The sequence below is a fragment of the Cellvibrio sp. genome (assembly GCF_046347455.1).
Lineage (GTDB): Bacteria > Pseudomonadota > Gammaproteobacteria > Pseudomonadales > Cellvibrionaceae > Cellvibrio.
On the sequence record NZ_JAXMGC010000002.1, the window covers coordinates 230687 to 346029 of the forward strand.

Below are 115343 nucleotides of genomic sequence, written 5' to 3' on the forward strand. Positions count from 1 at the left end.
GCGGAAGCAAGGCGAAAGCCGCGCCACTGCCAGCGCCTAAGCCAGCAATTTTTCCGTGATATTTCACGTCCTTTCCATAAATGTCAGAGTAAACCTCTACCGGCTGGCCGACACGCATGTGTTCCAATTGCACCTCTTTGAAGTTTGCATCAACCCAAGCGTTTTCCAGCGGAACCACAGCCAGCAAGGGCGTGCCCGCCGCAATGCGGCTGCCAATTTCCACGTTGCGACGTGCGACTGCGCCACTTACAGGAGCTACCACGTGGGTACGCTTCAACGCCAAAGAGGCTTGGCGCAAATTCGCGATAGCGGCCAATACTTGTGGGTGATTGGCGATGGTGGTGTTTTCCACTTGGGCATTATTGGTTTCCAGCTCTTCTGTGCTGGTTGCCAAAGCGGCTTCCAATTGCGCGACCTGATCTTTGGAATGTTGCAACTCTTCCGCAGAGACACCACCTTCGTTAGCCACTTTCAAACGGCGTTGCAAATCTTCACGGGCACTTTGCAAGGCGATTTGACGTGCATTAATCACTGCTTTTAAACCGCTGGATTTCGAAAAAAGCCCGCGTACGGTACGTACCGTGCGTGCAAGTTCAGCCTCGGCAGCGGCCACGGCGATCTGTGCATCGGCAGGGTCTAGCTCAAGCAAAACTTGGCCGCGCTCTACGTGCTGGGTGTTATCCACGTTTACCGACAATACGGTGCCGGAAACTTCGCTGGTGATTTGCACCATGTCAGAGGCAACGTAGGCGTCGTCGGTTTCTTCGAAGTAACGTGAATGCAAAAAGTAGTAAGCCGAATAGGCAACTGCACTCAGGGCGACAACCGCGCCGAGGATTAACAAGCGTTGGTTGCGTTTGCCGGTTGCGGCAGCGTTGGATGAATCAGTAGCGGGATTATTCATGTTGGCCTCCCTGTGCGAGAACAAAGTGGGTATCGGGATCAAAGCTGCCACCAAAGGTGAGGAGGAGCGTGACCCGGGTAATCAGTAATTGGGTATTGATGGTGATTAGCTCGCGGCGTGCGTTAATCACTTGGGTTTCGGCGTTCAGCAAGCTGAGTTGCGAACTTAAACCCGCCTTGTAGCGATCTTGCGCCAACTTGTAAGCAGCCTCGGTTGCGGTTGCGAATTGGTTGGTTTGCGCTAATTGGCGTTTGAGCGAGTCGTAGCGGGTCAGCTGGTCTGCCACGTCGCGAATCGCTTTAAGCAGGGTTTCGTTGTAGCTCGCCACTGCGCCGTCCAACTCAGCGGTTGCACCTATGTAGCCAGCTTTCAAGCGTTGGGAATCAAAGACTGGCAAATGCAAGGCTGGACCCGCGCCGTAAATGGTGCTGCCAGAATCGCTCAACTTATCCAAACCTACGGCTTGTAAACCCACAAAGGCTTTGAGGTTGATATCGGGGTAGAAAGCCGCTTTTGCTGCAGCACGGCCAGCCGTTGCGGCTTCTACGCGGGCTTTAGCCGCCAAAATATCAGGGCGACGTGACAGCAAATCCAGCGTAAGTTCACTAGGCAAAGGCAAGGTTGCATCGGGCGTAATGTGCGGGCGACCGATCTTGTCGTAAGCATCGGCACCGCGACCAGACAGCGCGGCCAAATTGTGGATAGCTATATCGCGCTGAACTTCTGCCTGCAAACGAGAGTTGCGCGCTTGGGGCAGGGCGGCTTCGGCCAGTTTGAGTTCAAGCTGCGTGTCCAAACCAGCCCGCAAGCGGCTCTTGGTGATATTGAGCATGGTTTCGCGCTGGCGCTCGTTCTGCTCAGCCAAATCGGCCAGCGCGTAAGCGCGGAACAAAGCCACGTAGGATTGCGCCATAGCGCCGGACAAGGCTAAGCGTGCGGTTGCACTATCCAGTTCGGCAGCGAGCACTTTGTTGCGTGCTTGCTTAAACAGGTTCGCTTGCGCACCCCAAAAATCCAAATCCCACGACAAGCCCAGAGTTGCTTGACCCATCCAGGCCATATCGCCACCGGCTACACCCAAGCCCGCCTCTTTAGGTGGGTAGATGTAGTTTTCAGACAGGCGCTGATAGGTTTCATCGGCATCAATCGCAAAACCAGGGCGCAACTTGGCACCGGCGGCTACCGCTTGTGCTTGCGCGCCGCGCACGCGAATCAGCGCTTCACCCAAGCTTGGGCTATTGGCCAGCGAGTCATCAATCAGTTGGTTGAGCTGTGCATCGCCAAAGACCTTCCACCAACCTTCAGCCGCGCGGGGTGATGCGGTTTGACTTAGGCCCAAGGTCTTGGTGTCAATGGGGGTGATGCGTGTTTCTTCTTTAGGTGGCGATACGCAGCTGGACAGGCTAATCGCCAGCGCCAGCGGCAGATAGAGGTGCTTTATCCTTGAATTCATAGTTCTTCCTCTTCGGAGGTAAAGGCTTGTTCAAAGCAGGTTTTTAGCTTGCCGAGCATGCGGTTTAACTCTGCAAACTCCTCAGCGCTAAAGGGTGAAAGGGCTTCATTCAGGCTCATGATGAAAGGCGGTGTCAGGTCTGCCAATTTGGCGCGGCCAGCTTCGGTAATAAGCAACTTGACCACGCGGCGATCCTGCTGGCTACGCTCGCGCTCAACAAATCCGCGGTTTTCCAGCTGATCGACCATACGCGTAATAGCGCCGTTGTCGTGTGAGAGAGTGCGGCACAAATCGCTTGCGGTTTCCGCATAACCGTCCTTCAGCTTCACCAGCGCGAGCCACTGCATAAAGGTGATGTCGTGGTTGGCAAACACGCGGTCTGCGCATTCGTGCATCAGCTGATGGTTGGTTTTCAGCAAATAGCCCAGGCTGTTCTTGGGGCTAAAGTTGAAGGGGTCGTAATGTTGGACCATAAATTCTTGCCTCGCCAAAATTTGTCGCGTCAAATATTGTTTTGGCAATATCTGCCTTAACAATGTCTGCTTTGGCAGATATTAGTGATCAAGCCGAATAGGGTCAAGCCTAAGGGCAGGCGTAAGGAGCGAATGTTTACAAATGTCATTCTGGACGAGGCTTATTTGCAGGCTAAAATTTGAGCAATCAAAAATGTACTTGGCTAAGGCAAAGGTGTATTATCCGCGCCCGTTTTAAACTCCCGAAAAAGGCCACTGAATGCAGGTTTTTCACCATATCCAAAGTCTTCGCGATGCCTTGGCCAAAGAACGTGCCGCCGGTAAACGCATTGGTTTTGTGCCGACTATGGGCAACTTGCACGATGCACACATAGAGCTGGTGAAAATCGCTAAGCGCAATTGCGACGTGGTGGTAACGAGCATTTTCGTGAACCCGCTACAGTTCGGGCTCAATGAGGATTGGGATAAGTATCCACGCACGCTTGCGGCGGATAGCGCCAAGTTGGAAGCCGCCCACTGCGATTACTTGTTCTGCCCCAATGATAAAGAAATCTATCCCAACGGCATGGCCGAGCAGACACGTGTAATCGTACCGACCATGACCGATGTGCTCTGCGGCGCAAGTCGCCCCGGCCATTTTGAGGGCGTGACTACCGTTGTTACCAAGCTGTTCAATATCGTTCAGCCCGATGAAGCCGTTTTTGGCGTTAAGGATTTTCAGCAATTGGCGGTTATTCGCCGCATGGTGGAAGACCTGTGTATTCCCATCAAGATTGTGGCGGGCGACATAGTACGTGAGGCCGATGGCTTGGCCATGAGTTCGCGCAACGGTTTTATTACGGCCGACGAACGCCCCCGCGTGGCGCAGCTGAGCCGCAGCTTGAACTGGGTGAAGCAGGAAATCACCAACGGCCGTCGCGATTTCAGCACCTTGGTGGAAACCGCCAAAGAACAAATTTTGAATGCAGGTTTTAAGGTTGATTACCTGAGTATTTGCAACAGCCGCACTTTGGAAATGGCGGCGCACGACGATAAGGAAATTACCATTCTGGGCGCCATGTATACACAAGGCGCGCGCTTGATAGATAATGTGTCACTCGTTTTGAGCTAAGCTCAAAGCGAATTTTAGGGCGGGATAGTAGAGATCCCGAGTGTGCGCTGAGGCGGCACTCAAACCGGGGCGCTGGCAATTCATTGACCAGCGATGGAAGTCGATGAAGGACTATGGTTGCGCGGCAATCATCCCGATTGAACAGCAACCTCCTTGTACTCTTAGCAATTGATTATTCGGCTTCTGGAGATTGTTATGTTAACTCACATGCTCAAAGCAAAATTACACATGGCCAAAGTCACCCAAGCGGAACTTTGGTATGACGGCTCCTGCGCGATTGATGCTGATTTGGTGAAATTGGCTGGTATGCGCGAGTTCGAACAAATTGATATTTACAACGTGAGCAATGGTGAGCGTTTCCACACTTACATCATTCTCGCGGAAGCGGGTTCGGGCACTTTTTCAATGAATGGTGCAGCTGCGCGTAAAGTATCCGTAGGTGACCGCGTGATTATCGCCACCTATGGTTACTTTAACGATGAAGAGTTAGCGGCGCATAAACCCAAATTGGTTTACCTCAATGAAGACAACACAGTAAACCGCACCTCTGATTCGATTCCGACGCAAAACCAAGATACAAAACCGCTCAAATAAGCAGAGCAGTTGTTCTAAAAAGCCGCAAACGCGGCTTTTTTTGTTTTTGATTCTCGCAAAAAAATTAAGCTGCGGAGGCACGCTTATTTTTGGTCAGGTTTGGCGCTTTCTCTGTTAAGTATTTCCAATAGCGGCGTGGCATGTGGCGAAGATGTAAGCGCGGGTTATCGCGTTCTTTAATGTTTACGCTATTAAAATAAGCCCCCCACAAATCCTGAAACTTCATTTCCTGTTCGTCTAGGGCGAGAAGATTTTTATCTTGCTTATTGAGTTCGCTCGCGGATATAAACGCACAATCTTCCAAATCATACATGAGCCCATAACCGCGCTTGCAATCCAGAATTAACCAAGGTTGATCGGCGTAACGGCTTTTAAAATGCGAACCTAATAGAGGCAACACATTGAAGTCGGGTTCAACGGTGGCGAAAAACAGCCCGCTTTGCGTTTTTTGAAAACGCACGAAGGCGTGCATGCGGTGAACTTCGCGTCCAATCATGCGGTCAATTTGTGCAGCTTGCAGCACAGTGGCGTTGGCAAAATTGTTTAAGACGTCGGCGTCTTTTGCATCCATGATGATTTTTATTAGCCGGTAAATAGTCATCTCAACCTCTGTGATTTCGGAGAGAAATAGATGGTAAATCAACTGACCTCCGCGACTGTCAGAATAATTATCCACGGCGGTAATAACGCGTTCTGCCTGTTCCGTATTGGTGGTGATATGGCAAACCTCATCCAGCAAACTGGTTTGTAAAAGATCGGGCAAAGCAATTTGCGTGGGTGGTGTTTTGGTGGCGTAAATGTGAAACACGCAGCTAAGCAAACCTTCAAAACTGCCATCGTAGGTGTAGGTTTTCATGGCAAGCTCCTAGGCGAACAAGGGCAACTGATTTTTCTGGCTGAATTTATCAGCGACCAAAAATTGCTTTAGCTCGTGCATTTGGTAATCTTTTCGAGGCGAAAATAATCCCGGGCATTGAATGAAAAACCGCGCACGTTTGAGCGCAACGCCCATTTGTTGCAAGTGATCCAAATGTAAGCGCTGATAAATTCGCGCGCTCACAATTTTCTTCGCTGATTTAATGCCAATACCCGGCACGCGCAAAATCATTTGATAGTCGGCACGGTTGATATCGACCGGAAAAAGCTCCGGGTTGCGTAAGGCGTAGCTGACTTTAGGGTCAACTTCTAAATCCAGATTCGGATTTTTATCGTTTACTATGTCGTTGATATTAAATTCATAAAACCGCAGCAACCAATCGGCTTGGTAAATTCTGTTCTCTCGAACCAAAGGTGGCGAGGGCAGCAATGGAACGCGGTTGTCAGTTTTAATGGGCACATAACCCGAGTAATAAACGCGCTTTAACTTTTGCTTCTCGTAAAGGTTGTTGGCCAGCTGCAGAATTTGCTGATCGCTTTCCGGTGTTGCACCCACAATCAATTGCGTGCTTTGGCCCGCGGGTAAAAACAACGGAGTTTTGCGCAGATGTTTTTTCTCATCGGTGTAACGTATTTTTTCGTCCGAGAGGTAATTCATGGGCGTAATGATGTCGGCGTAGTTTTTCTCCGGCGCCACTTTCTTTAAATTCATCTCCGAAGGAATTTCAATATTTACGCTCAAGCGATCAGCGTAAAGGCCGGCTTCGTGTAACAACTCCGGGCTTGCGCCGGGAATCGCTTTTAAATGAATGTAACCGTTGAAATTGTGCTCAGTGCGTAAGGTTTTTGCGACGCGTACCAAGCGCTCCATAGTGTTGTCCGCACTTTTGAATATCCCCGAACTTAAAAACAAGCCTTCAATGTAATTGCGGCGGTAGAAGTTGATGGTCAATTCAACGACCTCTGCGACCGTAAAGCCAGCGCGTTTTACATCGTTGCTGCGGCGGCTTACGCAGTAGGCGCAGTCGTAAATGCAGTGGTTGGTCAGCAAAATTTTCAGCAGGGAAACGCAGCGACCATCCTCGGTGTAACTATGGCAAATCCCCATTCCCGTTGCGTCACCCAGCCCCTTGTTATGATTGGCGCGCTTGCTGCCGCTGGAGGAGCAGGACGCATCGTATTTGGCGGCGTCTGACAAAATCGTCAGTTTTTCCAGTAAGTTGCTCATGGTTGGGACCCTCGGTTAACTATTGCTAACTGTATATTTAACCAGTTGTTAAGGGCAAGCAATAAATGCGCGTTTGGAACTGCGATGTAGGTTTAAAAACGCATAAATTTTTGTTTAGAGCTGAAAATCCTCTAAGCGAACTGTTAAGCTAAACGCCGACTTTTGGCGTGCTACGGGGGGTGAAACCTGTTACATGGCGCGCATCTGTAAAACAAAATAACAGTAGTGAGAATCAACCATGTCAGACGTGCAGCTTTACCCTGTTCCCGATCATTTTAAAAAAATGGATACGCTCAATTTCGAGCAGTATCAAGCCATGTACCAGCAGTCAGTTACAGATCCAGATGCTTTTTGGGCAGAGCAGGCCAAGCAGTTTTTGACATGGCAAGCACCTTGGTCGCAGGTGACCAAGAGTGATTTGAAAAAAGGTGAGGTGGCTTGGTTTATCGACGGCAAGCTTAATGTGTCGGTTAACTGTATTGATCGACACCTTCCCGCCCGCGCAGACCAAGTGGCGATTATTTGGGAAGGTGACGACCCGGACGAAGATCAATTTATTTCCTACCAAGAGCTACATGACGAAGTTTGCCAGCTCGCCAATGCCTTACGCGCCCGCGGCGTGAAGAAGGGCGACCGCGTTTGTATTTACATGCCCATGATTCCCGAGGCGACCTATGCCATGCTGGCTTGCGCCCGCGTTGGTGCGATTCATTCAGTGGTGTTCGGTGGCTTTTCTCCTGAAGCCCTGAAAGACCGTATTTTGGATGCAGATTGCCAAGTGGTGATCACCGCAGATGAGGGTTTACGCGGTGGCAAGCGCGTTCCCTTAAAAGCAAACACAGATACAGCGCTAGCGAGCTGCCCGAATGTTCATACCTGCATCGTGGTTCGCCGTACCGCAGGTTCAATTAGTTGGGATAACGCGCGCGATTTCTGGTACCACGACCTTATCGCCAAACAACCTACAAGTTGTGAACCAGAGGTCATGGATGCGGAAGACCCACTGTTTATCCTCTACACCTCGGGTTCAACCGGCAAACCCAAAGGCGTATTGCACACAACCGGCGGTTATTTGCTGCAAGCAGCCATGACCCACAAATACGTATTCGACTATCAAGAAGGCGATACCTATTGGTGTACGGCGGATGTGGGTTGGGTGACCGGCCACAGCTATATCGTTTACGGCCCGCTGACCAACGGCGCGACTACCTTGGTATTTGAAGGTGTTCCAACTTACCCGGATGCATCGCGCTTATGGCAAGTCATCGACAAGCATCAAGTCAACATTTTCTACACTGCTCCAACCGCCATTCGTGCGCTTATGGGTGCGGGCGATGACTGGGTGAAAAAGACTGCCCGTTCCAGCTTGCGTGTGCTCGGCACCGTAGGCGAACCAATCAATCCTGAAGCTTGGGAATGGTACTACCGCGTAATTGGCGATAGCCGCTGCCCGATTGTAGATACTTGGTGGCAAACCGAAACCGGTGCACACATGCTCACTCCGTTGCCCGGCGCCATTGCCTTGAAACCCGGTTCAGCGACTCTTCCCTTCTTCGGCGTACAGCCAGCGCTCTTGGATGCAGAAGGAAAAGAAGTGCTCGGTGCGGGCGAGGGCAACCTCGTAATCAAAGCTGCATGGCCAAGCCAAATTCGCAGCGTTTACGGCGATCACCAACGCTGCATCGACACCTACTACAGCACATACCCCGGTTACTACTTCACTGGTGACGGCGCACGCCGCGATGAAGATGGCTACTACTGGATTACCGGCCGCGTAGACGACGTACTTAACGTATCCGGCCATCGCATGGGTACTGCCGAAGTTGAATCTGCATTAGTGTTGCACGAAAAAGTTGCCGAGGCTGCTGTGGTCGGTTACCCGCACGACATCAAAGGCCAAGGCATTTACGCCTACGTGACTTTGATGAGCGGCGAAGAACCCAGCGATGAATTGAAAAAAGAATTGCTGTCGTTAGTGGTAAAAGAAATCGGCGCAATCGCACGCCCCGATATTATCCAATGGGCACCGGGTTTACCCAAAACTCGCTCCGGCAAAATCATGCGCCGCATTCTGCGCAAAATCGCCGCCAACGAAATTGATTCATTGGGCGATACCTCAACGCTTGCAGATCCATCCGTAGTGACGCAGTTGATTGAGAATCGGGCGAATAAATAATTGTGTTTGAGTGATGAAAAGGGGTGCAGTATTTGCACCCCTTTTTTTGTGGATTTAATGTTGCATATGGATGAATATATGAAAATGCTTAGCAAAAAATTTTTATCGTTTTCTGCCCTTTTGGCTATAGCGTTGAGCACAAATTCGTTTGCAGGAATTTCGGTGCAGGAACAATCGGAAAATAAACAAATTCCGGAAACCCAAACCAAACTTTCTCCTCTTGATCGATCAATTATAAAGCCTGTTTTAAAACCTAATTCTTGTGGCGAACCTGTTTATCCAGCAACTTCACGCAGGGATAACGAAGAAGGAAAAGTTGGTGTGGAATTAAGGATTAATGAATCCGGTAATGTAGTAGATGCCAGAGTTGCGGTGTCATCCGGCTTTGCAGCATTGGATGAAGGGGCAATTAAATTTTTGTCGAATTGCAAATTTGAACCTGCGATTAAAAACGGCGGACCTGTTGCTGTTTGGTACCCTGTCTATCACCGCTGGCGTCTAGCCGATAGTCCAGAACAAAAACTTCCTTCGGAGGGAAATTATTCGTTTGAAGATAAGACTCCGCCCGCTACATTTATGAGTCAATTTAAAGAAAGTTGCAGTCTTTATGTTTCCTCATTTAATAATAGCGAAACAGAAAGTTTTGAATCTGTTAATTTTAAAAAAATTACCGAAGCAGAAGTTTGCAGTTGCGCAGAAACGCTTATTAAAGCCGATAAATATTTAAAACCTTTCACCGTTGAAAATGCGCCCGACGTTGAAAAAACAATGGATATCGAGATTTTTACGGCTTATACCGCAAGGAAAACAACGGCCGTAATTTTTGAATGCACGGCAAAAGCACTTGAGGAGTCAATCGGTAGGCTCGATCCTCCTAAAAATAAAAGGGCGACTCACAGTCGCATCTTAGAGAAGACTAATTGGTATTAGTTGGGTCGAATTTGGCGCCATTACTGCTTCGTTTGATACTGAATGTAACGGTGATAGTCTTGATCTCACTCTCGTTGTTGGAATTTTAGTCATGTTTGTCATAATGCACCCGGCATAAGGTAATTTGCCGTTAATTGAAATTTAATAAAGAGGAATTTATTGTGAAATTAAATATATTGTTAGTCGCGCTAACTTTTCTAATATGTTCCTTTGCTAATGCTTTAGATATAAAGGACTACAGACCGGCTCCAAAGTATATCAATACCACCTATAAAGACGCTTATATCAATATGAATGGGTCGGTTTGTATCCAGCATATTCAGTTTGACAATTACCTTGGTAGCCCACCGATGATCAACTGGTGGATTGAATGCCCTAACTCACCTCTAAGTAGTGGTGGCCAATATGCCAATCTGGCCTTGAGAATTAACTCTTTGGTCTAGTTAAAGTAAACGGCTACTAGCGAGCAATCAGTAGTCGTTTATCGATCTCTGCTTCAATTTTTATCGTTTGATTTTATAAGAGTATTTTTATGTCAAAAATCACTTGGTTTAGTGTAATTGTAGCCGCGATAGCTATATTTATCACCGGGTGGAATCAGGCGTCTCTATCTTCGAACCTCAACTCGAACATCGCTTTAAAAGCAGATCATAATCTTGAAATACAGAGCTTGGAAGCTGAGTTAAATTTATTAAAAGCAGAAGAGTCGGAACTTCAGGCAAAAAAAAATAGGGTGGTAAAGATGGCCGAAGAAACGTATGCCTCTAGCGCCAGTTCAATAGCCCAACCTGGTGTAGATCCTAAAAGTTATCCACTATACGCAGAATCTCTGGCCGAAATAAATCGCATCAATGCGCTTTACAAAAATAATCCTGACTTTGATATGGATGCTGAGCGCGACAAAATTTTTATGGCTGAACCTATAGATAAAACATGGGCGGGAGTGAGGGAAGAAAGCCTTCTTAAAGCATTTCAAACAGATCCACAATTGCAGGGCAAGGCTATAAAGGCGATTGAATGCCGTTCAAAGCATTGCCGTATCGAAATTTTCTATCAAGATTTAGCTGAAACAGGTGCGATAGCTCAATATGTTTATGGAGTTATGGGGAAGAAGCAATATAACGAGCTTTTTGTGGGCGGAGGTGAAATGAAAATATCCCAAAAGGATAAAGTCTTAGGGATCTATGTTTCTTCTGATCCTAAAGTACGTTTTTTCTGACATCTAGATAGCAAAGTGAGAAAAATGAAATTAATTAAATTACCTCTTATTATCATTGTTTTGGCTGTAAGTTGGCTTCTTGGGTGGGCACTAAGTGCCGCGTTTAATTCCAGTGTAGGCACACAACAAATAAATGTTGCAGACGACAACCGTATTTCAGAACTGAATCATCAAATTGCTGAATTAAGAAATAAACTAATCATTATAAAAGCTGACTGGTTGCAGCAAGCGAAAAACGATAGCCCTGTCAGTGAGCTTACTAGTACAAAAGTGCCAGTTCAACACCTGAGCCGTGCACAAACGGCTGATAATTCGGCAGCACAAGAGTTCACTACCTCCGCTCCTGATAATTCAAGTGAAACTAAATCCTCCGTCGAACAGTCTGCGTACGAAAAATTTTTAACAGAGCGAGTTGATTATGATTGGGCAGTTAGTAATGAAAAAAAATTAAAAGAAGCTTTTTATACAGATGTGAATTTGCAGGCAAAAGAACTTAAGTCGGTAGTTTGTAAAGCTACAGCATGCGAAATAAAAATTCACCTCGAAAACAAAGATGAGTTGTCGAATATAAGTGGGAAAATTATGTCTCGGCTCAAGCAAAAAGATTTAGATGTATTTGCTCCTATTATATGGAATGGGTATTCCGAGAAAGAAAATTCCGCAGCTTTTTATATTGAGAAAAAATAAGTTTTTTAGCTCGTGGCTCCCCCTTTTATCCCCCAGCTACAGCTTGGAGGTATATATCATAAGCTGAGGCGGTTTCTCTCTCCGTAGCTCAAACGGGTTAATAAACATTGCCGCTAGGGCGAAATTACAAGTCGGTAATCGACATACTATTAATTGCTGTAATGCTTCGTAAATATGAGTAAAAAGAGCCCACGCCCCAACATTTTTCGCCAACAATCATAGCCCCTGAGCGATATACCACATAAACAGAGGGCTCTATGACTATAAAAAAACTTAAGTTCGGCATGGCAGGGTTATTGGCAATGGCATATTCACTAACAGCTGGGGCAGAAGCCGTTGGTCAGTTTTCAAATCACGCGGATGTAGGCGCCGTAAAAACACCGGGCAAGGTGGTTTACGATGCCAACCAGCAAATCTACAAAATCAGTGCCTCAGGAAAAAATATGTGGGGCGCGGAAGATCAATTGCATTACCTCTACAACCAAATGACGGGCGATTTTATCGTGCAAGCGCAGGTTGCGTTTGAGGGTGAAGGTGTAGATCCGCATCGCAAAATTGGTTGGAATGTTCGCAGCGCATTGGACACATCTTCCCCGAACGTTAATACAGCAATTCATGGTGATGGTTTAGTCTCGTTACAATTCCGCGAAAAATCGGGCGGCGAAACTGATCAATATCCACTGCAAATCAAAGCTGCTAACGTAATTCAACTTGAACGTCGCGGTGATGTTTATATTTTTAGTGCCGCAAAAAAAGGCGAGCCTTTTCAGGTTACCTCTGTTTCTCACGTGAAACTGGGCGAAAAAGTGTTTGTTGGTTTGGCGTTGACTGCACACAATGCTGATGTGGTGGAAACCGCTACGGTTTCTAATGTGCGAATTACCGTTCCCGCCGCAAAAGATTTTAAACCTTACAAAGACTACATTGGCAGCAATTTGGAAATTTTGGATTTAACGACGGGTAATAGCCGAATTGTGTTCCGTGCGCCAGATTCCATTCAAGCGCCCAATTGGACGCGTGATGGCAAATCACTGATTTATAACTCTAACGGTTTGCTGTACAACTTTGATATCGCCAGCGGCAAACCTAGCGTTATTAATACTGGTTATGCATCGCATAACAATAATGATCACGTGTTGTCGTGGGATGGAAAGCAAATTGGTATTAGCAGCCACGTAAAAGAAGATAACAACAACTCCACGCTTTATGTGTTGCCGATAAAAGGCAGCAGCAAACCTGTGCAAATTAATGCAACTGGCGCGGGTCACTCTTACTTACACGGTTTCTCGCCCGACAATAAAAAACTGATCTTTACCGGTCAGCGCAACGGGTCATTTAATATTTTTACCATTGATTTGAAAACGCGCGAGGAAACAAAGCTCACGTCAACACGTGCTCCGTCGCTGGATGATGGTGCGGAGTATTCGCCCGATGGTAAATACATTTACTTCAATTCAAACCGCACGGGCTTGATGCAGTTGTGGCGTATGTTGCCTGATGGCACCAAGCAAGAGCAGCTGACCTTTGATAACCACAACAACTGGTTCCCACATGTGTCGCCCGATGGTAAGAAGATTGTGTTTTTGTCTTACATGACGGACATTGACCCCAATGAGCACCCGTTTTATCGCCACGTTTACTTGCGTGAAATGCCGGTTGATGGCGGCGAAGCAAAAATCATTGCTTATGTTTATGGCGGGCAGGGAACTATCAATGTTCCAAGCTGGTCGCCAGACGGAACCAAAATTGCGTTTGTAAGCAATACCCAGTTGTAAGTTGTACTTGTTGGAAAATCATGTGTTTGGGCGCCTTGTGCGCCCTTTTTTATTTCCGTTAAAAATGTTGATTGCGCGTGTAAACCTTTTTAAACCTGGTTCGTTATACCTTCAACTAACAACGAACGAGGGCTTGGGGATGTGTAAAAAAACCGTTAAATATTGCTTTGGCTTTGCTGGATTAGTTGTTGCTATGGTAAGCGCGACAGCAAGTGCGGCATCTACAAATGTGGCGACAAGTATGCGTGCCTACGCGGCAACACAGACCGCCATTCGCAATCCGGCGTGTGTTGCGATCAAACCCTTTTATTGGGAAATTGGTGATCAAACGCAATCGCTTGTATCGGGTTCAACGGGGGACAGGAGTTATCAGGCTGATACGCTAATGCCTATAGCATCTGCGTCTAAATGGATTTTCGGCGCCTATGTGGTTCAGGCTCGTCAAGGTCAGGTGAGTGACGAAGATGTGGCGGCATTGACTATGTCTTCTGGCTATACAAACTTCGGCGTGACATCCTGCATCAAAATTTTGCCGGGCGTAAGAAATTCGCAAACTGTTGCCCAATGTTTTCAAGAAGAAAATAACCGCGGCGGACATAACGACGATTTCAATGCAGATGCCGTGGGCAAGTTTTATTACAACGGCGGCCACTTTCAAAAACTCGCAGTTGATATGGGCCTAGGTGCAGACAATAAAGCCGCCCTGCAACGCGATATGCAAATGTATTTGGGAACCGATTTCGTATTCACCTTTGGTTCACCACAATTAGCGGGTGGTGTGAATACATCGGCGGCTAATTACGCTGTCTTCTTGCGTAAAATTTTAAGCAAACAGCTGTTCATCAACGATCTGCTGGGTGCGCACGCGGTATGCACCAATCCACAAACCTGTGCGACTGCGTTACACACGCCTGTACCGAGTAATTTGAGCTGGGATTATTCGCTCGGCCACTGGGTTGAAACAGATCCTGTTTCTGGAGATGGAGCATTCAGTAGTGCCGGTGCCTTTGGTTTCTACCCGTGGATTGATAAAACCAAAACCTTCTACGGAATTGTTGCACGCAAAGGCGAGCCCGGTAGCGGTAAAGATTCCGCGCAATGCGGCGGCTTGATTCGCAAAGCGTGGATGACGGGGCGCGTGCAATAAATTTCTAATTTGCTAGCTAAAAAGGCTGCAGTGAAACCTGCGGCCTTTTTATATCAACTTATCCAATAAGTTCTTAGATAAAAGGAAAAGATTTAAATATAATGTCTGCTCGATCTTTTCTTTATTTTTTTGATATTCCCATGGCCGACCAAGACGACGATTTTTTCCTTCAGCAAATGAAAGGCGTTAAGCCTATTCAAGTAGAAGCCAAGGTTGACCTAGCCAAAGCTGCGCTTGATAAGGCGACAGCGGAACGCCGTCGGAAGGCTGCCACTGAAGAATTGGCAAAGGATAAGAACTTCCTTTCTGGTGAATATATTGAGCCGGTCGATCCCTTGGCAGTCATTGAGTTTAAACGCGATGGTGTGCAAACCGGCGTTTACCGTAATTTGCGTTTGGGTAAATACCAAATAGATGCGCGTTTGGATTTGCACCACATGACCATCGATCAAGCGCGCCGTGCGGTTTTTCAATTTATCCAAGATTGTATGACCAACGATATTCGCTGCGCGCTAATCACCCATGGCAAAGGTGAAGGCCGTAGTTTACCCGCGCAATTAAAAAGCTGCCTAAATCACTGGCTCCCTCAATTCGATCAAGTTCTTGCCTTTCACTCTGCCCAAAAGCAACACGGTTGGGTGGGTGCGACTTATGTACTCTTGCGAAAAAGTGAAAAGAAAAAGTTAGAAACGTGGGAAATGCACAATAAAAAATAATTAAGTCTACATATTGCGGTGACAAAAATGCAGGAAAGCATTTTTGCACAGCCGAAGGCTGCCCAAAGGGCGAACGCCATGGATGGCGTGAGTGAAATGCATAATAAAAGATAGGTTTGTGAGTTTTTATGCTTACCGAAGATTAGTTTTCGATCTCATCCACATCAACTTGCCCGGACCAGCGCAAACTAATGTGAGACCAGCACATTCCTATCGCAAGTAAGATTGCCAATAAAATTTCCACTACCCACGCAACCGCAGATGTGTTGTGAACATCCAAAATTTTCCAGTAAATAAATAGCCAAATCAGGCAACCAAAAAGTGCGCTTGCTAACAAAATTCCAGCAATGCCAAGTGAATTTAGGGTTGCTTTAATGTAAATCGCCCAACCAATAATTAGCACTAGCCCGGCAATGGCAATATAAGGCGTAATTGTATGAAGGTTCTGATAAACCCAGTGAAAATAGGAATAGCCGCTGGGGTTATAGCTGAGTAAAACGAGCAAGATGGAAAACAAAAAACGTAACGCAATGCCAGAACTGGTGAGTCGCATAGTGTTTTCTCCGATTACATTATTTTATCAGGGTGAGCCAAGTGAATGTGGAAACAGCTCAAGCCTTCGTGGGTTCGTTCGTAGGTAAGCAGTGCTTGATTGCTCTCGCATAATTCCTTACAGATATACAAGCCCAAACCCGAGCCAGTGTTTTCCGTAGTGAAGAATGGCTCAAACAAGTGCTCCAGATTTTCTTTGCTAATCCCGTCGCCAAAATCAATGACTTTGATAAAGGGTTGTTGAGTATTTGCATCAATTCCCGCTTCCAAAACCAAGTGTGGGCAGTTGGCGGGTGGGTGGCTGTAACGTAACCCGTTGTCGCAAAGATTAGTAAGCACTTGTTGCAATTGGCCAACATCAAACTTGGCCAGAATAGGATCGGCTGCAATGCAATCGATAAGCGGTTTATCTTTCGGATTTTTCGCTGCCAAGTAGTCGCTAATAAATTTGGGGAGCCACTCGTCTAAGCGAATAGCTTGCGGGTTGGATATGCGACGGCGCGATAGCTGCAAAATATTTTCGATAATTTGATTTACCCGCTTTGTGTGCGAACCAATAATTTCGACAAGGCGTTTATCGCTAGCAGGTAATTCGCTATCCTCCGATAGCAATTGGCTGGCGTGACTAATAGCGGCAAGGGGATTGCGAATCTCATGCGCGATGCTCGCGGTCAATCGACCTAAAGAAGCGAGTTTCAGTTGTTGCGCTTGCTGGGTGATTGCGCGGTTATCTTCCAGAAAGATCAGCGTGTTTTCGCCTTGGTCGAGTTTGGCGAAGTTTACTTTTACCTCGTCATTGCTGTCGCTATCTGCATGCAAAATCGGCGAGGGGTTTTTACGGGTACGTTGCCAATGTTCCACTTTTTCTTGCAGTTCTGGAGAGCCGGAAAGTTGCGGTGAATTATTGTTTGCCAACCCCAAAAGTTTGGATGCAGCATTGTTAAACATGGTGATGTTGTTTTCTTTGTCCAACACCATAATGCCGGTACGCATGCGTTCAACGATTTGTTGTGCCATCTTTTGCAGGTTTTCCGCATGATGGGCTTGCGATAAAGCTTCTTGATTGCTCGTTAAAATTTTCTTGGTAAGGTATTGGAAAATAATCACGCTGATAAAAATCAACGCGCCGAGAATTCCAGCAGAGAAAAACGCATTGGAATTTGTGGGTAAGGTATCGGTTATCGCCCGATAAACGGTTTCAGAAATAACAATAAGGCTGGCAAGCGCCGCCAGAAAAAAAGCAATCTGTCCGCGTAGCAACATACCGCCTGCTGCGGCCGCTACCAATAATAAATAGCCAAGCGCACTCGAAGCGCCGCCGCTGCTGTGCATAAGTGCAACAACCGCGATGATTTCGATAAAAAATAAACTAAAGAGTATTTTTTGTGAGGGGGAAAATCTTACTTTCCATAACAGCAGTACAGTGCTGATGTTAAAAATCGTATAGCCAACTACCGCGTATAAAAACAAGGTTGGGTTGGTCATGCCCAACACGTTGGGCGTGAGTTGCCCTTGGAACATAATCAGCAACACTATGCCGAGTAGGGTGCGGTAGAAGGTATAAACGCGGAGCAATTCGAACGGGTTGTAACTGGAGGCTATGGGTGTAAATGATTTCATGGGATAAAAGTTCTTTCTAACAAAACGTGAGTCATTATTTTGCGTTAGCGGCAACTATCGCTACAGTGAATTTCAAAGAGGCTTATGTTTTGATTTCGGGGACAGGCAAACTCGCTATTTTACAGGTTCGCCTTTGCTTCTAAGGGCGGATTAGCAGACAATGCGCTCCTTTTTTGCGCTCTCTTATTGTGAGCTGGCAGCCTTCATCCGAGGCAAGCCACCAAAGCCGCTAGTTTACGCTGGTTTTTGCAGGTCTTGGTTACCTGTTTCACAGCGCAACCAAATTTTCGTAAACCTTAGAGATTTTCTGCCATGTCGTTAATCACGATCGCCCTCGCGCAGTTGAATACCTACGTTGGTGATATTCCGGGCAACACCCAAAAAGTCATTGAGTTTGCTCGTCGGGCGGAAGCCGAATTACAGGCTGATGCAGTCATTTTCCCCGAGCTGACCTTAACGGGTTACCCACCAGAAGACCTGTTGCTGCGCCCAAGTTTGGATTTACGCATTGAGCGTGCGCTGGCGGAGATCACAAACGCAAACCTGTCTTTGGCGATTATTCTTGGCTATCCCAAACGTATCGACGGCAAATTGTTCAACATGGCGGGCGTGATTCAGGGAGGTAAGTTGGTGGCGGAATATGCCAAGCAATGTCTGCCTAATTATCAGGTCTTTGATGAGAAGCGTTATTTTCTACCGGGTGAAAAGGCATGCGTGTTTGACTTAAAAGGTCTGACTGCTGCCATTACCATCTGTGAAGATATTTGGCACCCAGAACCTATGGCCCAAGCCAAGGCGGCTGGTGCCAAGATTATGCTCAACCTCAATGCATCGCCTTACCACCAAGGCAAGCAGAGCGAACGCGAAGCCATAGTTGCAGCCCGCGCGCAGGAAGGCGCAATGCCGGTTGTTTATGTGAATTTGGTTGGCGGTCAAGATGAGCTGGTTTTTGACGGTGGTTCTGTTGTAGTGGATGCGTCTGGTCAGACCCAATTCCGCGCGCCGGCTTACGATGAAGATCTGTTCTCGGCCAAGATTCAAATCAATAACGACCAAGTTTACGTACCCGCTCAGACGCTAGAGCCTATTCCCAGTAACCACGAAGCCGTTTACCAAGCCTTGGTACTTGGCATGCGCGACTATGTGAACAAAAATCGCTTCAAAGGTGTGGTGCTGGGCTTGTCGGGCGGCATTGATTCGGCGCTTACGCTGGCCATGGCAGTTGATGCTCTGGGGGCAGATCGCGTCGAAGCGGTAATGATGCCGTTCCGCTACACATCGGATTTGAGTAAAAACGACGCCGCCGAGCAAGCGCGTCGCATGGGGGTCAAATACAGCTCCATCAGCATAGAACCTATGTACGAAGCCTTTATGGCCCAGCTTGCACACGAGTTTGAAGGCACCAAGCGCGATACCACCGAAGAAAACCTGCAGGCTCGTTGCCGTGGTGTGCTCTTGATGGCGATTTCTAACAAGAAGGGCTATTTAGTACTGACTACAGGCAACAAATCAGAAATGGCGGTAGGTTATTCCACGCTCTATGGCGATATGGCCGGTGGTTTCGATGCACTCAAAGACGTGCCCAAAACGCTGGTGTTCGCCCTAGCCAAATACCGTAACACCTTGGGCGAAGTTATCCCCGAAACTGTTATTACCCGTCCGCCCTCAGCCGAATTAGCGCCCGACCAAAAGGACGAAGACAGCTTGCCGCCTTATGAAATCCTCGACCAGATTCTTTACTGGTATGTGGAACAGGACTTAAGTGCAGAAGCAATTATCGCCAAAGGCTTTGCTCGCGATCAGGTTGAACGTGCGGTGCGGTTGGTAGACGTCAACGAATACAAACGCCGCCAAGCGCCGGTAGGGATTCGGATTAGCCAGCGCGGGTTTGGACGGGATCGCAGATACCCGATTACGTCGGGTTGGAAAATGGGTGTTTAACCCCCTCCCAACCTCCCCCTTGAAAAGAGGGGAGGAGCCAACTCCCTATTAAATTAGTGTGAGTGGTAAATTTGATAGGGTTGAGTCTCGCCCATTGTGGGGACGAAGTGATATTCAGCCCCTCCACCTTTTCAAGGGGGAGGTTGGGAGGGGGTTGAGTGTCTTTCAAAAAGTTACGGGTACAAAAAAGGCGGGTAAAAACCCGCCTTTTTCATCCGCACGACTTACTTAACCAGTCGTGGTGCCTTTTTGTACTGAGCGTCATAGAGCTCGCGGGTATCAAAACCTATGGTTTCTTGCTTGGTAAACAAGCCCAAGGTAATGGTTCCTAAGAAGTTGCGCTCGTGGTCTTGGAAGGCGTAATCGTAGTCAAACTCGCCTTTTTTGTTCAGCGCTGGGAAGTTTGGGTAATTAGTGCGTAGCACTTGAAGAACCTCGTCCGCACGATCTTGCATGCCGATCAGGTGATAACCCTGTACCATAACGGCCAGTGCATCGGGTACCGCCGGCGCTTGTGGGTAGTTTTCAATTACATAGCGGCCACGGCTGATAGCAGCCACGTACGCTTGGCGCTTGAAATAGTAGTTGGCAACGTGGATTTCGTAGCGGGCAAGGCCGTTACGCAGGAACAGCATACGCTTCTTGGCATCCGCCGCGTAAGGGCTATCGGGGAAGCGGTTAAGCAATTGGGTAAAGTTAGCCAAAGATTCGCGCGCAGCACCCGGGTCACGCTTGGTCATGTCGGTGGGCATAATGCGCTCAAACATGCCTTTGTCTTTGGTGAATGAACTCAAGCCCATCATGTAATAGGCGTAGTCCACGTTGCGGTGTTGGGGGTGAAGGCGGATAAAGCGGTTTGCGGTGGCGATGGCTTCATCAGGCTTGTTGTAGTTGTAGTAAGCGTAGATCAGCTCAAGTTGGCCTTGCTCGGCATAGGCGCCGAAGGGGAAGTTCTCTTCCAGCTTTTGCAGGTTTTTAATGGCGACTTCCCATTGTTCGTGCTCCAGCTGCTCTTCGGCGGCGTTGTAAAGATCGGCCTCGCTGGTGAATTTTTCCTCTTTCTTACTGGAAGAACATGCAGTCAGCAGCGCAAGTGAGCCAATCAGAGCAAGGGTCAATAATCGCTTAAGCATAAAAAGTTAACTCAAATAGTTTGGGTGACAGAGTTTTTCGTCGGATTTTAACGGGTAACCGATTTAAAATAGGGGCGTATTTAAACACAGAGCATGCCGATACCAAAGCGGCATTCGTTTCTAAACTGAGGTTTTACTTCTAAATGAAAGATGTTTTTGAACTGAGTGTGCAAGTGCCATTCTCCATGGGTGGGTTGCGCTTCGACCAAGCGGCCTCAGAGTTGTTCCCTGATTTTTCGCGCTCGCGCCTGCAAAGTTGGATTAAAGATGGCCAGCTGCGTGTTAACGGCAAAATCGGCAAGCCAAAAGATAAGCTAATCGGCGGTGAATCATTGGATTTAAACGCCGAGTTAGAAGCTCAGGGCGATTGGCAACCGGAAGAGATTACCCTGGATATAGTCCACGAAGACGACGACTTGTTGATCATCAACAAGCAGGCCGGTTTGGTAGTTCACCCGGCAGCGGGCAACTATACCGGCACCTTGGTAAATGCCTTGCTCAACCATATTCCTGAGCTGATTAATTTGCCACGTGCGGGGATTGTGCATCGCCTTGATAAAGAAACCACCGGCTTGATGGTCGTTGCCAAAACCTTGGAAGCTCACACAGATCTGGTTGCGCAATTGGCGGATCGCACCGTAAGCCGTGAATATGAGGCGGTTGCGGTTGGTGCTATGACCGGCGGCGGTACCGTAAACGCGCCCATGGGGCGTCATCCTATCCACCGTAAATTGATGGCCGTTTTAAGTCAGGGCGGTAAACGTGCCGTGACACATTATCGTGTTGCCACGCGTTTCCCTCATCACACCCATATCAAAGTAAAACTGGAAACCGGCCGTACTCACCAAATCCGTGTACATATGGCGCATATAGGTTTTGCGTTGGTGGGCGATAAAACCTACGGCAAAAGCTTCAAAATTCCCAAAGGTGCCAACGAACATTTAGTGGAAACCCTTAAAGCTTTCCCGCGTCAGGCGCTGCATGCTGCCAAGTTAGGTTTGGAGCATCCCGGAACGGGCGAATACACCGAGTGGACCGCTCCGCTGCCTGAAGATTTTAAAAATCTGTTAGAAGCGCTTAAACATGGTTATGAGCACGAGGCGAAGGAGTAATCGCCACCTCATGGAAAATACCCACCACATCATCCCTAAGTGGCCAGCCCCTGCGAATGTTCGCGCATGTATTACAACGCGCGAGGGCGGCGCGAGTGTTGCGCCCTATGCGAGTAATAATATGGGGCTGCATGTGGGCGATGATCCGCAAACCGTCGAAAAAAATCGCGCTGCTTTATGTGAAGAATTAGGGCTAGCTAAAAATCCCCAATGGCTTGAGCAAATTCACGGCGTAAAAGTTGTAAATGCGAAGGGCGACGGTTTAGTACGCACCGCAGATGGCAGCTATAGCAATGAGGTTGGTCAAGCTTGCTTGGTGATGACAGCCGATTGCCTACCTATTTTGTTATGCGACGAACAGGGCAAAGAAGTTGCGGCTATTCATTGTGGATGGCGCAGCTTGGCAAAAGGCATTACGGCTCGTGCGTTGGATAAATTTTTGTGCAAGCCTGAAAAAATTCTTGCCTATTTAGGCCCTGCCATTTCTCAGCCGAATTTTGAGGTGGGTGTGGATGTGCTCGAGGCATTTTTCAAAGCAGCCAGAAACCCTACGCATGCCGATGCGATTGCTAAAGCGTTTGTCTCTGCCAAAAGACCGTTGCATTTTTATGCGGATATCTATGCTTTAGCGCGTGCTGAATTAAATGCTTTGGGAGTAACACAGATTTACGGCGGAGATTTCTGTACCTACGCGCAAGCCGATAAATTTTATTCGTTCCGCCGCGATAAAATGACCGGTCGTATGGCGAGTCTTATTTGGTTGGAATAATGTTTTTATGTGGCTGGCAAAATATAAGAAGAGTTTAATAGTCGCCAGTTGTATTTTAGTCGCCCTAGGTGCTTTGTATTTGTTAAGCATTTACTATCTGTTGACCAACGGCTTTAGACATTACGACACATTTTGTTCCCGCTACATTCCGCAAATTGAAGCCTTTAAAACGGCCCACGGCGTTTTCCCCAAAACCATTCTCGATTTTGAAAAGCCATCCTTTTCATGGCGATATGATCCAGCAGAGTGCAATTACATCGCTGACACTGATGGATTTAGTTTTCAAGTATCTGACGGTTTTATTGGAATAGGTATTTATCTCTCAAACGAAAAGCGCTGGGTTTACGATTAATGATACTGATGTTGATCAGGAAGATTAATGACTGCTGCATCTAAATCTTCTGCTTCTGTCGGGCGCGCAAAATAATAACCTTGGTATGCGTCGCAACCCATTTCCGCTAACACGTTTCGTTGCTCAGCTGTTTCAACACCTTCTGCAATAACACTTAAGCCAAGACTATGGCCAAGTGCCACAATTGTGCGCGCGATAGTCGCGTCGTTTGGGTCTGTCAGTAAATCGCGTACAAAGGATTGATCGATTTTTAATTGGTCCAAAGGCAGGCGTTTTAAATAAGAAAGCGATGAGTAACCGGTGCCGAAATCATCGAGCGAAAATGTCACGCCGAGTGATTTGATTTCTACCATTTTTACAATCACTTCCTCCACATCTTTCGCCAGCATGCTTTCGGTTAATTCAAGTTTCAGATAGTGAGGATTTGCGCCGGTTTTTTGCAGCGCGGTTTTTACGTTTGCGACAAAATCCGGGTGCGAAAATTGAATAATGCTCACGTTAACGGACATACACCAAGTGGCGGTTTCTGGTGATCGAGCCCACTCTACCAACTGCATACATGCTGTTTCTAAAACCCATTGGCCTATAGGCAAAATCATCCCGGTTTCTTCGGCGAGCGGAATAAATGCAGCGGGTGAAATCATTCCATGTTCAGAATGCTTCCAGCGCAAAAGTGCTTCCACACCTATAGTTTTTCCTGTGCGATCAACTTGCAGTTGGTAGTGCAATAAAAATTCCTGTTTGGTTAATGCCATACGCATATTTTTTTCCAGTTCAACACGAACTGAAACGGCTGCTTGCATGGTGGGGTCAAAAAAGCGCGCCGTGTTGCGGCCAGCCGTTTTAGCTTGGTACATGGCAACGTCAGCTTTTTTGAGAAGCTCTTCAATAGAATCGGTTTGGTGCCAGAACAGCACAATGCCAATACTCGGTGTAATAAGGTAAGAATATTCACGCAACTTGTATGGCTCTGATAAAGCATGCAGGACTTTATCTGCGATCATTTCGGCTTGCGAGGCTGCTTCATTCGGGTAAGGGCTGAGCGCTTCCATTAACATTACAAATTCGTCGCCGCCCATGCGTGCAACGCTGTCGCCTTCGCGCACACAACTTTGCAAACGAGAGGCCACTTGTTGCAACAAAATATCGCCGAGGTCGTGGCCGAGGCTGTCGTTGAGTTGTTTGAAATAGTCCAAATCCAAAAACATCAATGCGCCGTGTTGGTCGGTACGGCTTGAGGTAATCATCGCTTGTTGTAAGCGATCATATAACAAGCGGCGATTCGGTAAATTGGTAAGCGGATCGTAGAACGCCAAGCGGTAAATTTCTTCTTCATCCTGACGCTGCTGGCTAATATCGCGAACCAATCCTACAAAAGTTGTTCTATCGGCACGCAACACTTTGGTAATGGAAAGGCTCATGGGGAAGATTTCACCGTTCTTGCGTAAACCCTCCACTTCGCGAAGGGTGTTGAGGACGGGGCCACCTTCTGTTTCGTGTCGTTGAAGATAGGCTTCATGCCTTGCTCTGAAATGGCCAGGCATTAGCAGGCTGACGTTTTTTCCCATGACTTCTTCCGGTGCGTAGCCAAATATCCGGCTCGCCGCCACGTTGAATGACTCTATTTGCCCACCGGTATTGATCGTAATAACGCCGTCAAACATGTTGTCCAGAATTGCCTGAGTGTGCAGCACGGATTCTTGCAGGGCTAACTCCGCGTGCTTGCGTTTGGTGATGTCCGTTGCAACCAGAAACAGGCCTTCGACCTTACCGTTTTCTATATCTGGAATGTACTGGCTCCACACGTATTTTCCGTCCACCATGTTCTCAGTACTTTGAGCCATGCCCGCGAGAGCTGCTTTTACGTATGGTTCACTCTCACTAAACACCGATTCACCCAAAACTTCATGCATGGGCGAACGGTAGACATCGTCGGGTGTTTTGCCATACCAGTTAGCATAGGCTTTGGTTGCGAAGTTGCACAGAAGGTCTGTTGTCCAGTGGGACACCATGCCAGGAATGTTGTGTGCCAAGGTGGCGATAAAACGCTCGTTCTGCCGCACTGCTTCTTCGGCAAGTTTAAGGTCGGTGATGTCGTGTGCGGTGCCGAGCAGAAGCGGCTCCGGGTCGGCCGTGAGATAGCGAGCGGACAATTGCATGATGCGAATACTGCCGTCGCGGCGTCGCAGTTGCATCTCGAATTTGTCGATCCGCCCCTCCGCCAATAACCGTTGCCGCATTGTTTCCCGTTCGGGGCCATCGACCCATATACCGAGATCCGCAGTGTTTCGCCCTATGATTTCAGCGCGACTAAAGCCGGTGATATCGCAGAAAGCATCGCTGCAATCAATCATTACCCCTTGAGGATCCTGTAAGGTGAGGGGATTGGGGATTAGCTTGAATGTGCGGCGAAGGCGTTCATCGGCACGACGCACAGCCGCTTCGGATTCGTACCTCGCCGTAACATCGCTGAATACAAGCACTACACCTACAATCTTGCCTTCGGCATCGCGAATAGGGGCGGCACTATCCGCAATTTGGTATTCAGAACCATCGCGTGCATGCAGCTTTGTACCGTTGGCCAAACCCACAATCTTGCCTTGGGCTATAACCAATTCAACGGGATTGGTGGCTGGGTTACCGGTTTGCGCGTTTCTAATCCTGAATACCTCTATCAGCGGCTTACCGCGCGCTTCAGTAAGTGGCCAGCCGGTCAATCGCTCGGCGGTAGGGTTCATCCGCGTGATGGCGCCGCTTGTGTCGGTCACTATGACCGCGTCGCCGATGGATTGCAGAGTGATTGCGAGGTTTTGCTCGCTGGCCCTAAGCTTTTCTTCAGCAATTTTGCGCGCACTAATGTCGCGCACCATAGACATCATGGTACCGTCGGGCATCTTGGTTGAAAGTACTTCAGCGGTGAATAGGGAGCCATCCTTACGTTTAAGTAGCCATTCGCGGAACAGATCGTTGGTTTTGATTGAGTCTATGGCGGGCTCAACGTCTTGGTGCTGGGCTTCTGCCACTACGTCTTTTGGAAGCAGGTTGGAAATCTCATCTCGGCTGTAGCCGAGCATGTCGCAAAAACACTCGTTGGCGTCTACCAGAGCCTTTTCCGGGTCGGCCACAAAGATGACAATTCCTATCTGAATATTGGCAAATAAAGCTTTGTAGCGGGCGTCACTGTTGCTTCTGGCTATTTCGGCCAGTTCGCGTTTTTCCTGGGCGTTTAGGAGGTTCCGCTGGGTTTCTTCCAGCCACCCCAAAATGCTGTTCTTTTTATCATCATCGACTTCTAATGAGCCGGTGAAATCACCTTTCCCCAAGCGCGAAATTTGCTCGTAAACCTGATAGACAGACCCACCAAGGGTGGTTCTGATACCTGAACTGATTCGCCATAGTATGGCAGCCACACTTGCGGCGAGCGAAATCACCAAGAGCCTCATCAAGTAAGCAGTACGCTTGGATTCCTCGAGCTCACGCAAGGTACGGGTTTCAACTAAGTTATAGAAGTTGTCTATGGGGATAATGATGTTGGCTTTAGCGCGGTCGTATGCCTCGCCGTGCAAAATATCGAGGGCTTTGCTTTGCTCCGTTGGACTGATTGTTGCATTGTTCGCAACCATATCAATGACCTGGCTCTCGAGGCTATTCAGGGTGTCTGAATTGGTTTTGGCTTCATTGAGCAGACGAAGCTCCATATCGCTCGCGCCCGATTCACGCATGAGTTCCAGTAAAGACACCTTGCGTCCGTTGAAGGAGGGCTTAAAGCTCCCGTTCGCCAGGGCGACATGCCAATAATTGTTGTGATATCCCTTTGGGCGCGGTAGTTTGCCATCCCTAATAGCGATGATGTCCTGATAGAATTCTTTATAGATGGGGTTGCCGGTTGCCGCGTAACTGCGCACCATTCGCGTAAGATCATCGGACGATTGGCGCAGTTCATCGGCGTAGAGCAACAGCTGATGACGTTGGGCACCCAGCCGATCCACCTGTTTTTCAGAAAGAACGTATAGGGTAAAGCTTGCGATTAGTGCAGCAATCAGACCAAGAGCGAGCCAGCTACTCCACGAAATTTCTGCAGAAGATTTGGTAACAGGCATGTCGATTTCCGTTCTTTCAGTCTGGGAGATGGATAGTTTGCAACTTAATCGTTACGGTAATGTAATCCGGCCGGAACTGAAGCAATAAGTTGTCAGGATAAAATCTCAGGGGCGAAGACTAATCATTCCTTAGTGTAGGTTAAAAAAATAAAATGTCAGATCGGCGCAAGGGCTTGGCCACACAATATTCATTCTTTTTAAATAAAAATCCAGTGTCCAAAGGGCTTAAAAAATGACGGAGAATAAAATGGCGCATAGCTCGTTTTTAAATGCGTTGCTGCGCAAAAAAGCGGTAATGGACGATGTCGATAATATAGGTTTAAAGCGCTGTTTGAGTGCATTTGACCTGACGCTGATGGGGATTGGCGCCATTATAGGTACGGGTATTTTTGTATTGACCGGCGTTGCGGCTGCTACAACTTCCGGCCCCGCCGTTATCATTTCATTTATTCTCGCCGGCTTAGCCTGCGCCTTTGCTGCGCTGGCCTACGCGGAATTGGCGGCAAGCGTTGGTGGAGCAGGCAGTGCTTATGGTTATTCCTATGCCGCCTTCGGTGAATTTATTGCGTGGATTATTGGTTGGGATTTAATTCTTGAATACGGTGTTGCGACGGCTGCTGTTGCGAATGGTTGGGCGGGGTATTTCAATAACGCACTCCATGCGATTGGTTTAGGTTTGCCAGATTACTTAACCAAAGGTCCATTTGCAGTTAACGCGGTGACAGGTTTGCCTGATGGCGGTATTGTAAATTTACCTGCGTTCAGCATTATTTTTGTCTTGATGCTTATGCTTATTGTGGGTGTAAAGGAAAGCGCCAAATTAAATACCGCAATGGTGTTTGTAAAATTGTTGGCCATCGTAATTTTCTTGTCTGTGGGTATCTTTCATATTAATCCAGAAAACTGGAGTCCATTTATTCCTTTCGGGTGGTTCTCGCACGATGAGTTGGGCAAACCGCTGGGTATCTTTGCTGGTGCATCAGTCGTATTTTTTGCTTATGTAGGTTTTGATGCGGTGTCAACCGCAACGGCTGAGGCAAACAAACCGCAGCGCGACATTCCAATCGGTATTCTCGCCTCGTTAATTTTTTGTACGCTTATTTACATCATTGTTTCCGGTGTATTAACGGGCATGGTTTCTTATAAAGAATTAAACGTGTCCTCTCCCGTGGCTTTTGGTTTAGAACGAGTGGGGGTGAGTTGGGCATCGGCCTTGGTGGCTACGGGTGTTATTGCTGGCCTCACTACAGTAATGCTAGTTCTTTATTACGCACTGACTCGTATTCTCACCGCAATGTCGCGCGATGGTTTGGTGTCACCATTTTTCGCGACGGTTAATTCCAAGACCAAAACACCAGTGAAAAATACGGTTATATGCGGGCTAATCATGGCGGTTATGGCAGGTTTTATTCCGTTGAATGCGCTGGCAGAGCTCGTAAATATAGGCACGCTCACTGCGTTTGTCTTGGTGTGTATTGGTGTAATTGTGTTGCGGTATACGCATCCTGATCTGCCTCGCCCGTTTAAAATGCCCTATGGAATTGTGTTGTCATCCTTAGGTGTTATTTCTTGCGCGGCTTTAATTATTCCCTTGCCATGGCAAACGCATTTACGCTTTGTGCTATGGCTTGCTGTTGGTTTAGTGATTTATTTCTTATATGGAATCCGAAAAAGCAAACTTAGGCAGCAGCCCTAAATTTCAGTTACAAGGCGCACTCAATGCGCCTTTTTTTATGTTTTTTTTTGACAAAAGTCATCCTTAATTCCTGATTAAACGCCTTTAGAAAGCAGGTATATTGATTTAGGCTTACTTGATTTCAAATCACCATTCAATCCAGCTAAGGAGTTTTTATGGCAGCGCACTTTGCAGCAATTATCACTTTGCTTTCGTTATTGTTATTTACCGCTACTGTGGTGTGGGTTGGTGCCGCACGCATTAAATACGGTGTGAAAGCGCCTGCTACTACGGGCAACGAAAACTTTGAGCGTATTTTTCGCGTTCAAATGAATACGCTCGAAAACCTCGTATTATTTTTACCAGCACTTTGGTTGTTTAACGAATACGTGAGTTTCTTGTGGGCTGGTATCTTAGGGTTAATTTGGTTGATAGGGCGGGTAGATTACGCACTGAGTTACGCACGCGCTGCCGAAGCTCGCAGCCGAGGCTACGGTGTTAGCGCTGCGGCGTCTCTGGTCTTGCTTATAGGTGCTGCTATAGGTATTGCTATGCGAATTTTGGCGGGCCTTTGAAAAATTCAATAGAACGAATTTTTAAATTGGTTGCAATCAACTGGAATAATTTATGCCCGAGCCATCTACATTGCCCGTTCCAAAAAAGCTAACACCTTTGTTGGGGTTGCTACCCTTTTTAAAACCTTACATTAGCCGCTGGCTTTGGACGCTTATAGCGTTAAGCATTGCGTCTGCTACAACGCTGGCCTTACCTGTTGCATTTCGGTATTTAATTGATGCAGGTTTTTCTTCCGGTCAAACGGAACACATTAATCGTTACTTCGTTTTGCTTTTCGCTTTGGCGATTGTCTTGGCGATTGCAACTGCGCTGCGTTTTTATTGCGTTTCTTGGCTAGGGGAGCGCGTTACTGCAGATATTCGCCGAAAGATCTATTCACATATTTTGCAAATGAGCCCGCAGTTTTTTGAAGTCACCAAAACCGGTGAAGTCTTATCGCGCTTAACAACAGACACAACGCTGATTCAGGCCGTGGTGGGCACCAGTTTTTCTATGGGCTTGCGCAATTTATTTATGTTAGTGGGCGGCATAGCCATGCTGGTTTTTACCAGTCCGCGTCTTGCGAGTTTTATTCTTATTACGTTGGTCGTTGTGATTGCACCCATTTTATTTTTTGGTAGGCGAGTGCGAAAGCTCTCACGCGATAGTCAAGATCGCATCGCAGATTCCAGCGCGGTAGCTGGCGAAGTTCTCAATGCAATGCCCACGGTACAATCCTACAACCAAGAAACGCGCGAAAGTGCGCGCTTTAATGATGCGGTCGAAAATGCATTTAAAACCGCTATCTCACGTATTGCTGCACGCTCCTTGCTGACCGTTGTTGGAATCGTATTGGTATTTGGCGCAATTACGTTTGTCTTGTGGTTAGGCGCGCACGCTGTGCTGTCCGGGCAAATGACGGGTGGTGAGTTATCACAATTTATTATTTATGCCGTGTTAACAGCGGGCGCGATTGGTGCAATAACGGAGGTCTGGGGCGATTTGCAGCGAGCTGAAGGTGCTACTGAACGCTTGATGGAATTATTGCAATTAAATTCACCCGTGGTTGAGCCAGCTTATCCAAAACAATTACCAACTGAAGGTGAGGGCATTGAATTTGACCAAGTTAATTTCGCTTATCCTTCACGACCAGAAACACTCGCGTTAAAAAACTTTTCATTAAAAATTCGCCACGGTGAACATGTTGCTTTGGTCGGTCCTTCTGGTGCAGGTAAGACCACATTGTTTCAGCTCTTGTTTCGCTTTTACGATCCGCAATCGGGCGCCGTGCGTTTTAATGGTGTAGACCTGCGCGATCTAACCTTTAAAGATGCACGCGAACCTTTCAGCGCTGTACTGCAAGAAACAGTTATTTTTGCGGGCAGCGTGCTGGACAATATTCGTTACGGAAACCCGAATGCAAGTTTGGATGAAGTGAAGCGCGCTGCTGAGATGGCCGCTGCCAGTGAGTTTATTGAAGCGCTTCCGCAAGGCTATGATACGTTTTTAGGTGAGCGCGGTGTGCGTTTATCCGGCGGCCAACGCCAACGAATTTCTATCGCGCGCGCTATTTTAAGTAATCCACCGATTTTGCTATTGGATGAAGCGACGAGCGCACTCGATGCTGAAAGTGAACGCCAAGTTCAACAAGCGCTCGACAATGCCGCGCACAACCGTACAACACTTGTGATTGCTCACCGATTGGCAACTGTACTGGCAGCAGATCGTATTATTGTTATGGAAGCGGGCGAAATTGTTGCCGAGGGAACACACGCGCAATTGTTGGAAGAAAGCACCTTGTACGCGCGTTTGGCTAAGTTACAGTTTACGGATTAAAGCGCTGCGCTTATTTAAATAGCTTTACGCGCGCCATTAACACAGATACCACCATTAATCCGAGCGCAATTAACACGCCTAAAAATTCGCGGCATTCTTCAATGTAAGGTTTCTGTGGGTTCATCCCTTGCATTAAGGGTTCTTCCGCCATGTGCAAATAATATTGGTAGGCACCCGGCGCGCTGTTCAATATCTCTAAGCTGCAAATTGCTACCGCGAACCAAAACATGGGGCGGTAAAATTTATTTGCTATCAGCAGCAAGGGAACTAAAGCGCAAATAACGTAGAAGCTCACCCAAATTACTGGGTCGGGATCGTTGAATTGCAAACTGGCGAAGGCTAATAGAATAAAACCAAAAACGCCGTAAATTGCTTTGAGGAAGATATTCATACTGGAACGCCTATAAATGGAATTGGTCAGAACAACTGCGCGCTATTGTATCCACTTATAGGCTTTCTGCTAGAAAAAATTAGGCCGCATCTTTTTCGGCAGCGTTCAATAAAGATCTTAGGGCGATACCGCCAAGAATTGTCCAGTTAAATAGCTTGAGCTGTTGATAACACCAACGCTGTGTGATGGGTAAACCTCACGCAGTTCAATCGCAGCATTACGATTCACTAAGCGCACTTGATGCTTGTCGTAATCTGTTTCTGAACCCTGCACAACTAATTGATAAAGCGCCAGCGTATCGCCGGAGCGTAAACCGTTGTTGGCTCCGCCTTGCAATAAAATTTGATTTTGACCAGGGCGCGCATCAATTTGGGCGATGTAAGGTTGGCATTGAATAACGGCACCCACTTCTTTAGATGCCATTTTTACCAAGCCTTTAATTTGCTGGCCGTAGTCTGTATTCCAAAACAAAGGCGAGCCGAAACCAACCTCTTTAGTTAATCCCCAAATGCCGTAAGTGTCGTAGCGTTTGTTAAAGAGCGTTTGGCCAGTAAAACCGTCACGCAAATTCACTTGAAAACTGAACACGCGCTCGCGTTTATCAAATCGGTTTTTCACTTCAATAAAATCAAACAAGCCATTCAAAAACCGTGTGTACAAACCCGGGTTGTAGGTCGCCTCCGGGTGAGTCATCGCCATATCCATAATTTCGCCCGTTAACACGAGCTGAGTGTGTTGGTTGCGCGCGAGTTTTTGAATTTGCTGTGCTAGGAGAGTGTCATCGCTTGCGGAGGGAGATGGCAGACTTTCGGTTAATTGAATGGGTGTAATTGCTTTGTGCTTTGCAACTAATTGTTCACCGAGCATTTGCGGTAACTGATGTTCCGCATCGTTCAACGCCCCAGCGTTTGAACTATTAGGGGTTAAGCGGGGAAAAGCGGTCAGCAACAAGGATTTTTGCAACGAATTATTTTCATTACTACTGCATTGGTTGTTGCCGCGTTGATAGGATTCCGCTTTGGATTCCACAACAATGGCCGCAGGCTTAGCTACTGGAGCCGGAGCTGGGCTTTGACCTGATGTTATCTCTTCGGTCGGCGCAGCGCTGGTGGCTTTCGGAACACTTTGGTTGTCGAATGGCAAACTTGTATTGGCGCTTTCACTGGCGGCCGCGGTAGGTTTCGGCTTCACAGGTTTAAAATCGCTCATCGCCCAAGTCGTGGACGCAAGCGCTAACGCGGAAGGAATAATCAATAAACGCAGTAGCCGAGATCGAATAGGCATGACAAACTCCCGCCACAATGAAATTCAACGCCAAAATGGTTGTCTTAAAGACCCTGTCAGGGTTATCGGCCAGAATTGCCGCTTCTTAAATGTGAATTGCTCAAGCTAGGGAGAAAATATGTCGTTAGCGAAAGTCTTTTGCGCCTTGATGGCGATGGGCTTAGTCGTTGCTTGTGAAAGCCCCGGTCGCAACTACACCGATACCAAATTGGTGGAAACGCTGGAAATTGAAATCATGCCCAATACCAGCAAAATGTTCGTGTACCGTCTGCGTCTTCCCGAAGAGCACATGAACAATGGCGTGCGCATTGAGCGCGGTGGTTTCTCGGGCGGAGGCGGCGAGCGCAGCGGCATCGCGGTCAGCAGCTCCACGCCCAAGCGTTTGCTGGAAAACACCGGTTTCGTGGTACAAAAAATGGGTTATTGCCGCGAGGGTTTTTTAGAAATTGATTCCAGCGTAGCGCCCTACAATTTGTGGGTAAAAGGCGAATGCAAAGAAGGCGCTACAGATGATGACATCAAAAAGTTCGGCACCAAGCAAACACTACCGGTAACACTGGCCAAATAGGGCGCAATCAAACTTGGCTGCCATATTCGCCTTGGTCGATTTCCGCTAAACGGGCCTGAGCCGGGTCTTTAAGGTGGTTATAGATCATCGCGACCCACAACAAGCCCGCAAAGCCCGCCGCCAAGTAGAACCCGTAATTCACTGCACCGAATAGATCCCCAATAATACCCATCAGAAGCGGCCCAACGGCTGCTGAAATGGCCGTGAAGAACAGAATCACGCCCGCAATTGTGCCGTGCTCATGTTTGGGAAAGCAGTTGATGCCTTTGGAGTTAAGCGTGGGGTAAATCATTGACATAAACAGACCCGAAAGCGGCAGCAAGAAAACGGCGCAACTAACACCGAAGGCGATGCTTCCCAAAAAGCACAGAAATATGGCGCCGCTAAAGCACATCATTACCAACGTCCAGGAAAAACGCGTGAGCACCCAATGCCCCAGAAAGCGGCCAGCGGCGCGCAATACGAAGAAAATCGATAAGGCATAGGTCGCTAACCAAACCACAGACCCCGTATAGGTTTTGAGCAGGCTGGGCATCCAAACGTAAATGGCCACTTCCGTCGCCACGTATAAACCTATGGCGGCAGAGAAACCCAGCGCATAAGGGTTGCCGAGCATTTTGAAAGTCCGCTTCAAATCAATAGACTCGGTTTGTTGCGCTTTGGGCTGCGGGTATTTCACGAGCGCCGCCGTAGTCAGCAACACCAAACTCAGGAACCCCGCGAAAATATACAGATACTTCCAGGAAACCTGCGCTGCCAGCAGGTAAGCCACAATCGCCGGGCCGATTATCGCGCCCACACCAAAAAAGCCTTCCACCAAATTCATGGTGCGCGTATGGTTTTGCGAAGAGGTGGAAATATCGCCAATCAACGCCAGTGCGCCGGTTTTAAAAATACCTATGGCGCAGCCGGAAATGACCAACAAGACCACAAAAACCTCGAACTGATTGCCGAGCGAAAACAGCAGGCACGCCAATGCAAACAGGCCCAAACCAATAATAATCGTCCGCTTGCGCCCTAATTTATCGGCAAGAAAGCCAAACAGAATTCCGCTCAGTGCAATGGCAGCCATAGATGCGTAGTGGAAGGCGCCTGCTTGGGTAAGGCTCAAGTTAAATTCCTTGATGATTTCCGGAATGATCACGCCTACCGCATCGGTGGTCATGGCGAACATAGTGAACATTAGGAAGGTCAACCAGCGAATGAGGCCAAGGTTGGTGTTTGCGGCCATGTTCGGTACTCCGATGTGTGTCTGCAAGGTTGCAATGGGTTGCGCGAGCAGGAATTGTCGTTGATTATAGAAAACGCCTTGACTTAATTATTCACAGTGGTTTAATTAAGTCAAATTCATTTGGTAAATATTCTTCAGTTTGGGTTCTTTAAAGCCAGTCCGAGTAAAGAGGTGGTATGAGCAAAGGCAGTAATTCCAGTGGATTGCGTCGCTACAACGAACGTGTGCTAATCAATTCCATTCGCAAGCTGGGTCAGGCGTCAAAGCTAGAGCTGGCGAGGCTTTCCAATCTCACGCCACAAGCTGTAACCCGCATTATTGATGATTTGGATGCAGCTGGGCTGGTTATTCAAAGAGGCAAAGTTCAGCGCGGCTTGGGCCAGCCTTCCACCATGTACAGCTTGAATCCATCGGGTGCCTATTCGATTGGTGTCAACGTAGGCCGCAGCGATATTCAACTGTTGCTGATGGATTTTGTGGGTACAGTGGTGGGAAAAATTGCTCACGAATTTGAAACGCCCAACCCCGATTTTCTGTTAGACAAAATCGAGCAAGGCATTGCCTATTTAGAATCTTCTCTATCCTCCGAAAACAAATCGCGTTTGGTTGGCGTTGGTCTTGCCATGCCTTGGTTTATGGGCGCATGGAAAAAAGAAGTGAATATGGACGATGCTCTGGCTGAACGCTGGGCGACAATTAAGTTCGATAAAGAAGTCGCAGCGCGCACCCATTTACCCGTATTCATTGAGAACGATTGTTCAGCGGCGGCTATTGCAGAATTGAAATTTGGTAATGGGTTAGCGCTCGATAATTTCCTCTACGTTTTTATCGGCACTTTTGTCGGCGGCGGGTTGGTGTTGAAAGGAAACCTAGAAAGCGGTGTGCATGGAAACGCGGGCGCATTGGCGTCTATGCCGGTAACGCCTTCGCTCTTATCTTCCGCGCCGCCAAACCCAGGCAAATTTGAAACCTTAGCTAACCGTGCCTCCATTTTTGTATTGCGTCGTCATCTCAACGCAAACGGTTTTCCCATCAAAAATATTTCCGAACTACCAGACTTAATGCCCGCCGCAAAACCTTTTGTAGATGAGTGGTTGGATGATTGTGCTGAGGCTTTAACCTTCAGCATTTTGTCGTCACTCAGTGTTGTGGATTTTGAAGGCGTGGTTATTGATGGCTATTTGCCACGCGAACTTGTGCAAGCGCTGGTTACTCGCGTCGAACAAAAAGTTAATCAACATTGCCCGCAAGGTGTGTTTTTGCCGCAAGTTCATGTAGGCAAAATCGGGCCGGATGCACGCGCTATTGGCGGCGCAATTCTTCCGCTTTATATCAATTTTTCGCCCGATAAAAACGTCATGTTGACCGGCGCAGATGAGTAATTATTTAATCGTTTTGGAGGCTTGCCATGCTGCAGCTTGAACATAAATGGGTGTGGGATTTTTGGTTTGCAGTGGACGGCTCCGACTATCACATGTTTTATCTACAAGCGGATAAATCACTCGGAAACCCCGATCTGCGCCACTGGAATGTCTCCATCGGCCACGCTGTATCGCAAGATCTTAAACATTGGAAAGTGTTGCCAGATGCGTTGGCACCAACACCAAACAATGACGAAGCACCTGATTCCTTTACGACTTGGACGGGTTGCGTCATCAAGCATGCCGATGAATGGATAATGTATTACACCGGCACCAAGCGCGCTGAAAGAGGTTTGGTGCAACGCGTGTGCATGGCTAGATCTCCCGATTTAATTCACTGGACTACATCAGCAGATAACCCCGTTACTCAATTGGATGAGCGTTGGTACGACGGGTTGAAATTAGAATATTGGCACGATGCCTCCTGGCGCGATCCTTGGGTCGTGAAAGATCCGCACCAAAATCTTTACCACATGTTCATCACTTGCCGCGTGAATTCTGGCGAACCTGATGGGCGCGGCGCTGTAGGTTACGCATCATCAACTGATTTAAATCACTGGACGGTTGGCGAACCCTTTTTTGCTCCGGGATGGTTTGGTGAAATGGAAGTGCCACAAATTGAAAAAATTGGCGAACGCTATTATTTGTTCTGCTCCGTGTCCAAACGCTTTCATTCAAAGGCGCACTTGGCGAGCGCTGCTTATGAACCTCAAACCGGCGTTAAGTATTTTGTTTCGGATTCCATGCTCGGGCCCTATGAGTGCGTTGGTAATGGCTTTTTAACAGGGCCAAAGCAAGAAGGATTGTATTCGGGGCGCTTAATTAAAGATGCGCAAGGCAATTGGCAGCTAATGGCGTTTATGGGGAATGATAGCGAAGGACACTTTGCTGGAAATATCATAGATCCGATCCCGGTTGTGCAGATGCCCGATGGACAGCTACGTCTTAATGACTAGCTGTCGCCCTGATCTCAAATACAAAGGCGGCACCTTCGGGGTGCCTTTTTTATTTCTCGCAAATAGGCGTGCTTAAGCAGCACTCGTATTTCACTGGCAATAAGCACCAAAATAATTTACGTCGTAAAGCTCGCTGCTATTGTTTTCTTTTCTGCCAACCGTGGCTAAGAGCAAAGGGTGGTGTCACGGGTGCAAGTTTAAATGTTCGTAAGGCAGGCCAAAAATCGTCATTTCACTCTTTGAGAACAAAGCTCACGCATCAAAAAGAATAAAAAACAGGCTTTGATCGAAAAAAGATTTAAAAACCATGTTGAGATTATTAATTCACAGTGCTTTAATTAGTTTAACGGCATATTTAGATGCCATTACATTAAATAGATAGTTACTGGGGGTTTAACATGTTAGCGAGAAGAATGGTTCCCAATAGTTTGGCATTGGCAGTTGCAGCAATTACTTGGGGCGCAATGCCAGCCACGGCTGAAGAAGTGCCGGCCGTGGACGAAGTGGTTGTCACAGGTACAGTCAAGGCTGTTACCAAGTTAGAAGCAAGTGTTTCTGTAAGTGCTTTAGGCGCAGTGGATATCGCCCAATCAGCCCCTCGCTCTATTGGCGAAGTGTTCCGGAGCTTGCCAGGCATTCGCTCAGAGTCATCCGGCGGTGGCGGTAACGCCAATATCACAATTCGCGGTATTCCCTTGGCAACCGGCGGCTCCAAATACATGCAAATCCATGAAGATGGTTTGCCCGTTCTTGAATATGGCGATATCAATTTTGCCAACACCGATAACTTTATCCGCTTTGATAGCACGGTTGATCGCGTTGAATCTATCCGCGGTGGTTCAGCATCAACTCTGGCGAGCAACTCTCCCGGCGGCATCATTAATATTCTGAGTAAAACCGGTAAAGAAGAAGGCGGCAGTGTAGGTGCGTCTTTTGGTGTGAACTACGACGAATTCAGAACTGATTTTGAATACGGTGGCCGCTTGAGCGACACAATCTATTATCACATCGGCGGTTTTTATCGTGATGGCGAAGGCGTTCGCGAAACCGGGTTTAATGGTGATAGCGGTGGCCAGTTAAAGCTGAATATCACCAAAGAATTGGATAAGGGCTTCCTGCGTTTCTACGTCAAAGATCTTGATGACAAGATGACCACTTATCTGCCAGCGCCCGTGAAAGTTACCGGCAATGGAAAATTTGGCCCTGTTCCCGGGTTCGACGCCAGCACACAAGCCTTAATGAGCGCAGAAACCAGCCGCATTACAACTTACGATGCTTTTGGAAACCCAGTTTCACGTTCAGTGAGCGATGGTATTCAGTCCAAGGTTAAAGCTTTCGGTTTTGAGTTTGAAAAAGAAGTTGCAGATGGCGTAACTATTAATGACAAATTTAGAAAATCTAGCATCACCGGTGGATTTATTTCTCCCTTTACCGATGGTTGGGCGGGCGGAACCAACTCCATTGCAGCTAAGGGCGCAGCCTTGTGTGCAGACGCGAAAGTTGGCGGCATTAGTTTGAATTGCGCGGGTGGCGTGAAAGCAACTATTGATGGAAAACCTGCAGATTCAAATCAACTGGCGTTTACGAATTTAATGTTTGATACCAACTTCAAAGATGTTGGTTTGGCCGTAAACGATTTGAAAATTACCAAAGATTTTGGTGGTGTAGAAGTAACAGGCGGTTATTACGTTTCCAAACAAAATATCGACATCTCCTGGAACAGCTGGCATGGCCGTACGCAAACCGTTGCTGGTGGCAAAACCCAAAACATTCAATTCGAAGCAATCAATGCAGGCATAGATTCAACGGGTAAACCGGTGAATGTGTTGTTAACTAATAACGGTGCTTTATCTGAAAGTTTCCTTGCGTGGAATTGGGATTTGGAATACACCACATCTGCGCCCTATTTGAATGTGAACTTCAAGCCCACCGATAAATTATCGGTTGATGTCAGTGCACGCTACGATCAAGTCAAAGCGCGCGGCATGCGTCTTGATGGTTGCTGTGGTGGCAATGTTTCTACTGATTTGAACGGCAACGGCAGCATTGGTACCTTCACCATTGTGAACGGAAAATTCACGCGCTTAGATAGCGATGCGCTCTTAGAAAATGTTCAAGGCGTTTCAGCTGGTTTTGTTAACGGTGGTGTACGTGTGTTGAACGAGCAAAATGCTGGTGCGAGAAAACTTGTTAATTATGACGCGAACAATTTTTCTTACTCATTGGGTGGAACTTATATCCTGACAGACGATTCATCCATGTTTGCCCGTTATAGCAGCGGTGGCCGCGCAATTGCTGATCGCTTAACGCAAGTAGGTGGCACATTGAATCCTAATGGTTCATTGACCAGCACAACTGACGGTTTTGATAACGTTAAACAAGCGGAGTTGGGTTACAAATACATGACCAATGATTGGTCGTTCTTCGCCACCTATTTCAACACTAAAGTTCAAGAAACCAATGCAGAAATTACATCCGGTTTAACTTTTGTGCGCGATTACACCGCTAATGGTGTTGAGTTGGAAGGCAAATATGTATTCAACGAAGCTTGGTCTTTGCGCGGCAATGCCACATGGTCTGATGCAGAAATTAGTTCAGATCAAAACGACAAATCTGTTGTAGGTAATGTTCCTCGTCGTCAGGCTGATTTCATTTGGACCATCACTCCTGAGTATCGCGTGAGCAACCTTGTGTTGGGTGCAACATTACAAGGATCAACCGCGTTTTACCTTGGCGACAATAATAGCTTGAAGCAAGGTGCGTACAACATCATCAACCTCAATGCGAGTTGGGCGTTTACCGATAGTTTGTCAGCCAGCCTCAGTGTCAACAATCTTACTAATGAATTTGTTGTCACCGAGTCTGAGGAGTCAACAGCAAAAATTGGCGATATAGTTCGGGCAAGACCACTCAGCGGACGTTCAATTTCTGCCGGTGTGCGTTATCAGTTCTAAGTGGGTTTTAGGCACTCGCCCGTTTGTAAGGGTGAGTGTCTAACAATGTTGTGGTGGTAAGTTCTGATTATTGTGGTGTCCTATGAATTCAATTAGCACAGCAAAATTATTGGGTGCCATTGAGGCTGGTGGTACAAAATTTATTTGTGTTATTGCGAATGAGGCTGGCGAAATTTTAATGCGGCGAACTATTCCCACTGAGCAGCCGCAAAAAACTTTGTCAGCATGTGACGATTTTTTTGTAGAAGCAAAATTGCGTTGCGGTTCAATCAGTGCGTTGGGTATTGGTAGTTTTGGCCCGATTGAATTGAATCCTAATGCCAATGATTACGGCTACATTAAACAAACACCCAAACCCGGTTGGTCAGGTACAAATCTTGTTGGCTTTTTTTCGCAAAAATTAGGTGTGCCTGTTGCATTTGATACGGATGTAAATGCTGCTGCTCTTGGTGAACACACCCACGGCGTAACTCAGGGTTGTGATAACTTTGTCTACGTTACTGTGGGTACAGGTATTGGTGCCGGAGTGATAAGTGGCGGTCTTTTGGTTCAAGGTTTGGGACATTTGGAGTTTGGTCACATTTTAATTCCTCGGCATGCCCATGATGTAAATGCTGTTTCAAATTGCCCTTTTCACGAAAATTGTTTGGAGGGATTAGCCTCTGGTGCATCCTTAAATTTGCGAGCGCCGAGTGGGGTGAGTGAATTATCACTTGATCATCCTATTTGGATTGCTGAAATTTATTACCTTGCGCTTATGTGTGCCAACCTAACGCAAATCTACGCGCCTGAGAAAATTGTGTTGGGCGGCGGTGTGATGTTGAAGCAGGGTTTGCTTCCCAAAATTCACGCGGAATTTTTGCGGTTGGTAAATGGTTACGCGCACGAAAGAATTTTGGAAAAGGTTGAAAGTTATATTGTGCCATCCGCATTGGATGGTGTGGCTGGCGTTGTGGGTGCTTTAGCCCTCGCTCGTTCGGTTAGTTAAATGTTTTTGCTCTAGCTAAGTTTTCCGCTGTGGTGCATTGCTTTGCTCCCGCCAAGAAATTGGACGGGGGCATTTTTTTATTTAAGGATTGAATCTCATGTTAAAAAATGATCTTATTCTTAAAAGCTACCGATCTGCAGAAACGGAATAATAAATGAGTAATAAATATGTACTGGCGTTTTTGTGCCTCAGTTTTAGTTTGAGTGTGTCTGCGTCTCCTTACATTCCTTTATCAGAAAAATGCGATGGATATCCGAAGGTGCCATTGGGAACAAGCAATGACCTTTGTTTAGGGTTATTGGCACAGCGTAGCTCCGAGCTGCCGCTTCAAATGCCGCGTACAGCTGTTGAAACACAAGCAGGAGAGATGTTGGTTGTCGATATGGGAGGGTGGGTAGAAAACAAGGGGAAGTTATGGCTTGTTAACTATCGAAGCCGCCCAATTGTTGGAAAGCAATTAATGTCTGATTTAAATTTGCCACATAAAATTCTACGCGGTGCTGATGGAAGATTTTATGTAGGTGAGGCTCATCGGATTATTCGATTTGAATTGGTGGGTGGTTCAATCGCCAATGTGAAAACGATTATTGATTCGCTACCTTATCGTCAAGGCTATTTGCATCCTCTTAAAAATTTTGTATTCGATAATAAAAATAACATTGTTGTTAATATTGGTTCATCATCCGACCGATGTTTAGATCAATCTACTCAGTGTTTAGCGGGTGATCAGGCGGCTCTTTGGCAGTTTGATTATGATGTGAAAAGCGATAGCTGGAGTAAAGAATATAAAATTCTGGCAAGCGGCCTTCGCAACTCAATGGCACTTGCTGTACATGCCAGTGATACTCTTCTTCAAGCAGAAAATAGCATGGATTTTGCATCTGCAGATGAGCCCTATGAAGAAATTAACATTATCGAACCTGGCGTATTTTATGGTTGGCCCAACTGCTACAATCGCAACGCCAATATCAATGAAAACAAAATGTCCTGCGATGTAAAAAATTATCGCGAGCCTTGGACGTTAATGCCTCCTCATGTTGCACCAATGGATGCGTTCTATTACCAACACACAAAAATTCCATCACTCGCTGGCAAATTACTAATGAGCTGGCATGGTTATAAAATTGTTGGGCATCGATTGGTCGCTTTTGATGTGGATGATAAAGGGCGACCTATTCGCCAAGAAACAGCACAGTATTTTAATGATCCACTTCCATCCGAAGAGATTTTTAATACCAAAAGCTTTTCTGCAAAAGGTGGCTTGGGAATGGTATCGCAGCACAGTGAAATTATTTCGCGTGCCAATCAAGTGAATGGCGTGCGTCCAAAAAGTGCGTTCGCTGGCATCAGTGTTATGAATGACGGCAGTATTTTAATTGTTGATGATAAAAATGCAGCAATTTTGCGGTTATCGAATGGCGTACCCTATAGGGAAGGGCAATTGCGCCCACAAGCGTCTAGCGATGTGAAAGTCTGGGTTGCGCCAGCTAAGGTTCAAGCGATATTGGTGAGTCGGTGCAGTAAATGCCACGACGCATTGCAAAAAAATCCAGCACAACTATTGAATGATCAGCAATGGCTAAGAAAGGTAGACGGCAAAACACGCATGGAATTTAAATTATTTGATGACAAAGTTATGCCTATGCCCCCGGATAATAGCCTTTTGCCTGACGAGCGCCAGCAATTGAGAGACTGGATTCGTTCGCTGGATAAAATCAATTAAATTCTCATAGGCGGGGTCTTTAAGAGCGATTCCCGCTATAATTCGCGCCTTTTCCGCCTTCCCTTGGATTGCCTCATGCCTTTACCTACCTTAATTCTCAATGCCCAAGCCGACCGTCGCCTTAAATTAGGTCACCTATGGATTTACAGCAACGAAGTCGATGTTGCCCGTTCGCCGCTCAAGCAATTTGAGCTGGGCCAGCAAGCTTTGGTCACAACCCACTCAGGCAAGCCTTTGGGTATCGCTTTGATGAATCCTACGGGTTTGATTTGCGGGCGCATTATTAACCGCGATGAAAATCATCCGCTCAATAAATCGCTCTTGGTTCATCGCTTCAAGCAAGCTTTGGCCTTGCGCGAACTAACGTTTGATGAGCCTTTTTATCGTTTGGTTTACGGCGATTCAGATTTGCTCCCCGGTTTGGTGGTGGATCGTTTTGGGGATTACTTGGTAGTTCAAATTGCCAGTGCCGGTATGGAATTGGTTAAGGCAGAGATCGTTGAAGCCTTGGTGCAAGTTATCAAACCCTTGGGTATTTTATTGAGCAATGACCACAGCGCCCGCGCCTTGGAAAATTTGCCCGAGTACACCGAAGTTGCTTATGGCGAAGTGCCCGACATGGTTGAGCTGGTGGAAAACGGTACACGTTTCCTAGCGCCGGTTCAAGGCGGCCAAAAAACCGGTTGGTTTTACGATCACCGCGTTAACCGCGCGCAGCTTCAGCAATACGTAAAGGGTAAGCGTGTACTGGATGTTTTCTCCTACATTGGCGGCTGGGGTGTTCAGGCGGCGGTAGCGGGTGCGAGTGAAGTTTATTGTGTGGATGTTTCTGAAGCCGCGCTGGATTACGTAGAAAAAAATGCGGCGCTCAATGGTGTTCAAGACAAGGTGACTTGCTTTGAAGGAAAAGCCATTGATGTGCTCAAGCATTTGATTGCTGAGGATGAGCGCTTTGATGTTGTGGTGCTCGACCCGCCAGCGTTCATCAAAAAACGTAAAGACCAAAAAGCAGGCGAAGCCGCATACCGTCACATCAATGAATTGGGAATGCGCTTATTAGGGCGCGATGGTTTGCTGGTTGCCGGTTCCTGTTCCATGCATTTGGGCAAAGATACTTTGGTCGAAATCGTTCGCGCTGCTGGTCGCCATTTGGACCGTCATGTGCAAATTATCGGGCAAGGTGGGCAGGGGCCGGATCACCCTGTTCATCCGGCCATTCCAGAAACGGATTATCTGAAAGCAGTATTTGCGCGGGTTTATCTGGCATAAATCAAAACGACAAAGCCGCTTTTAAAGCGGCTTTTTTTAATCTCTCAAACTCAGTATTTTCCACCCACGTTCTTGGGCGGCTGCTCTCAAACGATCATCCGGATCGACAGCGACGGGGTTGGGGACTTTTTCCAAGAGCGGTAAATCGTTAATCGAATCGCTGTAGAAATAGGCATCCGTCAAATCGTAATTCTTTTCCTTTAACCATTCATTTAAGCGCACGACCTTTCCGCCCTGAAAACATGGCGTGCCCGTCCCATTACCCGTGTAACGACCGTCCACAATTTCGGCATCGCTCGCCAAAATGTCATCCACACCCAAATGCTTGGCAATAGGGTGGGTCACGAAACTGTTGGTTGCTGTGATGATTAATAAATAGTCGCCTTGGGCGCGATGCTCTTGCAAAAGTGCCTTTGCCTTGGGGAGCATCATAGGCTCAATAAAATCGCGCATAAATTCAGCGTGCAGCACGGCCAGATCATCAAGGCTGTAGCGAGTCAAAGGCGCGAGCGAGAAGCGCAGGTATTCGTGAATGTCTAAAGTTGCCGCTTTGTATTGTTGGTAAAAACGATCGTTGGCTTCGGCGTAGGTTTGGGCATCAACCAATTTTTTTTGGACGAGAAATTCGCCCCAGGAGTAATCGCTGTCGCCAGCTAAAAGCGTGTTATCAAGATCAAAAATAGCGAGGCGCACGGGTTACCTTCTTGAGCAAAATGAGGGGCTTGGATAAGGGCGCCTAGCATAACCAGTGCGTTCTGGCGGCTCAACAAAGATTTACTTACAGCCGTTGTTTCACAAGGACTTGCGGCTTTACAGAAGCCTGTTATAGTGCGGAAAAAGCTGTTCCACAGCCCAACATTTTTTAGGGATGACTCCCGTGATAGATAGCGATGGTTTTCGCCCCAACGTGGGCATTGTATTGACGAATGACCAAGGCCAATTGCTTTGGGCGCGTCGGGTAGGCGGGCAAGATGCCTGGCAGTTTCCGCAAGGTGGTATTAACGAGCGCGAGTCCGCCGAGCAAGCGCTCTACCGCGAACTTCATGAAGAAGTTGGCCTGCACCCACAGGATGTAGAGATTTTGGCTTGCACCCGTGGCTGGTTGCGGTATCGCTTGCCAGATCGGCTGGTTCGCCACAACTCCCAACCGCTTTGCGTCGGCCAAAAACAAAAATGGTTTTTGCTGCGTCTGCGCAGCGATGATTCGCGTATTTCCCTGAATAATGGCGGCCGCCCCGAGTTCGACGCATGGCGCTGGGTAAGCTACTGGTATCCGCTGGGCAAGGTTGTGTCATTTAAGAAAGACGTTTATCGCCGTGCCCTGAAAGAGTTGTCTTTGGTTCATGCCCAAATGGAGTTTGAGTTAATCGCCGAGACCAAATAAAAATTACATGGGCGAAACCCATCGCCCATGTTGTTCGCTCGTACAAACATGTGCTTAAGCTACTCATAAGATAGATGCTCGCAAAATAAATGTTCGCACAATAAATAGGTCTGATGGTTTCTATGCTGAATTCGCTCCGTTCGATTGTCCAGGAAGTAAATGCCGCGCGTGACTTGCCGTCGGCATTGGGCATTATTGTAACCAGCGTTAAAGAAGCCATGCGTACCCATGTATGCTCGGTTTACATGCGCGATGACGACGGTGGCTATGTGCTCATGGCTACCGACGGTTTGAATCAGGATGCCGTAGGTAATGTTCGTCTCGCAGCAGGTGAAGGTTTGGTCGGCCGTGTGGTTGCGCGCGAAGAACCCATAAACCTTGAGCAAGCCGAAGCTCACCCCAATTACCAATATTTCCCCGAAACCGGTGAAGAGCGCTACAGCTCCTTCCTCGGTGTTCCCATCATCCATCAACGTAAAGTGCTTGGTGTACTGGTTGTACAGCAAGTGGAACAACGTCGTTTTGATGAAGGTGATGAAGCGTTTTTAGTCACCATGTCTGCCCAATTGGCAGGTGTTATTGCTCACGCCGAAGCAACAGGCGGCGTAAATCGCGGCAAAAACGAAATTGCCACTCAAGCCCGTTTTATGGGTGTCGCGGGCGCGCCCGGTATCGCTATAGGTGAGGCTGTTGTAATCGCGCCAGAAGCCGATCTTCGTTCCGTTCCCTATAAGCCGTGTGAAGATGTAGAAGCCGAGATTGCTTTTTTCCAGCGCTGCCTTATGGCGGTGCGGGAAGACATCAAGGGCTTGGGTGCCCAGCTTAAAGAGCGCCTGAACCGCGAAGAGCGTGCCCTGTTCGATGCCTATTTGGCGATGTTGGACGATGCGTCTCTCGGTGGTGAAGTGACCGAACGTATCCGTAAAGGTACCAACGCATCCTTCGCGTGGAGCGAGGTTATCCTCGAGCACGAACAAACCTTCAACAGCATGCACGATCCCTATTTGCGTGAGCGTGCTACTGACTTACGTGACCTTGGACGTCGTGTGTTGGCCTATTTGCAGGAATCTAACCGCAAGAAACGTGTATTCCCTGAGAAAACAATCCTGATAGGCGAAGAGCTTACGGCCTCCATGTTGGGTGAAATTCCCAAGGAGAAGTTGGTAGGTTTAGTTTCCGTGGAGGGTTCAAGTAACTCCCACGTAGCGATTCTCGCCCGCGCTATGGATATTCCCACAGTGATGGGTGCGGTAGACCTGCCATTTATGCAAATGGATGGTCGCCCCGTAATCGTGGATGGATATCGCGGTGCTGTTTATAGCGACCCCAACGAACACGTTCGCAAGCACTACACCGCTATCGATATTGAAGAGCAAGCGCTTTTCAAAGGTTTGGAGGCGCTTAAAGATTTGCCCTGCGAAACCAGCGATCATTACCGTTTGCCTCTTTGGGTAAATACCGGATTGATGGCTGACGTGGTGCGTTCACTTGAGCGTGGTGCTGAAGGTGTTGGCCTGTACCGCACCGAAGTTCCATTTTTAATGCGTGATCGCTTCCCCACAGAAGAAGAGCAGCGTGCAATTTACCGCGAGCAATTAGCCGCCTTCGCGCCTTTGCCTGTGACAATTCGTACGCTTGATATCGGTGGTGATAAAGCATTGCCTTACTTCCCCATCGAGGAAGATAACCCTTTCCTCGGCTGGCGCGGCATCCGCGTAACACTTGATCACCCCGAGATTTTCCTCGCGCAAGTTCGCGCCATGATTAAAGCGAGTGAGGGTTTAGACAACCTCCGTATACTCCTGCCGATGATCACCAACGTGCCGGAGATGGAGGCGTCCAAAGCCTTGATTACCCGCGTTTACAAAGAGTTGGTGGAAGAAGGTTACAAGGTCAAAATGCCGCCCGTGGGCGCCATGATCGAAGTACCTGCTGCGGTTTACCAAGCGCGTGAACTTGCGGCTTTATCTGAATTCTTGTCGGTCGGTAGTAACGACCTTACCCAGTATCTTCTTGCTGTTGACCGTAACAATGCGCGCGTAGCGGATTTGTATCAAGCCTTTCATCCATCTGTTCTACGCGCTTTGCAGCATATCGTCAACGAAGCGCACGCTCAGGGCATTAGTGTCAGTATCTGTGGCGAGTTGGCAGGCGACCCTGGTGCAGCCATTCTATTGATGGCCATGGGCTTTGACATGCTCTCGATGAGCGCCACCAACTTGCCCAAAGTGAAATCCGTTATTCGCGGCATCAGCTTGGATCTCGCCAAAAACTTGCTCGCCGAAGTCATGACCATGAGCAACGCCGACCAAATTCGCGAACGTGTGGAGCAGGCCTTGAACGACGCCGACGTAACCCGCCTCATACGCCCGATGGGCTCGGATGATTTTGAGGAATAAAACTTTATAGCGTTATTGAAGCAGGAATATTTCTTAGGAATATTCCTGCTTTTTGCATTGAAGGATGTTTAATGGAAAAGTTTTCTGCCTCAGTAATTTCATATTTTGTGGTTTTTGTTTTACTTATCGTTTCAGGTTTGCAGGTTATTCCTCACACTCCTTTTGGTGCGGCAATGAGCATGGATTCATTGTCTTATTTGAGTGTGGCGCAACAAATTTTGCTTGGGCATGGACTATCTTTGCCCGACTATTCGCTAAATGGACATGGGTTTTATCCGCTCACATTGTGGCCTCCGTTATATCCGCTCGTATTATCTGCAGTTCTTCCACATGATCAGGTCTTGGGCGTAAAAGCGGGCCATTTTATCGTATTGATCAATGTCATTTCTCTCTGGCTTCTGCTAATTCTGTTTTTCCATCTCGTGAAAAATACTTGGAATTACAAGGCGGCTGTTGGGTCTGTTCTGCTATTGGCTTTTCTGCCAAGTATGCAGGTGACTTATTTGTACGCATGGAGTGAAACAATTTTTATTCCTGTCGTTTTTGCTGCGTTCTTTGTATTTATATATTCGCTCCAATCTGGAAAACTAAAATTATTACCCGTGATGCTTAGCACATGCCTTCTTGTGATAGCTTTTTATCTTCGCTATGCAGCATTAGGTTTTCTGGCTGCATTAATTTGCAATGTAGCATTGATTAATTCTGCTCCTTATAAAGATCGACTGCGATTGATAGGAGTTGCGGTTGGTTTATTTGGGGTTTTGATATCACCGTTGTTGATTCGTAATTATGTGTTGACTGGCTTACCTATAGGCGGTAGAAGTGGGTCTACAGCTGTATTGAGTAGTGATTTAAAGACGTTGGTTGTATTGCTGCGCGAGGAGTTTTTCTCATCTTCTATTTTTCTATGGCCTCTGGCGACTCTGGGTGTTTTGGCATTGTTAGCTTTTGTTGTTCGCCATAAAAATAAAACCAATGTTGGCTATGGGTCGACTGTTGCCTTTTGTGCATCTATTTGGGTATTGGTTTACCTGCTGTTCTTAGTCGTTAATCGGCTTGTATCTCATATGGATTTAGATACTCGGATGATCGCTCCTGCAGCTCCTCTCATGGTTATTTCATTAATCGGATTATTTTTCAGTTCGTTTCGTGCAGTTAAACCGGTTTTGGTTATTGGGGTTTTAGTTGTATTTACCGTCCCTTTGGTAACCAAAGTTTTTGATATTTATCGAGATATTATCTTCTCATGGAGTGCAACGGGCACTCCCGGTCAAGTTGTGGGAATTCAGTACAACAGCACCACAAATCACGAATTCATAGCTTATAAAAAGCTAGGTGAAGTTGTTCGGTTGTCAAAAGGGAGCATTGTCCTTACTGATTTGGATCGACCACAAATTGTGCATTATTTTTTCCCCGCCAATACGATTCAGCAGCTCCCTGAAAACTTTAAATCTGTAGATATTCCTAAGTTGCTAAACGAAAAAAATAGAGAAGGGCTAATTGTCATCACTAAAAACAGCACATTGAGTACATTTGCTGAGTCAGTTAGCGAAGAATCATTTATGCAAATTCAGGACGACAAAGGTGGCGTGTATGATCAATTTATGCTGCTTAAATTACCGCTAAATCTGGCCGCGAGCCCTTAGCTAGCGCCTATTGCAATATTAGGAATAGCGTGGCCTTATAGCGCTCTAATGTAAGTAAGTGATGATTAGCCATGCTCCAATTTCCCAACTTCGACCCCGTTGCCGTTTCTCTTGGCCCATTCGATTTAATGGGTAAAACCCTTGGACCGCTTGAGGTTCATTGGTACGGCATTATGTACATGTTCGCGTTTTTATCGGCGTGGTTGTTAGCCTTGTACCGTAGCGGCAAGCCGCATTCGCCTATCACCAAAGTGGAAGTAGAGAACCTCATCACCTACGGAGCCTTTGGGGTGATTCTGGGTGGCCGCGTGGGTTACGTGATTTTCTATAACTTTGATCGGTGGATGAGTGATCCGCTGTGGTTGTTCCGTATTTGGGAGGGGGGGATGTCCTTCCACGGCGGCTTGATTGGTGTGTTATTGGCCATGTATGTGTACGCCCACCGAATTCGTGTTCCTTACTTGGCGTTGATGGATTTTGTTGCCCCGCTGGTTCCGCTGGGGTTAGGGTTTGGGCGCTTGGGGAATTTTATTGGTCAAGAATTGTGGGGGCGTGTAACGGATGTTCCTTGGGCCATGGTCTTCCCCAAAGCCGGTGACCCTGCGGGAATTGCCCGTCATCCATCCCAACTTTACCAAGCAACATTAGAAGGCTTGGTGATGTTTATTGTGCTGTTTTGGTTCTCCGCTAAGCCCAGACCCCGTGGTGCTGTTGGAGGCCTATTTCTGGTGCTCTACGCGTGCTTCCGTTCCCTGGTCGAAAACTTCCGCGAGCCAGATGCAGATATAGGTTTCGATCTTTTGGGTTTCATTACCCGCGGTCAGCTTCTCTCCTTGCCCATGTTTATTGCCGGTTTTGGGCTATTGGGTTACGCCTACTACACTGAGCGCAAAAAGCAATTAGCCCAAAAAAAAGCTGCGGAAACTGCTAGCATAGCGCCCCAATAAAATTGTTCGTGGATTTGGTTTATGAAGCAATATCTTGAGCTTATGCGCGATGTGGTGGATAACGGCATCACTCGCGGCGACCGCACAGGTACAGGAACGCGCTCCGTATTTGGCCGCCAGATGCGTTTTGATTTGAACGAGGGTTTCCCCTTGGTAACCACCAAAACCGTCCATTTAAAAAGTGTGATTGTGGAATTGCTGTGGTTCTTACAAGGTCGCACTGATGTGAATTGGTTGAAGGAGCGCGGTTGCAGCATTTGGAACGAATGGGCAACTGAGTCTGGCGATTTAGGACCCGTGTACGGTAAGCAATGGCGCAGCTGGGCATGTCCCGACGGTTCTACCATCGACCAAATCAGCGAAGTTATCGAGCAAATTAAAACTCGCCCCAATTCACGTCGCCTAATTGTGAGCGCTTGGAACCCAGCCGACTTGCCGAACGAATCTAAAAGCCCGCAGGAAAACGTTGAGCAAGGGCGCATGGCGCTAGCGGCTTGTCATACTCTATTCCAATTTTATGTGGCGGAAGGAAAACTTTCTTGCCAGCTTTACCAGCGTAGTGCAGATTTCTTTTTGGGCGTGCCATTTAATATTGCAAGCTACGCATTGCTTACGCACATGATTGCGCAGCAATGTGATCTCGGCGTAGGTGATTTTGTGCATACCTTCGGCGATTGCCACTTGTATAACAATCACATTACAGACGAGATTGTTTACGAGCAATTGCGCCGTGAGCCGCGCGCGCTGCCAAAGCTGGTTATCAAACGCAAACCCGCGTCTATTTTTGATTACGAGCTGGATGATTTTGCGTTCGAGGGTTATGAGCCGCATCCACGTATAGTTGCACCCATCGCGATTTAATATAAAGGTCTGCTAAGAGCGCAGCTTATGTGCGCCAGCGCCTTTATTTTTAAATCTAATTTGATTATTCATACTCCTATATCGCGCAGAGCCAATAAGGCTCCGCAGGTTTATTTTGGCAAAACAGTTTAATCGTTCGAGCAAATCGCTATGAAACTTTCCCTTATAGTTGCTACAGCAAAAAATAATGCGATCGGTCGCAACAACGAGCTGCCTTGGCATTTGCCGCAAGATTTAAAATATTTTAAATCGGTGACCTTGGGTAAGCCCGTCATCATGGGGCGCAAAACTTTCGAATCTATTGGTAAGCCGTTACCAGGCCGAACCAATATCGTAGTCACTCGCCAAAAAAATTGGAGTGTTGCAGGCGTGTTAGTGGCAAAAAGTGTTGAAGAGGCGTTAGAAATCGCCCAACAATTTCGCGGTGAGCAATCGAGCCTTGCTGAAGAAGTGATGGTAATTGGTGGTGCGGAAATTTATCGTCACGCACTACCAATTGCCGATCGCGTTTACCTCACCAAAATAGATATTGATGTAGAAGGTGCAGATGCATTTTTTCCTAGGCTATCTCCTGAGCAATGGGCTTTGGTTTCTGAGCTGGCGGGCGAGGAAGATGCTAAATTTAAACACACGTTTTTAATATTCGAGAAACAAAAGTAATTTCGTTAATTTCGCGCAATTACCAACTGAACACTTCCCACCTTAAAACCAAATTTAGACAGTGTTGATTCGTTCAGCACTGTTTTGTCGTCAACGCGCCACATCCAGTCGTCTACTTTTACATTGATGGTTGAGTTGTTGTATTTCACTGCCAGTACGTAATTTAAATTTATTGAATTGCCCGCAAATTTGCCTTTGCCCGTGCCAATTACGTCGCCAGCGGTGGCATTAAAGTATGTGGGTTGAGTTGGGGTTAAGGTCCATGTGCGGTATTGAATTTCACCATCATTAAAAATAAATTTCTCCTCTAGCGTACCAATGTTGTTTTGCCAGGAGGCTTTTATGGTGGCGGTGAAATGGCGAATCACTTTTCCGCTACGATTTTTAACCACGCCTTTTGCGGTTAAATCACCTAAGAAAAATTCCTGCGGGTTGAGTTTTGGTGTGTTATTCGAGTAATCGTTGACGGTGATATTGGAACAACCGGTTAACGCCAGTAGTGCGCCAAGAAATAAAACAAGGGAGGTGCGTTTCATAAAAGACCTAGTGTTGTTGAGGTTATCTTTTGAGAATACGTTGCCTAGCCCTGAATGGATGAAATTGAAGGCACTTAAATAATGAGAATAAAAAAAGCCAACACGAGGTTGGCTTTTTTAGTGAGTGAAAGTGCGCAGATTAATCCAACTTGCTTAAATCTCTCACTGCACCTTTATCCGCGCTAGTTGCCAGCATGGCATAGGCTTTCAAAGACGCAGAGACTTTGCGTGGGCGAACTTCTGTTGGTTTCCACGCAGCTGCCCCTTTGGCATTTTCGGCCGCGCGGCGTGCATCTAACTCGGCTTCCGTTAGCGCAACGTTAATGCTGCGGTTGGGGATGTCGATTTTGATGATGTCGCCAGTTTGTACCAAGCCAATGGCGCCACCTGCAGCCGCTTCGGGTGAGGCGTGGCCAATCGATAGGCCTGAAGTCCCTCCGGAGAAACGTCCATCGGTTAACAGCGCGCAAGCTTTGCCCAAACCTTGCGATTTGAGGTAGCTGGTGGGGTACAGCATTTCTTGCATACCCGGGCCGCCTTTGGGGCCTTCGTAGCGAATTACTACTACGTCACCTGCTTTTACCTTGCCTTCAAGAATGTCGGCAACGGCTTTATCTTGGCTTTCCACTACATAAGCAGGGCCTTCAAATACCCAGCAGCTTTCGTCCACGCCTGAGGTTTTCACCACACAGCCGTCTTCTGCGATGTTGCCTTTTAACACCGCCAAGCCGCCTTCTTTGGAGTAGGCATGTTCAACGGAACGGATGCATCCTTCAACGCGGTCTGCGTCCAAAGTTGGCCAGCGAGTCGCTTGGCTGAAGGCGACTTGTGTAGGAATGCCTGCTGGACCTGCGCGGAAGAAATTAGCAACTTCTTCGGACGAGGTGCTGACGATGTCCCACTTATCCAAGCCTTCTTGCAGGGTTTTGCTATGAACGGTGGGGACGTGGTTGTGGATTAAGCCACCGCGATTCAATTCGGCCAGAATGCCGAATACGCCGCCAGCGCGGTGAACATCTTCCATATGGTATTTGGGCGTGTTGGGCGCAACTTTACACAGTTGTGGTACCTTGCGGCTCAAGCGGTCGATGTCCGTCATGGTGAAAGGCACTTCGCCTTCTTGCGCGGCAGCCAACAAGTGAAGAATGGTGTTGGTTGAACCGCCCATGGCGATATCCAGAGCCATGGCATTTTCAAAAGCTTCGAATGTGGCGATAGAGCGCGGCAGAACGCTGTAATCGTCTTGCTCGTAATGGCGCTTGGTAATCTCAACGATGCGACGGCCAGCTTCTAGGAACAGGCGTTCACGGTCAGCGTGGGTTGCAAGGGTAGAGCCGTTACCTGGCAGGGATAAGCCCAATGCTTCGGTCAAACAGTTCATGGAGTTGGCGGTAAACATACCCGAGCAAGAGCCGCAGGTAGGGCAAGCGGAGCGCTCGTAGGCTTCCACTTTTTCGTCGCTGGCATTTTTGTCGGTGCCGATAACAATGGCATCAACCAAGTCGAGTTTATGGTCGGCGAGTTTGGTTTTACCGGCTTCCATTGGGCCACCGGAGACGAAAATCACCGGAATGTTCAGGCGCATTGCGGCCATCAACATCCCGGGGGTGATTTTGTCGCAGTTGGAAATACACACGATCGCGTCGGCGCAGTGCGCATTCACCATATATTCTACGGAGTCGGCGATGATGTCGCGGCTGGGCAAGCTGTAGAGCATACCGTCGTGACCCATGGCGATACCGTCATCCACGGCAATGGTGTTGAATTCTTTAGCAACGCCACCGGCTTTTTCGATTTCACGCGCTACCAATTGGCCGAGGTCTTTCAAATGCACATGGCCGGGGACGAATTGAGTGAAAGAGTTGGCAACGGCAATGATGGGTTTTTGGAAATCGTCATCTTTCATGCCCGTTGCACGCCAGAGGGCGCGGGCACCGGCCATATTGCGGCCTGATGTGGTGGTTTTGGAACGATAAACCGGCATAACTAACCTCGATAATAGCGGCTAACAGATAGTCGGCCATCTTACCAGATGCGCGCTACCAGCCGCAGTAAGAATAGTTAGTAATCCAGTCTCATAATAGTGACGGGAGTGTCGCGATAAGTCTCTTCAACCAGCGTTTGCCAACCCAGTTTCGCGTAAAACGGCGCTTGGTCTGGCGTGAAAAGGTACAAACGCGGTAAGTGTTGCTGACCTGCAAAATCCATCAGTGCTTTCACCAACTTTTTGCCCAAACCGCGGCCACGTTGATCTTCACGAATGTAAACGCTCGCCAGCCAAGGTGTTAACTCAGGATGGCTATCCATATCTGATTCAACTAAAGCGGCGGTGCCCAGAACTTCATCGCCTTCCACCGCAATTAACATGCTGGGGATTGGGGTATCGCTTAAGTATCGCTGCATGCGCTCAATGCGATACTCAAGCGTTTTCCCCGGGTTCAAATAACCCCACTCATCAAAATGCCAGCGCGCAATCACGGGAATATGTTGCGGAGCTTCGCGCAGATTAATAATGTCCATAGCGGCTAAATCTATATCAGTGGTTTGATAAAAATTTTGGAGTTGCGTTGATAGTTATAAAGCACTTGCTTGGCAATAGGCAGGTCTTCTAACTTGCCTTGTTCAAAACCTTGTTCGATAAACCAGTGAGCCGTTTGCGTGGTGAGCAAAAATAATTGCTTGATATTTTGCTTACGCGCTTGGGTTTCCATTTGCTGCAAAAGCGCAGCGGCGCGCCCACCGTTACGATAATCCGGGTGAGTTGCCACGCAGGATAACTCCGCCATATCGCCGTAAGGATAAAGTGCCGCGCAGGCGACAATGGTTCCGTCTTTATCCATTACGTGGAATTTATTGATTTCGGTTTCCAATAATTCCCGCGAGCGGCGAACCAAAATGCCTGCTTCTTCCAAAGGCCGAATCAAATTTAAAATGCCCGCAACATCATCAATCGTCGCTTTGCGCAATTGCTCGTATTGGCCGGAATAAATCATGGTGCCCAAGCCATCACGCGTAAACAGTTCTGTAAGCAGCGCACCGTCAGTGGTGTAGCTCATGAGTTGCGCGCGTTGCACGCCCTGCAAACAACTCAAATAACAGGCGCTGAGTGCTTGTTGTAAATCGTGGTTCAAGTGTTCGCCGTTAGTGGTGAGATAATCTTGGCATTCTCTCAATGATAACTGACGAACCAAATTGCCGTCTTCATCGGTAACGCCGTTACCTTCTACAAACGCGAGTAATTTGTCTGCTTTCAATGCGCTGGCAACATGAGTTGCTACATCACTAAACGATAAATTAAAAATTTCACCGGTAGGTGAATAACCCATAGGTGATAGCAGCACAACCGCGCCTGGGTTCAATACGCTTTGCAGCGATTGCACATTCACTTTGCGCACTTTTCCAGTGTGTTGCAAATCAACACCGTCAATCACACCGTAAGGCATAGCCACAACAAAATTGCCGCTAATCACTTGCATGTCGGCATCGTGCATGGGGGAATTCGGCAGACCGGTAGAAAGCGCCGCTTCAACCGTTGTGCGCGCTTCGCCAATGGCTTGAATCACCAGCTTCAAACTTTCGGAATCGGTAATCCGCAAGCGCTCATGAAATTCGCTGTAGGTATCTGCCATTTGCAAACGCTCGTCAATTTGCGGGCGTGCGCCGTGAACCAATACCAGCTTCACATCCAAACTGCACAGCAATGCGATGTCGTGAACGATGTTGTGGAAATTTGCGTGGCTAATAGCTTCGCCAGGCAACATAATCACAAAGGTTTTGTCGCTGTGCCGATTGATGTAAGGCGTCGAATGGCGAAACCACTTTACATATTCTTGTGTTTTTGAAGCTTGAGTGTCAGACACGATAGTTCTCTTCTAAACTGAAATTGTTTTTTGCAGGCGGTTGCTTTCATCTGCCGCGAGTAGCATTTCAACGGCTAATAATGCCTGTTGCGCAGGAAAACGCAATGTATCTTTGCCGTAAATAGCATCGGCGATGTTGTGATAAAAAAGCTCATAGCAGCCTCGTTCACTTTCGATCTGCGCTTTATGCGCACCTGATTCCTGCTGGATTACCAGTGTGCCAATATTGTCAGTACCGTGGTTGGCCCATCCAGTTTGATAAGGACGAATGCCATTCATCAGTTGTTGTTCTTGTACATCTTGCCCAAATTTTAAGAAGGAGCCCTTGTCGCCGTGAATGCTAACCGTTGCGCCTTTAGCGCTGACAAATGTGCTTGAACGCAAAAGCACGCGCGTATCTGGATAATGAAAACACACGTTGAAGTAATCGGTAGATCCTTCTGCGCGGCGCAAGCTGCGCATATCCGCATTCACCGCTTGAGGCCTGCCCAATAAGGTCAGCATGGAATCCAGCATGTGCACGCCTAAATCCCACCAAGTGCCCGCGCCGGGTAACTTATCTTCCTTCCACAATTTATGAGTGATGTTGTTGCGGTAGCGATCATAATGCCATTCAATTTCTACCACTCTACCCAGTGAACCTGATGTAAGAATTTTCTGTACGGTTAAATGGTCTGTTTCCAAACGCTTGTTGTGAAAAACCGCCAGAATTTTTTGTTGCTGTTGTGCAAGCGCAATTAACTCTTCGCCTTCGTGAAGTGAGAGCGTGAAGGGTTTTTCGGTAACAACATGTTTTCCCGCAAGCAGGGCGGCTTTCGTCATAGAAAAATGAAATTCGTTAGGCGTATTTACTACCACAATATGAATGTCGGGATTCGAAAGAATTTCATCGAAGCTTTTTGCAATTATCGCATCGGGGAAATCCGCAAGCGCAGAGTCACTCGAGCGCTGCAAAATAGTGTGTAAATGCAATTGCGGTTCAGCTGCAATCAGCGGTGCATGAAATACTTTTCCGGACATGCCGTAGGAGCAAAGGGCGACGTTTAACATAGCTTTCAATGTCTTAGTTTTGCGATGTCATCGCATTGAATAAAGAGTCTGTCGCAGAGTTTATAAATTCGACAGTTAAGTGTTTATTGTCTCTAAATATTACTTGGTTGTCTTTTTCCAGCTCACATATACCATTTGGGCAAATATGATTGTTGAGGTCCAGCATTCGCACATTGGGAAAATCTTTTGTTGCTTCTGTTAACCAGGTAAAAACATCTGAATTATACGAGTTATTGACTGTAGGTTCGCACAGCGAGTTATTTCTAATAAAGTTAGCTACTGATTTTTTTCTTATTAAACAGTCTATAGCGTTATAAGGTAACTCTGGTGTGCTTCTAAAGATAAAAATTTGCTCACTTTGATGAGCTAATTTATTAATAATTCGACGGGTGCCATTTTGCCATTGATCTTGAGTTAGCACTTGTAATGCTGAACCTATAAAGATCACATCAGGGTGCAAAGATGCGATTGAATCTACCGCTGAATTTCGCCATTTTTCGCATTCTGTGTATTCCCTGCCAATTCGCGTATAAAAGATTTTTTCGTCCACAATGGGGCATGATGATTTGGTGAATACATAAATTTTCCAATCGGGTACGTTATAAATGTTAAATATAGCAGGGAACCATTGGGCACCTATGCTATCCCCAAACAGGACGACAGAATGTGTTGAGTCGCTTTTTCCGATAACACAAGGGCGCACTTCAGCAGACGAGTACCATTGATCGCAACCGAATGCATATATATCTGGTTTTGTATCTCTTATTTTTTCGTATTTTACGATATCGGTGATCTGCATTTCTCTGCGCGCACTTTTTTCCAGCAGAATGCAGATTGAAAATACTACAAGGCCTGTAAAAATAGCGCCGAGTAGTACGGCAACAGGCTTTGATTTGAGTGATTGGCTTCTGCGAATAGGTGATTCGATGAGTACAAAAGATAGGACAGATAAAATCGCCGTTGCAATCAATGCGATAATTAGCTGCTTCATTTTTTGGTCAGAAAAGAACAGGCCCGATAAAACCCATGCTGGCCAATGCCAGAGATAAATTGAGTAAGAAATATCCCCTAGCTTTCTGAAGATATACGAGCCAAGTATTTTGTGTGTGAAGGATGAGCCACTGTAACCGATTAATAAAAGTAGAGCCGCCAGCGAAGGTAGTAGTGCTAAATATCCTGGGTATTGTTTGTCTGGCGCGATAAAAAAGGCAGATGCAACGAATAGCCCTATGCCTACAAAAGTTACCAAATTTTCTAAGCTTGGGGTGATCTTAATGCTTTGTAACGATGGGGATGAAAAAATAAAATAGCCCGCTGCGCCCAGGCAGAATTGCCATAGCCGAGAGGGCATCATGTAGTATGCCAAATTGGGGTGATTGAAACTTAAGTAAATACAATAGCCAAGGCTAAGGATGGGGATCGCAAAAAGCAGAAATTTATGAAGTAACTGGCTCGCTATTGATGCTCTTTTAGTCAACGTAAAAGCTAGAAGGAAAATTGCCGGCCAAAATAAATAGAATTGCTCTTCTACTCCGAGTGACCATGTGTGCAAAAACGGACTGCTTGAAAGGGAGTTGTCGAAATAATTAATTGAGGTCAGTGCAAAATAAAAATTACTAAGCCAAAAGGAAGCGTAGATTGCAACATGCGAATTAAAAATTTGTTCATTTGGTGTGAGCAGCAACGCCCCTAAACCTAATACGACAAGAATCATAAAAATCAGGTTGGGTAATAACCTTAATATTCGGCGCGCGTAGAACGATAAAAAGCTAAAGTTCCCCTCGTTCTTTATTTCGCTATAGATTAAACCTGTAATCAGGTATCCGGATATTACAAAAAATACATCGACCCCGACAAAGCCCCAAGAAAAACCAGGAATACCAAAGTGAGCAGCAATTACTAATAAAATTGCAATAGCTCTTAGTCCTTGGATGTCATTTCTGTACTGCATTATTAATCCTTAGCTTTCATTATTATTAACAACAAAACTTCCTAATCAATTCCTGCACAATTTTCACCGCAGGTTCGACCTGATCAATGCTAATAAACTCATCAGGTTGATGAGCTTGGTTGATGGAGCCGGGGCCGAGGATGACGGTTTGCATGCCCAGTTGCTGCATAAAAGGTGCTTCGGTGGCGAAGGCAACGCTTTCTGAGCTGTGGCCAGTTAATTGTTCGCACACTTTTACCAATTCAGATTCTGCGGGTTCATCAAAGGGTTCTACGCCTTCAAAGAGCGAAGAGAAAACAATATCGGTACCACTTTTTTCTGCGATGGGATTTAAACGATTTTGAATAGCTTGGCGAAGTTCTTCGTTATCCATTCCGGGTAATAAGCGTAAATCGAAATGCAATTCGCATTCGCCGCAAATTCTATTGGCACCATCACCGCCGTGAATACAACCTAGATTTAGAGTTGGTGTTTGCACAGCAAAGCCGGGGTTGCGGTATTTAAATTCCAGCTCGCTACGCAAGCCTATTAACTCGTTCATAACATGCGTCATGGCATCTAGTGCGCTTTTCCCCAATGCGGGGTTTGATGAATGCCCCGCTTGGCCGCGTACGCGAATGGATTCCATCATAATGCCTTTGTGCATGCGGATTGGTTTGAGTTCGGTGGGTTCGCCGATAACGGCATAACGCGCTTTTGGTTTTCCGCTCGCGGCTAAGGCGCGCGCGCCGCTCATGCTGCTTTCTTCGTCTGCTGTGGCGAGAATGATCAGCGGGTGTTTTAACGGTGTATCTAAAAATGGTTTTACTGCAGCTAAAATGACGGGAAAAAATCCTTTCATGTCGGTAGCGCCTAAACCAAATAGCTTTCCGTCTTTTTCGGTGAGGGTAAACGGATCACTGTTCCAACGGTTGGCATCGTAAGGCACTGTGTCGCTGTGGCCAGCCAAAACCAAGCCACCGTCGCCGCTGCCGAGCGTGGCAATCAGGTTAGCTTTGCCCGATTGCGCGAGCGGAATAATCTGCGTATTAAATCCCAAATCCTTGAACCAATTGGCGAGTAATTCAATAACTGGAAGGTTTGGCATATCCCAACTTGCAACGCCGCAACTTACTGAAGGCAGTGCTACCAGTTGTGCGAGTTGGGTTTGGTAATTTTTAAGGTCTAGTGTCATCTTTTATTCCGTTGCCGTATTTTGAACAAAAGGCGTTCATTGCGGCTTTAATGCAGGACATATGGGGAAAGCCATTATAGGTAGACAATCGCCCAATGCGCCCTTAAATGCAAGCTTTGATCGGGTGAGCATGTGAAACGCGACCTGGCTAGTGTCCCTAATCCGCTAGACTAGCTACAATCTCTTTAATAAAGAAAAGATCAGGATTGCTGTTATGGCTTTTGACCGTGTGTTGGATTTGCGTGGTGTGCTAATGGATTTGGTGGCTGATGGCCGCCTGTCGCAAGAGGATGCGAATGTGTTGCTCGGTTCGTCGCGCACCCGTGAACAGGCAATTATGCATCCGCTTGTCTATATCGCCTCGCAAAATCTGGATGACCAAAAGCGCCCCGGAAAAATGTTGGATGGTGACACCTTAACCGATTGGCTTGCTGAAAAATCCAAACATCCTCTTTTTCATATCGATCCCATGAAAATCAACACCGCTAAGGTGACCGAAGTCATGGGCTACGCCTTTGCCAAACGCCACGGTATTTTGTGCGTTGAGGTGACGCCGGATGAAGTCGTGATCGCCTGTACCCAACCCTTTGTTGCCGGTTGGGAGCCGCAGCTTGAGCATGTTGCGCGCCGCCGTGTTAAACGCGTAATTGCAAATCCCGCGGACATTGAACGCTACATGGTGGAGTTCTACACGCTTGCGCGCTCGGTGAGTGGTGCGAGTGGGGGTGCTTCTGCTTCAGCGATTACCAATTTTGAACAGCTGGTGGAGTTAGGCAAAGCAACTGACCCGGATGCCAATGACCAGCACATCGTCAAAATTGTGGATTGGCTGCTGCAATATGCCTACGACCAGCGTGCGAGCGATATTCATATTGAACCGCGTCGTGACGTGGGCCGTATTCGTTTTCGTATTGATGGCGTTCTGCATTACGTGTACGAGTTGCCAGCGAACGTAGCAACGGCAGTAACGGCACGTTTTAAAGTCTTGGGGCGAATGGATATTTCCGAGCGCCGCAAACCGCAAGATGGTCGCATAAAAACGCGCCGCAATGATGGTAGCGAAATTGAATTGCGGATGAGCACATTGCCAACGGCTTTTGGCGAAAAGTTGGTGATGCGTATTTTCGACCCGGAAGTATTGCTGCGCAGTTTTACCGATTTAGGTTTGGTGGGCGATGACTACACGCGTTGGCGCACAATGTTAGATCGCCCAAACGGAATTTTGTTGGTAACAGGGCCAACGGGTTCGGGTAAAACAACAACGCTCTATTCATCGCTTCGCCAAGTTGCAACTGCAGAGGTGAACGTAAGCACTATTGAAGACCCCATTGAAATGGTTGAAGAGAGTTTTAACCAAACTCAGGTGCATCACAAAATAGGTTTAGATTTCGCGGCGGGTATTCGCAGCCTAATGCGGCAAGATCCAGACATTATTATGGTGGGCGAAATTCGCGATTTAGAAACTGCGCAAATGGCGGTGCAATCCGCGCTCACGGGCCACTTGGTGTTATCAACTGTGCACACAAACGACGCCCCATCAACGGTTGCGCGTATGCTCGACTTAGGAATTCCTTCGTATTTAATCAATGCCACCTTATTGGGAGTAATGGCGCAGCGTTTGGTACGTACGCTTTGTCCACACTGTAAAGAAGAGGGACATATCAGTGCAGACGACTGGCAACAATTGGTTGCACCTTGGAAGGTAAATGTTCCCGCAAAAATTTATCGCCCTGTGGGTTGTTTGGAATGCCGCAACACAGGTTATTTAGGTCGCCAAGGTTTGTACGAAATTTTGGTAATGTCCGAAACGCTTAAAGAAAAAGTAACCAGCGATTGCAATATTATCGATATGCGTAAGCAAGCCATGAAAGAGGGAATGCGTACGTTGCGTTTGTCTGGTGCGCAAAAAATTGCGGCGGGTTTAACAACGCTTGAAGAAGTGTTACGCGTTGCTCCACCAGCGGAAAAAGCGGGTTGAATTCAATCGGGTAATCATTTCTTAGCAAACTAAAATCTCTTGCCTTATAAACTTGGGCGCTTGGGTGCCCTCTGTTGCTACAGATTGTAGCTTCTAAAGACATCCTTTCTTGTCATCCAAGTGACCCAAAAGTCACTTAGTCTCACTTGGTTCGGTTATTGCCTTAATCCAACTAAAGCCGTTAAAACACAACTAGCTTCCATAAAATCTAGTTGTGCGCACTTTTAGGGCGCATTTAAAAATCGTTTGCACGCTTTTGTGTCTTTGTGCCGGTTTTGTCTTTGCCGGTGGTAGTTGATCCACCTATTCAATAACGAGGAAGGTAAGCTCTATGGCCATTCGTGTTGCCATTCATCACGTCACTGAATATAAGTTTGATCGCTTAACGTCGCTCTTTCCGCATGTATTACGTTTGCGCCCGGCGCCACACTCCCGTACAAAAATTCACAGCTACTCCCTCAAAATAGAGCCCGAAAAACATTTTATTAATTGGCAACAGGACCCCTTTGGAAACTTTCAAGCACGTTTGGTTTTCCCTGATCAATGCGAGAAATTGAAAATATCTGTTGAAGTCATTGCTGAAATGACATCCATCAATCCTTTTGATTTTTTTGTTGAAGACTACGCAGAGTTTGTTCCCTTTGATTATGACGAGCAGTTAAAACGTGAGCTTGTGCCTTACCTTGAAGTGGTAGAGCAGGGGCCGCAATTGCTAGATTTAGTGAATGACATTAAAGCGGAAATGCGCCATCGCGTTGTGTCTGAAAAGCCTTGGCATGTGAACGATTTTTTAGTACAGGTTAACCAAAAGCTGCAGCAAATGATTGGCTATGGCGTTCGGCTTGAACCGGGTATACAAACCTGCGAGGAAACGCTCACGCTTGCAAAGGGCTCTTGCCGCGATACAGCGTGGTTGTTGGTTCAAGTGTTCAGGCATTTAGGTTACGCCGCGCGTTTTGCATCGGGTTATTTGGTGCAATTAACAGCGGATATAAAAGCCTTGGATGGCCCGAGCGGGCCCGAAGAAGATTTTACGGATTTACACGCGTGGACAGAAATATTTATTCCCGGTGCCGGCTGGATTGGTTTAGATCCAACGTCTGGTTTACTTGCTACGGAAGGTCATATTCCCTTGGCCTGTACACCCGATCCAATTTCGGCGGCACCCATTACCGGCGCCACCAGCAAATGCGAGGTGGAGTTTAATTACTCCAATGAAGTCTTCCGTATATTGGAAGATCCGCGTGTTACAAAACCTTATACCGAAGAGCAATGGGCAACCATCAATGCTTTAGGTGCGGCGGTCGATAAAGAATTAATGGATCAAGATGTTCGTCTTACCACTGGCGGCGAGCCTACGTTCGTCTCCATTGATGACATGGAGTCTGAACAATGGAACACAGGGGCCTTGGGTGCCGACAAATTAAAACTCGCCAAAGATTTATTGCTGCGCATGCGCAACACGTTTGCACCTTCCGGTTTGCTGCATTACGGTCAAGGTAAATGGTACCCGGGTGAAGAAGTTCCGCGTTGGGCGCTGGGCTGTTTTTGGCGAACGGACGGTCAGCCCCTGTGGCGTGATGAACAATATTTAGCGCGCGTTGATAAGTCCTACGGTTTTAATCACGAGAGCGCGAAAAAATTCGCACAGGCTTTTTGTAAAAAAATCGTTGTTAACAGCGAACATTTAATTCCTGCCTACGAAGATGTGCTTTATTACCTGTGGGCGGAAAAGAATTTACCCGTTGGTGTTGACCCGCTAAAAGCAGATTTGAAAGATGATTTGGAGCGCAGGCGTTTAGCCGCGTTATTAACGCGTGGTTTAAACGTAGAAACTGGTTATGTGCTTCCCATCGAGTGGAATTATGCTCACAGCACTTGGCTTACTGGACGTTGGAAATTCCGCACCGGAAATTTAATGCTGATTCCGGGTGATTCACCCCTTGGTTTACGGTTGCCGTTAAATTCCGTGGGCTTCCCTGAAAAAGAATATGATCGTTATCAACCTGAAAATGACCCCATTGAACAAAAGCCCTCGTTAGAGCCTGCCGGTAAAACTCAAGCTGCGGTACGAGTCAGTTCCTTGGAAATGCTACTCGATAAATATTCCACCAAACGAAAAAATCGGCAGGCACAAAATATTCAGGAGCAAAACGCAGGTACGCAAAACGCGCAGCAAGAAACGAAACCCAATTATCTGGAAGCGGGTTATGTGATTCGTACTGCTATTTGTTTTGAGACACGAGAAGGTCGCTTGCATGTGTTTATGCCGCCGCTTACTTATCTTGAGCACTATGTTGCGTTGATTGAAGCGATCGAAGATGTCGCGAAAGAATTGAATATGCCAGTGGTGATTGAAGGATATGAGCCACCAAAAGATTATCGCCTTAAAAAATTCCTCATCACACCAGACCCGGGTGTGATTGAAGTTAATATTCATCCCGTAGAAACTTGGCCAGAACTGGTGAGAAATACCGAGGCGCTCTACGAAGATGCTCGCCAAACGCGTTTGGGAACAGAAAAATTTATGTTGGATGGTCGCCATTCCGGAACCGGCGGTGGCAACCACGTAACCTTCGGTGGATGGACTCCTGCGAATAGCCCGTTTTTGCGCAGACCAGATTTGTTGCGCAGTCTTGTCACATTTTGGCAGCATCACCCGGCGCTTTCTTATTTGTTTTCGGGTTTATTTATTGGGCCTACCAGTCAATCGCCGCGCGTGGACGAAGGTCGCGACGAAATGCTGTACGAGTTAGAAATTGCATTCAAGGAAATGCCTGATGGCTTAGTGGATCAGCCATGGCTAACAGATCGCTTAATGCGAAATTTGTTAGTCGATATCACGGGTAATACTCACCGCGCCGAATTTTGTATCGACAAACTTTATTCGCCGGGCAGCGCGAGTGGTCGTCAGGGGATTTTGGAATTTCGTGGTTTTGAAATGCCACCCCATGCACGTATGTCGTTGGTACAAATTTTATTGTTACGCTGCTTGATTAGCCGCTTTTGGAAAGAGCCTTACAAAAAGCCGCTCGTACGTTGGGGAACGGCGCTGCATGACAAATTTATGCTACCGCATTACGTGTGGGAGGATATGCGCGATGTGGTGCGTGATTTAAATGAGCACGGTTATCCGTTTCAGCTTGAATGGCTTGCAGCCTTTGAAGAGTTCCGATTCCCGCATTACGGGCGAGTACAATTAGATGATATTCAAATTGAGTTGCGTTGGGCCATTGAACCGTGGCATGTATTGGGCGAAGAAATTTCCAGCTTTGGAACATCTCGCTATGTGGATTCTTCCATCGAGCGTATGCAAGTAAAAGTCACCGGCCTAACACCGGGGCGCTATGTACTTGCGTGTAATGGTCGCCGCGTTTGTTTAAATGCAACTGGAAAACACGGTGAGTATGTGGGTGGCGTTCGCTACCGCGCATGGCAACCACCATCGGCCTTGCATCCTACGATTGGAATTCATTCACCCTTGGTGTTCGATTTAATAGACACTTGGAATGGTAAGTCGATTGGTGGTTGTACTTATCACGTTAGTCATCCCGGTGGCCGTAGTTATGATCGCTTCCCGGTGAATGCGAACGAAGCTGAATCGCGTCGCGGCAATCGCTTCTTCGATTTCAATCATACGCCGGGTGCTCTACCGGTATCGCCTGCTGGGAAAATTTTGCGCGAATTTTTTGAACACAAGCATCCACCAAGACCTATGGCGCCACCGCCAGAAGAACCCGCTGATGAATATCCCCATACATTAGATTTGCGAAGATAAGTGTTGCTTAGAACAAATTAGCTTTGGGCTGTTTTAGAAAACATAGGAGTGTAAAAAGGCGCTAAAATGATTTTATTCCTTTTTGTAAATGACACTATAAATCATGAACCCTTATTCCGCGCAGATGGAAAATCAACCTTTAACTCGTGACTTCAGTTATCAGCCAGCCTTGGATGGTGTTGATGAGGCCTATGCCAGTAATGGCGATGTACGCGCTCATTGGAAATATTTGTTAGAGAGCCTGCACAGTCTTGGTGCCGACGCGATTGATGAGCGGCAGAAGAAAGTTCGCCGCATTCTGCGCGATGATGGTGCGACTTATAAAATCTATGACGAGCCCAACGCGAATCAAACCTGGCAATTAAACCCTGTTCCTTTGCTCATTAGCAGCGATGAGTGGAGCCAAACAGAAAGTGCGCTAGTGGAACGGGCAGAATTATTCAACGCGATTCTGCTCGACATCTACGGCGATCGAAAATTGATTCAACAGGGAATTATTCCGCCAGAATTATTATTTTCCCACGCAGGCTATTTACGCCCTTGCTACCAAGTCAAAATGCAAGGCGACCACCAATTAATTTTGCACGGTGTTGATTTGGTTCGCGCAGCCGATGGCAAAATGAAAATCATGTCTGACCGTACTCAAGCACCATCGGGCGCAGGGTATGCGTTGGAAAACCGCACGGTGATGAATCGTGTGTTCCCGAGTCTATTTCGCGATAGCCACGTTCACCGCCTTTCGTTATTTTTCTCGCGCATGCGCCAAAAACTTCACGAATTAAATCCCAATGGCGGCATTGCCCGCATTGTTGTGTTGACCCCCGGCGCCTATAACGAAACCTATTTCGAGCACGCATACCTCGCCAACTATTTAGGGTTTCAACTCGTGCAAGGCAGTGATCTTACCGTGCGCAACGGATATGTATGGATGAAATCTCTCGATGGTTTAAAACGAGTTGATGTAATTCTGCGCCGCGTTGACGATATTTATTGCGACCCGGTGGAGCTAAAGGGAAATTCCCAATTAGGTGTTCCTGGGTTGTTAGAAGTTGCACGCATGGGGAATGTGGCAATCGCAAACCCATTGGGCTCGAGCGTGTTGGAAAACCCCGCGTTGTTGCGTTATTTGCCTGAAATCGCCAAAGCCTTGCTTGGACGTGAATTGCAAATGGAGTCGGTAAAAACCTGGTGGTGTGGTAACAAACAAGATTTGGAATACGTGTGTGCAAATTTAAAGAATTTGCTCATCAAACCAACCTATCGCAAACCCGGTTTGTACGAAGTTTATGGTGCTGAGCTGGACGACACCAAACTACAAGCATGGCAAAACCGTATTCGCAAGCACCCTTACCAATTTGCAGCGCAAGAATATATCACCAGCTCAAAAACACCCACGTGGCATCAAGGCTGTTTTGTGCCGCGAGCATCGATCTTGCGTACTTTTGCGGTGGCGAGTGAATCTTCCTATGCAGTTTTGCCCGGCGGATTAACGCGCGTGAACTTGGATGCAGACAAAAAAATTATTTCCAACCAGCGTGGCTCTGTTTCAAAAGATACCTGGGTATTAGCGTCTGAACCAGAAAAGCAAATCAGCTTGAGAACACTGGACTCGCAGCAATCACAAGAAACTGTGGGTGAGTTGCCGAGCCGCGTTGTAGAAAATTTATTCTGGATGGGGCGCTACGCCGAGCGTGCAGAATCTGCATTGCGTATGTTACGCACTGTATTTATTCAGCTCAACAAAACCGAAGCGTTACCCGAAGCGGTTTGCCGCACCTTATTAAAAGCCGTTACCGATGTAACGTCCACCTATCCCGGTTTTTCCAGTTTTGATAAAACGCTCCTGAGCAACCCCGAGCCTGAAATGATTTCCATTATTTTGGATCAAAATCGCATCGGCAGTGTTGCCAATAATTTGGTTGCTATGATCAAAGCTGCGGAACAAGTGAAGGAACAACTGTCGAGCGATACCCAACGTATCATCAACAATATTGGTGATGAACTGGACGCACTCAAAGCACATCTGCAACCTGCAGGCCTCTCAGCACCAGAAGAAGCTCTTGCGCCTCTTGTTACTGCTTTGCTCGCCTTCGCCGGCTTAATTCACGAAAGTATGATTCGCGGAAACGGCTGGCACTTTATGGAAATGGGGCGACGCATGGAACGCGCGCTGCAAATTGTGAGCGGCTTGCGTTCAATGCTTACCAGCAAGTTTGATGATATTGAACAAGAAGTTTTGGTAGAAACAGCGCTTTTGTGTGGCGAGGCGTTAATATCTTATCGCCGACGCTACCAAAGTGGTGTCAATATCGAAAACGGTTTAGAAATGATTTTGCTCAACGCTAATAATCCGCGTTCTTTGCTATTCCAAGTGGAAGAACTCGCCATGCATTTCGCCGATTTGCCTGGCAACAAAGAAACCTTGAATGCGGAAAATAAATTTTTACTCGAGGCGATCACTGCGCTCAAATTAAGCGAAGTGAAAGATTTAGCCAAAGCAGAAACAGGTGTTCGGCAAGATTTAGATCAGCTTCTTGCGCGTGTTCAATATTTAATTACTAGCGCCGCAAAAGCGATTAGTCAGCGCTACTTTGATCACGCTCAAGGGCCGCAACTCTTGGTAAAAAATACAGAATGGCAAGACAACTTGTAATGTAGTTTACGGCAGGAGCCAATCTTTTTTATGAAATATATCGTTCGTCATAGCACCCGTTACCAATATGGTTTGTCAGTAAGCAATTGTTACAACGTTGCTTACGTATTACCGCGCAACACTTCACGGCAACAGGTGGACGCAATTGATATAAAAATAACACCGACCGCAACTACGCATAACACGCGGACAGATTGCTTTGGCAATAAATTTTTGCAGTTCTCGATTGAAAAAGATCACAACGAATTAGAGCTTGCTATTACCAGTACCATTAGCGTTCAAGATAAAGAGGCGAACATCAATTTAGATTTCGGTAGCCCCTGCAGTTATGTGAAATACCTTTTGGAAAATACCAAAACTATTGATTGTGTTAATGCTCGCGAATTTATGTTGGACTCGCCTATGGTGCAAGCGCAACAATATCTTGCGGATTACGCCACCTCATCGTTCAGCGACGAACGACCATTTCTTTCCGCAGTTATGGAATTAACTCAGCGTATTTACACTGATTTTACCTACGACCCCACTTTTTCTGATGTGGCCACACCACTAGCAGATGTATTCAAACACAAACGCGGTGTCTGCCAAGATTTCGCTCACCTTGCCATTGGCTGCTTGCGCTCTCTAGGTTATCCGGCACGTTACGTGAGCGGTTATTTAGAAACCTTACCTCCACCCGGAAAAGAAAAGCTCGTCGGTGCAGACGCAACACATGCATGGTTTGCCGTATATTCTCCTGGCGAAGGTTGGTTTGAATTCGACCCAACCAATAACACCGTGACTAGTGAACAACACATAACAACTGCATGGGGCAGGGATTATTCAGACGTAACCCCACTAAAAGGTGTTATTTTCGGCGGCGGCCATTCGCCGCAGTTATTTGTATCTGTTGATGTTCAGCGCGTCAACGAATGACCAGACATTAAACTCCTTTATTTTAACAGCTGCCAAATTTCAGTTTTTCGTATCTACAATTTCGTACATAAAGCAAACGAAAAGTTAGCTGCCATAGGAACACCTCCCTATGAGGGTTTACTTTGCTGTGAGCGTATGTCTTTTTTATTAGGCACACTTTTATTCAGTATTTCCCTGCCCCGAAAATTTTCTGTTTTTTACAAATCTTATTGTCGGAAAAAATTGCAAAAAAGCTTTAAATTTTTGAAATTAATTGGAAAATTGCCAATAGTTAAGGTTCTCACCCCGTGAGTTGTCTAGGCTACGCAAAACTATAGAGAGCTTAAAGCTCCGGCTTTTTTATTACATCCTAAAAATACATTATAAAAATAATGATTAAGGCCCGAACACGCCTAAACCCCATAATCTATAACTATTCAGGAATTAGCTATGAAAATGCTGATCAAAATTTCTGCTGTGTTCGGAATGCTGATGTGCTGGTCTGCTGCACCCGTAATGGCCGGACCGAGCCTCGGGTTACCGCAAGACATTATTTCCACCAAGTCCGCAACAGGTGCCTTCGCTTTGGTAACGCAAAAAGCAACTGCGCCACTGTGGTATGACGAACAGGATTACCCGGGCGTAAAGCGCGCTTTGAGTGATCTGCAAAATGATATTGAGCGCGTCACTACGCAAAAGCCTCTGCTAGCTTGGGAGCAACCCAAAACCAAAACGGTTGTAATTGTGGGTACCCTAGGGCACAACAACACCATTGATAAGCTTGTTAGTGCTGGCAAATTATCCACACAAGATATTCAAGGAAAATGGGAGAGCTTTGTTATCACTAGCGTTGCAAATCCTCTTCCGGGTATTGATCAAGCGTTGGTGATTGTAGGGAGCGATAAACGCGGGACCATCTACGGAATTTATGAACTTTCTGAACAATTAGGCGTTTCACCTTGGTATTGGTGGGCAGATGTGCCACCAAAAAAGCTCGACCAAGCCTATGTGCTTAAAGGGCGTTATGCATCTGGCGAACCGGCCGTGCGTTATCGCGGCATTTTCCTAAACGACGAGCGCCCCTGTTTAACGGGTTGGGCGCAAGAGAAGTTTGGCGGATTAAATTCTAAGTTTTACACCAAGGTGTTTGAGCTCTTATTGCGCCTGCGTGCCAACTACTTATGGCCTGCAATGTGGGACAACGCTTTTAATGAAGATGACCCTGAGAACCCACGCCTTGCTGACGAGTACGGCATTGTTATGGGTACCTCTCACCACGAGCCCATGATGCGCGCACATAAAGAGTGGACGACGCGCAAAGATAAAATCGGCAATGGTAAATGGAATTATCAAACCAATGGCGATGCACTGAAAGAATTCTTTCGCGAAGGTATCGCCAAAAGTAAGAACTATGAAAACCTGGTGACTGTGGGCATGCGTGGTGATGGCGATGAAGGAATGGCGTCATCCGGTAGTATGGAATCGGACATTAAATTGTTGGAAAAAATATTTGCCGATCAGCGCCAAATTATTGCAGAGGAGATGAAAACAGATCCCGCCAAGGTTCCGCAGCTCTGGGCATTGTTTACTGAAGTGCAAAAATTTTATGAGCACGGTTTGCGCCCACCGGAAGATGTAACCCTGTTGTGGACCGATGACAACACCGGCAATTTGCGCCGCTTGCCTACCGACGACGAGCGCAAACGGTCCGGCGGCGCGGGTATTTATTATCATATCGATATGCACGGTGGCCCTTTCGCATACCAATGGATTAATACCAGTCCCTTCACCAAGATGTGGGAACAAATGAATTTGGCGGCGGAATACGATGCCAAGAAAATTTGGATCGTCAACGTGGGTGATTTAAAACCGCTTGAATTACCCATTGAATTTTTTATTCGCATGGCCTGGAATCCAAAGGCCATGAACAAAGACAGCATTGGTGCTTATACCAAACGTTTGGCGGAGCGTGATTTTGGTCCTGAGTATGCAGCAGATATTGCTGACGTGATTTCACGCTTCACAAAATATAATGGTTGGAGAAAACCAGAGCTTATCGAACCTTCAACATTCAGCCTTGTAAATTACGGCGAGGCGGAACGTGTTGAGGCCGCTTGGAATGATGTGATTGAGAAGGCCGAAAAAATTTACGCGAAGCTGCCTAAAGAACAGCAAGCTGCGTTTTATCAGTTGGTTCTTCATCCTGCAAAAGCATCTGGGTTGGTGACGCAAATGAATATCGCTGCCGGTAAAAATCAACTCTACGCAAGACAAGGCCGTTTGCATGGTACTACTGAGCAAGCAGCGCGCGTGCGCGAATTGTTTAAGCAAGATCAAGCGATGAGTGATTATTACAACCAAACACTGTCAGACGGAAAATGGAATCACTTAATGGATCAGCCGCACTTGGGCCAATTTGATTGGCAGCCGCCGCGAGTCAATTCCATGCCGTTAATTTCTGAAGTCTTACCTATTAAAAATGCGAATTTTGGTGTTGCGATTGAAGGTGATGTTAACGCATGGCCCGAGCACTTCGGTGATGCCGTAATGACAACGTTCGAATCCTTTTATCCGCGTCGTTCTTACGTTGATATTTTTGCCGAAGGCACTTTGCCTTTTGAGTATGCGATTAAATCGTCGTCGCCTTGGGTCCTTCTCAAGAAAGACCCTGACTATGCGCCAGACCATCGCTACTGGGTTGACATAGATTGGAACAAAGCGCCTGAGGGCAAATCAACAGCGACGATTGAAGTGTCTGGCAACAGGGAAACGGTGAAAATTAAGGTGCCTGTTGTGAAAGCGACCAAAGCACAAGCGAACGAAGCCAAAGGTCACTTTGCAAGCTTGGATGGCCCAATCGCTATACGTGCTGTAGATGCACCGGTGAATAAAACAATTAAAGGTATTAGCTGGCAAACAATTCCCGATTACGGTCGAGAAGCGGCTGCTATGGAAATTTTCCCAGTCACCGCGGCGAGTATTTTACCCCCTAACCCTGCACCGCAATTGGAGTATCCCGTTTATCTCCCACGTAGCGGCAACTATGAAATTACCCTTCTATTAGGCCCGGTAATGGATTTAGTTCCAGATCGCGGTATGCGAATCGCCACTGCGATGGATAACGACGACTTCCATGTGTTGGATATTTTTGAAAACCGTCAGGCAGAAACTTTTGTGAGCCAGAACTGGTGGAATGTTTTTACCAAAGATAATGCGCGCTATTTGCGTACATCTTACAAAGTGGATACGGCAGGCGCTCACAGGCTGAAAATCGCAATGGTCGACCCAGCCATTGTTGTTCAAAAAATAATCCTGAGCGACAAGCCACTCGCTAAGAGCTATTTTGGTCCGGAACCTCGTAAACAATTGGGTAAATAGTTGTAGCGACTAATCTTCTGCCAAAGCCACAAGCTAAACGCACTGTATTTGTATAAAATGCAGTGCGTTTTTATTTTAGACCGGCCGCTCTACAAGGTCGGCGCTCTACCTGTAGCTCTCCACTATAATTCCAACAATACTAATCATCACCAAACGCAGGTCTTCCCTATGAATAAATTGAACACAAAACTCAGCTATTTGCTGCTTATCCTCAGCTTGAGCTTTTGCCAATGGGTTAAAGCCGAGCATGCGCTAATCGAGCATAAAGATGTCCAATGGTCTGAGGCCAAAGGTTTTAAATTGACGGCAGATATTTATGTGCCAGACGTCAAGAAAAAGAATTTACCGGTGTTGGTTGTTTATCACGGTGGCGGCTGGTTGCTCAATTCAAAATCCATCATGACTGATATGTCCAAATACATGGCGACTAAGGCCGATTTGGTGGTGGTAAACGTGAATTACCGTTTGCTGGTTGATAACAACAACACAACCACACTCAATGAAATGGTTGAAGACGCACTCGGCGCGGTGCTTTGGGTGAAAGACAACATCAAGCAATACGGCGGTAACCCCAATAAAATCGCCGTAACTGGTGATAGTGCAGGTGGTCAGTTAGCGGCGATGGTTGTTCTGGCTGGGCACAAACTCGAATCCGATGGGTTTGCGGGCGACACTCTCGGCTTCAAACCCAGTTATCTCCCTAAAAACAAAACCGCCGAACAAGTCGCTAAAAAAGACGGCGCACGAGTACAAGCGGCGGTGTTGAGCTATGCAGCATATGATTTGTACGCGGCGGGCAAAGGCGGCTTTGAAGCACCTAACAACAAATTCTGGGAATGGGCGAAAGCCACTCCTCGTGGCATGTTCGGCGTAGGTATTAGCGCTGACAACCACCCCGAATTCTACAAAGCGGTGTCCCCCATCTATTCCGTACCGACCCGCAAAGAACGCAAGCTGCCGCCTCAATTCGTTTATGTGGGCAGCAAAGACGGTTTGACTCCACCAGATGTAGCAACTCGTTTTGTAGATTTGTTGAAGCAAGCCGACCAGCCGGTAGAATTTAAAATCTACGAAGGCAAAGGTCATGGCTTCCTTGATAGCGGCTGTAATGAATACAACCACGGCTGCTTCAAAGAATTGGCAACACCTGTTCTCGATGATGCGATTGTGTTCCTGAACAAAACATTTAAATAGAGTTAAACGTCCCGAACAAAAAAGCCGCTCACTGGAGCGGCTTTTTTTTAACCAATATTTTTAGAATTGAATGGCCGAAAATAAAAAACCCCTGCAAAGCAGGGGTGAGAACTCCCGCAAGCGGGAGATAATGCTACCCCTGATAATCAGGGGGGAGTTAGCAAATCGATGGGTGAAAGATATAGAAAAAGAGAGGTTCAACTTTTAACTATTCAATGTGTTTTATTGAACATTGAGAAAGTTAAAAGATTTTTGCGATTTTTTCGGTATAAAAATTCGCCGTGTTTTTAAAGGGTTAAAAGCTTGTTATTGATGATCAACCTGAATAAAAACTTATGCGAATAAATGATCGGCCTTTGGCCAAAAATTATGAATTCAGAAAAAGAAAAACCCCCTGTGTTAAGCAGGGGGTTTTAGTTTCAACTTAGCTCAAAACAACTCTTAGAAAGACGCGTTCACACCCAAGGTTGCGATGTAACCGGTTTTAAAGGAGCTGTAAGTCGCGTTGTCGTAGGCGAACGTCATACGCAATGGTTCGTTGGTGATGTTAGATACGCTGAAGCTCACTTTTGGTTTGCCCATCACGTTATCAAACTCATAACTGGTAGAGAGATCCAGCTGGCCACGCGCATCAGTCATGAGCTCTGCACCCAACACGCCGTTTTGGTTTGGACCGGATGAAACTTGTTTATCGTTCCACACGTAGGTCAAACGAATAGACGCACCAAAATCTTCCCAATACGCGGTGAAGTTGTAGCTTTCAGGCGATACACCTATGGCTTTCGCCGGAGCACCAGCACCTTCGCCGCGTTGGTAAATGTGCGTGTAGTTCGCGTTAAAGCCAAAGCCGTGCAGTACCATGTCTAAAGGTTGTACCCAGGTCAACTCCGCACCTTCGATTTCCAGGTTACCCGGAGCGTTTACCTGCTGGGTTACGAGGATTGGTGCTAAATCTGGTCCGCCACGGGCATTGATTGCGGCTTGACGGCTTTCACCAATACTGTTGAACGGAATGGTTTGATCGCTACCAATACCAACAACCAGCTTGCTAAACGGAACGTTGAAAGTGTTGGATACGGTGAAGCCAGTCATTTGCTTACCGAAGAATGTAGCACCTACGTAACCTTCATCGCCGGTATACCACTCGCCACCGAAATCGATGTTAGTGGAGAGGTATGGAGACAACTCTGGGTTACCGTAGCTCGCGTTCTGCGCAGAAGGGTCACTGAAGTTAGTACCTGGCAGCATCGCACTTGGGTTAGGGCGAGTCATAGTGCGTGACGCGGCAAAACGTAAAACTACGTCGTCAGTTGCTTTAAAGGTCGCGTTGAACGACGGCAGCAAATAGTTGTAATTGACTGGCTTAGATACATAGAAGCGCTGCTCAGCAATAGCTGGAGTTGTTGCTGTTGCTGGTTGTGCTGCAATGGTTACTGGGCCAGAGATGGTTTGATCGGTATCTATGTAACGGCCACCCAAGTTGAAGTGCATTTCATGACCAACGACTTCCGCGGTGGTGTTGAATTCCAAATATGCACCTTGAGTTTTTTCTTCCATCAACGCCGTTGAAGCACCAGTCGATGAACCACCACCTTCTGGAGCTGAGTCTCTCAGGTTGTAGTAGTTAGTATCTGCTTTGAACTTGTCGAACTGAACAGTGATAAAACCAGGGCCTTTAGCCAGATAAGAGCTCAACTGGCTGAGCGGTACGCGTGAGTTAGGGTTCAAACCGTTACAGGCTTTGCGACCCGAAGTCGGTGTATTGCCATTTGCGTCCAAACCATCGCGGCAGACCACGTCTTCCCAGCGACCGCTGTTGTCGTAACCAGCGATTTTACGAGACGCTTTATCGTAGGCCAAACCAAACTTGATGTTATTTTGATCATCACCAAAGCGGTAGTCAGCGTGAGCGCCATCAGTCTCGGTGTGACGTTTTTCGTTAGAGATATTCAAACGGCCGCCGCTCCACCCCCAGCCTAACTCTGGGTTGTTGAAGTCAACTTTGCCATTAGCATCCTTCACATCAAAGGTTGGAACCTCACCGTTGGTGTAGTCAACGTAAATACCTTTGTTTAGTTGAGTAGCAACCATAACAGTAGGTGCTTCACGGAACCAATCACTGCGGCTACGGTTTGCTTGAACATCCAAGGTATGAGCTTCGCCAAACTCGAAATGCGCACCGGGGTTGATGTTGTAGAACTGAGCGCTTTCTTTATAAGGTCTTGCTTCCTGGAAGAACTGAACGTTTGCGAAGGTACCAGATTGCACCACGTTGTTGTCATCCACTTTCATGTTCAGTGGAATCATGGAGCCGTTACGACCAACCATGGTCATAGCCAAACGATCCACATCTTTTTTCACGTTGGTAGACATCACATCCAAATAGAATTTGGTTTGATCGTTTGGGCGCCATTCCAAAGATGCCAAGCCCGTTGTACGGCCGTCGGTACCGCTCATGTAGGCTTGACGACCCAAGCGTGGCATCAAAGCTTCAGAGATTTGAGTGACGTTTAAGCCTGGGTTTTTAGCCAATAAAAAAGCTTGGTCAATGATAGTTCCATCAACCAAGCCAGCGCCTGCGTTCACGGGAACCTTGCCGTTACCAAAGTTCGGGCTGGATGCATTTTGATCGAGACCTGCGAGTAACCAGTTGTTACTTCCAGATGGGTTACAACCGCCGGTAGTTGCCAAGGTTTGGTTTGCACCGGGTGTGGTGCCACAGATGCGGTGTGATGTGTTCAAGTTGCTGTAGCCGATTGTTTCATAACCTTCGGTTGCCAACTTCTTATCTACGTGAGAGACGCCGAGCAATACACCAAACTCATCGTTACGCCAGCTTCCGCTTGCGGAAATTTTGGGGCTGTTAGTGGATTGCAGTTCGGTATAGACGTCCTGAGCGCTAATGTTTGCGCGGAAACCGTCCTCTTTATAGTCGAATGGGCGTGCAGCGCGGATATTCACAATACCGGAAATACCACCTTCCAACATGCTCGCGGTAGGCGTTTTCTGGATGTCAAAACGGGTGAACAATTCGGTTGGAAAGAGATTTAAGTCCACTTCGCGGTTTTGGTTTTGAGTATCGATGGTACCTGAAGTCGCTACTGCGATTTGTGAGCCGTTCAACAGTACCTTGGTGAAGCTGGTGCCCAAACCACGCACCGATACGTTAACGCCTTCACCGAATGGATCGCGATTGATTTGTACACCGGGCATACGATTGATGGCTTCAGCGATGTTGGAATCCGCGAACTTACCGATATCTTCAGCAAACACAGATTCCACCAATGCGGTAGATTCACGTTTTGCGTTGGTGGCGCTTTGCAAACTGCCTTTATAGCCCGTGACAACGATCTCCTCAGCCTCAGCTGTAGTCGACTCCGCGGCATTAGCCATAGCGGCAATAACACTCAAGCTCAGCAGGCTTAGGTGAAATATGGGATTTTTTTTCATAGGAAACTCCAATTTATTATTGATTATCGTAAGTAAAACGAACCGCTGACCCGTAGACGTAATAAAGGTAGGGTTTGTTGCTCATGGACTGGATGAACCAATTTGGCCATCAACCGATGTCTGATGAGAAACCCGGTCAGTCGCTATCTGGCAACCGTGTTCATTATATAGCGACTACTAGAAGACTTGTATACTAGTCAGCATGATTAAAATATAGAATGATGCGGAAAGCCGTTTCAATTTTTTTACGGTTTTCTTGGAATTTTAAAAAGTTAAAGGAATTTTGCGTTTTTTTTGCTGATGAAAATTGGTTGATAAATAATCTTTTGGGGCTGACGTAGGTAGACCGACAGGTTTGTGCGGAGCAGGAGGAATTGTGATGTATGAACAGCGCTAATACGGCAATATCGCAGATGAAGGATCCAGGCTTAGGCGTCTGGCTTTTCGGAAAGGCTAAAGTCCTTGAAGGTTTTGGGGGCGCAATTGTAGGTGGCTTTGAAGAGCTTGTTAAAATAACTTACGTTGTTATAACCCACTGCATAAGCAATTTCGGAAACGTTCGCATCTTTACTTTCAGATAGCAACCGAGCTGCCTCGGTGAGGCGCAACTTATTGAGATAGCTGCTAAAAGTCAGCCCCAGCTCTTCTTTCAGAATGTCATTAATCTTCGCTCGGTTGATTCCCAAGCTAGTGGTTAAAGTATCGATACTGAGTTCAGGGTTGACGTACTCGGTTGCGATGTAGTTTAGAACAGCGAGTTTTTCCTTATCTTTCTGCGGCTCAATAGAAAGCTTTTTGTAAGCAATAAGTGGTTGATCTTGCTTAAGTTTTTCTTTCAGATCTTCAATGAGTACCGTGGTATAGCGACGGAATAGCCAAATGAATCCCAATATCCAGATAACCGCGATTAAGGCGCTGGTTGCGTATATATGTCCGTAGTCCCGCCCCTGCAATTTGACGTCCGACAACTTCACATGAATCTTGGTGTTTGACGGCGTGTAAAGTGAGTTTGTCCAGGCGAAACCTAGGACTTTGTCCTGATGGTAACCTGTATCACCTAACTGATAATGGTTTCTTCCCAACCACCAATCTGGGGTGAATATTTCGTCAAGCGGGATGTTGACTGTCGTCCAATCGTCGTTACACACAAATGCCTTTGAAGATACGCGACGAGTCACTGGATCATTCAAATCGGTAACTTTGTCGTCAAAGCTAAACAAAGTAAAAACCAGCACGTTTCGCGGGTCGCACATAATTTTGAAGGATATGTTGCGATATTTGGACAGGTCTACAATTTTGTACGGCTGGACTGCATCAGTGAACGCCATGGAATAGTGAACGTAAGGGAAGGATTGCTGTGGATCGAGCGAAAACTCGAACTCAATCGTCCCGAGTTCTTCCTTCAAACTTAAGCTTGTTTGGCCATTAGGTGCTCGAGGTTCTGTGGATGTTCGCCACATGAAGTCTTTATCTCTGGCGGGGAAAAGAGATGTGTCCAAGCGGGACTTGATGATGCCTGCATAGATCAGCGCCCCAGAGATGACGAGTAGGGCTAGCAATAAGATGGATGCATTTCGGTAAAACTTGAGCATCTAGGGCGAAACCTTAAAAACGAGATTATTATTGTTGTCCTGAGCGACGTGTAGTTTAATCACAGTACGCGATGGTAGCGCTACCATGTATACAAGGTAATCGTCATATATTACGTCATTATGTTGTCCGATCCAATGACGGCTTGTGGTTTTAACGATCAACTCTAAAATTATCGCCATAAAAAAGGCGAACTAGCAACCTAGTTCGCCTTATTAGATTTATTAGGCTCAAACGAAGCGACTTTAAAGCGCCAGTTTGCTGCCCGCATAGAACATCATCAACGCAAGCGCAGGACGGAGATACTTTTCAGCGGCGCGATGGGCAAGGTGACTACCCAGATAAATGCCCGGCAAAGAGCCAATCAGCAGGTTAACCAACAATCCCCAATCGACATTGCCGAAGCTGGCGTGGCCTATGCCTGCGACTAAGGTCAAGGGTACCGCGTGAGCAATTTCAGTTCCTACCAAGCGCACTACAGGGAGCAGAGGATAGAGTAGGAATAAAGCAACTGTACCCAGCGCGCCCGCGCCAATTGACGTGAGGGTAACTATTACGCCCATAATTAGACCTACGATAACCGTCGCAATATCCTGTTGTTTGCGATTCATGCGAGTGATCCAGACATTGTTGTTGTGGCTGAAATCCATGATTTTCTGTTTGAACAGAATCGCCAATGCTGTCAAAAGCATTGCCCAACCTAAGGACTTTTTAATCACTTTGTTAACGGTGGCGGTATCGAGCCCGCTGGCGTGGAGTGCCCAAAGCGTAATCAAGGCTGCGGGAACGCTACCCAATGCGAGCATGAACGTAATGTGCCAATCGATGTTGCGCTTCTTGTTGTGAACATGGATTCCGCCTGATTTGGTGATGGCCGCATACAGCAAATCTGTGCCTACTGCGCTTGCTGGGCTAACGCCGAAGTAAAGCAAAATGGGGGTCATCAAAGAGCCGCCGCCCACGCCCGTCAAACCAACCACGAATCCAACAAATAAACCGGCGAGCGCATAGGGATACTGAAAATCCATAAAAAGAAAAGCCTTAATGTTTGTTTTCGGTCATTTTCTGTTGATATTTCAACAGGGTGCGCAGGGTAACAGCAAGGCTTAAATTTTTAAAAGGCCAAAAAGTTTGGAGGTTATGCATTTGAGATATATGACGAATTGAACAGAGCTAAGGCCTGGGAGGCGAGTTTTGTATGTCGTTAGAGTGAGTTGCCACAACAAAGATAAACGGCCCTGAATTACAGTCGACCGTTTAGTCATGCAGCGTTAAATGAACCAACAACTAATCGTTAAGAATTACGTTTATCGCGTAAGTATCAAATGTGTCCATTGCGTTGGAATAAATTTGCAGTTGATGGATGTTTTTTAACATTAGATTAAATACACCTGCAGTAGGGCTATCACTGTTAGGTGATCTAACCACAAATGATGCAACATCGGTTAGTCCCTGCGCGGTAAGGGTTTTTGCTTTGACGGTAATATCCAATTGACCTGCGCCGCCGTCACGACTGATCGATATTGAGCTCAAATCAAAAGAACTATTAGTAACAGCCGTCATTTGAAACCCAACGCCGCTGATTGCTTTAGCTGCTGGTATGGCCGTCGCGGATCCGGTGAAAGTTTCATCAAGGCCATAGCCGGTCCAATTAAATCCTTTGTAGGTTGCAGGAATATCGACCTGGCCAGAGGTTCCTAAATCAGAAAAATCAATAACGATTGGAGTTGGCATAATTAAATCCTTCTATATATTGAGTATGTAAAATCGACAAAACTCTACGCCTTAACAGCAGCAGTCGCAAGTCGACCGCGCGTTCTATTTGCGTTTGTCGCATGAATCATTTTGAGAAGTATTTATGAGCACCGATTTTAATTTCAGGCCCGTTTTGAAGGGATCGTCTATTTATTTACGCCCCTTAAAAGCAGATGATTTTGAGGCGCTTTACGCGGCGGCTTCAGACCCCAATATTTGGACTCAGCACCCTGAGCCTACGCGTTACCAACGCGATGTTTTTGAACATGGCTTTTTCAAAAGCGCGGTGGAATCGGGCAGTGCTTTCGTTGTTGTGGATAAGGCCAATGAGCGCATTATAGGTTCGTCGCGTTTTTACGAATGGGATAGGGAAAAAGCAGAAGTTGCTATAGGATTTACATTTTTAGCGTGTGATTATTGGGGCGGAGCGACTAACGCAGAAATGAAACAACTCATGCTGCATCACGCTTTTAAATGGGCACGCTTAGTGTGGTTGCATATAGGTGTCGATAACTGGCGGTCACGCAAAGCGGCTGAGAAAATCGGCGCAGAGTTTTCCCATGAAGAGCGAAAAGAAATTAACGGTCGTATCCGCGAAACAGCATTTTATAAAATATTGCCGCTATCAAACTTATAAACGAATATCTGAAAAAACTAACAAGGCTTACCGAATGAAAAAGATTATTTTATGGTTTATGAGTTGTCTATTTTTCATGGCACCTCTCAGCTACGCAGACAGCCAGTTCAAATTGCTAGTGCTCGCCATTCCCAATAAATACCACTACGAATATATTCCAGTCGCTCGTGAAAGTTTGGAAAAGCTGTCCAAGTTGCATTCATTTGAATTTACCTGGACGAATAAACCAGAAGTGTTTGAAGGTGATCTGTCGCAATATGCTGCGGTGGTATTTTTAAATACACCGGGCGAAGAATTGAACGAAACCCAGCGCAAAAAATTTGAAGACTATATGCGCGCAGGCGGTAATGCGGTGATTGTGCACCGGGCGATGATTACAGCGGCGGGGGCTTGGCCATGGTATGAGCAACTGGTAGGGCGTACATTTAAAACACACCCCATCTTGCAAACGGCGGTGGTGAATACTGCTGATAAAAAGTTTCCTGCTACCTTCGGTATTCCAGAGCGTTGGATTTGGAGTGATGAATGGTACGAATTTACTAACCCCTACAACATAAAAATTAACGCCATCTTAAATGTGGATGAAAACTCTTACGATCCAACCAAAATTTGGCCGGGTCAAGTTGCAACGGGCATGGGGAAAAATCATCCGGTAAGTTGGTATCACCTGTACGAGCGTGGGCGCGTTTTTACCTCGGCGCTTGGGCACAATGTGGAAATGTACAAGGATCCGCAATACCTCAACCATTTGTGGGGCGGCATTTATTGGGCAGCAACAGGAAAAGGCATTCAGCCGTAACCGTTGAAAATAGCCACACCTGCACCTGAGCAGGCTACACTAAGGCTATCTTACTAAAGGTAGCTTTTTTATGTTCGATCTCGCTCAGGTTCCACAACCCCTGCATGTCTCTGCTGCCCGTTTTTGGGAGCAATTCGAAGAAAACCGCATTAAACAAAATCTGCCCGAGTTATTCAGTTTGTTGGCGGATAAAGTAGATGCCTCCGCATTTGACCGCCAGTTAACCCGTGCATTTGCTGCTAGTGAATTTATCGGAAAAACCTGTGCAATTAATCCTTCGTTTTTAATTGAGCTCGTGGAAAGTGGCGCGCTCTTTGATCCTATGGGCGACGATGCTTTGACGCCGTTCGAGTTGGCGATCAATGCATGTAATACCGACGCGGAACTAGATAAAACCCTGCGCCAGTATCGCAACAAAGCCATGATTAGAATTATCTGGCGCGATCTCAATCGCTGCGCACCCATGCGCGATATTACAGCGGAGTTATCGCGCTTTGCTGATGCGGCAATTCAATTCACCGCCAATTATCACTACCGCCAGCTTGAAAAAATGTACGGCACGCCAGTCGGTCGTGAGTCTAGCGAACCTCAGCCTCTTCTCGTGCTGGGTATGGGGAAGTTGGGCGCGCGTGAACTCAATGTTTCTTCCGACATAGATTTAATTTTTACCTTTCCAGAATCTGGCAACACCAATCATGACTCCCGCGTGTTGAGCAACCAGGAATTTTTTACCAAGCTCGGGCAAAAACTAATTAATAGTTTGGATAAAGTCACTGCCGATGGTTTTGTATTTCGTGTGGATATGCGCTTGCGTCCGCACGGGCAAAGCGGCGCTTTGGTGTTGAATTTTGCGGGTATGGAGGATTACTACCAAACCCAAGGGCGCGATTGGGAACGTTACGCCATGATTAAAGCGCGCACTGTTGCCGCCGCAGTCGGTACATCGCACAGCGATGATTACATCAAAAACGAAAAAAAATATTTACGCACAATGTTGCGTCCATTTACCTACCGCCAATACATCGACTTCAGTGCAATAGAATCGCTGCGTGAAATGAAAGCCTTGATCGCTCGCCAAGTGCAGCGGAAAGGAATGAATTTAGATGTAAAACTCGGCGAAGGCGGCATTCGTGAAGTGGAATTTGTGGTGCAAGTATTTCAACTTATTCGCGGCGGCCGTGACGCACGTTTGCGCAAACGCCAAGTAATGGTCCTGTTGCCGATTTTAGAACAAGAGAATTATTTACCGGCAGGCGCAGGTGCTGCTTTGAGCGAGGCTTACGAATTTTTGCGCAACACTGAGCACGCAATTCAAGGCTATCAAGATCGTCAAACTCAAGCCTTACCAACGGACGAAGTAGGGCAATTACGTTTAGCCTGGGCGATGGGTTTTGAAACCTGGGATGCATTTATTGAAACGCTTAACCGTTATCGCAACCGCGTAAATCAAGAATTCAAAGCGGTAATTGCTGATCCAGAAAATCGTGAAGCCGTGAATATAACTGCCTTGGATATTTGGCGTGGCATGTGGGACGCGAGTGTGCAATCGGGCGCTATGAGCGCAGAAGATGCAAAAGCACTTCTGCAAGGTGAGCAATTAGAAAATCCCGAAGAACTCGTCAAATTATTACATGATCTGCGAGAAAACCGTTCAGTTGTAAACATGCAAGCGAGTAGCCGCAGTCGGCTAGATGATTTTGTGCCGCGTCTGTTGCTGATGATTAGTGAGCACGCAGAGCGCGGTGAGTTGATGATTTCGTTCACTGATACGCTGAAACGAATTTTGCCACTGGTGGAATCCGTCGTACGGCGCAGCGCTTACTTGGTGTTGCTCATCGAAAATCCCATTGCCTTGCATCAACTCGTGAAACTTTGTGCGGCGAGCACAATGATTGCGGAACAAGTGGCGAAATATCCCGCACTGCTGGATGAATTACTTACGCCGGTGAATCTGTATTTCACCGCTGAAGACGATCACCAAAAAATTAAAGCTAACTTGCAAGACGAGCTGCGCCGAGAAGTTTTACGTTTGGAATGGGATGATCTTGAAGGCCATATGGAAGTCTTGCGTTACTTCCGCTCCGCTCACGCTTTGCGTGTTGCAGCTGGCGAGGTAAGCGAAACGCTGCCGCTGATGAAAGTGAGCGACTACCTTACCTTTATTGCTGAAGCAATTTTGGAGCACGTACTGCGGCTTTCTTGGGAGCATATGGTTTCCAAGCACGGTCGCCCTTTGCGCGCCGACGGAACGGCGGAGCATGAGCCCAATTTTGTGATCGTTGGGTACGGCAAACTCGGCGGTATCGAGCTTGGTCACGGTTCAGATTTGGACTTGGTCTTTATCCATAATGCGGATACGGCGCTTTCAACAGAGGGGTTAGCGGACGGAAAAGGTTCTATCGACAACCTGACGTTTTATGCTCGTCTGGGGCAACGCATTATCTTTATCCTCAATACGCAAACAGCGTCTGGCAAGCTTTATGAGGTGGATATGCGCCTGCGTCCATCCGGCAATTCGGGCATGTTGGTGTCTACCTTGTCGGCGTTCGAGCGTTATCAAATGAAGGAGGCTTGGACCTGGGAGCATCAAGCGCTGGTGCGCGCTCGGGTGGTCGCTGGTTCCCCTGAGTTGGCAGCGCGTTTTGACGATGTACGGCTGGCAGTTTTGCACCAAGAGCGGGATTTGCCCAAATTGCGGCAGGAAGTGCGCGACATGCGCCTGAAAATGCGGGATCAGCTGGGTAGCGAGGCCAAATCCAAGCGTGAAAACACCCCATTATTTAATTTGAAACAGGATGCCGGTGGTATCGTGGATATTGAATTTATGGTTCAATACGCGGCTTTGGCTTGGGCCCATCAAGCGCCCAAGATTGTCCAATACACGGATAACATTCGCATACTTGGATCTTTGGAAGAGGCCGGCTTACTCGATGCCACTTCCGTCGCCCAACTGATCGCCGCTTACAAAGCCTACCGATCCATCGGGCACCGCCTTGCGCTGCAGCAACAAGAAGCGGTTTTGGCTGGTGAACATCTCTTTGACGTTGAACGCGAGCAGGTTAGTCACATCTGGCACCAGCTTATTGATGTCGATTCGGACTCACAGCAGTAGCAGCAAAAAATTTCGAACTGTGGCACCGATTGTAGAGTGGGTGCGGCAGTCTAATCGACAACAGTATTTTGATTTAGGAGTTGGCTATGTCTTTTGCCGATCGTGATGGCGTAATTTGGTTGGATGGCGAATTGATTCCGTGGCGCGATGCCAAGGTTCACGTTCTGACCCACACCTTGCACTATGGTATGGGGGTGTTCGAAGGTGTTCGCGCCTACAACAGTGCCAGCATGGGCACTAGCATTTTCCGTCTGCAAGAGCACACCGATCGTTTGTTCCGATCAGCGCACATCATGCGCATGAAACTGCCCTTCAGCAAAGAACAAATTAACGACGCACAAAAACAAGTGGTACGCGAAAACAAACTCACCGAAGCCTATTTGCGCCCAATGGCGTTTTACGGTTCAGAAGGTATGGGTTTGCGTGCAGACAACTTGAAAGCTCACGTCATGGTTGCCGCGTGGAATTGGCCTTCATACATGTCACCCGAAGCGCGTGATATAGGTATCAAGGTTCGCACCTCAAGCTACACTCGCCATCACGTGAATATTTCCATGTGTAAAGCCAAGGCCAACGGTCACTACATCAACTCGTTGTTGGCCTTGCAAGAAGCTTTGGACTGCGGCTGTGAAGAAGCGTTGTTGTTGGATAACGAAGGCTACGTTGCAGAAGGCAGTGGTGAAAACTTCTTCTTGGTGCGCGATGGCATCATCTACACACCAGAGTTGACTTCATGCTTGGACGGTATTACCCGCAACACGATTTTCCAATTAGCAGCTGATTGCGGTTACACCATCAAAGAAAAACGCATTACGCGCGACGAAGTATATGTTGCTGACGAGTGTTTCTTTACGGGGACAGCGGCAGAAGTATTGCCAATCCGCGAACTGGATGGTCGCCAAATCGGTGAAGGTCGCCGTGGTCCCATCACCACACGCTTGCAAGATCTTTATTTCAAAGCCGTACGCGGTGAATTGGCCGATCACACGCAGTGGTTGGCACCTGTCGCAAAATAAGGTGTTACTGAAAACAGGGAGCTTCGGCTCCTTTGTTTTTTCTGACAATTAATTTTCGTTGTACAAAAAATTACAAGATGCAATGACGGTGCAGTGGATGATTTGTAGTTGCTCCATGAGGTTGGAATATAGATGCCCACGATTTCCGCAGTATTGATTGTTAATAATGAAGCAAGCACATTGCCGGATTGTCTCAAGTCAATTTCCTGGGTGGATGAGATTATTATTTTGGATTCAGGTAGCACAGATAATACGGTGACAGTTGCGCAAGAGTTTTCAGCAAAAATTTTTACCAATACAGATTGGCAGGGGTTTGGTGTGCAGCGCGAGCGAGCGGCGAGCTACGCAACGAGCGATTGGATTTTTATGATCGATGCGGATGAGCGTGTAACACCGGAATTAAAAACAGCTATTCAGTCTGCAGTCACCCAAGGTGATGCAATATGGCAAATTAATCGACTTGCGTGGTGCTTTGGTCGTTTTATTAAACATTCAGGAATGCATCCTGATTGGATTCCCCGATTGTATCCACGCAACAAAGCTAAGTTTGACGCAACCCGTGTGCATGAGCGATTAACCAATCATTTAAATTTGCCGGTGCGTCGTTTAGACGGCGTTTTGTTGCATTATCCTTTTGACAGTATTCGTCATCAGCAACAAAAGGCGGCGCATTACGCAGAGGAGTGGGCGCTGCAACGCGCAGCAGTTGGAAAAAAAACATCCATGACATCAGCCGTCTTGCACGCGCTTGCGTGTTTCATACGAATGTATATTTTTCGTTTGGGCTTTTTGGATGGCAGGCAGGGTCTGCTTTTGGCTTTGTTGTTGTCGCAATCTACGTTTGTTAAATATGCCGAATTATGGCAATTAACTCATAATGGAAATGTTCGGAGCTAATTGCTGCGACGCTTAGGTAATTTATGTCACAAACAACAAGTTCTCCAAGTGCATCAGCCTTTAAAATTTATTTGCGGTTGCTGACCTATCTTAAACCGTACAAATTGACATTTGTTTTAGGCCTGATGGGTTTTGTAGCCTATGCGGCCTCAAATTACGCGTTTCTCGAAATTCTAGATAATCTCCTCACTGTTTTACAAAAGAACGATTCCATTGATCGTTACTTAATTCCATTGGCGGTGATAGCGACCACTGCGGTGCGTAGTTTGGGTGCATTTATGGGAAGTTACTACCTCGGTAAGGTTGCTAACGGCATAGTTCACGCCATGCGTGTGCAGGTTTTTAACCATATGACAAAGCTACCAACCAATGTGTTCGATAAACGTAATTCAGGGCATTTAATTTCTGTCATCACTTACAACATAAACGGGGTGGCGGCTGCTGCAACTGATGCCATGAAAATCTCCTTGCGTGAAGGTGCAACCGTGGTGGGTTTGCTGATATATATCTTCATAAAGGATTGGCAGCTTACTTTAGTATTTCTTGCAATCGCTCCTATTATCGGGTGGTTGGTGAGCACGGTCGGTAAACGCTTACGCCGTCTTAGTAATAAAGTTCAGACGAGTGTAGGCGACATTACGCAAGTGTCTGGTGAAATGGTTAACGGCTATAAAGTGATGCGCAGCTTTGGTGGTGAGTCTTATGAAACCAAGCGCTTCGAGAGCGTCAGCAAGAAAAATTACACGCAGAATATGAAAATCATAATCACTTCTGCGGCCAACACGCCGGTGATTCAAATGTTAGTTGCTGTTGCAATGGCAGTGCTCATATTTGTCGCAATGAGCGTAACAAAAATGCGTGAACCAGCAGAATTTGTAACTTACATCGGTGCTGTTGCAGGTATGACTCAACCTATGCGACGTTTAGGTGAGGTGGCGCCGTTAATTTTAAAAGGCGTCGCCGCTGCTGAAAGTGTTTTTCAATTGTTGGATGAGCCGGCTGAAAAAGATGAGGGTACTTACGAAACCGCGCGCGCTGCAGGTGCAGTTACCTTTGAACAAGTTCAATTCGCTTACTCCGAACAAGACTCTGCAGCTCTCAAAAGCATTTCTCTAAAAGTTGCACCTGGAGAAGTTGTTGCACTCGTGGGACGTTCTGGCAGTGGCAAATCTACTTTGGTAAATCTGCTTCCCCGCTTTTACGATCTTCAAAGTGGTGTGATATCGATCGATGATGTACCTATTACGGACTACAAACTTTCTAATTTACGTGAGCAAATTGCTTTCGTTAATCAACAAGTCACTCTGTTTGAGGGTAGTGTTGCTGACAACATTGCTTATGGTCGAATCGACAAGGTCAGTCGTGAAGATATAAAACGTGCAGCCGATCTTGCCTATGCCACAGAATTTATCGAGCAGTTACCCCACGGTTTTGATACTCAAATCGGCGAAGGCGGGGCTCGTCTCTCCGGTGGTCAGCGCCAACGTCTCGCCATTGCACGGGCTATTTTGAAGGACGCGCCAATCTTAATCCTGGATGAGGCAACTTCAGCTTTGGATAACGAATCTGAACGTTACATTCAGGCAGCTATGGAACAAGTGATGAAAGGTCGTACAACCTTTGTTATTGCGCACCGTCTCTCAACCATCGAGCATGCCGATCGTATTGTTGTCATGGAAAGTGGAAAAATTGTGGAACAGGGTACTCACAAAGAGTTACTTGATCGCAACGGGGCCTATACGAAGTTGCACGCTGCTCAATTTCATGGTGAGATGAGCGAATCGGAAAGTTTTAAGGTATAGGACTTATGGAAATGTTAGCTATTCCCCACTTCGCTTCCGCACATGTGTTGATTGTGGGCGATGTCATGTTAGATAGGTATTGGCACGGCTCAAGTAATCGTGTTTCGCCGGAAGCTCCGGTTCCTATTATTAATGTATCTGAAGAAGAAGATCGTCCGGGCGGTGCTGGTAACGTCGCTATTAACATCGCGGCTTTAGGTGGCCAAGTTTCTTTGGTTGGTGTTGTGGGGGATGATGATGCAGGAGCCTTACTCAAGCGAAGGTTGGATATCGCGGGTATTCGTTCTGACTTTCACATTGCTAAGTTCAAGCCAACCATAACGAAGCTTCGTGTGATGAGTCGCCATCAACAACTTTTGCGCATCGATTTTGAAGAGCAATTTGATGCCGATGACAACCTTAACTTGGAAGACAAGGTTTTTCCGGTACTGCCTAAAGCTAAGATTCTGGTTCTTTCTGATTATGCAAAAGGTACGCTTCAGGACTGTCAGACCCTTATTCAACGGGCGAAGTCTTTTGGTATACCGGTCTTGGTAGACCCCAAAGGAGGCGACTTCTCACGGTATCAAGGCGCAAGTTTACTTACCCCCAACATCAACGAATTTGAGGCTGTGGTAGGCCACTGCACCAGCGAGCAGGACTTGATCAGCAAAGGTCTTCAGTTGATTGCAAAATTGGAGTTGGGAGCATTGTTGGTAACGCGCGGTGAAATGGGGATGACACTTATTCGAGCTCGTCAACCGGCAATACATTTACCGGCGCGTGCGCGTGAGGTTTACGATGTTACGGGCGCGGGCGATACGGTTATTGCTGTTTTGGCGTCTATGCTCGGTGCCGGACAGTCTATGCCGGAGGCCGTTGCACTGGCAAATTTAGCGGCTGGAGTGGTAGTTGGCAAAATGGGTGCTGCGACCGTTAGCGTGTCCGAATTGCGTCGCGCAATTCACAGCGAGCAGACCTATGATCGCGGAATTGTCTCAGAAGAGCAGTTGATGCATGTAGTTGAGGTCGCTCGAGCTAACGGAGAGCGTATCGTCTTTACAAATGGTTGTTTCGATATTATCCATGCAGGGCACGTTAGATATTTGAATGATGCTCGCAAGCAGGGTGATCGATTGATCGTAGCCTTGAATACAGACGCGTCGGTAACTCGTTTGAAAGGGCCTAACAGACCTATCAATCCTATTGACAGGCGTATGGCGGTGCTTGAGGGATTAGAATCGGTAGATTGGGTAGTGAGTTTCGATGATGATACACCCGAGCGTTTATTGAGCCGCGTCAAACCTGACGTGCTTGTCAAAGGTGGCGACTATAACGCTGACCAAATAGTGGGAAGTGAGATTGTAAAAGCCTATGGGGGCAAGGTTAAAGTTCTCCGTTTTTTTGAAAATTGCTCAACTACCTCAATCGTAAATCGCATTCGCCAGCAGTAAATTGCTGCGATAAAAAAGCCCTGCGGATTTTAATGCGCAGGGCTTTTTTATTTGTGTTTTACTTGGGTGGAAATTGCTGTATCAGATTGATCAGAACTTTGTTAAGGTCGGTTTGATTCTTAAGCGAGAAATAAGAAAGTGGAACCTCGTCCACACTACCGCGCCATATAACTTCATTGCTATCTTTTGCGGTTATATCCAAAATTATGAGTCCCGCCAGCTGATCACCTCTATTTAATAAGTTATTGGTTCCAATCCCGACACCCCCGTGTCGACCAAGAGGTATACCGATTGAAAGTCCTACACCGGTTGATGAGGGAGTCGCTACATGCTTAATAATATTTAAGTCCAAAACCATATCGGGCATTTCATTCACAAGCTTGAAGCCTTGCAATGCTAATTGTTGTTCAATGGAATGCTGAACGGCAATTTGATTACTTGTAGTAATTTCAGATGAAAAGTTGTGCCAGGCAAACGTCTTGTAGGCTTTGAAATCGGTGCCCGGTTTGAAATCCTGAGTCACCTTGCTGCTAGTGGCACAGCCGCTCAGTGCGCAGGCCAACAGAAGAAACAAGAAAACTGTGTATTTATGTGTATGCTTCGTAAACATGGATTCTCCTAGACGATCTGCTCATGGCGTAATGCATCATAAGCTTATTGGATATGAATGCAAATGTGGACGAAGATTGGTAACTTTCTGGAAACGGTACACATTAATTGCCGTTTAAGCTCTATCTCGCTAGTATGCGCGCTGCATTTTTTATTGGTGTTTCTATGGAAAATATTTTGCAAGTTATTTTGTTGGGGGTAATTGAAGGTATTACCGAGTTTCTTCCAATCTCAAGCACGGGTCACTTGTTAATTGCAGAAAAGTTGGGTTTGGGTGCTCGCTCGGATGTTTTTAATATAGTTATTCAAGCGGGCGCGATTTTGGCGGTAACCGTTATTTACTGGCAGCGCATTTGGCAATTGTTAATCAACATTGGTAAACCTGAAAATAAAGATTACGCTTTGAAGCTAGCGGTCGCCTTTTTAATTACCGCTGTTTTGGGTGCCATTGCGTCTAAGATGGGACTTAAATTACCAAAAGAAATTACGCCTATTGCGTGGGCTTTGGTTATTGGCGGGATTTGGATTATTGCTGCTGAATGGCTTGCTGAAAAAAAGCCTGACTCCTCTGTCATTACGTGGCCGGTAGCCATAGTTGTGGGTATTGCGCAGATTGTGGCAGGTATTTTTCCGGGAACCTCTCGCTCAGGTGCAACTATTTTCGCGGCCATGTTAACCGGTACAAGTAATCGCGCTGCAGCTACAGAATTTGCATTTTTGATTGGTATCCCGACTATGTATGCCGCCAGCGCAAAGGAAATATATGTTGCATATAAAGCAGCTGAGTTGGGTGTGCATGAAAACTGGACTGATCTTGGAATTGGTTTTGTGGTGTCAACCGTTACAGCGTTTATTGCCGTCAAATGGTTGCTCAAATACATTCAAACGCACAAGTTCACCGCCTTTGCGATATACAGAATTATTTTGGGGGCGGGCCTATTATTGTGGCTACCAAGCGGAGCCTAGCTTCAGGTTGCTTGGCTTCGGTTAGCTTGTGTTAGCTGAAGCCAGTAATTTTTTGTATGTTTAGCACTAAACAAATTTGACAATAGACGTATCTTTTTCCCGCGTTTTACCAGCGTTCATTAAGGCTTCCAAATAATCCTGCCACAGCTTTTCTTTCGTTGCGCCCAGCTCGTAAAGGTAAGTCCAGGTAAAGATGCCTGAGTCATGACCATCATCAAAAAATAATTTTATAGCGTAATTGCCCGCACGTTCTATTTTGGTAATACGCACATCCTTTTTACCGAACTGTAGCACCGCTTGGTTGGGGCCATGCCCCATAACTTCTGCGCTTGGGGAATGAACCCGCAGAAATTCAGCGCTTAGCGAAAATTGTTCAGTTCCAAAATGCAACTCCAACTGTTGCGACTGTTTATGGAGTTGAATTTTAGTTGGTGCTTTTTGCATTCTGAAACTCTCAAAATATTCCGGCATTGATGGATTGATCTAGTCAATCCATCAATGCCGTAGTTAAGAATGTATAACCGGTTCTAAAGAATGTAACGGCTCAAATCTTCATTCTTCGCCAACTCACCCAAATGTTGCTCCACGTAAGCCGCATCAATCTCAATGTGAGTTTTGTCTGTGCCGGCGTCAAACGAAATGTCTTCAAGCAAACGCTCTAAAATAGTGTGAAGACGACGCGCGCCAATATTTTCAGTGCGCTCGTTGACCTCGTACGCTGTTTCGGCGATGCGCCTAATACCATCTTTGGTAAAACTGATATCGAGATTTTCCGTTTTTAAAAGCGCAATTTGTTGTTCGGTTAAAGAAGCTTTGGGTTCGGTAAGAATGCGTTCGAAATCATCGGGTGTTAGAGCTTGTAGCTCAACGCGAATTGGCAAACGCCCTTGCAGTTCTGGAATCAAATCCGAAGGTTTACTCAAGTGGAATGCGCCAGAGGTGATAAACAAAATGTGATCAGTTTTGATCATGCCGTGCTTGGTAGACACGGTGCAGCCTTCGATTAACGGCAGCAAATCACGTTGAACACCTTCACGGGATACATCGGCACCGCTTAAATTGCCGCGACGTGCAACCTTGTCAATTTCGTCGATAAACACTATTCCGTTCTGTTCAACGGCTTCTACAGCTTGTGTTTTAATATCTTCTTCGCTCACCAGTTTTGCGGCTTCTTCGTCTTGCAATTGTTTAAAAGCTTTTTTTACCGTCATCTTGGCTTTTTTGGTTTTGTCGCGGCCTAAAGACGAAAACATGTTTTGCAATTGATTGGTCATATCTTCCATGCCGGGCGGAGCCATAATTTCTACACCCACACTGGTGGCGGCCACATCAATTTCAATTTCTTTGTCGTTCAATTCGCCTTCGCGTAATTTTTTGCGGAAGATTTGGCGGGTGGCCGATTCGTGTTTTGATTCTTCGCCCGATAAATCCCGCGCTGGTGGTAAGAGTGCATCGAGTATGCGCTCTTCTGCTGCTTCTGCCGCACGGAACTCAACACTCTTCACCGCTTGCTCGCGGCGCATTTTGATCGCAACATCAACGAGGTCGCGGATAATGGATTCCACATCACGGCCCACATAACCCACTTCCGTAAATTTGGTCGCTTCTACTTTGATAAATGGCGCGTTGGCTAATTTTGCCAAGCGACGCGCAATTTCAGTTTTACCTACGCCGGTTGGGCCAATCATCAAAATATTTTTAGGTGTAATTTCGTTGCGCATATCAGCCGCAACTTGCATCCGCCGCCAACGGTTACGCAAAGCAATCGCCACAGCGCGCTTGGCATTTTGTTGACCGACAATATGTTTATCTAATTCATGCACGATTTCGCGCGGAGTCATGGAAGACATAAAAAGCTCTTAAAATAAAAATTAAATGTGAGGTTTATGGAGGGAGAAACCCTATTAATAATCCAACACCTCAATCGTGTGATTATTATTCGTAAACACACAAATATCCCCGGCAATCTTCAAACCCTTCTCAACAATCGAGCGCGCATCCAACTGCGTATTCTCAATCAACGCACGCGCTGCCGCTTGGGCGTAATTTCCGCCAGAGCCAATCGCGATCAAATCATCTTCCGGCTGAATCACATCGCCATTGCCGGTAATGATGAGCGAGGCTTCTTTATCCGCAACTGCAAGCAGGGCTTCCAACCGTCGCAAGCTGCGATCCGTTCGCCAATCTTTAGCGAGTTCAACCGCGGCTCGCGTGAGTTGGCCGTTGTGAGCCTCAAGCTTGGCTTCGAAGCGTTCAAAAAGAGTAAAGGCGTCGGCAGTGCCGCCCGCAAAGCCGGCTAGAACTTGGTTTTTGTACAAGCGGCGCACTTTGCGCGCATTGCCTTTCATTACGGTATTGCCAAGGGAAACCTGGCCGTCGCCGCCGATAACGACTTGGTTGTCGCGGCGAACACAGAGAATGGTAGTCACGAAAAATCCTTACAAATAAGCTGACTTGAACTGACGAGGTGGGGGCAAGCGGGAGGATTTCAAGCGGATGAGTCAAGTAGGCGTCTCAACAGGGCGTTGCCTGTTGAGACGGCGAGAACTACTTCTTCCCGCCTTTAGCGCGTTTTAAAACCAGCGCTGTGTACTGGTTAGAAACGAGGGATGAGCGCGCAGTTGCGAGTTTTTCTTGCGAATCGAAAGGCCCCACCACAACGCGGTGCCATACTTCACCTTTGTGAATTTCCACAGATTCAATGTGCGCATCTAAATTCAACAAAATCAGCTGGGCGCGTAATTTGTCTGCTTCTGCTTGGTTGGGGAATGAGCCAACTTGCAGAATGTATTCGATATTACTTTCTGGCCGTGCAGCGGATTTTTCAGCATCGCCCATGGTTTCGGTCGCGGGAACAATTTGCTCGCTTTCTTGCAGTAATTTGTAGAAGTCAAACCGAGGTTTCGGGGTTTTTGATTCATTCGCCGCGGGCTTTTGTTCTTCTGCGGGCGCTTCTGGTTGCGGTTTGTGAAAGGTAAACACCAATGCCATGGCGAAAGCGCCACAAATCGCGCCAATAATGAACCATACCCACGCGGGTGCCTGTTTACCTTTTGAAGAAGATGCGCGGCGATTAGGGCCGGCGTTGCGTCTGGCGAAATCTTTGCTCATCGTGATTATTGTCTAAAAAGTAATCGGCCAAAGAAAAAGTTTGCGCGATTGTAAAGGGATTAGCGGGGCGAGTCACTAAATCGGGACAAAAGCAGCTTACAACGCCTGCAATGCGTGCTTCAGTGTGCTGGTGTACTTATCGAAATTGTGGATGTCGCCGTGACCCGCGCCTTCAATTTCGACCAGTCGCGCCTTGGGGTTGAGGGCGAGCAAATGTTTGCTGTGTTCGATGGATATTAACTTATCTTGATCGCCATGTAACAGCAAAATGGGGGAGTGAATTTGCGGTAAAAGCTCGTCCGTTTTTAAGGGGTAACGCAGCACAAAGGTTGGCACCCAGCGATAATATTCACGCGCCATTTGCGTCATGCTTTCGTAAGGCGAAACCAACACCAACAAATCTGCTGGAACTTGGGTGGCCAGCTTTGCAGCCAAACCTGTACCGAGCGAGCGCCCGTAAAATACGACTTTTTTATTTTTGTAATTTGGCGCTACCGAATTCCACAAGTGCATCACGTCATCATTGAGTTGTGCTTCGCTTTCAATTTTGCCTGTGCTTTTTCCGTAACCGCGGTAATCGGGCATAAGTACATCAAAACCCGTGTCCAACCAAAAATCGGCGCTGGTAAACCAGGTTTCCAAATTGCCGGCATTGCCGTGTAGAAATAGCACTATGCCTTTGCTTTTTTCAGCGGGTTGTCGCAAATAAAGCGCATGAATTTTTGCGCCGGGGACATCCACAAATACTTCAGATGTATAGGGCAAATTAAATTTAAATTTGGGCGCGAGCGGCTCCGGGTGGAACAGTAATTTTTCCTGCTGAAACCAGATAAACGCGATGGCAAGACTCCAAAGCACTACCACTAAGATGAGCAATGACAGCATGCGGCGGGCTAATCTCCGTAAAAAGCTGGGTGGCGCTTGGTAGGCGGGTATGGTTTCGGTAATGGGTTGATGCATAACGAATCCGTGCGATGGTGATTTTTTATACGCAATGATCAGTCGCCTAGACTACTCGGGAGTGGCACGCGTTTCCGCTACTTGGCTAACACCCCGTGTGAGACCTAAGGCAAAGGATCAGCCGATCCTCGCCTCACATAAATCAGGGTAATGCATAAGCCATGATGCTACCCGCCGGCTTACCCTTGGGATTTTTGCCGCCGCTCGCACCAATCACTACAAACTGTTTGCCCTTTATGCTGTAAGTCGAGGGCGTTGCAATCCCTGCGGCAGGCAAGGTGGTTTGCCAGAGCAGTTTTCCGGTGGCTTTATCAAACGCGCGGAACTGGTTGTCGTACACCGTTGCGGCGATAAACAAAAGCCCGCCCGCTGTAATCACCGCGCCGCCATAATTCTCGCTGCCCGTGTTTGTCATGCCTTGCGCAGCCAGTTCCGGGTATTCGCCGAGCGGTTGCTTCCACACATATTCGCCCGTATTCACATTCAAGGCACTCAGCGTTCCCCAGGGTGGGCTAATGGCCGGGTAGCCATCTGGGTCGAGGAATTTTTTATAGCCGTCAAATGCATAAGGGTCGTTTTTAGTAGAGGGGTAAGCTGGCACCGGCTCCTTGCTCGCCTTCAGCGTTTGGCTGGCATCACCCATTAAAAACGCGGTGAGATTCGTCAGCTGCGTATCGCTCAATTGGCTTTTGAAACCGGGCATGCGGCCTGAACCATTGGCTATTTGCTTGCGCGTTTGCTCGGCGGATAAGCGTTGCGCTACCGCTTCCAAATTCGGGAATTCTGGTGGGCTGCCTTTACGATCTAATCCGTGGCAAGACGAACAAAAGTTTTGGTACATGGCCTCGCCACTGTCGCCGCCAAGCTTGGGCTGCTGCTTTCTGAGTTTAATCGTCCACGCCATTTCGTTAGCGTTGATGTACAGCAAACCCGTTTGCGGATCGAAGGCACTGCCACCCCATTCGGCACCGCCATCCATACCGGGTAATAGCACAGTACCGCCCTCTGATGGAGGATCAAACGGCCCGCGCGAACTGAGCGTTGAAAAAGTCGCCGCTACAGCCGCATGAGCTTCGGGCGTGCGTTGGGTCAGCATATCCGCAGTGAGTTTTTGTCGTGCAAAAGGCGCAGGCGCTAAGGGCATAATTTGCGTAGGTGATGTAATTTCCCCCGGAATATTCGATGCGGGAACACTGATTTCCTGTAGCGGATAAAGCGATTCACCCGTCAAACGATTGAGGATAAACACCAAACCCGCTTTGGTAGCTTGCGCCAGTGCGGGGATATTTTTGTTATCGCGTTTTACGGTAATGAGTGTGGGCGGTGTTGGCGGGTCACGATCCCACACATCGTGTTTCACCAGCTGGAAATGCCACGCACGCTTTCCGGTTGCGGCTTCCAGCGCGACTATCGACGTTCCAAATAAGTTATCGCCTGCGCGGTCACCGCCATAAAAATCTTTGTCGCCCATACCCGCAGATGCCAGCGGCACAAACACTAAACCGTTCTCTGGATCAAGCGTTAAACCCGACCAGGCGTTAGCGCCCATGGCAGTTTTCCATGCGTCTTTCGGCCAGCTCTCGTAACCAAATTCGCCGGGCCAGGGAATAGTGTGGAATATCCACTGCATCTTGCCGGTGCGAACATCGTAAGCGCGAATATGGCCCGGCGTATTGCCGGTGCTGCCCATAATAATCAGGTCTTTGTAAACCACGCCGGGCGATACTTCGGCCACATAAACGGTGTCTATATCGCGCCCCAAGCCTTCACGTAAATCAATTTTTCCTTCCTGACCAAAGCTTTTAATCAGTTCGCCTGTTTGTGCGTTTACGGCTAAGAGATGCTTTTTAAAACTAAATAAAATTCGTTCTTCTTTACTATTGCTTCCTTCTTTCGTGCCACTCCAGTAAGAAACTCCACGCAAGCGCTGCTTGGTATTGATAGCTTCACCAAAGGCCGGGTCGAAAACCCATTGCTGTTTTCCGGTTGCGGCATCCAAACAAAACAAACGACCCTTGGGCGATACAAAAAATAATTTGCCGCGCACAATTAAGGGGTTGCCTTCCATATCCGACTGGTTTCCGCCTTCGCCGAATGCATCACCCGAATCAAAACTCCAGGCGAGCTTAAGTTTGCTCACGTTTTGCGTGTTGATTTGGTTGAGCGTGGAGTAATGAGTGCCGTGTGGATTGCCATGATAGAAAGGCCAGTCAACACTGGATTGGAATGCACTAGTATCTACGGGTTTTTGTAAGTGTTGACAGGCAACCAGCGCGCTAAGGGCAAGCCCACCTACTGCTGTGGCGAGAATTTTCACCGAGTGCTTTTTTACGGTTTTCATGGGCACAACACCTCTGCGTCGCTATGACTTTATTGTTGGTTCGCGATGTGCCACAAGCATAGTGGAGCTGTTAAGCAGGAACAATTCACCCCCCAATGAAGCCTAAGCGTGAATCAACAAATATTTACCGGGCGTGTGAAAAGTAAAGCGCTGTGTTTGTAGGGATTTTTCCGATTAACACAGATGTAAAAGGGTAAAAAAATTTGAAAGGTAAACTTTTGCAAATGCTGGCGGAGATCTAATTAACCCATCTCCGATGGATCAACATCTACTGCCCAACGTACACGTTTACTCAGCGCGTTTGCTTCCAGCCTTTCAACCAACAAGGTCAACAAATGTTGCAAGGTTTTGCGCTGCGCGCTGTTGATTTGCAGTTGAAAGCGAAAGCGGTCGCCGCGTTTTTCAATCATCGCGGGCAAAGGGCCAAGATAATTTAATTGTGGGCTGGAGGGATAAATTGACTCTGCCTCGTGGCGAGCAAGCTTCAAAAAATCCAGCGCAATTTCGGGCCGCTTGGTTTCTGCGCGCAGCAAAGCAAGGTAACGATAAGGAGGCAAGAGCGTGATTTGTCGCTCCTGCAAAATTAAATCTGCAAAGGCTTGGTAACCTTGGAAGAAAAGTGTTTGGACGAGTGGGTGGTCGGTGTGGTGACTTTGTAAAATCACGCGTCCGGATTTTTCAGCACGACCAGCGCGACCTGCCACTTGCAACAAGAGTTGTCCCATACGCTCCGGGCCGCGAAAATCGGTGCTGAATAAACCTGCGTCTGCATCAATAATGACTACCAAAGTTACGTCTGCAAAATGGTGACCTTTTGCTAGCATTTGAGTGCCAATCAAAATGCACGGCTCGCCTTGGTGAACTTCGTTAAGAATTTTATCCATGGCGTTTTTGTTGCGCGTGGAATCGCGGTCTACACGAATGATCGGTGTAGTGGGAAACCAATCACGCAACGCAATTTCGCTCCGTTCTGTGCCTTGCCCAAGCGGTTGTAATCGGCTGCTTTTACAGCTCGGGCATTTATGCGGAACGGCGCGCTGGTGGCCGCAGTGATGACAATGCAAATGGCGCGGCGTTTGGTGCACGGTCATACGTACATCGCAGTGCGCGCAATTGGCTAGCCAGCCGCAATCGTGGCACTCCAGCGTGGGTGCGTAGCCGCGACGATTCAGAAAAACCAGCACTTGGTTGCCCGCTGCTATTTCTTTTCCAATCGCTAGTTTTGTTTCCAGCGCAAAGCCTTCGGTAAGAGTTTGGCCGCGAATATCCAACAATTGAATTTCTGGCGGTTTGGCGTTGCCTGCACGAGCGTGTAATCGTAAATGCTGATAGCGGCCTTGCTGCGCATTGTTGAGCGTTTCCAAGGATGCGGTTGCTGAACCGAGCACGAGCGGAATCTGTAAACGGTTCGCGCGCACTACCGCTAAATCCCGCGCCGAATAGCGGAAGCCATCCTGCTGCTTAAAAGAGCCGTCGTGCTCCTCATCCACAATGATGATGCCGAGCTTGGGCATGGGGGTGAAGATGGCGGAACGAGTGCCAATTAGGATGCGCGCTTTGCCTGAGCGCGCGTGCAACCAAGCTTCCAACCGCTCGCGATCATTCAACCCGGAATGCAAAGCTGCAACTTCCACGGCAAAACGCTTTTGAAAGCGGGCGATGGTTTGTGGTGTTAGGCCGATCTCAGGCACCAGCACCAAGGCTTGCTGACCTTGCCCCAATACCTTGGCGATAGCTTGGAGGTAGATTTCAGTTTTACCGCTGCCGGTTGCGCCGTCCAGCAGGCTAACCTGGAATTGCCCGAACTGGATTTGATCGAACGCGGCTTGTTGTTCTTCGCTTAAGGTTAGAGGTGCTTGACGGAAAATACTCGCAGGTACTGTGGGTGCGGTTTCATCGGCAAATGTTTTTTCGATGATGCCTTTGTCGGTAAGTGTTTTGATGATGTTTGCGGGGATTTCCAAAGCGGCTATGTCGCTGCGGGAGAGTTTGCTGTGTGTTTGCAACGCCTCTAACAACAATGCTTGTTTGGGCGCGCGCTTGAGCGCCCCAGCGGGTAAACCTTTGCCTTCGGTCGTTAGTTGCCAGCAGGTTTCGCGGCGTTCTTCGGCGGCTTCGCCTTGGCGTAAAAGCACGGGTAGGGCGGTGCTTAGCGCTTCGCCTTGCGGGCATTGATAGTAATCTGCCGCCCAGAGAATCAAATCCAGCATGTGTGCATCGAGCGCGGGCTCCTTATCCGCTATCGCCAAGGCGGGGCGAAGCTTTTCCAGCTGCTGATCCGTATGGGTTTTGGTTTGAATCAACACGCCCGTCATTTCCTGATGCCCAAAAGGCACACGCACCAAAACGCCCGCGGTGAGTTGATTGGCATCTGCCGCGCTCATGTTGGTAGGCGGAAGGTAGTCAAATCGGCGGCGCAATGGCGTGGGTAAAGCTATGTCGAGAAGAATTTCTGGCATGGTAAAGCTGCGTCAATCCAAACAAAACAGTCGCGCAGGATAGCCTATCTGCTGCTAGATTAAATGAGGAATTTTGGCGGCACCCTATTGCTGTTGGCGCCAGTTGTGTTTTGAAAATAAACGTAAATTTGGTCTTAAATCAAATTATTCGCGTACAACTTGGTTAACAATGTTGGAGGATTTACGCGATGACCGAGACCCAAAATGTAACACCAACCCAAGATGAGCCTTTGCCGTGTCGCGGGTGCCAAGCTTCCTGCCCGAACTATCACCAATGTGACGGCAAGGTCTGGCGAATGGTCGATGATGTTGTTGAACCCGCGCAGTGAATTAGCGCCGCAATATTAACCACAATACTTATTATTAGGACGAGATTATGAACCGTAGAGACTTTATGAAAATTTCCGGCGCTGCCGCAGGTTTGGCGCTTATTCCAGTGTGCAATGTCGCTGTGGCAGCTGATGTCCCTTTGTCTCCCGATGAGCCACAAGCTAAAGCGCTGGGCTATGTAACAGCATCCACCGTAGCGGGCAGCAATTGCAGTAACTGCGCCCAGTCGAAGGGTGACCCGAAAGCTTTAGGATGTAACCTGTTCCCGGGCAAACAAGTGAGCGCAACTGGCTGGTGTAAAGTTTGGTCTAAAAAGGCTTAATCTCTAAGCATTTAAATTGGGTTTAATGCATGCCCAAGTTCAGTGGGCGGTTTAACTAGCCACCCGCGAATTTAACAGTAAAGCCGCGTTTTTCCAGCGCGGCTTTTATTTTTTCCCGCTGGTCGCCCTGAATTTCTATAACACCCTCTTTCACCGATCCGCCCACACCGCAGGTTTGTTTTAGGTCTTTGGCGATAGCTTTGAGTTCGGCTTCATCCGCCGGAATGCCGGTTACGGTTGTTACGCCCTTGCCATTGCGCCCCGCAGTTTCGCGACGAATACGTACAATGCCATCGCCTTGGGGAATTGCAGCGGGTTGCTTTTGCTCTTTAATCCGCCCGCCATCGGTGGAATAAACTAAACGGCTGTTGCTCATAAAACGCCCTGATTGAAATGGTTGTATCTAATGGGCGATCTTAGAGCCTTTCGTCTTAACAGGGAAGTTGATGTTAGATGCCGAGTTGGTGGTTTATATCTTTCAGCGCGGCTTCAAGTTGTTCGTCAAGTTGAATTCCCTGTTCATAATGTTTTATCGATTTTTCCAATCCCGTGTTCAGTATTTCTAGCAAAGTTTGCTCTTGGTTGAAGGTTAGCCCCATGTCAACAAACGATGACTCCATGCCTAGCATTACGTCATCTACAATTTTTACGCTCTCTTTTTTGTAGTGTTTTTGCGCGCTTATCGTCTGGGCTATTTTTTCAACGTAATTTTTGAGTACAGCACCCTGTGAGCTTGCGGGCTCGCGATGAGTCAATGCATGGATTTTGTCCAAATTGAGAAGCATAGTGTTGGCGTTCTCAACCAGGGCGGCTAGGGATTTTTTCATCTCATCTGTGGTTGTGTCGTGCGATAAATTTTTTACCAGGAGTGCGACATTATCGTAGGTAAAAAATAGCCCTTGTTCGTGGGCAAAAAAGTTTCCTTCTTCTTGCAAAATTCGGGTTAAGACTTCTGCTTCAAGCTTACTGACCATACCGCTTGAGCCGGCTTCATATATTCCTGTTTCCGAGTGAATTTGAACGCAGCAATCCAAATACACATTTTCGCATTGCGTAATTAACACGTTGGCAAAATCTTGTGGATGAACGAGTTCAAGACACCTTTTGTTAAATTCCACCATGCTTCGGTAAATTTCCGCGCGTGTTTGATTGTTTTCGTTTACAAAAGCGTTTCTTTTTTCGGTGCGTTGTAATGCGAACTCAATTTTAGAGTGAAGAATGTCCGGGTGAAATGGTTTGACGATATAGTCAATTGCACCTGCAGCATAGCCGCGCAAAATCTCTTCAGTGGAATCGTTTGCTGACAGGAAAATAATATTGGTTTTACATGCTTTAATTATGGCTTTGCAGGCGTCATAACCGTTCATGGTCGGCATGGATGCATCCATCAACACCAGATCGGGTTGCACTTTGGCCGCGAGCTCTATAGCTTTTTCGCCGGAAGTGGCAGCCGTGAGTGTGTACTTATCTTTTAAACACTCCATAACCAGTTTGATGTCCTGCGGCGCATCATCGACGATCAAAATTTTGTAAGGAGTCATTGTGAATTTCCTATGATGAGTTGTTTGTTACGAACCAATTCGCTATCAACTCCGGATAAAAATTTTTCCAGCAAGGGATAAATTGCTTCTATTTCAAAATTGTCAAAATGCAGGCTAATTTGGTTGCGGAATTGCTGGTCGGGAATAGTTGCTAGAATCTCATTGAGCACTTTTTCTGCAGCGATAAAATCGGTTTGACTGGTAGCGATAAATTCGTCGACTTTTGCTGTGAGTTCCCCATAGCTTAATTGCTTGTGGGTTGTATGATGAGCAGGAATTGAAATGCGTTGCAGTTCTGTGAAAGCTTCGCTCAGCGCATCATTTGTTTTGTCAATTAATCTTTTACATTGTGCATAGTCGCTAGTTTTGCACGCTTGCTCTAGCTCGCTTGCAGCAAGAGATACCTTTTTTGCCCCTATGCTTGCGCTGCTACCTTTTAATTTGTGTGCGATTGCTTTTATTTGTTCATAGTGGTTGTTGTTCAGGCAGGTGATGAGTTTTTCGCCGTCGTCACTGTGGGTTTTTAAAAACATGAGCAATACTTTGGTTAATAATTCATGGTTTTGGTTGGTTCTAGCTAGTGCATCCAGAATGTCTATGTAAATGAAATCATTTGCTTGCAATGGTTGTGTTCTTGTATTGGTTTGCGTAGCGCATTCGATCGTTGGTGCTGGCTTATCCTGCTTGCAGGCTTCAGTCTCTTCAGGTGTGTTTGACGAAGTTGGGGTTTGTTTTTTGGAAATCCATTGTTCAAGTAGTGCAAAGATTTTTTGCGGTTCTATGGGTTTGGTGAGATGCGCGTTCATGCCAGCGTTTAGACTTTTTTCGATATCTTCTTTGCGCGCGTGAGCAGTCATTGCAATGATAGGAATCTGGCTAAAATTTCCTCCAAGTGCTCTGATTTCGCGCGTGGCTCGCAAACCATCCATTACCGGCATTTGAACGTCCATGAGTACGGCTTGATAGGGTTTTTTGGAAATAGCTTGCAGCGCCATACTGCCATCTTCAAAGCAATCAACGATAAGCCCCTGCGCACGCAAAATTTCGCTGCCGATCTCGCGATTCACAGCGTTGTCGTCAACCAACATGATTAAAGCGCCGCTGAAATGGGGTGTCGCCTTGCCTAATCCTTCGATTGATTTCGGATGAGCCTCATTGGCAGATTTTATATCGAGCCAAAACCTGAAAGTGGAGCCTTTGCCGGGAATGCTTAATGCGCGAATTTCTTTGCCCATGGCTTTGGTTAGGTGGGAACAAATAGCAAGCCCCAAACCAGTGCCACCGAACTTACGTGTAATGCTGTCGTCTGCCTGGGTGAAGGGGGAAAAAATGTGCGCAATTTTATCTTCTGCGATGCCAATGCCTGTGTCACTTACCGAGATTTCTATGGTTTGATCAGTGCACAGTTTTGCGGAAACTTTCACGGAACCTTGAGGTGTGAATTTAATGGCATTGCTAATTAAGTTATACAGCACTTGACGAACCCGAGTAGGGTCGCCTTCCATTTCTGTTGGAATCTGTGCGTCTATATCGCAATGGAGCGTGAGCCCTTTTTGTTGCGCGGCAACCAAAAAATTTTCTGTCACGTTTTTTATAATATCGGTGATACTGAAGTTAATGTGCTCCAGAGTTAATTCACCGGCTTCTATTTTGCTAACATCCAATATGTCGTTGATAATCGACAGCAAGAGCTCGCCAGATTCTTTTGCAGTGCCGAGCAAGTGGCGTTGATGTTCTGTTAGTTCGCTCGATTCCAATAAATAAATAACACCTAAAATGCCGTTCATAGGTGTTCGTATTTCATGGCTCATGTTTGCGAGGAACAAGCTCTTTGCTTCGTTGTTGGCAATAGCCAAGTCTCGTGCTTTTTGCAGTTCCAGTGTTCTGTCGAGAACTTTTTGTTCCAGCTCGGCAGTCAGGTTGGTTAGCGCTTCGTTAAGCCGATAAAGTTCAGCGCTTTTTGTTTCGAGTAGCTCTTCTGCTTGTTCTCGGGCTCTTTTTTCGCGCTCGTAACGCCGTTTGTATAATTCAAGCTCGTCTGTCATTACTCTTGTCCGCGTAACTTGAATATCGCCTTAGTGAATGTGTTTTCGCAATCAACATCTTCGCGGCTTATTTGAAAATTTTCGCCAAAATATTCCATGGAGCCTTCGATAAGGCCATGAGCTAAATGGGAAAAATCCCGTTGCGATTCGTAAATGAGATCGAAACCTGCCTTGCCGTGCTCCACATACGAAAATCGGGGTAGCTCTGCATCCGGGTATAGCTTTTTAACTTCTACGTGAATGTGATTGTCAATTTTTTTTAAAAACTCGAAGGTGCCAGAGCATTCATTAAAAAACGCAGGAAATTTTTTGGAGAAAACCGTGGCCAAATGCTTTCCAAATTGGTGCACAAGCTTATGCCCGGCGATACCGGTTTGCAGGCTTAAGGCGTTAACCATGGCGACCAACTCTCTGTGGTCATAGGTTCCGACGGTTGTGTAGCTGCCGCCCGATTTTGGTTGGGTGGCTTCAATCAACGCGTCCATGGTGCTTTCACCGAATTGTGCTTCCACCATGTCCGTAAACTCTCGAAAGACAATGCCCTTCATGTGTACCGTCCCCAGTTGCCTATGTGGATTCAGTATAGGTCAGGATTTGAGCACGCAAGGGCTGGCTCAGCTGTTAGAATGCGGCCTATTTTGTCGAAAGGGTTGTTGGATGAACGTAGAAGGTTTTTGGTCTGCCAAATGGCACCTTGTGGTGGACGCATTTGCCGCTAATTTCAATGCGGGCGAGCAGGGCGCGGGTTTGGCGCTCTACCATGCGGGTGAATGTGTGTTGAATATTTGGGCAGGAGAGCGTTCCAATCGGCTTGCTCAAATCACATCCCAAGCATGGGAAGAAAACACTCTCGTGAATGTTTTTTCAGCGGGCAAAGGTTTGGTTGCTCTGTGCGCTTTACAGTTAGTCGCGCAGGGTAAGTTGGAATTAAACGCTCCGGTTGCGCATTATTGGCCTGAGTTTGCCCAAGGCGATAAAGCAAATATCACGGTTTTGGATGTGCTTTGTCATCGCAGCGGCCTTTCTGCGTTCCATCAACACATCACCGATACTCAAATTTTTGATTGGTCTGCCATGACAACGGCTGCGGCCAATGAATTGCCGTGGTGGGCACCCGGTGATGCACAAGGTTATTCCCCGTTTATGTACGGGTGGATTGTCGGCGAGTTGGTTAGGCGTGTTAGTGGCTACGCCAGTTTTAATGATTATTTTCAAGCGCAGGTTGCGTCGCCGTTGGGCGTTAGTTGTCACTTCGGCGTTCCAGACGAAGATTTGGTTTTAATTGCCGATACAGCGCCGCTCAAACGAAACTTGGCGGCTGTCGAAAGCAACGGTGCCGATAGCGTTGCATTAGGTAAGTTGATGAAGGCCGATCCCCGCGGCGTTACCAATCGCGCCTTTTGCAATCCCATCAGTCTTATGACGGCGACTAACAGCCTTGCATGGCGGCAAGCGCAAATTCCTGCCGCCAATGCGCACGCTAACGCAAAAGCTATTGCTGCTATTTACGGTGCTTTAGCGAATCAGAAGTTGCTCCCGGCCGATGTTCTGGCTTTGTGTTCGCGTGAACAAAGCTTTGGCCAGGATCAGGTGTTGGGTTTGCCGCTGCGGTTTAGTTGTGGATTTATGCTGTCGCAAGCGGATCGCGCTGACTGTCGTTATGGACGCGGTGCGCTCGCATTTGGGCACCCTGGCGCAGGCGGAAGTATCGGCTTCGCTGACCCGGACTATCAATTAGGCTTTGGTTATGTGACTTCGCGCATGGGGCAAAATATTTTGATCGACGAGCGAGCCGTTAACATAATTGATGCCGCTTACGCTGTTTTGGGAGAGCGCAATGAACCTTGAAGATGAATTGGTTGAACTTCAAACCCGTATCGCCTTTCAGGAGGATACGATCAACCAACTGAACCAAGTAATTACCAAGCAGGATGCCGATATTATCCAGCTTCAACAGCAGATTCGCTTGCTCGCAAAACGCATAGATGAGCTGGCCTTGGCGCAAGTTGGTGGTGGTGAAGAAATCACCGATGAACGTCCACCGCATTACTAGTCTTAATAGGGAAAGAGCAGAAAATAGTTAAGTGGTTGATATAGGCGACATTTCTGTCACAAAAGTTTTGTTCTTGGCGCTTCCCATAGCAACAAATTCTTAATGCTTTATGAATTTCTTTGTCTAGACTCAGCTTGTGTCTTTTATTCTGAGTTTAGATATCGCCTATGAATTCCCCGTCATTACAGCCGTCTGAGCTAGAGCAGCTAAGTCCGCTCAGTTTGGAATACGCGCTTTTAGCGCCCGATGTTGCGGCATGGCGGTTTGATGTAAATTCAGCAAATCTTGGTTTTTCAGAAGAGTTCTCGTCCGTATTTCCGGGCTTCTCCCAATCCTTTGGTTCGTTATCTGAGCTGTTTAACAACCTGAGTTCGGCGGACAAATATGTTTTCCTGCAGGTATTTAATTCAGATCCGGTTGATTGTGACCGGGGCGTACGCGCCTGTGAGGTCAAGCTTCTCAGCAAGGCGGGCGAGTATCGCGTGCGGTTTATTGGTCGGCTCACGCTTCACAAGCAGCGCCAATATGAAGGCGTCGTAGTACCTAGCACCCATTGGCTGGCTAATCCGGGCGTTGAGACCAGCAACAGTTTGCTTAGCACTCTCTTTGCGGAAAACCCCATCGCCTGTTTAATGACCGATGCCAAAGGTGTGCTTCTGCAAGCCAATAGCGCTTTTGAAAAGTTGTTTGACCTGAGTTCTCGCAAAGCAAGTCTGGCGATGGGCCGTTACAACCTGCTACGTGATAAACAACTTCTGACCATGCCGGAGATGCCTGCACTTTTGCAAAAGGTTTATTGCACCGGTGAAACCCTGAGCGTGGATTTAACCTATGCGTTGGATCACAAGCTTTTTGCGCATCTCAAACAGGAGAACAAAAGGATAAGCTTGCGAGCGAGTCTGTTGCCGGTGCGAAACCGGGCGGGCGAGTTGGAACGCGTGCTCATTCAGCTGCAGGATCGAACGCGCGAGGAGAGTGTGCGTGAAATTCTGCTGCAACAGCAGCGCGCACTCCAGGAAAGCGAAGCTAGTTATAAAGCATTTATTGCCAATAGTAGCGAAGCCATTTGGTGTTACGACATGGTTCCGCCCATTTCTCTCGATGACTCCATCGAACTCCAAGTTGAACTCATGGCGGAAAATGCGCGTTTGTCGCAAGGCAACAAAATGTTGGCGACTATGTTGCGCGCTGAATCTGTACAGGAATTGATTGGGCAAGGCTTGCGCGAAAGCGGCTCTACTCGGTATGTGTTTGATTTACAATTTTTTGTGAAAAATAAGTACCAAATGATTGATCACGACGTTATTCGTGAGGATAGCAAAGGGCGCCGTTATTATTTTCAAATTTCCTGTGTAGGCGTCATTGAAAATAATTACTTAACTCGTGTGTGGGGTACAACAAAAGATGTCTCCGTACGCAAACGTTACGAGCAAAAACTGGAACACATTTCGTTCCATGATTCTCTCACAGGGTTACCCAACCGAGCCTATATCTATCAAGAAATTGAACGATTTTACGCGAGCGACGAAGAAAAGTTAGGTGCTTTGTTATTTATCGATTTGGATCGCTTTAAAGAAATTAACGATACGCTTGGTCATCAAGTAGGTGATCGTTTGTTGCAATTAATCGGTCCACGTATTCAGTCAGAAATGCACGAAACCCACGGCATAGTGGCGCGTATGGGCGGTGATGAATTTGCGATTTTCCTGCCCAAAATACGCAATCAACAACACGCCGTCGTGTTTGCCCATTGCATTCTGGATGCACTGCGGTTGGAATTTAATTTAGAAGTTTTTTGTGCAGAAATCAGTGCGAGTATTGGAATTGTTTTGGCGCCGACGCAAGCGCGCGATGTAAATGAATTGATGCGCTTTGCAGATGTCGCCATGTATTACGCCAAAGAGCAAATGTCCGGTATCGCGGTTTATAAACCTGAAATAGATCCACATTCTCCCAAGCGTTTAGCCATGATGAGCGAGTTGGGCCGCGCTATTCGTGAAGATCAATTGTGTTTGTATTATCAGCCCAAAGTTAAGTTGGACAGCAAAACTTTTTACGGTTTTGAAGCGCTTTTACGATGGAATCATCCCGAGCTTGGGTTTGTTCCGCCCAACGAATTTATTCCCATCGCAGAAGTCACGAGTTTAATTCATCCGTTGACAGCGTGGGTGTTGGAAAAAAGTATCGCGCAATGTTGTTTATGGCATTCGCAAGGTCTAAATGTCAGCGTTGCCGTGAATTTATCAGCGCGCAATTTACTCGACGAAAATATGCCGAAACTTGTGCGCAATTTATTGCAAAAATATGGCTTGCCTGCGAGTTCACTGGAGTTGGAAATTACTGAAAGCTCCATCATGAGCGATCCGGCGCGCGCGTTGCGCGTGTTGCAGCAGCTTCATGATTTGGGTGCGCAATTATCGATTGATGATTTTGGAACAGGTTATTCATCGCTCGCTTATTTGAAAAAATTACCCGTTCAAACGCTGAAGATTGATTACTCGTTTATTCGCAATATGCTTGAAGACAAGCAAGATGAATTGATCGTCGAATCTACCATTCACCTAGCGCATAGCTTGAGCTTGAAAGTGGTGGCTGAGGGCGTCGAAAACGCCGCATTGATTGAACGTTTGTCATCCATGGGTTGTGATGAAGCTCAGGGATATCACATCGGTCGACCCATGGCGCTTGCCCAAATCGACGAGTGGATGGCCGAATCTGCATGGACTGAACGCTAGCTTTTTCTCGCCCCGAAAGTCACCGTTTTTCCCTTCCCAAAAATCATACATTTTCCGTCGCAATCGGCGGATTTTGGCTTCTGTGAAGAAATGCGAATCTTTTACAAAAAGTGCTAAAAAGAGGCCGACTTGTGCGGGAATTTCCCTTATACTGCCGCACTTTACCAGCCATAGTTGCTAATCCAGATTAATAAGGCCGCTTCTTCATGTTCATCAAATCCTTGCGTGGAGCTTTCTCTAACGATCTCTCTATTGACCTCGGCACCGCCAACACCCTGATTTACGTTCGTGGCCGTGGCATTGTTCTCAACGAACCCTCTGTTGTGGCGATTCGCCATCACGATGGCCGTAAAACCGTAGAAGCGGTAGGCATCGAGGCCAAGCGTATGCTGGGCCGTACCCCTGGCAATATCACCGCCATTCGTCCACTTAAAGACGGCGTGATTGCAGATTTCCAAGTGACTGAAAAAATGCTTCAGCACTTCATCAAAAAAGTTCACGAAAACAGCTGGTTCAACCCAAGCCCTCGTGTACTCATCAGTGTTCCTTGCTTATCCACCGAAGTTGAAAAACGTGCAATCCGCGAATCCGCTCTAGGCGCGGGGGCGCGTGAAGTTCGTTTGATCGACGAGCCAATGGCAGCGGCGATTGGTGCAGGCTTGAAAGTGGCTGAAGCGAGCGGTTCTATGGTGGTGGATATCGGCGGTGGTACCACTGAAATCGCGGTTATCTCCCTGAACGGTGTCGTTTACTCTGACTCTGTACGCATTGGCGGCGACCGCTTTGATGAATCTATTGTTAACTATGTTCGCCGTAACTACGGCAGTGTGATTGGTGATGCAACCGCTGAGCGTATCAAGCAAGAAATCGGCTGTGCCTTCGCCGGTAGCGAAATCCGCGAGATCGATGTTCGTGGCCGCAACTTGGCGGAAGGTGTGCCTCGCAGCTTTACCCTCAGTTCTGACGAAATCCTTGAAGCGCTGCAAGAGCCTTTGGCGGGTATCGTTCAAGCGGTGAAAAGCGCTCTCGAGCAATCGCCACCAGAACTGGCGTCAGACATCGCCGAAAGCGGTGTGGTACTGACTGGCGGTGGTGCCTTGTTGCGTGATATTGACCGCCTGCTCTCTCATGAAACTGGCTTGCCTTTCATTGTGGCTGAAGATCCATTGACCTGCGTTGCCCGTGGTGGCGGTATGGCTATGGAGATGAACGACAAGCGTATTGATTTGCTGTCGTCGTAAAATCCCTGATTCAGACTGAAGCGCTGGCAATGCCAGCGTTTTGCTTTTACAGGAGACACAGTCATTAAACCCCTATTTACCAACAGCACTTCGCTCAGCACACGAGTCATCCTGCTTATTGCAGTGACAGTGGCGCTGATTCTGGTTGGCATCTATACGCCTTGGCTCAAGCCGGTGCGCCAGCAGCTCAATTTTCTTGCAGTTCCCTTTTATCAATTGACCGATATTCCCCGCCGTGTTGGCGACTGGGCGAGCGGTTCTTTGGCTTCTGAAAAAGACCTGCGTGCCGAAAACGATCGCCTCAAAACAGAAGTGCTTATCTACCAGCGCAAACAGCAGCAAATGGCAGCACTCGCCGCTGAAAACGTTCGCCTGCGCCAGCTTTTGAACGGCAAAGACATGCTGCAGGACAAGGTGCTGATCGCCGAGTTGATGGGGGTATCCCCAAATCCGCTTAGCCACGTGATTATGATTAACCGCGGAACCCGCGAGGGTGTTTACGAAGGTCAACCCGTGCTGGACGCCTTTGGGTTAATGGGGCAGGTTGTGGAAGTGGATGAAGACAGTGCCCGCGTCTTACTCATTTCTGATTCGACCCATGCGATTCCGGTACAAGTTAACCGCAACGGCGTACGTGCGATTGCCGAAGGCACCGGCGATCTAAACCGCTTGAGTCTGCGCCACGTGTCGATCAACGCCGACATTCGCGAAGGCGACATTTTGGTCAGCTCTGGTTTGGGTGAGCGGTTCCCGGTGGGCTATCCCGTTGCAGAAGTGGAGCAAGTTGTGCGCAACTCCGGCCAAGCCTTTGCCCGCGTGATTGCCCGCCCCATGGCTCGCTTGGATCGTAGTCGTCATGTGTTGCTGGTATTCGATACGCACACGCAGCCCGATTCATCGGTAACAGCCTCGGTGTCATCCTCTAGTAGCATTGCCTCTTCAGCAGTTTCTTCGGCGGCGTCATCTTCTGCAGCTTCGTCAGTGCAATCATCGACCAAAAAATCTGCATCCTCGGCAGGGCGCAGATGATTCCTCATCGCTGGCATTCCTACATGGTCATCCTCGCCAGTTTTGCGGTGGCCTTGGTGTTGGCGGTGTACCCTTTGCCACTTGAGTGTCGCTGGTGGCGTCCCGAGTTTGTATTGCTGGTAGCAATTTACTGGATCTCGGTTTTCCCACTCACCATTAGTCTGTTTTTCTTGTGCTTTGTCGGGCTCTACCAAGACTTATTGGAGGGCGTGCCTTTCGGGCAACACAGCTTGTCGTTGATCATAGTGGCTTACATCTGCATTTTGTCCTATCAACGTGTACGCAACTTCGCTATCTGGAAAGAAGCGGGTTGGATCTTCGTGTTGGTTGGTTTAGCGCAATTGCCGGGTAATTGGGTGCAAAGTATGTCGGGTCGTCCACTTTCAGGAATCCTATTCCTAGCGCCTGCATTTTCTAGCGCGTTGGTTTGGCCACTAGTAAGGATGCTGCTGGATCGCGTAAGCCGACATTACCGCATCACCTAAAAACTCACATAAATTTATAAGATATTTCGCGTAAATCGCGCTCGTTCAGTAGGAGTTCATGGTGAATCTGCAAGATGAGCCGTCTATTTATCTGGCATCCCAATCGCCGCGTCGCCGTGAGTTGCTTCAGCAAATTGGCGTACTTCACCGCGTTGTGGCAGCAAATGTGACAGAAGTGCCGCGAACCCAAGAATCACCTAGTGCCTATGTGCAGCGCTTGGCGCGTGAGAAGGCCGAAGCCGGTTTCGCTACGGTCAAAGCCAGCCAAATGCCGGTAAAGGCCGTGCTGGGCGCGGATACGATTGTTGTGGTGAATAACGAGATTTTAGAAAAACCGCAGGACGCTCAACACGCCGCCGCCATGCTGCGCAAACTCGCCGGAACTGAGCACCAGGTCATGACGGCAGTTGCCATGATTATGCAAGAAAAGTGCAGCGTAAAACTTTCGGTGACTGATGTGGTCTTTCGTCCGCTTGAAGATGATGAAATCGCCGCCTACTGGAAAACGGGCGAGCCGTGCGATAAAGCAGGTGGCTACGGTATTCAAGGGTTGGGTGCTGTTTTCGTGCAGCAAATTCGCGGTAGTTATACCGGTGTTGTAGGCTTGCCCATTGAGCAAACAGTCGCACTTTTACAAGAATTCGCCATTCCTTATTGGCAACAAACAGCTTAACTGGCAAAAGACAACTAAAGTCTAAGGCCCGGCTGCAATAACAGACGAGCTCACTATGAGTGAAGAAATTCTAATCAACGTATCACCCGTGGAAACCCGCGTTGCGCTGGTTGAGAATGGGGTGGTGCAGGAACTCTACATTGAGCGTAGCCACGGCAAGGGCTACGTGGGCAACATCTATAAAGGCAAGGTCGTGCGCGTGTTACCCGGCATGCAAGCCGCGTTTGTCGATATTGGTTTGGAACGAACAGGGTTTATCCACGCGGCTGACATGGTGCCGGAAGCGCCAGAAGGCGAGCCTAGAACTGCCGAGATTCCTGACATCCGCACCTTGGTACGTGAAGGTCAAACCATCCTCGTTCAGGTCGCTAAAGATCCCATCAGTACTAAAGGCGCGCGCTTGACCACGCATCTCACGCTCTCGTCGCGCTATCTCGTTTACATGCCTAACAGCAGCCATATAGGTGTTTCGGTACGGATTGAAGATGAACAGGAACGCGAGCGTTTGCGCGGCATTATGGATTCTGCCTCCGAACACTATTCCATCACGGGCGGATTTATTGTTCGCACAGTCGCGGAAGGTGCAACGGCAGAAGCCATATTGGCGGATATTCCTTTCCTGCAAAAACTCTGGGCAGATTTAACTGAAAAACTCCCCAGCATTCCCGTGCCGGGCGTAATTCACAAAGACATGCCGCTTTACCTGCGCGCTTTGCGTGATCTTGCTCGTGCACCTATCGACAAAATTCGCGTTGACTCTCGCCTTACTTATCAACAAATGCTGGATTTCGCGAGCAACTATTCACCGCAGTTGGTTGATCACATCGAGTGCTATACCGGCGGTCGCCCTTTGTTGGATTTGTACGGCGTCGAAGAAGAGATTCGCCGCGCGCTGGATACACGTGTTCCGCTGAAATCAAACGGCTATTTGATTATCGAACAAACCGAAGCAATGACCACGGTGGACGTTAATACCGGTGCGTTCGTTGGTCATCGAAATCTTGAAGAAACTATTTTCAAAACAAATTTGGAAGCAGCGACCGCTATTGCTCGCCAGCTTCGTTTGCGAAATCTGGGCGGTATTATCATTCTTGATTTTATCGACATGCAGGATCAGGAACATCAACGTCAGGTTCTGCGCACTTTAGAAAAAGCATTGGAAAAAGATCACGCCAAAACGCGCATTACCGGCGTTTCAGAATTGGGCTTGGTGGAAATGGCGCGCAAGCGCACCCGCGAATCTTTGGGGCAAATGCTGTGTGAACCTTGCCCTGTGTGTGCAGGACGCGGGCAAGTTAAATCGGCGGAAACGGTTTGCTACGAAATTTTCCGTGAAATTTTGCGCGAGTCACGCTCTTACGATACGCAAAAATTTTTAGTACTCGCTGCCCCAGTTGTGGTAGATCGCTTGCTCGACGAAGAAGCCGCATACGTCGCTGACTTGGAAGCTTTTATCGGCCGCACCATTGAGTTCCAAGTTGAAAATTTATTTACACAAGAGCAGTACGACATTGTGTTGGTGTAAGCACCGAGAAGTATTTTAGGAATCACCCTTTAGCATGACATCTGTATTTTTATGACCACTTATTTACGCAAGCTTATTAAGTGGTTTTATTTGCTCTTTGCGCTGGCCGCTATCAGCTTGGCTGTGTTGGTTCAGGCTGGGCGCAGTTTTTCCCATTTGTTGGCTGAATATCCGCAAGAATTAAGCACTTATTTTTCCAATAAGTTCAACGCCAAGGTGAGTATTGGCGCAATCAGTGCTGAATGGGTTGGCCTCAAGCCCATGGTGGATGTACGCAACTTGCGCATTCACAGCCAGAGTGATCAGCAAATTATCACGCTCGATCATGCGCAAATGCGTCTGGATTTATTGGGCAGCTTGGCGCA

90 protein-coding genes (2 of these 90 running past the window's edge) are annotated in these 115343 nt (G+C 47.4%); 54 read left to right on the forward strand and 36 right to left on the reverse strand.

Annotated elements, in window-relative coordinates; genetic code table 11:
• The 3 genes in view from U1F02_RS04925 to U1F02_RS04935 are tightly spaced (each overlapping or abutting the next) and all read right to left on the reverse strand, a layout consistent with a single transcriptional unit that may run on beyond the window.
• Positions 1 to 904, reverse strand: the 5' portion of a protein-coding gene (locus tag U1F02_RS04925; protein WP_409989250.1) for an HlyD family efflux transporter periplasmic adaptor subunit. The gene continues 284 nt to the left of window position 1, outside the view; 904 of the gene's 1188 nt are visible here — the first part of the coding sequence; its start codon is at positions 902 to 904; its stop codon lies off the left edge, out of view.
• Positions 897 to 2357, reverse strand: coding sequence for an efflux transporter outer membrane subunit (locus U1F02_RS04930; protein ID WP_409989251.1), 1461 nt, complete (start codon positions 2355 to 2357; stop codon positions 897 to 899). Before U1F02_RS04930 ends, U1F02_RS04925 begins: the two co-directional genes overlap by 8 nt.
• Positions 2354 to 2830 (reverse strand): MarR family winged helix-turn-helix transcriptional regulator, encoded by a 477-nt coding sequence (locus tag U1F02_RS04935; RefSeq protein ID WP_409989252.1) that lies wholly within the window; start codon positions 2828 to 2830, stop codon positions 2354 to 2356. The genes U1F02_RS04930 and U1F02_RS04935 overlap by 4 nt, the downstream gene beginning before the upstream one ends.
• 259 nt (positions 2831 to 3089) lie before the next feature.
• On the opposite strand from U1F02_RS04935, the gene panC reads away from it, so the two are divergent.
• Together panC and panD are read left to right on the forward strand one after the other, a co-directional pair.
• Positions 3090 to 3941 carry a pantoate--beta-alanine ligase gene (gene panC / locus U1F02_RS04940; protein ID WP_409989253.1) on the forward strand — a complete coding sequence of 284 codons (852 nt, stop codon included), beginning with the start codon at positions 3090 to 3092 and terminating at the stop codon, positions 3939 to 3941.
• 195 nt (positions 3942 to 4136) lie between these two features.
• Positions 4137 to 4535 (forward strand): aspartate 1-decarboxylase, encoded by a 399-nt coding sequence (panD, locus tag U1F02_RS04945; RefSeq protein ID WP_409989254.1) that lies wholly within the window; start codon positions 4137 to 4139, stop codon positions 4533 to 4535.
• 64 nt (positions 4536 to 4599) lie between these two features.
• Here panD and U1F02_RS04950 read toward each other — a convergent pair whose 3' ends face one another.
• Both U1F02_RS04950 and U1F02_RS04955 read right to left on the reverse strand, forming a co-directional pair.
• Complete coding sequence (locus U1F02_RS04950) at positions 4600 to 5391, reverse strand: TIGR03915 family putative DNA repair protein (RefSeq protein ID WP_409989255.1); 792 nt, start codon at positions 5389 to 5391, stop codon at positions 4600 to 4602.
• Positions 5392 to 5400: 9 nt separating this feature from the next.
• Positions 5401 to 6639: a putative DNA modification/repair radical SAM protein gene (locus tag U1F02_RS04955; protein ID WP_409989256.1), complete on the reverse strand. Its 1239-nt coding sequence runs from the start codon at positions 6637 to 6639 to the stop codon at positions 5401 to 5403.
• Positions 6640 to 6877: 238 nt separating this feature from the next.
• Between U1F02_RS04955 and acs the strand changes: the two genes are divergently transcribed.
• The 7 genes from acs to smrA all read left to right on the forward strand — a co-directional run bounded on the left by acs (position 6878) and on the right by smrA (position 15289).
• Positions 6878 to 8815 (forward strand): acetate--CoA ligase, encoded by a 1938-nt coding sequence (acs, locus tag U1F02_RS04960; RefSeq protein WP_409989257.1) that lies wholly within the window; start codon positions 6878 to 6880, stop codon positions 8813 to 8815.
• 78 nt (positions 8816 to 8893) lie between these two features.
• On the forward strand, positions 8894 to 9745 hold the full coding sequence (locus U1F02_RS04965) for an energy transducer TonB (protein ID WP_409989258.1): 852 nt from the start codon (positions 8894 to 8896) through the stop codon (positions 9743 to 9745).
• Between the two features lie 532 nt (positions 9746 to 10277).
• Entirely contained in the window at positions 10278 to 10964 is a 687-nt protein-coding gene (locus tag U1F02_RS04970) for a hypothetical protein (protein WP_409989259.1), read from the forward strand.
• Positions 10965 to 10988: 24 nt separating this feature from the next.
• Complete coding sequence (locus U1F02_RS04975) at positions 10989 to 11651, forward strand: hypothetical protein (protein WP_409989260.1); 663 nt, start codon at positions 10989 to 10991, stop codon at positions 11649 to 11651.
• A 257-nt stretch (positions 11652 to 11908) separates the two neighbouring features.
• Complete coding sequence (locus tag U1F02_RS04980) at positions 11909 to 13426, forward strand: TolB family protein (protein WP_409989261.1); 1518 nt, start codon at positions 11909 to 11911, stop codon at positions 13424 to 13426.
• A 139-nt stretch (positions 13427 to 13565) separates the two neighbouring features.
• Positions 13566 to 14573: a hypothetical protein gene (locus U1F02_RS04985; RefSeq protein WP_409989262.1), complete on the forward strand. Its 1008-nt coding sequence runs from the start codon at positions 13566 to 13568 to the stop codon at positions 14571 to 14573.
• Positions 14574 to 14674: 101 nt separating this feature from the next.
• On the forward strand, positions 14675 to 15289 hold the full coding sequence (smrA, locus tag U1F02_RS04990) for a DNA endonuclease SmrA (protein WP_409989263.1): 615 nt from the start codon (positions 14675 to 14677) through the stop codon (positions 15287 to 15289).
• 142 nt (positions 15290 to 15431) lie between these two features.
• On the opposite strand, the gene U1F02_RS04995 is transcribed toward smrA, so the two are convergent.
• Both U1F02_RS04995 and U1F02_RS05000 read right to left on the reverse strand, forming a co-directional pair.
• A complete protein-coding gene (locus tag U1F02_RS04995) occupies positions 15432 to 15842 on the reverse strand; it encodes a DUF6524 family protein (RefSeq protein ID WP_409989264.1) in 411 nt (136 codons plus the stop codon).
• 14 nt (positions 15843 to 15856) lie between these two features.
• Entirely contained in the window at positions 15857 to 17461 is a 1605-nt protein-coding gene (locus U1F02_RS05000) for a sensor histidine kinase (RefSeq protein ID WP_409989265.1), read from the reverse strand.
• A 312-nt stretch (positions 17462 to 17773) separates the two neighbouring features.
• Here U1F02_RS05000 and U1F02_RS05005 point away from each other — a divergent pair, with 312 nt between their 5' ends.
• Positions 17774 to 19402: an NAD+ synthase gene (locus U1F02_RS05005; RefSeq protein WP_409989266.1), complete on the forward strand. Its 1629-nt coding sequence runs from the start codon at positions 17774 to 17776 to the stop codon at positions 19400 to 19402.
• 224 nt (positions 19403 to 19626) lie between these two features.
• Here the strand turns inward: U1F02_RS05005 and U1F02_RS05010 are convergent, their stop codons facing one another.
• Positions 19627 to 20535 (reverse strand): outer membrane protein assembly factor BamD, encoded by a 909-nt coding sequence (locus U1F02_RS05010; RefSeq protein WP_409989267.1) that lies wholly within the window; start codon positions 20533 to 20535, stop codon positions 19627 to 19629.
• Positions 20536 to 20678: 143 nt separating this feature from the next.
• Between U1F02_RS05010 and rluD the strand changes: the two genes are divergently transcribed.
• The 3 genes from rluD to U1F02_RS05025 are packed head-to-tail and all read left to right on the forward strand — an operon-like array spanning position 20679 to position 22768.
• A complete protein-coding gene (gene rluD, locus U1F02_RS05015; protein WP_409989268.1) occupies positions 20679 to 21647 on the forward strand; it encodes a 23S rRNA pseudouridine(1911/1915/1917) synthase RluD in 969 nt (322 codons plus the stop codon).
• Between the two features lie 10 nt (positions 21648 to 21657).
• Positions 21658 to 22416 carry a peptidoglycan editing factor PgeF gene (pgeF, locus tag U1F02_RS05020; protein ID WP_409989269.1) on the forward strand — a complete coding sequence of 253 codons (759 nt, stop codon included), beginning with the start codon at positions 21658 to 21660 and terminating at the stop codon, positions 22414 to 22416.
• A gap of 7 nt (positions 22417 to 22423) precedes the next feature.
• Positions 22424 to 22768 carry a hypothetical protein gene (locus U1F02_RS05025; RefSeq protein ID WP_409989270.1) on the forward strand — a complete coding sequence of 115 codons (345 nt, stop codon included), beginning with the start codon at positions 22424 to 22426 and terminating at the stop codon, positions 22766 to 22768.
• Here U1F02_RS05025 and U1F02_RS05030 read toward each other — a convergent pair.
• A complete protein-coding gene (locus tag U1F02_RS05030; protein ID WP_409989271.1) occupies positions 22765 to 26868 on the reverse strand; it encodes a PAS domain S-box protein in 4104 nt (1367 codons plus the stop codon). The two genes, U1F02_RS05025 and U1F02_RS05030, sit on opposite strands and share 4 nt — an antisense overlap.
• A 232-nt stretch (positions 26869 to 27100) precedes the next feature.
• On the opposite strand from U1F02_RS05030, the gene U1F02_RS05035 reads away from it, so the two are divergent.
• From U1F02_RS05035 to U1F02_RS05045, 3 genes are all read left to right on the forward strand, one after another.
• Positions 27101 to 28564, forward strand: a complete 1464-nt coding sequence (locus tag U1F02_RS05035) for an amino acid permease (RefSeq protein WP_409989272.1) — start codon at positions 27101 to 27103, stop codon at positions 28562 to 28564.
• A 155-nt stretch (positions 28565 to 28719) separates the two neighbouring features.
• Positions 28720 to 29118 (forward strand): MAPEG family protein, encoded by a 399-nt coding sequence (locus U1F02_RS05040; RefSeq protein WP_409989273.1) that lies wholly within the window; start codon positions 28720 to 28722, stop codon positions 29116 to 29118.
• 52 nt (positions 29119 to 29170) lie between these two features.
• Positions 29171 to 30934, forward strand: a complete 1764-nt coding sequence (locus tag U1F02_RS05045; protein ID WP_409989274.1) for an ABC transporter transmembrane domain-containing protein — start codon at positions 29171 to 29173, stop codon at positions 30932 to 30934.
• A gap of 10 nt (positions 30935 to 30944) precedes the next feature.
• Here the strand turns inward: U1F02_RS05045 and U1F02_RS05050 are convergent, their stop codons facing one another.
• Positions 30945 to 31325, reverse strand: coding sequence for a transmembrane 220 family protein (locus tag U1F02_RS05050; RefSeq protein ID WP_409989275.1), 381 nt, complete (start codon positions 31323 to 31325; stop codon positions 30945 to 30947).
• A gap of 117 nt (positions 31326 to 31442) precedes the next feature.
• On the reverse strand, positions 31443 to 32609 hold the full coding sequence (locus tag U1F02_RS05055) for a flagella assembly protein FlgT middle domain-containing protein (RefSeq protein WP_409989276.1): 1167 nt from the start codon (positions 32607 to 32609) through the stop codon (positions 31443 to 31445).
• Between the two features lie 118 nt (positions 32610 to 32727).
• Here U1F02_RS05055 and U1F02_RS05060 point away from each other — a divergent pair, with 118 nt between their 5' ends.
• The gene (locus tag U1F02_RS05060; RefSeq protein ID WP_409989277.1) at positions 32728 to 33177 is read left to right on the forward strand and encodes a hypothetical protein; all 450 of its coding nucleotides are present in this window, start codon (positions 32728 to 32730) and stop codon (positions 33175 to 33177) included.
• Positions 33178 to 33184: 7 nt separating this feature from the next.
• Here the strand turns inward: U1F02_RS05060 and U1F02_RS05065 are convergent, their stop codons facing one another.
• Complete coding sequence (locus U1F02_RS05065) at positions 33185 to 34408, reverse strand: MFS transporter (RefSeq protein ID WP_409989278.1); 1224 nt, start codon at positions 34406 to 34408, stop codon at positions 33185 to 33187.
• Positions 34409 to 34584: 176 nt separating this feature from the next.
• Here U1F02_RS05065 and U1F02_RS05070 point away from each other — a divergent pair, with 176 nt between their 5' ends.
• The 6 genes from U1F02_RS05070 (at position 34585) to U1F02_RS05095 (ending at position 43719) form a co-directional block, all read left to right on the forward strand.
• On the forward strand, positions 34585 to 35790 hold the full coding sequence (locus U1F02_RS05070) for an ROK family protein (RefSeq protein WP_409989279.1): 1206 nt from the start codon (positions 34585 to 34587) through the stop codon (positions 35788 to 35790).
• Positions 35791 to 35816: 26 nt separating this feature from the next.
• Complete coding sequence (locus U1F02_RS05075) at positions 35817 to 36785, forward strand: family 43 glycosylhydrolase (protein WP_409989280.1); 969 nt, start codon at positions 35817 to 35819, stop codon at positions 36783 to 36785.
• Positions 36786 to 37183: 398 nt separating this feature from the next.
• On the forward strand, positions 37184 to 39739 hold the full coding sequence (locus U1F02_RS05080; protein WP_409989281.1) for a TonB-dependent siderophore receptor: 2556 nt from the start codon (positions 37184 to 37186) through the stop codon (positions 39737 to 39739).
• 82 nt (positions 39740 to 39821) lie between these two features.
• Entirely contained in the window at positions 39822 to 40727 is a 906-nt protein-coding gene (locus tag U1F02_RS05085) for an ROK family protein (protein WP_409989282.1), read from the forward strand.
• Between the two features lie 154 nt (positions 40728 to 40881).
• The gene (locus U1F02_RS05090) at positions 40882 to 42450 is read left to right on the forward strand and encodes a PQQ-dependent sugar dehydrogenase (protein WP_409989283.1); all 1569 of its coding nucleotides are present in this window, start codon (positions 40882 to 40884) and stop codon (positions 42448 to 42450) included.
• A gap of 75 nt (positions 42451 to 42525) precedes the next feature.
• A complete protein-coding gene (locus U1F02_RS05095; RefSeq protein ID WP_409989284.1) occupies positions 42526 to 43719 on the forward strand; it encodes a class I SAM-dependent rRNA methyltransferase in 1194 nt (397 codons plus the stop codon).
• 36 nt (positions 43720 to 43755) lie between these two features.
• On the opposite strand, the gene U1F02_RS05100 is transcribed toward U1F02_RS05095, so the two are convergent.
• Complete coding sequence (locus U1F02_RS05100) at positions 43756 to 44412, reverse strand: HAD family hydrolase (protein WP_409989285.1); 657 nt, start codon at positions 44410 to 44412, stop codon at positions 43756 to 43758.
• Between the two features lie 184 nt (positions 44413 to 44596).
• On the opposite strand from U1F02_RS05100, the gene rppH reads away from it, so the two are divergent.
• From rppH to U1F02_RS05130, 6 genes are all read left to right on the forward strand, one after another.
• Positions 44597 to 45103, forward strand: coding sequence for an RNA pyrophosphohydrolase (gene rppH, locus U1F02_RS05105; protein ID WP_409989286.1), 507 nt, complete (start codon positions 44597 to 44599; stop codon positions 45101 to 45103).
• Positions 45104 to 45225: 122 nt separating this feature from the next.
• The gene (gene ptsP / locus U1F02_RS05110; protein ID WP_409989287.1) at positions 45226 to 47502 is read left to right on the forward strand and encodes a phosphoenolpyruvate--protein phosphotransferase; all 2277 of its coding nucleotides are present in this window, start codon (positions 45226 to 45228) and stop codon (positions 47500 to 47502) included.
• A 71-nt stretch (positions 47503 to 47573) separates the two neighbouring features.
• Positions 47574 to 49148, forward strand: coding sequence for a hypothetical protein (locus tag U1F02_RS05115; RefSeq protein WP_409989288.1), 1575 nt, complete (start codon positions 47574 to 47576; stop codon positions 49146 to 49148).
• Between the two features lie 71 nt (positions 49149 to 49219).
• Positions 49220 to 50095: a prolipoprotein diacylglyceryl transferase gene (lgt, locus tag U1F02_RS05120; RefSeq protein ID WP_409989289.1), complete on the forward strand. Its 876-nt coding sequence runs from the start codon at positions 49220 to 49222 to the stop codon at positions 50093 to 50095.
• Positions 50096 to 50116: 21 nt separating this feature from the next.
• Positions 50117 to 50956, forward strand: coding sequence for a thymidylate synthase (locus tag U1F02_RS05125; protein WP_409989290.1), 840 nt, complete (start codon positions 50117 to 50119; stop codon positions 50954 to 50956).
• Between the two features lie 150 nt (positions 50957 to 51106).
• The gene (locus tag U1F02_RS05130) at positions 51107 to 51616 is read left to right on the forward strand and encodes a dihydrofolate reductase (RefSeq protein WP_409989291.1); all 510 of its coding nucleotides are present in this window, start codon (positions 51107 to 51109) and stop codon (positions 51614 to 51616) included.
• A 5-nt stretch (positions 51617 to 51621) separates the two neighbouring features.
• On the opposite strand, the gene U1F02_RS05135 is transcribed toward U1F02_RS05130, so the two are convergent.
• From U1F02_RS05135 to argE, 7 genes are all read right to left on the reverse strand, one after another.
• Positions 51622 to 52152 carry a DUF3833 domain-containing protein gene (locus tag U1F02_RS05135; protein ID WP_409989292.1) on the reverse strand — a complete coding sequence of 177 codons (531 nt, stop codon included), beginning with the start codon at positions 52150 to 52152 and terminating at the stop codon, positions 51622 to 51624.
• A gap of 139 nt (positions 52153 to 52291) precedes the next feature.
• The gene (gene ilvD / locus U1F02_RS05140) at positions 52292 to 54136 is read right to left on the reverse strand and encodes a dihydroxy-acid dehydratase (protein WP_409989293.1); all 1845 of its coding nucleotides are present in this window, start codon (positions 54134 to 54136) and stop codon (positions 52292 to 52294) included.
• A 77-nt stretch (positions 54137 to 54213) separates the two neighbouring features.
• The gene (locus U1F02_RS05145; RefSeq protein ID WP_409989294.1) at positions 54214 to 54672 is read right to left on the reverse strand and encodes a GNAT family N-acetyltransferase; all 459 of its coding nucleotides are present in this window, start codon (positions 54670 to 54672) and stop codon (positions 54214 to 54216) included.
• Between the two features lie 11 nt (positions 54673 to 54683).
• Positions 54684 to 56012, reverse strand: coding sequence for an amino-acid N-acetyltransferase (gene argA, locus U1F02_RS05150; RefSeq protein ID WP_409989295.1), 1329 nt, complete (start codon positions 56010 to 56012; stop codon positions 54684 to 54686).
• A gap of 12 nt (positions 56013 to 56024) precedes the next feature.
• Positions 56025 to 57062, reverse strand: a complete 1038-nt coding sequence (locus U1F02_RS05155) for a Gfo/Idh/MocA family oxidoreductase (RefSeq protein ID WP_409989296.1) — start codon at positions 57060 to 57062, stop codon at positions 56025 to 56027.
• 13 nt (positions 57063 to 57075) lie between these two features.
• Positions 57076 to 59013, reverse strand: a complete 1938-nt coding sequence (locus U1F02_RS05160) for an acyltransferase family protein (RefSeq protein WP_409989297.1) — start codon at positions 59011 to 59013, stop codon at positions 57076 to 57078.
• Between the two features lie 25 nt (positions 59014 to 59038).
• Complete coding sequence (gene argE, locus U1F02_RS05165; protein WP_409989298.1) at positions 59039 to 60187, reverse strand: acetylornithine deacetylase; 1149 nt, start codon at positions 60185 to 60187, stop codon at positions 59039 to 59041.
• Positions 60188 to 60401: 214 nt separating this feature from the next.
• On the opposite strand from argE, the gene U1F02_RS05170 reads away from it, so the two are divergent.
• The 6 genes from U1F02_RS05170 to U1F02_RS05195 all read left to right on the forward strand — a co-directional run bounded on the left by U1F02_RS05170 (position 60402) and on the right by U1F02_RS05195 (position 74062).
• Positions 60402 to 62165 (forward strand): GspE/PulE family protein, encoded by a 1764-nt coding sequence (locus U1F02_RS05170; RefSeq protein WP_409989299.1) that lies wholly within the window; start codon positions 60402 to 60404, stop codon positions 62163 to 62165.
• A 331-nt stretch (positions 62166 to 62496) separates the two neighbouring features.
• A complete protein-coding gene (locus U1F02_RS05175; RefSeq protein ID WP_409989300.1) occupies positions 62497 to 65943 on the forward strand; it encodes a DUF2126 domain-containing protein in 3447 nt (1148 codons plus the stop codon).
• A gap of 103 nt (positions 65944 to 66046) precedes the next feature.
• A complete protein-coding gene (locus U1F02_RS05180) occupies positions 66047 to 68596 on the forward strand; it encodes a circularly permuted type 2 ATP-grasp protein (RefSeq protein ID WP_409989301.1) in 2550 nt (849 codons plus the stop codon).
• 30 nt (positions 68597 to 68626) lie between these two features.
• On the forward strand, positions 68627 to 69511 hold the full coding sequence (locus tag U1F02_RS05185; protein WP_409989302.1) for a transglutaminase domain-containing protein: 885 nt from the start codon (positions 68627 to 68629) through the stop codon (positions 69509 to 69511).
• 429 nt (positions 69512 to 69940) lie between these two features.
• Positions 69941 to 72868, forward strand: coding sequence for a glycosyl hydrolase 115 family protein (locus tag U1F02_RS05190; protein ID WP_409989303.1), 2928 nt, complete (start codon positions 69941 to 69943; stop codon positions 72866 to 72868).
• Positions 72869 to 73036: 168 nt separating this feature from the next.
• On the forward strand, positions 73037 to 74062 hold the full coding sequence (locus U1F02_RS05195; RefSeq protein ID WP_409989304.1) for an alpha/beta hydrolase: 1026 nt from the start codon (positions 73037 to 73039) through the stop codon (positions 74060 to 74062).
• 441 nt (positions 74063 to 74503) lie between these two features.
• Here U1F02_RS05195 and U1F02_RS05200 read toward each other — a convergent pair whose 3' ends face one another.
• The 4 genes from U1F02_RS05200 to U1F02_RS05215 form a co-directional block, all read right to left on the reverse strand.
• Positions 74504 to 77512: a TonB-dependent receptor gene (locus U1F02_RS05200; protein ID WP_409989305.1), complete on the reverse strand. Its 3009-nt coding sequence runs from the start codon at positions 77510 to 77512 to the stop codon at positions 74504 to 74506.
• A gap of 428 nt (positions 77513 to 77940) precedes the next feature.
• Positions 77941 to 79104, reverse strand: a complete 1164-nt coding sequence (locus U1F02_RS05205; RefSeq protein ID WP_409989306.1) for a helix-turn-helix domain-containing protein — start codon at positions 79102 to 79104, stop codon at positions 77941 to 77943.
• 243 nt (positions 79105 to 79347) lie between these two features.
• Positions 79348 to 80130: a sulfite exporter TauE/SafE family protein gene (locus U1F02_RS05210; RefSeq protein WP_409989307.1), complete on the reverse strand. Its 783-nt coding sequence runs from the start codon at positions 80128 to 80130 to the stop codon at positions 79348 to 79350.
• Positions 80131 to 80389: 259 nt separating this feature from the next.
• On the reverse strand, positions 80390 to 80836 hold the full coding sequence (locus U1F02_RS05215) for a hypothetical protein (protein ID WP_409989308.1): 447 nt from the start codon (positions 80834 to 80836) through the stop codon (positions 80390 to 80392).
• A gap of 124 nt (positions 80837 to 80960) precedes the next feature.
• Between U1F02_RS05215 and U1F02_RS05220 the strand changes: the two genes are divergently transcribed.
• From U1F02_RS05220 to hldE, 7 genes are all read left to right on the forward strand, one after another.
• Entirely contained in the window at positions 80961 to 81494 is a 534-nt protein-coding gene (locus U1F02_RS05220; RefSeq protein ID WP_409989309.1) for a GNAT family N-acetyltransferase, read from the forward strand.
• 34 nt (positions 81495 to 81528) lie between these two features.
• Positions 81529 to 82293: a ThuA domain-containing protein gene (locus tag U1F02_RS05225; RefSeq protein ID WP_409989310.1), complete on the forward strand. Its 765-nt coding sequence runs from the start codon at positions 81529 to 81531 to the stop codon at positions 82291 to 82293.
• A gap of 70 nt (positions 82294 to 82363) precedes the next feature.
• Positions 82364 to 85405 carry a bifunctional [glutamate--ammonia ligase]-adenylyl-L-tyrosine phosphorylase/[glutamate--ammonia-ligase] adenylyltransferase gene (gene glnE, locus U1F02_RS05230; protein WP_409989311.1) on the forward strand — a complete coding sequence of 1014 codons (3042 nt, stop codon included), beginning with the start codon at positions 82364 to 82366 and terminating at the stop codon, positions 85403 to 85405.
• 86 nt (positions 85406 to 85491) lie between these two features.
• On the forward strand, positions 85492 to 86421 hold the full coding sequence (locus tag U1F02_RS05235; protein WP_409989312.1) for a branched-chain amino acid transaminase: 930 nt from the start codon (positions 85492 to 85494) through the stop codon (positions 86419 to 86421).
• 132 nt (positions 86422 to 86553) lie between these two features.
• Positions 86554 to 87318, forward strand: coding sequence for a glycosyltransferase family 2 protein (locus U1F02_RS05240; RefSeq protein ID WP_409989313.1), 765 nt, complete (start codon positions 86554 to 86556; stop codon positions 87316 to 87318).
• A 23-nt stretch (positions 87319 to 87341) separates the two neighbouring features.
• On the forward strand, positions 87342 to 89120 hold the full coding sequence (gene msbA / locus U1F02_RS05245) for a lipid A export permease/ATP-binding protein MsbA (protein WP_409989314.1): 1779 nt from the start codon (positions 87342 to 87344) through the stop codon (positions 89118 to 89120).
• A gap of 5 nt (positions 89121 to 89125) precedes the next feature.
• Positions 89126 to 90553, forward strand: coding sequence for a bifunctional D-glycero-beta-D-manno-heptose-7-phosphate kinase/D-glycero-beta-D-manno-heptose 1-phosphate adenylyltransferase HldE (gene hldE, locus U1F02_RS05250; RefSeq protein WP_409989315.1), 1428 nt, complete (start codon positions 89126 to 89128; stop codon positions 90551 to 90553).
• 58 nt (positions 90554 to 90611) lie between these two features.
• Here the strand turns inward: hldE and U1F02_RS05255 are convergent, their stop codons facing one another.
• Entirely contained in the window at positions 90612 to 91163 is a 552-nt protein-coding gene (locus tag U1F02_RS05255; RefSeq protein ID WP_409989316.1) for a DUF4136 domain-containing protein, read from the reverse strand.
• A gap of 164 nt (positions 91164 to 91327) precedes the next feature.
• Here U1F02_RS05255 and U1F02_RS05260 point away from each other — a divergent pair, with 164 nt between their 5' ends.
• Positions 91328 to 92128, forward strand: a complete 801-nt coding sequence (locus tag U1F02_RS05260) for an undecaprenyl-diphosphate phosphatase (protein WP_409989317.1) — start codon at positions 91328 to 91330, stop codon at positions 92126 to 92128.
• A gap of 66 nt (positions 92129 to 92194) precedes the next feature.
• Here U1F02_RS05260 and U1F02_RS05265 read toward each other — a convergent pair whose 3' ends face one another.
• The 7 genes from U1F02_RS05265 to U1F02_RS05295 all read right to left on the reverse strand — a co-directional run bounded on the left by U1F02_RS05265 (position 92195) and on the right by U1F02_RS05295 (position 100999).
• The gene (locus U1F02_RS05265; RefSeq protein WP_409989318.1) at positions 92195 to 92572 is read right to left on the reverse strand and encodes a gamma-butyrobetaine hydroxylase-like domain-containing protein; all 378 of its coding nucleotides are present in this window, start codon (positions 92570 to 92572) and stop codon (positions 92195 to 92197) included.
• Between the two features lie 83 nt (positions 92573 to 92655).
• Positions 92656 to 93978 (reverse strand): ATP-dependent protease ATPase subunit HslU, encoded by a 1323-nt coding sequence (hslU, locus tag U1F02_RS05270; RefSeq protein WP_409989319.1) that lies wholly within the window; start codon positions 93976 to 93978, stop codon positions 92656 to 92658.
• A gap of 54 nt (positions 93979 to 94032) precedes the next feature.
• Positions 94033 to 94557: an ATP-dependent protease subunit HslV gene (gene hslV / locus U1F02_RS05275; RefSeq protein ID WP_409989320.1), complete on the reverse strand. Its 525-nt coding sequence runs from the start codon at positions 94555 to 94557 to the stop codon at positions 94033 to 94035.
• Positions 94558 to 94675: 118 nt separating this feature from the next.
• A complete protein-coding gene (locus tag U1F02_RS05280; protein ID WP_409989321.1) occupies positions 94676 to 95239 on the reverse strand; it encodes an SPOR domain-containing protein in 564 nt (187 codons plus the stop codon).
• A 96-nt stretch (positions 95240 to 95335) separates the two neighbouring features.
• Positions 95336 to 96199 (reverse strand): alpha/beta hydrolase, encoded by an 864-nt coding sequence (locus U1F02_RS05285; protein ID WP_409989322.1) that lies wholly within the window; start codon positions 96197 to 96199, stop codon positions 95336 to 95338.
• A 142-nt stretch (positions 96200 to 96341) separates the two neighbouring features.
• On the reverse strand, positions 96342 to 98540 hold the full coding sequence (locus U1F02_RS05290; protein WP_409989323.1) for a PQQ-binding-like beta-propeller repeat protein: 2199 nt from the start codon (positions 98538 to 98540) through the stop codon (positions 96342 to 96344).
• A gap of 242 nt (positions 98541 to 98782) precedes the next feature.
• A complete protein-coding gene (locus U1F02_RS05295) occupies positions 98783 to 100999 on the reverse strand; it encodes a primosomal protein N' (RefSeq protein WP_409989324.1) in 2217 nt (738 codons plus the stop codon).
• A 188-nt stretch (positions 101000 to 101187) separates the two neighbouring features.
• On the opposite strand from U1F02_RS05295, the gene U1F02_RS05300 reads away from it, so the two are divergent.
• Both U1F02_RS05300 and U1F02_RS05305 read left to right on the forward strand, forming a co-directional pair.
• A complete protein-coding gene (locus U1F02_RS05300) occupies positions 101188 to 101328 on the forward strand; it encodes a hypothetical protein (protein ID WP_409989325.1) in 141 nt (46 codons plus the stop codon).
• Between the two features lie 47 nt (positions 101329 to 101375).
• Positions 101376 to 101651: a high-potential iron-sulfur protein gene (locus tag U1F02_RS05305; protein WP_409989326.1), complete on the forward strand. Its 276-nt coding sequence runs from the start codon at positions 101376 to 101378 to the stop codon at positions 101649 to 101651.
• A gap of 55 nt (positions 101652 to 101706) precedes the next feature.
• On the opposite strand, the gene yciH is transcribed toward U1F02_RS05305, so the two are convergent.
• The 4 genes from yciH to U1F02_RS05325 form a co-directional block, all read right to left on the reverse strand.
• Complete coding sequence (gene yciH, locus U1F02_RS05310; RefSeq protein ID WP_409989327.1) at positions 101707 to 102027, reverse strand: stress response translation initiation inhibitor YciH; 321 nt, start codon at positions 102025 to 102027, stop codon at positions 101707 to 101709.
• A gap of 73 nt (positions 102028 to 102100) precedes the next feature.
• Complete coding sequence (locus U1F02_RS05315; protein WP_409989328.1) at positions 102101 to 103192, reverse strand: PleD family two-component system response regulator; 1092 nt, start codon at positions 103190 to 103192, stop codon at positions 102101 to 102103.
• Positions 103189 to 105237, reverse strand: a complete 2049-nt coding sequence (locus tag U1F02_RS05320) for an ATP-binding protein (protein ID WP_409989329.1) — start codon at positions 105235 to 105237, stop codon at positions 103189 to 103191. The genes U1F02_RS05315 and U1F02_RS05320 overlap by 4 nt, the downstream gene beginning before the upstream one ends.
• Complete coding sequence (locus tag U1F02_RS05325) at positions 105237 to 105785, reverse strand: heme NO-binding domain-containing protein (RefSeq protein WP_409989330.1); 549 nt, start codon at positions 105783 to 105785, stop codon at positions 105237 to 105239. Before U1F02_RS05325 ends, U1F02_RS05320 begins: the two co-directional genes overlap by 1 nt.
• Positions 105786 to 105894: 109 nt before the next feature.
• Between U1F02_RS05325 and U1F02_RS05330 the strand changes: the two genes are divergently transcribed.
• From U1F02_RS05330 to U1F02_RS05370, 9 genes are all read left to right on the forward strand, one after another.
• Entirely contained in the window at positions 105895 to 107085 is a 1191-nt protein-coding gene (locus tag U1F02_RS05330; RefSeq protein ID WP_409989331.1) for a serine hydrolase domain-containing protein, read from the forward strand.
• The gene (locus U1F02_RS05335; RefSeq protein WP_409989332.1) at positions 107075 to 107290 is read left to right on the forward strand and encodes a SlyX family protein; all 216 of its coding nucleotides are present in this window, start codon (positions 107075 to 107077) and stop codon (positions 107288 to 107290) included. Before U1F02_RS05330 ends, U1F02_RS05335 begins: the two co-directional genes overlap by 11 nt.
• A gap of 167 nt (positions 107291 to 107457) precedes the next feature.
• Positions 107458 to 110025, forward strand: a complete 2568-nt coding sequence (locus U1F02_RS05340) for an EAL domain-containing protein (protein WP_409989333.1) — start codon at positions 107458 to 107460, stop codon at positions 110023 to 110025.
• Between the two features lie 206 nt (positions 110026 to 110231).
• Complete coding sequence (locus U1F02_RS05345) at positions 110232 to 111266, forward strand: rod shape-determining protein (protein ID WP_409989334.1); 1035 nt, start codon at positions 110232 to 110234, stop codon at positions 111264 to 111266.
• A 63-nt stretch (positions 111267 to 111329) separates the two neighbouring features.
• Positions 111330 to 112295, forward strand: coding sequence for a rod shape-determining protein MreC (mreC, locus tag U1F02_RS05350; protein WP_409989554.1), 966 nt, complete (start codon positions 111330 to 111332; stop codon positions 112293 to 112295).
• Positions 112292 to 112780 carry a rod shape-determining protein MreD gene (gene mreD / locus U1F02_RS05355; protein WP_409989335.1) on the forward strand — a complete coding sequence of 163 codons (489 nt, stop codon included), beginning with the start codon at positions 112292 to 112294 and terminating at the stop codon, positions 112778 to 112780. The genes mreC and mreD overlap by 4 nt, the downstream gene beginning before the upstream one ends.
• Positions 112781 to 112838: 58 nt before the next feature.
• Positions 112839 to 113453, forward strand: a complete 615-nt coding sequence (locus tag U1F02_RS05360) for a Maf family protein (protein ID WP_409989336.1) — start codon at positions 112839 to 112841, stop codon at positions 113451 to 113453.
• Between the two features lie 55 nt (positions 113454 to 113508).
• Positions 113509 to 114978: a ribonuclease G gene (gene rng, locus U1F02_RS05365; RefSeq protein ID WP_409989337.1), complete on the forward strand. Its 1470-nt coding sequence runs from the start codon at positions 113509 to 113511 to the stop codon at positions 114976 to 114978.
• Positions 114979 to 115029: 51 nt separating this feature from the next.
• Positions 115030 to 115343, forward strand: the start of a protein-coding gene (locus tag U1F02_RS05370; RefSeq protein ID WP_409989338.1) for a YhdP family protein. 3796 nt of this gene lie beyond the right edge of the window; only the first 314 of its 4110 coding nucleotides appear in the window; the start codon lies at positions 115030 to 115032; its stop codon lies off the right edge, out of view.

What these genes read in the sequence shown, in the direction of transcription:
- U1F02_RS04930 (WP_409989251.1), bottom strand. Translation starts at nt 2,357, where the DNA reads ATGAATTCAAGGATAAAGCACCTCTATCTGCCGCTGGCGCTGGCGATT.
- U1F02_RS04935 (WP_409989252.1), bottom strand. Translation starts at nt 2,830, where the DNA reads ATGGTCCAACATTACGACCCCTTCAACTTTAGCCCCAAGAACAGCCTG.
- panC (WP_409989253.1), top strand. Translation starts at nt 3,090, where the DNA reads ATGCAGGTTTTTCACCATATCCAAAGTCTTCGCGATGCCTTGGCCAAA.
- panD (WP_409989254.1), top strand. Translation starts at nt 4,137, where the DNA reads ATGTTAACTCACATGCTCAAAGCAAAATTACACATGGCCAAAGTCACC.
- U1F02_RS04950 (WP_409989255.1), bottom strand. Translation starts at nt 5,391, where the DNA reads ATGAAAACCTACACCTACGATGGCAGTTTTGAAGGTTTGCTTAGCTGC.
- U1F02_RS04955 (WP_409989256.1), bottom strand. Translation starts at nt 6,639, where the DNA reads ATGAGCAACTTACTGGAAAAACTGACGATTTTGTCAGACGCCGCCAAA.
- acs (WP_409989257.1), top strand. Translation starts at nt 6,878, where the DNA reads ATGTCAGACGTGCAGCTTTACCCTGTTCCCGATCATTTTAAAAAAATG.
- U1F02_RS04965 (WP_409989258.1), top strand. Translation starts at nt 8,894, where the DNA reads ATGAAAATGCTTAGCAAAAAATTTTTATCGTTTTCTGCCCTTTTGGCT.
- U1F02_RS04970 (WP_409989259.1), top strand. Translation starts at nt 10,278, where the DNA reads ATGTCAAAAATCACTTGGTTTAGTGTAATTGTAGCCGCGATAGCTATA.
- U1F02_RS04975 (WP_409989260.1), top strand. Translation starts at nt 10,989, where the DNA reads ATGAAATTAATTAAATTACCTCTTATTATCATTGTTTTGGCTGTAAGT.
- U1F02_RS04980 (WP_409989261.1), top strand. Translation starts at nt 11,909, where the DNA reads ATGACTATAAAAAAACTTAAGTTCGGCATGGCAGGGTTATTGGCAATG.
- U1F02_RS04985 (WP_409989262.1), top strand. Translation starts at nt 13,566, where the DNA reads ATGTGTAAAAAAACCGTTAAATATTGCTTTGGCTTTGCTGGATTAGTT.
- smrA (WP_409989263.1), top strand. Translation starts at nt 14,675, where the DNA reads ATGTCTGCTCGATCTTTTCTTTATTTTTTTGATATTCCCATGGCCGAC.
- U1F02_RS04995 (WP_409989264.1), bottom strand. Translation starts at nt 15,842, where the DNA reads ATGCGACTCACCAGTTCTGGCATTGCGTTACGTTTTTTGTTTTCCATC.
- U1F02_RS05000 (WP_409989265.1), bottom strand. Translation starts at nt 17,461, where the DNA reads ATGAAATCATTTACACCCATAGCCTCCAGTTACAACCCGTTCGAATTG.
- U1F02_RS05005 (WP_409989266.1), top strand. Translation starts at nt 17,774, where the DNA reads ATGTCGTTAATCACGATCGCCCTCGCGCAGTTGAATACCTACGTTGGT.
- U1F02_RS05010 (WP_409989267.1), bottom strand. Translation starts at nt 20,535, where the DNA reads ATGCTTAAGCGATTATTGACCCTTGCTCTGATTGGCTCACTTGCGCTG.
- rluD (WP_409989268.1), top strand. Translation starts at nt 20,679, where the DNA reads ATGAAAGATGTTTTTGAACTGAGTGTGCAAGTGCCATTCTCCATGGGT.
- pgeF (WP_409989269.1), top strand. Translation starts at nt 21,658, where the DNA reads ATGGAAAATACCCACCACATCATCCCTAAGTGGCCAGCCCCTGCGAAT.
- U1F02_RS05025 (WP_409989270.1), top strand. Translation starts at nt 22,424, where the DNA reads ATGTGGCTGGCAAAATATAAGAAGAGTTTAATAGTCGCCAGTTGTATT.
- U1F02_RS05030 (WP_409989271.1), bottom strand. Translation starts at nt 26,868, where the DNA reads ATGCCTGTTACCAAATCTTCTGCAGAAATTTCGTGGAGTAGCTGGCTC.
- U1F02_RS05035 (WP_409989272.1), top strand. Translation starts at nt 27,101, where the DNA reads ATGACGGAGAATAAAATGGCGCATAGCTCGTTTTTAAATGCGTTGCTG.
- U1F02_RS05040 (WP_409989273.1), top strand. Translation starts at nt 28,720, where the DNA reads ATGGCAGCGCACTTTGCAGCAATTATCACTTTGCTTTCGTTATTGTTA.
- U1F02_RS05045 (WP_409989274.1), top strand. Translation starts at nt 29,171, where the DNA reads ATGCCCGAGCCATCTACATTGCCCGTTCCAAAAAAGCTAACACCTTTG.
- U1F02_RS05050 (WP_409989275.1), bottom strand. Translation starts at nt 31,325, where the DNA reads ATGAATATCTTCCTCAAAGCAATTTACGGCGTTTTTGGTTTTATTCTA.
- U1F02_RS05055 (WP_409989276.1), bottom strand. Translation starts at nt 32,609, where the DNA reads ATGCCTATTCGATCTCGGCTACTGCGTTTATTGATTATTCCTTCCGCG.
- U1F02_RS05060 (WP_409989277.1), top strand. Translation starts at nt 32,728, where the DNA reads ATGTCGTTAGCGAAAGTCTTTTGCGCCTTGATGGCGATGGGCTTAGTC.
- U1F02_RS05065 (WP_409989278.1), bottom strand. Translation starts at nt 34,408, where the DNA reads ATGGCCGCAAACACCAACCTTGGCCTCATTCGCTGGTTGACCTTCCTA.
- U1F02_RS05070 (WP_409989279.1), top strand. Translation starts at nt 34,585, where the DNA reads ATGAGCAAAGGCAGTAATTCCAGTGGATTGCGTCGCTACAACGAACGT.
- U1F02_RS05075 (WP_409989280.1), top strand. Translation starts at nt 35,817, where the DNA reads ATGCTGCAGCTTGAACATAAATGGGTGTGGGATTTTTGGTTTGCAGTG.
- U1F02_RS05080 (WP_409989281.1), top strand. Translation starts at nt 37,184, where the DNA reads ATGTTAGCGAGAAGAATGGTTCCCAATAGTTTGGCATTGGCAGTTGCA.
- U1F02_RS05085 (WP_409989282.1), top strand. Translation starts at nt 39,822, where the DNA reads ATGAATTCAATTAGCACAGCAAAATTATTGGGTGCCATTGAGGCTGGT.
- U1F02_RS05090 (WP_409989283.1), top strand. Translation starts at nt 40,882, where the DNA reads ATGAGTAATAAATATGTACTGGCGTTTTTGTGCCTCAGTTTTAGTTTG.
- U1F02_RS05095 (WP_409989284.1), top strand. Translation starts at nt 42,526, where the DNA reads ATGCCTTTACCTACCTTAATTCTCAATGCCCAAGCCGACCGTCGCCTT.
- ptsP (WP_409989287.1), top strand. Translation starts at nt 45,226, where the DNA reads ATGCTGAATTCGCTCCGTTCGATTGTCCAGGAAGTAAATGCCGCGCGT.
- U1F02_RS05115 (WP_409989288.1), top strand. Translation starts at nt 47,574, where the DNA reads ATGGAAAAGTTTTCTGCCTCAGTAATTTCATATTTTGTGGTTTTTGTT.
- lgt (WP_409989289.1), top strand. Translation starts at nt 49,220, where the DNA reads ATGCTCCAATTTCCCAACTTCGACCCCGTTGCCGTTTCTCTTGGCCCA.
- U1F02_RS05125 (WP_409989290.1), top strand. Translation starts at nt 50,117, where the DNA reads ATGAAGCAATATCTTGAGCTTATGCGCGATGTGGTGGATAACGGCATC.
- U1F02_RS05130 (WP_409989291.1), top strand. Translation starts at nt 51,107, where the DNA reads ATGAAACTTTCCCTTATAGTTGCTACAGCAAAAAATAATGCGATCGGT.
- U1F02_RS05135 (WP_409989292.1), bottom strand. Translation starts at nt 52,152, where the DNA reads ATGAAACGCACCTCCCTTGTTTTATTTCTTGGCGCACTACTGGCGTTA.
- ilvD (WP_409989293.1), bottom strand. Translation starts at nt 54,136, where the DNA reads ATGCCGGTTTATCGTTCCAAAACCACCACATCAGGCCGCAATATGGCC.
- U1F02_RS05145 (WP_409989294.1), bottom strand. Translation starts at nt 54,672, where the DNA reads ATGGACATTATTAATCTGCGCGAAGCTCCGCAACATATTCCCGTGATT.
- U1F02_RS05155 (WP_409989296.1), bottom strand. Translation starts at nt 57,062, where the DNA reads ATGTTAAACGTCGCCCTTTGCTCCTACGGCATGTCCGGAAAAGTATTT.
- U1F02_RS05160 (WP_409989297.1), bottom strand. Translation starts at nt 59,013, where the DNA reads ATGCAGTACAGAAATGACATCCAAGGACTAAGAGCTATTGCAATTTTA.
- argE (WP_409989298.1), bottom strand. Translation starts at nt 60,187, where the DNA reads ATGACACTAGACCTTAAAAATTACCAAACCCAACTCGCACAACTGGTA.
- U1F02_RS05170 (WP_409989299.1), top strand. Translation starts at nt 60,402, where the DNA reads ATGGCTTTTGACCGTGTGTTGGATTTGCGTGGTGTGCTAATGGATTTG.
- U1F02_RS05175 (WP_409989300.1), top strand. Translation starts at nt 62,497, where the DNA reads ATGGCCATTCGTGTTGCCATTCATCACGTCACTGAATATAAGTTTGAT.
- U1F02_RS05180 (WP_409989301.1), top strand. Translation starts at nt 66,047, where the DNA reads ATGAACCCTTATTCCGCGCAGATGGAAAATCAACCTTTAACTCGTGAC.
- U1F02_RS05185 (WP_409989302.1), top strand. Translation starts at nt 68,627, where the DNA reads ATGAAATATATCGTTCGTCATAGCACCCGTTACCAATATGGTTTGTCA.
- U1F02_RS05190 (WP_409989303.1), top strand. Translation starts at nt 69,941, where the DNA reads ATGAAAATGCTGATCAAAATTTCTGCTGTGTTCGGAATGCTGATGTGC.
- U1F02_RS05195 (WP_409989304.1), top strand. Translation starts at nt 73,037, where the DNA reads ATGAATAAATTGAACACAAAACTCAGCTATTTGCTGCTTATCCTCAGC.
- U1F02_RS05200 (WP_409989305.1), bottom strand. Translation starts at nt 77,512, where the DNA reads ATGAAAAAAAATCCCATATTTCACCTAAGCCTGCTGAGCTTGAGTGTT.
- U1F02_RS05205 (WP_409989306.1), bottom strand. Translation starts at nt 79,104, where the DNA reads ATGCTCAAGTTTTACCGAAATGCATCCATCTTATTGCTAGCCCTACTC.
- U1F02_RS05210 (WP_409989307.1), bottom strand. Translation starts at nt 80,130, where the DNA reads ATGGATTTTCAGTATCCCTATGCGCTCGCCGGTTTATTTGTTGGATTC.
- U1F02_RS05215 (WP_409989308.1), bottom strand. Translation starts at nt 80,836, where the DNA reads ATGCCAACTCCAATCGTTATTGATTTTTCTGATTTAGGAACCTCTGGC.
- U1F02_RS05220 (WP_409989309.1), top strand. Translation starts at nt 80,961, where the DNA reads ATGAGCACCGATTTTAATTTCAGGCCCGTTTTGAAGGGATCGTCTATT.
- U1F02_RS05225 (WP_409989310.1), top strand. Translation starts at nt 81,529, where the DNA reads ATGAAAAAGATTATTTTATGGTTTATGAGTTGTCTATTTTTCATGGCA.
- glnE (WP_409989311.1), top strand. Translation starts at nt 82,364, where the DNA reads ATGTTCGATCTCGCTCAGGTTCCACAACCCCTGCATGTCTCTGCTGCC.
- U1F02_RS05235 (WP_409989312.1), top strand. Translation starts at nt 85,492, where the DNA reads ATGTCTTTTGCCGATCGTGATGGCGTAATTTGGTTGGATGGCGAATTG.
- U1F02_RS05240 (WP_409989313.1), top strand. Translation starts at nt 86,554, where the DNA reads ATGCCCACGATTTCCGCAGTATTGATTGTTAATAATGAAGCAAGCACA.
- msbA (WP_409989314.1), top strand. Translation starts at nt 87,342, where the DNA reads ATGTCACAAACAACAAGTTCTCCAAGTGCATCAGCCTTTAAAATTTAT.
- hldE (WP_409989315.1), top strand. Translation starts at nt 89,126, where the DNA reads ATGGAAATGTTAGCTATTCCCCACTTCGCTTCCGCACATGTGTTGATT.
- U1F02_RS05255 (WP_409989316.1), bottom strand. Translation starts at nt 91,163, where the DNA reads ATGTTTACGAAGCATACACATAAATACACAGTTTTCTTGTTTCTTCTG.
- U1F02_RS05260 (WP_409989317.1), top strand. Translation starts at nt 91,328, where the DNA reads ATGGAAAATATTTTGCAAGTTATTTTGTTGGGGGTAATTGAAGGTATT.
- U1F02_RS05265 (WP_409989318.1), bottom strand. Translation starts at nt 92,572, where the DNA reads ATGCAAAAAGCACCAACTAAAATTCAACTCCATAAACAGTCGCAACAG.
- hslU (WP_409989319.1), bottom strand. Translation starts at nt 93,978, where the DNA reads ATGTCTTCCATGACTCCGCGCGAAATCGTGCATGAATTAGATAAACAT.
- U1F02_RS05280 (WP_409989321.1), bottom strand. Translation starts at nt 95,239, where the DNA reads ATGAGCAAAGATTTCGCCAGACGCAACGCCGGCCCTAATCGCCGCGCA.
- U1F02_RS05285 (WP_409989322.1), bottom strand. Translation starts at nt 96,199, where the DNA reads ATGCATCAACCCATTACCGAAACCATACCCGCCTACCAAGCGCCACCC.
- U1F02_RS05290 (WP_409989323.1), bottom strand. Translation starts at nt 98,540, where the DNA reads ATGAAAACCGTAAAAAAGCACTCGGTGAAAATTCTCGCCACAGCAGTA.
- U1F02_RS05295 (WP_409989324.1), bottom strand. Translation starts at nt 100,999, where the DNA reads ATGCCAGAAATTCTTCTCGACATAGCTTTACCCACGCCATTGCGCCGC.
- U1F02_RS05300 (WP_409989325.1), top strand. Translation starts at nt 101,188, where the DNA reads ATGACCGAGACCCAAAATGTAACACCAACCCAAGATGAGCCTTTGCCG.
- U1F02_RS05305 (WP_409989326.1), top strand. Translation starts at nt 101,376, where the DNA reads ATGAACCGTAGAGACTTTATGAAAATTTCCGGCGCTGCCGCAGGTTTG.
- yciH (WP_409989327.1), bottom strand. Translation starts at nt 102,027, where the DNA reads ATGAGCAACAGCCGTTTAGTTTATTCCACCGATGGCGGGCGGATTAAA.
- U1F02_RS05315 (WP_409989328.1), bottom strand. Translation starts at nt 103,192, where the DNA reads ATGACTCCTTACAAAATTTTGATCGTCGATGATGCGCCGCAGGACATC.
- U1F02_RS05320 (WP_409989329.1), bottom strand. Translation starts at nt 105,237, where the DNA reads ATGACAGACGAGCTTGAATTATACAAACGGCGTTACGAGCGCGAAAAA.
- U1F02_RS05325 (WP_409989330.1), bottom strand. Translation starts at nt 105,785, where the DNA reads ATGAAGGGCATTGTCTTTCGAGAGTTTACGGACATGGTGGAAGCACAA.
- U1F02_RS05330 (WP_409989331.1), top strand. Translation starts at nt 105,895, where the DNA reads ATGAACGTAGAAGGTTTTTGGTCTGCCAAATGGCACCTTGTGGTGGAC.
- U1F02_RS05335 (WP_409989332.1), top strand. Translation starts at nt 107,075, where the DNA reads ATGAACCTTGAAGATGAATTGGTTGAACTTCAAACCCGTATCGCCTTT.
- U1F02_RS05340 (WP_409989333.1), top strand. Translation starts at nt 107,458, where the DNA reads ATGAATTCCCCGTCATTACAGCCGTCTGAGCTAGAGCAGCTAAGTCCG.
- U1F02_RS05345 (WP_409989334.1), top strand. Translation starts at nt 110,232, where the DNA reads ATGTTCATCAAATCCTTGCGTGGAGCTTTCTCTAACGATCTCTCTATT.
- mreD (WP_409989335.1), top strand. Translation starts at nt 112,292, where the DNA reads ATGATTCCTCATCGCTGGCATTCCTACATGGTCATCCTCGCCAGTTTT.
- U1F02_RS05360 (WP_409989336.1), top strand. Translation starts at nt 112,839, where the DNA reads ATGGTGAATCTGCAAGATGAGCCGTCTATTTATCTGGCATCCCAATCG.
- rng (WP_409989337.1), top strand. Translation starts at nt 113,509, where the DNA reads ATGAGTGAAGAAATTCTAATCAACGTATCACCCGTGGAAACCCGCGTT.